The organism is Streptomyces sp. RB17 (genome assembly GCF_009604455.1).
Taxonomy (GTDB): domain Bacteria; phylum Actinomycetota; class Actinomycetes; order Streptomycetales; family Streptomycetaceae; genus Streptomyces.
The window spans coordinates 1-115,343 of sequence record NZ_WEGL01000001.1 but is presented as its reverse complement, the minus strand read 5'-3'; the positions used below and the strand labels follow the sequence as shown (position 1 = coordinate 115,343).

At 71.7% G+C, this 115,343-nt stretch carries 85 protein-coding genes, 2 tRNA genes, 2 rRNA genes, 1 other RNA gene and 1 pseudogene (1 of these 91 running past the window's edge); 35 read left to right on the top strand and 56 right to left on the bottom strand.

Features of this window, described 5'->3' with window-relative positions:
• On the top strand, window positions 1–960 hold the 3' portion of the coding sequence (locus tag SRB17_RS47455; protein ID WP_153533603.1) for a PucR family transcriptional regulator. 594 nt of this gene lie to the left of the window's left edge; the window shows 960 of its 1,554 coding nt (coding positions 595–1,554); the start codon falls outside the window, past its left edge; it ends in the stop codon at window positions 958–960.
• Here the strand turns inward: SRB17_RS47455 and dapE are convergent.
• The 5 genes from dapE to SRB17_RS00430 form a co-directional block, all read right to left on the bottom strand.
• A complete protein-coding gene (gene dapE / locus SRB17_RS00450) occupies window positions 941–2,008 on the bottom strand; it encodes a succinyl-diaminopimelate desuccinylase (RefSeq protein WP_153533601.1) in 1,068 nt (355 codons plus the stop codon). The genes SRB17_RS47455 and dapE overlap by 20 nt on opposite strands.
• Window positions 2,005–3,459 (bottom strand): amino acid permease, encoded by a 1,455-nt coding sequence (locus SRB17_RS00445; RefSeq protein WP_323374782.1) that lies wholly within the window; start codon window positions 3,457–3,459, stop codon window positions 2,005–2,007. Before SRB17_RS00445 ends, dapE begins: the two co-directional genes overlap by 4 nt.
• A 260-nt stretch (window positions 3,460–3,719) precedes the next feature.
• Entirely contained in the window at window positions 3,720–4,361 is a 642-nt protein-coding gene (locus SRB17_RS00440; RefSeq protein WP_323374781.1) for an IclR family transcriptional regulator, read from the bottom strand.
• Window positions 4,362–4,714: 353 nt separating this feature from the next.
• Complete coding sequence (locus tag SRB17_RS00435; RefSeq protein ID WP_323374780.1) at window positions 4,715–6,526, bottom strand: DEAD/DEAH box helicase; 1,812 nt, start codon at window positions 6,524–6,526, stop codon at window positions 4,715–4,717.
• 301 nt (window positions 6,527–6,827) lie between these two features.
• Window positions 6,828–8,252, bottom strand: a complete 1,425-nt coding sequence (locus SRB17_RS00430; RefSeq protein WP_153533599.1) for an MFS transporter — start codon at window positions 8,250–8,252, stop codon at window positions 6,828–6,830.
• A gap of 178 nt (window positions 8,253–8,430) precedes the next feature.
• Between SRB17_RS00430 and SRB17_RS00425 the strand changes: the two genes are divergently transcribed.
• Both SRB17_RS00425 and SRB17_RS00420 read left to right on the top strand, forming a co-directional pair.
• A tRNA-OTHER gene (locus tag SRB17_RS00425) sits at window positions 8,431–8,528 on the top strand.
• A 19-nt stretch (window positions 8,529–8,547) separates the two neighbouring features.
• Window positions 8,548–8,619, top strand: a tRNA-Cys gene (locus SRB17_RS00420).
• A 21-nt stretch (window positions 8,620–8,640) separates the two neighbouring features.
• On the opposite strand, the gene SRB17_RS00415 is transcribed toward SRB17_RS00420, so the two are convergent.
• The 9 genes from SRB17_RS00415 to SRB17_RS00375 form a co-directional block, all read right to left on the bottom strand.
• The gene (locus SRB17_RS00415; protein WP_323374779.1) at window positions 8,641–9,216 is read right to left on the bottom strand and encodes a hypothetical protein; all 576 of its coding nucleotides are present in this window, start codon (window positions 9,214–9,216) and stop codon (window positions 8,641–8,643) included.
• A gap of 199 nt (window positions 9,217–9,415) precedes the next feature.
• Window positions 9,416–9,925, bottom strand: coding sequence for a SigE family RNA polymerase sigma factor (locus SRB17_RS00410; protein ID WP_153533595.1), 510 nt, complete (start codon window positions 9,923–9,925; stop codon window positions 9,416–9,418).
• A gap of 235 nt (window positions 9,926–10,160) precedes the next feature.
• Window positions 10,161–11,321, bottom strand: a complete 1,161-nt coding sequence (locus SRB17_RS00405; protein WP_153533593.1) for an SUKH-4 family immunity protein — start codon at window positions 11,319–11,321, stop codon at window positions 10,161–10,163.
• 311 nt (window positions 11,322–11,632) lie between these two features.
• Window positions 11,633–13,942: a xanthine dehydrogenase family protein molybdopterin-binding subunit gene (locus tag SRB17_RS00400; RefSeq protein ID WP_323374778.1), complete on the bottom strand. Its 2,310-nt coding sequence runs from the start codon at window positions 13,940–13,942 to the stop codon at window positions 11,633–11,635.
• Window positions 13,939–16,065, bottom strand: a complete 2,127-nt coding sequence (locus tag SRB17_RS00395; RefSeq protein ID WP_323374777.1) for a 2Fe-2S iron-sulfur cluster-binding protein — start codon at window positions 16,063–16,065, stop codon at window positions 13,939–13,941. The genes SRB17_RS00400 and SRB17_RS00395 overlap by 4 nt, the downstream gene beginning before the upstream one ends.
• Window positions 16,062–16,955 carry an FAD binding domain-containing protein gene (locus tag SRB17_RS00390; RefSeq protein WP_153533591.1) on the bottom strand — a complete coding sequence of 298 codons (894 nt, stop codon included), beginning with the start codon at window positions 16,953–16,955 and terminating at the stop codon, window positions 16,062–16,064. The genes SRB17_RS00395 and SRB17_RS00390 overlap by 4 nt, the downstream gene beginning before the upstream one ends.
• Window positions 16,956–17,223: 268 nt before the next feature.
• Window positions 17,224–18,870 carry a beta-N-acetylhexosaminidase gene (locus SRB17_RS00385; RefSeq protein WP_153533589.1) on the bottom strand — a complete coding sequence of 549 codons (1,647 nt, stop codon included), beginning with the start codon at window positions 18,868–18,870 and terminating at the stop codon, window positions 17,224–17,226.
• A gap of 201 nt (window positions 18,871–19,071) precedes the next feature.
• A complete protein-coding gene (locus SRB17_RS00380) occupies window positions 19,072–19,350 on the bottom strand; it encodes a DUF3039 domain-containing protein (protein ID WP_143638399.1) in 279 nt (92 codons plus the stop codon).
• Window positions 19,351–19,380: 30 nt separating this feature from the next.
• Entirely contained in the window at window positions 19,381–19,953 is a 573-nt protein-coding gene (locus tag SRB17_RS00375; protein WP_055707730.1) for a YqgE/AlgH family protein, read from the bottom strand.
• A 275-nt stretch (window positions 19,954–20,228) separates the two neighbouring features.
• Between SRB17_RS00375 and murA the strand changes: the two genes are divergently transcribed.
• Window positions 20,229–21,569: a UDP-N-acetylglucosamine 1-carboxyvinyltransferase gene (gene murA, locus SRB17_RS00370; protein WP_153533587.1), complete on the top strand. Its 1,341-nt coding sequence runs from the start codon at window positions 20,229–20,231 to the stop codon at window positions 21,567–21,569.
• A gap of 429 nt (window positions 21,570–21,998) precedes the next feature.
• Here the strand turns inward: murA and SRB17_RS00365 are convergent, their stop codons facing one another.
• From SRB17_RS00365 to SRB17_RS00325, 9 genes are all read right to left on the bottom strand, one after another.
• Window positions 21,999–22,280, bottom strand: a complete 282-nt coding sequence (locus tag SRB17_RS00365; RefSeq protein ID WP_023550134.1) for an HU family DNA-binding protein — start codon at window positions 22,278–22,280, stop codon at window positions 21,999–22,001.
• A gap of 347 nt (window positions 22,281–22,627) precedes the next feature.
• Window positions 22,628–24,043: an NAD-dependent malic enzyme gene (locus tag SRB17_RS00360; protein WP_153533585.1), complete on the bottom strand. Its 1,416-nt coding sequence runs from the start codon at window positions 24,041–24,043 to the stop codon at window positions 22,628–22,630.
• A 365-nt stretch (window positions 24,044–24,408) separates the two neighbouring features.
• Entirely contained in the window at window positions 24,409–26,856 is a 2,448-nt protein-coding gene (locus tag SRB17_RS00355; protein ID WP_323374776.1) for a HelD family protein, read from the bottom strand.
• Window positions 26,857–26,925: 69 nt separating this feature from the next.
• Window positions 26,926–27,693, bottom strand: a complete 768-nt coding sequence (locus tag SRB17_RS00350; protein WP_153533581.1) for an anti-sigma factor family protein — start codon at window positions 27,691–27,693, stop codon at window positions 26,926–26,928.
• A gap of 62 nt (window positions 27,694–27,755) precedes the next feature.
• A complete protein-coding gene (locus tag SRB17_RS00345; protein ID WP_030167252.1) occupies window positions 27,756–28,340 on the bottom strand; it encodes a sigma-70 family RNA polymerase sigma factor in 585 nt (194 codons plus the stop codon).
• A gap of 217 nt (window positions 28,341–28,557) precedes the next feature.
• On the bottom strand, window positions 28,558–29,151 hold the full coding sequence (locus SRB17_RS00340; RefSeq protein ID WP_153533579.1) for a CGNR zinc finger domain-containing protein: 594 nt from the start codon (window positions 29,149–29,151) through the stop codon (window positions 28,558–28,560).
• A gap of 105 nt (window positions 29,152–29,256) precedes the next feature.
• Window positions 29,257–30,000, bottom strand: a complete 744-nt coding sequence (locus SRB17_RS00335) for a class I SAM-dependent methyltransferase (protein WP_323374775.1) — start codon at window positions 29,998–30,000, stop codon at window positions 29,257–29,259.
• Between the two features lie 40 nt (window positions 30,001–30,040).
• A complete protein-coding gene (locus SRB17_RS00330) occupies window positions 30,041–30,226 on the bottom strand; it encodes a DUF397 domain-containing protein (protein ID WP_323374774.1) in 186 nt (61 codons plus the stop codon).
• A gap of 7 nt (window positions 30,227–30,233) precedes the next feature.
• Complete coding sequence (locus tag SRB17_RS00325) at window positions 30,234–31,082, bottom strand: helix-turn-helix domain-containing protein (protein ID WP_153533577.1); 849 nt, start codon at window positions 31,080–31,082, stop codon at window positions 30,234–30,236.
• A gap of 215 nt (window positions 31,083–31,297) precedes the next feature.
• On the opposite strand from SRB17_RS00325, the gene SRB17_RS00320 reads away from it, so the two are divergent.
• Entirely contained in the window at window positions 31,298–31,840 is a 543-nt protein-coding gene (locus SRB17_RS00320) for an ATP-binding protein (RefSeq protein WP_153533575.1), read from the top strand.
• 150 nt (window positions 31,841–31,990) lie between these two features.
• Here the strand turns inward: SRB17_RS00320 and SRB17_RS00315 are convergent, their stop codons facing one another.
• From SRB17_RS00315 to SRB17_RS00300, 4 genes are all read right to left on the bottom strand, one after another.
• A complete protein-coding gene (locus SRB17_RS00315; RefSeq protein ID WP_153533573.1) occupies window positions 31,991–33,151 on the bottom strand; it encodes a uroporphyrinogen-III synthase in 1,161 nt (386 codons plus the stop codon).
• Window positions 33,152–33,239: 88 nt separating this feature from the next.
• Complete coding sequence (locus SRB17_RS00310; RefSeq protein ID WP_153533571.1) at window positions 33,240–34,619, bottom strand: nitrate/nitrite transporter; 1,380 nt, start codon at window positions 34,617–34,619, stop codon at window positions 33,240–33,242.
• Between the two features lie 167 nt (window positions 34,620–34,786).
• The gene (locus tag SRB17_RS00305; protein ID WP_153533569.1) at window positions 34,787–35,476 is read right to left on the bottom strand and encodes a response regulator transcription factor; all 690 of its coding nucleotides are present in this window, start codon (window positions 35,474–35,476) and stop codon (window positions 34,787–34,789) included.
• Window positions 35,473–37,173 (bottom strand): sensor histidine kinase, encoded by a 1,701-nt coding sequence (locus tag SRB17_RS00300; RefSeq protein ID WP_323374773.1) that lies wholly within the window; start codon window positions 37,171–37,173, stop codon window positions 35,473–35,475. The genes SRB17_RS00305 and SRB17_RS00300 overlap by 4 nt, the downstream gene beginning before the upstream one ends.
• Window positions 37,174–37,431: 258 nt before the next feature.
• On the opposite strand from SRB17_RS00300, the gene SRB17_RS00295 reads away from it, so the two are divergent.
• From SRB17_RS00295 to SRB17_RS00285, 3 genes are all read left to right on the top strand, one after another.
• Window positions 37,432–38,292 carry an ABC transporter ATP-binding protein gene (locus SRB17_RS00295; RefSeq protein ID WP_153533566.1) on the top strand — a complete coding sequence of 287 codons (861 nt, stop codon included), beginning with the start codon at window positions 37,432–37,434 and terminating at the stop codon, window positions 38,290–38,292.
• A complete protein-coding gene (locus tag SRB17_RS00290) occupies window positions 38,289–39,167 on the top strand; it encodes an ABC transporter permease (protein WP_153533564.1) in 879 nt (292 codons plus the stop codon). Before SRB17_RS00295 ends, SRB17_RS00290 begins: the two co-directional genes overlap by 4 nt.
• A gap of 71 nt (window positions 39,168–39,238) precedes the next feature.
• Complete coding sequence (locus SRB17_RS00285) at window positions 39,239–40,315, top strand: ABC transporter substrate-binding protein (RefSeq protein WP_153533562.1); 1,077 nt, start codon at window positions 39,239–39,241, stop codon at window positions 40,313–40,315.
• 32 nt (window positions 40,316–40,347) lie between these two features.
• On the opposite strand, the gene SRB17_RS00280 is transcribed toward SRB17_RS00285, so the two are convergent.
• A complete protein-coding gene (locus tag SRB17_RS00280; protein WP_153533560.1) occupies window positions 40,348–41,358 on the bottom strand; it encodes a LysR family transcriptional regulator in 1,011 nt (336 codons plus the stop codon).
• A gap of 84 nt (window positions 41,359–41,442) precedes the next feature.
• Here SRB17_RS00280 and SRB17_RS00275 point away from each other — a divergent pair, with 84 nt between their 5' ends.
• Window positions 41,443–43,245, top strand: a complete 1,803-nt coding sequence (locus SRB17_RS00275) for an MFS transporter (protein WP_153533558.1) — start codon at window positions 41,443–41,445, stop codon at window positions 43,243–43,245.
• Here the strand turns inward: SRB17_RS00275 and SRB17_RS00270 are convergent.
• The 6 genes from SRB17_RS00270 to ftsE all read right to left on the bottom strand — a co-directional run bounded on the left by SRB17_RS00270 (window position 43,231) and on the right by ftsE (window position 48,503).
• Window positions 43,231–44,325 carry a hypothetical protein gene (locus SRB17_RS00270; protein ID WP_153533556.1) on the bottom strand — a complete coding sequence of 365 codons (1,095 nt, stop codon included), beginning with the start codon at window positions 44,323–44,325 and terminating at the stop codon, window positions 43,231–43,233. The genes SRB17_RS00275 and SRB17_RS00270 overlap by 15 nt on opposite strands.
• A 182-nt stretch (window positions 44,326–44,507) precedes the next feature.
• Window positions 44,508–44,876, bottom strand: a transfer-messenger RNA (tmRNA) gene (gene ssrA / locus SRB17_RS00265).
• A gap of 110 nt (window positions 44,877–44,986) precedes the next feature.
• Complete coding sequence (gene smpB, locus SRB17_RS00260) at window positions 44,987–45,529, bottom strand: SsrA-binding protein SmpB (protein WP_153535457.1); 543 nt, start codon at window positions 45,527–45,529, stop codon at window positions 44,987–44,989.
• Window positions 45,530–45,609: 80 nt separating this feature from the next.
• Window positions 45,610–46,794: a S41 family peptidase gene (locus tag SRB17_RS00255; protein ID WP_194293870.1), complete on the bottom strand. Its 1,185-nt coding sequence runs from the start codon at window positions 46,792–46,794 to the stop codon at window positions 45,610–45,612.
• Window positions 46,795–46,861: 67 nt separating this feature from the next.
• Window positions 46,862–47,779, bottom strand: a complete 918-nt coding sequence (ftsX, locus tag SRB17_RS00250) for a permease-like cell division protein FtsX (protein ID WP_153533554.1) — start codon at window positions 47,777–47,779, stop codon at window positions 46,862–46,864.
• 34 nt (window positions 47,780–47,813) lie between these two features.
• A complete protein-coding gene (gene ftsE, locus SRB17_RS00245; protein WP_031159396.1) occupies window positions 47,814–48,503 on the bottom strand; it encodes a cell division ATP-binding protein FtsE in 690 nt (229 codons plus the stop codon).
• Window positions 48,504–48,740: 237 nt separating this feature from the next.
• Here ftsE and SRB17_RS00240 point away from each other — a divergent pair, with 237 nt between their 5' ends.
• Window positions 48,741–48,932 carry a hypothetical protein gene (locus SRB17_RS00240; RefSeq protein WP_153533550.1) on the top strand — a complete coding sequence of 64 codons (192 nt, stop codon included), beginning with the start codon at window positions 48,741–48,743 and terminating at the stop codon, window positions 48,930–48,932.
• A 107-nt stretch (window positions 48,933–49,039) separates the two neighbouring features.
• Here SRB17_RS00240 and SRB17_RS00235 read toward each other — a convergent pair whose 3' ends face one another.
• The 4 genes from SRB17_RS00235 to SRB17_RS00220 form a co-directional block, all read right to left on the bottom strand.
• Window positions 49,040–49,942, bottom strand: coding sequence for a hypothetical protein (locus tag SRB17_RS00235; protein WP_153533548.1), 903 nt, complete (start codon window positions 49,940–49,942; stop codon window positions 49,040–49,042).
• A gap of 299 nt (window positions 49,943–50,241) precedes the next feature.
• Window positions 50,242–51,348, bottom strand: a complete 1,107-nt coding sequence (prfB, locus tag SRB17_RS00230) for a peptide chain release factor 2 (protein ID WP_323374771.1) — start codon at window positions 51,346–51,348, stop codon at window positions 50,242–50,244.
• 305 nt (window positions 51,349–51,653) lie between these two features.
• A complete protein-coding gene (locus tag SRB17_RS00225) occupies window positions 51,654–52,880 on the bottom strand; it encodes a serine/threonine-protein kinase (RefSeq protein WP_153533546.1) in 1,227 nt (408 codons plus the stop codon).
• Window positions 52,881–53,034: 154 nt separating this feature from the next.
• The gene (locus tag SRB17_RS00220) at window positions 53,035–54,711 is read right to left on the bottom strand and encodes a serine/threonine-protein kinase (RefSeq protein ID WP_323374770.1); all 1,677 of its coding nucleotides are present in this window, start codon (window positions 54,709–54,711) and stop codon (window positions 53,035–53,037) included.
• A gap of 337 nt (window positions 54,712–55,048) precedes the next feature.
• On the opposite strand from SRB17_RS00220, the gene SRB17_RS00215 reads away from it, so the two are divergent.
• The 7 genes from SRB17_RS00215 to SRB17_RS00185 all read left to right on the top strand — a co-directional run bounded on the left by SRB17_RS00215 (window position 55,049) and on the right by SRB17_RS00185 (window position 69,802).
• Complete coding sequence (locus SRB17_RS00215; RefSeq protein ID WP_153533544.1) at window positions 55,049–58,969, top strand: FHA domain-containing protein; 3,921 nt, start codon at window positions 55,049–55,051, stop codon at window positions 58,967–58,969.
• A 171-nt stretch (window positions 58,970–59,140) separates the two neighbouring features.
• Complete coding sequence (locus SRB17_RS00210; RefSeq protein WP_153533542.1) at window positions 59,141–60,523, top strand: ABC transporter substrate-binding protein; 1,383 nt, start codon at window positions 59,141–59,143, stop codon at window positions 60,521–60,523.
• Window positions 60,524–60,596: 73 nt separating this feature from the next.
• Window positions 60,597–61,877, top strand: a complete 1,281-nt coding sequence (locus SRB17_RS00205) for a sugar ABC transporter permease (protein WP_323374769.1) — start codon at window positions 60,597–60,599, stop codon at window positions 61,875–61,877.
• The gene (locus SRB17_RS00200; protein WP_153533540.1) at window positions 61,874–62,782 is read left to right on the top strand and encodes a carbohydrate ABC transporter permease; all 909 of its coding nucleotides are present in this window, start codon (window positions 61,874–61,876) and stop codon (window positions 62,780–62,782) included. Before SRB17_RS00205 ends, SRB17_RS00200 begins: the two co-directional genes overlap by 4 nt.
• Window positions 62,783–62,951: 169 nt before the next feature.
• Window positions 62,952–65,180 (top strand): bifunctional glycosyltransferase/CDP-glycerol:glycerophosphate glycerophosphotransferase, encoded by a 2,229-nt coding sequence (locus SRB17_RS00195; RefSeq protein ID WP_153533538.1) that lies wholly within the window; start codon window positions 62,952–62,954, stop codon window positions 65,178–65,180.
• Window positions 65,181–65,335: 155 nt separating this feature from the next.
• On the top strand, window positions 65,336–67,537 hold the full coding sequence (locus tag SRB17_RS00190) for a bifunctional glycosyltransferase/CDP-glycerol:glycerophosphate glycerophosphotransferase (protein WP_153533535.1): 2,202 nt from the start codon (window positions 65,336–65,338) through the stop codon (window positions 67,535–67,537).
• A gap of 6 nt (window positions 67,538–67,543) precedes the next feature.
• Window positions 67,544–69,802: a bifunctional glycosyltransferase family 2 protein/CDP-glycerol:glycerophosphate glycerophosphotransferase gene (locus tag SRB17_RS00185; RefSeq protein WP_323374768.1), complete on the top strand. Its 2,259-nt coding sequence runs from the start codon at window positions 67,544–67,546 to the stop codon at window positions 69,800–69,802.
• A 65-nt stretch (window positions 69,803–69,867) separates the two neighbouring features.
• Here SRB17_RS00185 and SRB17_RS00180 read toward each other — a convergent pair whose 3' ends face one another.
• Window positions 69,868–70,281 carry an organic hydroperoxide resistance protein gene (locus SRB17_RS00180; RefSeq protein ID WP_153533533.1) on the bottom strand — a complete coding sequence of 138 codons (414 nt, stop codon included), beginning with the start codon at window positions 70,279–70,281 and terminating at the stop codon, window positions 69,868–69,870.
• 74 nt (window positions 70,282–70,355) lie between these two features.
• Between SRB17_RS00180 and SRB17_RS00175 the strand changes: the two genes are divergently transcribed.
• Window positions 70,356–70,925 (top strand): MarR family winged helix-turn-helix transcriptional regulator, encoded by a 570-nt coding sequence (locus SRB17_RS00175; RefSeq protein ID WP_153533531.1) that lies wholly within the window; start codon window positions 70,356–70,358, stop codon window positions 70,923–70,925.
• Window positions 70,926–71,811: 886 nt separating this feature from the next.
• On the opposite strand, the pseudogene SRB17_RS47920 reads toward SRB17_RS00175, so the two are convergent.
• A pseudogene (locus SRB17_RS47920) lies at window positions 71,812–72,288 on the bottom strand (glycosyltransferase family 39 protein); the annotation flags it as partial.
• A gap of 275 nt (window positions 72,289–72,563) precedes the next feature.
• Here SRB17_RS47920 and SRB17_RS00165 point away from each other — a divergent pair.
• From SRB17_RS00165 to SRB17_RS00150, 4 genes are all read left to right on the top strand, one after another.
• The gene (locus tag SRB17_RS00165) at window positions 72,564–73,832 is read left to right on the top strand and encodes a glycosyltransferase family 87 protein (protein ID WP_153533529.1); all 1,269 of its coding nucleotides are present in this window, start codon (window positions 72,564–72,566) and stop codon (window positions 73,830–73,832) included.
• A gap of 44 nt (window positions 73,833–73,876) precedes the next feature.
• Complete coding sequence (locus SRB17_RS00160) at window positions 73,877–75,568, top strand: glycosyltransferase family 2 protein (protein WP_153533527.1); 1,692 nt, start codon at window positions 73,877–73,879, stop codon at window positions 75,566–75,568.
• 79 nt (window positions 75,569–75,647) lie between these two features.
• Window positions 75,648–76,628 carry a UDP-glucose 4-epimerase GalE gene (gene galE, locus SRB17_RS00155; RefSeq protein ID WP_153533525.1) on the top strand — a complete coding sequence of 327 codons (981 nt, stop codon included), beginning with the start codon at window positions 75,648–75,650 and terminating at the stop codon, window positions 76,626–76,628.
• Window positions 76,629–76,637: 9 nt separating this feature from the next.
• Window positions 76,638–77,621 (top strand): ADP-ribosylglycohydrolase family protein, encoded by a 984-nt coding sequence (locus SRB17_RS00150; RefSeq protein WP_323374767.1) that lies wholly within the window; start codon window positions 76,638–76,640, stop codon window positions 77,619–77,621.
• Here the strand turns inward: SRB17_RS00150 and SRB17_RS00145 are convergent.
• Window positions 77,608–78,234, bottom strand: a complete 627-nt coding sequence (locus tag SRB17_RS00145; protein WP_153533523.1) for a TetR/AcrR family transcriptional regulator — start codon at window positions 78,232–78,234, stop codon at window positions 77,608–77,610. The two genes, SRB17_RS00150 and SRB17_RS00145, sit on opposite strands and share 14 nt — an antisense overlap.
• Before the next feature lie 210 nt (window positions 78,235–78,444).
• Here SRB17_RS00145 and SRB17_RS00140 point away from each other — a divergent pair, with 210 nt between their 5' ends.
• The 4 genes from SRB17_RS00140 to SRB17_RS00125 all read left to right on the top strand — a co-directional run bounded on the left by SRB17_RS00140 (window position 78,445) and on the right by SRB17_RS00125 (window position 84,333).
• Window positions 78,445–79,359 (top strand): ABC transporter permease, encoded by a 915-nt coding sequence (locus tag SRB17_RS00140; RefSeq protein ID WP_323374766.1) that lies wholly within the window; start codon window positions 78,445–78,447, stop codon window positions 79,357–79,359.
• Between the two features lie 73 nt (window positions 79,360–79,432).
• Window positions 79,433–80,239, top strand: a complete 807-nt coding sequence (locus tag SRB17_RS00135) for an ABC transporter ATP-binding protein (RefSeq protein ID WP_323375100.1) — start codon at window positions 79,433–79,435, stop codon at window positions 80,237–80,239.
• Between the two features lie 201 nt (window positions 80,240–80,440).
• A complete protein-coding gene (locus SRB17_RS00130) occupies window positions 80,441–82,672 on the top strand; it encodes a CDP-glycerol glycerophosphotransferase family protein (protein WP_153535443.1) in 2,232 nt (743 codons plus the stop codon).
• Window positions 82,669–84,333 (top strand): glycosyltransferase family 2 protein, encoded by a 1,665-nt coding sequence (locus tag SRB17_RS00125; RefSeq protein WP_153533519.1) that lies wholly within the window; start codon window positions 82,669–82,671, stop codon window positions 84,331–84,333. The genes SRB17_RS00130 and SRB17_RS00125 overlap by 4 nt, the downstream gene beginning before the upstream one ends.
• Window positions 84,334–84,499: 166 nt before the next feature.
• On the opposite strand, the gene SRB17_RS00120 is transcribed toward SRB17_RS00125, so the two are convergent.
• The 3 genes from SRB17_RS00120 to SRB17_RS00110 form a co-directional block, all read right to left on the bottom strand.
• Complete coding sequence (locus SRB17_RS00120) at window positions 84,500–86,014, bottom strand: hypothetical protein (RefSeq protein ID WP_228395804.1); 1,515 nt, start codon at window positions 86,012–86,014, stop codon at window positions 84,500–84,502.
• Complete coding sequence (locus tag SRB17_RS00115) at window positions 85,995–86,492, bottom strand: GtrA family protein (protein ID WP_323374765.1); 498 nt, start codon at window positions 86,490–86,492, stop codon at window positions 85,995–85,997. Before SRB17_RS00115 ends, SRB17_RS00120 begins: the two co-directional genes overlap by 20 nt.
• 157 nt (window positions 86,493–86,649) lie before the next feature.
• A complete protein-coding gene (locus SRB17_RS00110; protein WP_153533515.1) occupies window positions 86,650–91,584 on the bottom strand; it encodes an NAD-glutamate dehydrogenase in 4,935 nt (1,644 codons plus the stop codon).
• A gap of 774 nt (window positions 91,585–92,358) precedes the next feature.
• Between SRB17_RS00110 and SRB17_RS00105 the strand changes: the two genes are divergently transcribed.
• Window positions 92,359–92,925, top strand: a complete 567-nt coding sequence (locus SRB17_RS00105; protein ID WP_153533512.1) for a DJ-1/PfpI family protein — start codon at window positions 92,359–92,361, stop codon at window positions 92,923–92,925.
• A gap of 255 nt (window positions 92,926–93,180) precedes the next feature.
• Here the strand turns inward: SRB17_RS00105 and SRB17_RS00100 are convergent, their stop codons facing one another.
• Together SRB17_RS00100 and SRB17_RS00095 are read right to left on the bottom strand one after the other, a co-directional pair.
• A complete protein-coding gene (locus tag SRB17_RS00100) occupies window positions 93,181–93,849 on the bottom strand; it encodes an HAD family hydrolase (RefSeq protein ID WP_153533510.1) in 669 nt (222 codons plus the stop codon).
• Between the two features lie 66 nt (window positions 93,850–93,915).
• Window positions 93,916–94,428 (bottom strand): DUF6912 family protein, encoded by a 513-nt coding sequence (locus SRB17_RS00095; protein WP_153533508.1) that lies wholly within the window; start codon window positions 94,426–94,428, stop codon window positions 93,916–93,918.
• A 330-nt stretch (window positions 94,429–94,758) separates the two neighbouring features.
• On the opposite strand from SRB17_RS00095, the gene SRB17_RS00090 reads away from it, so the two are divergent.
• Window positions 94,759–95,286: an Rv3235 family protein gene (locus SRB17_RS00090; protein ID WP_153533506.1), complete on the top strand. Its 528-nt coding sequence runs from the start codon at window positions 94,759–94,761 to the stop codon at window positions 95,284–95,286.
• A gap of 76 nt (window positions 95,287–95,362) precedes the next feature.
• On the opposite strand, the gene secA is transcribed toward SRB17_RS00090, so the two are convergent.
• The gene (secA, locus tag SRB17_RS00085; RefSeq protein ID WP_323374764.1) at window positions 95,363–98,173 is read right to left on the bottom strand and encodes a preprotein translocase subunit SecA; all 2,811 of its coding nucleotides are present in this window, start codon (window positions 98,171–98,173) and stop codon (window positions 95,363–95,365) included.
• 274 nt (window positions 98,174–98,447) lie between these two features.
• On the opposite strand from secA, the gene SRB17_RS00080 reads away from it, so the two are divergent.
• Window positions 98,448–99,017: a GNAT family N-acetyltransferase gene (locus SRB17_RS00080; RefSeq protein WP_153533504.1), complete on the top strand. Its 570-nt coding sequence runs from the start codon at window positions 98,448–98,450 to the stop codon at window positions 99,015–99,017.
• Window positions 99,018–99,069: 52 nt separating this feature from the next.
• Window positions 99,070–100,245: a winged helix-turn-helix domain-containing protein gene (locus SRB17_RS00075; protein WP_153533502.1), complete on the top strand. Its 1,176-nt coding sequence runs from the start codon at window positions 99,070–99,072 to the stop codon at window positions 100,243–100,245.
• Between the two features lie 3 nt (window positions 100,246–100,248).
• Here SRB17_RS00075 and SRB17_RS00070 read toward each other — a convergent pair whose 3' ends face one another.
• From SRB17_RS00070 to mtnA, 7 genes are all read right to left on the bottom strand, one after another.
• Window positions 100,249–100,995 (bottom strand): response regulator, encoded by a 747-nt coding sequence (locus SRB17_RS00070; protein ID WP_153533500.1) that lies wholly within the window; start codon window positions 100,993–100,995, stop codon window positions 100,249–100,251.
• A gap of 204 nt (window positions 100,996–101,199) precedes the next feature.
• Window positions 101,200–101,892, bottom strand: coding sequence for a ribosome hibernation-promoting factor, HPF/YfiA family (gene hpf, locus SRB17_RS00065; RefSeq protein WP_416237028.1), 693 nt, complete (start codon window positions 101,890–101,892; stop codon window positions 101,200–101,202).
• Between the two features lie 312 nt (window positions 101,893–102,204).
• A complete protein-coding gene (locus SRB17_RS00060; RefSeq protein WP_153533496.1) occupies window positions 102,205–103,041 on the bottom strand; it encodes a ComF family protein in 837 nt (278 codons plus the stop codon).
• A gap of 125 nt (window positions 103,042–103,166) precedes the next feature.
• On the bottom strand, window positions 103,167–105,005 hold the full coding sequence (locus tag SRB17_RS00055; protein WP_323374763.1) for an LpqB family beta-propeller domain-containing protein: 1,839 nt from the start codon (window positions 105,003–105,005) through the stop codon (window positions 103,167–103,169).
• A complete protein-coding gene (mtrB, locus tag SRB17_RS00050; RefSeq protein ID WP_194293868.1) occupies window positions 104,995–107,109 on the bottom strand; it encodes an MtrAB system histidine kinase MtrB in 2,115 nt (704 codons plus the stop codon). The genes SRB17_RS00055 and mtrB overlap by 11 nt, the downstream gene beginning before the upstream one ends.
• A 1-nt stretch (window position 107,110) precedes the next feature.
• Window positions 107,111–107,800, bottom strand: coding sequence for a two-component system response regulator MtrA (gene mtrA, locus SRB17_RS00045; RefSeq protein WP_191870552.1), 690 nt, complete (start codon window positions 107,798–107,800; stop codon window positions 107,111–107,113).
• Between the two features lie 174 nt (window positions 107,801–107,974).
• A complete protein-coding gene (mtnA, locus tag SRB17_RS00040; RefSeq protein ID WP_153533492.1) occupies window positions 107,975–109,117 on the bottom strand; it encodes an S-methyl-5-thioribose-1-phosphate isomerase in 1,143 nt (380 codons plus the stop codon).
• Window positions 109,118–109,257: 140 nt separating this feature from the next.
• Between mtnA and SRB17_RS00035 the strand changes: the two genes are divergently transcribed.
• The 5 genes from SRB17_RS00035 to SRB17_RS00015 are packed head-to-tail and all read left to right on the top strand — an operon-like array spanning window position 109,258 to window position 114,931.
• Window positions 109,258–110,652, top strand: a complete 1,395-nt coding sequence (locus tag SRB17_RS00035; protein ID WP_153533489.1) for a proline-rich domain-containing protein — start codon at window positions 109,258–109,260, stop codon at window positions 110,650–110,652.
• A 4-nt stretch (window positions 110,653–110,656) separates the two neighbouring features.
• The gene (locus SRB17_RS00030; RefSeq protein ID WP_416237010.1) at window positions 110,657–111,439 is read left to right on the top strand and encodes a DUF4129 domain-containing protein; all 783 of its coding nucleotides are present in this window, start codon (window positions 110,657–110,659) and stop codon (window positions 111,437–111,439) included.
• Complete coding sequence (locus SRB17_RS00025) at window positions 111,436–112,632, top strand: DUF4350 domain-containing protein (protein ID WP_323374762.1); 1,197 nt, start codon at window positions 111,436–111,438, stop codon at window positions 112,630–112,632. The genes SRB17_RS00030 and SRB17_RS00025 overlap by 4 nt, the downstream gene beginning before the upstream one ends.
• Window positions 112,632–113,621 carry an AAA family ATPase gene (locus SRB17_RS00020; protein WP_153535430.1) on the top strand — a complete coding sequence of 330 codons (990 nt, stop codon included), beginning with the start codon at window positions 112,632–112,634 and terminating at the stop codon, window positions 113,619–113,621. The genes SRB17_RS00025 and SRB17_RS00020 overlap by 1 nt, the downstream gene beginning before the upstream one ends.
• Window positions 113,621–114,931: a DUF58 domain-containing protein gene (locus SRB17_RS00015; RefSeq protein WP_153533487.1), complete on the top strand. Its 1,311-nt coding sequence runs from the start codon at window positions 113,621–113,623 to the stop codon at window positions 114,929–114,931. Before SRB17_RS00020 ends, SRB17_RS00015 begins: the two co-directional genes overlap by 1 nt.
• A 92-nt stretch (window positions 114,932–115,023) precedes the next feature.
• Here SRB17_RS00015 and rrf read toward each other — a convergent pair.
• Both rrf and SRB17_RS00005 read right to left on the bottom strand, forming a co-directional pair.
• A 5S ribosomal RNA gene (rrf, locus tag SRB17_RS00010) occupies window positions 115,024–115,140 on the bottom strand.
• Window positions 115,141–115,238: 98 nt separating this feature from the next.
• Window positions 115,239–115,343: ribosomal RNA gene (locus SRB17_RS00005) — 23S ribosomal RNA — on the bottom strand; the annotation flags it as partial.

Here is a 115,343-nt window from a genome sequence, read left to right as displayed (position 1 = left end):
CTGAGGCTGCCCGCGCTCGCGGACGGCGACCTGCCCCGCCTCGCGATGCCGGTACGGGCCGGCGGGGAGACGCTCGGCTCGGTGTGGGTGATCGACGGCGGCTCGCTCGCCCCGGACGCCGAGGACACTCTCGCCCAGGGCGTCTCCACCGCCGCCCTGCTCCTGCTGCGGGCGCGCGCCGCCCGGGAACTGGCCCGGCACCGGGGCAGCGAACTGCTGCGCCGCCTGCTGGACGGCACGGCGGTGGACGCGCCGACGGCCGCCGAACGCCTGGGCCTGGCCGGTCCCGCCCGGGTGGCGGCCTTCGTGCTGGACTCGGCCGCGAGCGTCCCGGACGCCGAGCGCACGGCGCTGCGCCTGCTGGACGTCGTACGGCTGCAGTGCGAGGCCCGCTACGGGCGGCACGCGGGGGTGCTGGTGGACGGGGTGGTGTACGCGGTGCTGCCCGGTCCCGGGGAGCGGCACAAGAAACTGGCCGAGGACATCGTGGCGCGGGCGGGGCAGGCGCTGCGGGTGCCGGTGCGGGCGGCGCTCGGTGAGGTCGTGCCGGACGCGGCGGGGCTGGCGGACTCCCGGGCGGACGCCGACCTGGTGCTGCGGGTGCTGGACGCGGACCTGCCGGTGGCCACGGTGGACGAGGTACGGGCCCGCGTGGCACTGCTGCGGCTGGCCGAAGTGATGGGCGAGCGGCGGGAGTTGAACGCGGGCGCCTGGCGCCGGGTGCTGGCGTACGACACCGCGCACGGCACGGAGTACGCCCGCACGCTGGTCTGCTGGTTCGACGCGGGCTGTGACATGGCGGGCGCGGCGAAGCTGCTCGCCGTGCACCCCAACACCTGCCGCTACCGGCTCCGGCAGCTCCAGCAGCACGCCGGGGTCGATCTGGCCGACCCCGACGAACGGCTGGTGCTCTGGCTTCAGTTGCGGGTGCTGGCGGGGCTCACCGGAGCCACTGCCTGAGCCGGTCCTCGCACCGCCGCAGGTGCTCCACGGGGACGTACTCCCCGGCCGTGTGGGCGAGGGAGGGGTCCCCGGGGCCGTAGTTGAGCGCGGGCACGCCCAGCGCGGCGAACCGGGCGACGTCCGTCCAGCCGAGCTTGGGCCGCGGCTCGGCACCGAGCGCGGCGACGAGCCCGCCGACCCGGTCCAGATGCGGCAGGGCGCCGCCGACGACCTCGGTGACGCGCACCTCGTACTCGGGGAAGAGCGACCGCACGTACGCCTCGGCCTCCTCCGGCGAACGACTGGGCGCGAACCGGCAGTTGACGGTGACGACACACTCGTCGGGTACGACGTTCCCGGCGACCCCGGCCCGTACGGCGACGGCACCGAGCCCCTCCCGGTACTCCAGCCCGTCGACGACGACCCGCTCGGGCCGGTGCGCGTCGAGCCGTTGCAGGACCGGGCCGGCCTTGTGGGCGGCGTTGACGCCCTGCCAGGCGCGGGCGGTGTGGGCGCGGGCGCCCTTGACCACGATGTCGGCGGTGAGGATGCCCTGGCAGCCGGCCTCCACGCCCGCGTCGGAGGGTTCCATGAGGACGGCGAGTGAGGCGTCCGCGAGCAGGTCCGGCCGCTCGGCACCGATACGGGCGAGCCCGTTGCGGTCCCCTTCCACCTCCTCGCACTCGTAGAAGACGTAGGTGAGGTCGCGCACGGGCGCCGCAACGGTGGCGGCCAGCCGGAGTGCCACGGCCACCCCGCCCTTCATGTCGCAGGCGCCGAGCCCGTGCACACGGTCGCCGGCGAGCCGGGAGGGCAGGTTCCCGGCGGCCGGGACGGTGTCCAGGTGGCCGGCGATCAGGGCACGTTCGCCGCGTCCGAGGTGGGTACGGGCGACGACGGAGTTGCCGACCCGGTCGACGGTGAGATGGGGAAGGGCACGCAGAGCGGCCTCGACGGCATCCGCGATCTCCGCCTCCCGCCCGCTCTCGGAGGGCAGGTCGACCAGGGCACGGGTGAGGGTGACGACGTCGGCGGCGAGGTCGAGGGTGGGGGCGGGGGCGGTCATGCGAGGTCCTCGTGCGGGGTGTTGAGCTTGGAGTGCCGGATGCCGTAGAGGCCGTAGACGACGAGCCCGGCCGCCATCCAGGCCCCGAAGGCGATCCAGGTGTCGGCGCCCAGACTGCCCAGCATGTAGACGCAGAAGCCGACGCCGAGCAGGGGCGTGACGGGCGAGAAGGGCACCCGGAAGGAGCGCGGGGTGTCGGGACTGCGCCGGCGCAGCAGCACCACCGCCAGATTGACCAGCATGAACGCGAAGAGGGTGCCGATGCTGGTGGCGTCGGCGAGGCTGCCCAGCGGGACGAGGGCGGCGAGGACCGCGATGAAGCCGGACACGATCACGGTGTTGGCGCGGGGCACGCCGGTGCGCGGGTGGACCTTGGCGAACAGGGGCGGCACGAGCCCGTCCCGTGCCATGGCGAACAGAATCCGGATCTGCCCGTACTGCACGGTGAGCACCACGCTGGTGGTGGCGACGACCGCGCCGACGGACAGCAGGATCGGCCACAGGTTCCCGCCGCCGACCGACCGTACGAGCACCTCGCTGAGCGTGGCCTCGGTGCCCGCGAACTGCTTCCACGGCATGGCGCCGAGCGCGGCGACGGCGACGAGCACGTACAGGGCGGTGACGAGGACGAGGGACAGGATGATGGCGCGCGGCAGGTCCTTTTGCGGGTTGCGTGCCTCTTCGCCCGCGGTGGAGGCGGCGTCGAACCCGATGTAGGAGAAGAAGAGCGAGGCGGCTCCGGCGCTCATGCCGGCGGCGCCGAGCGGGAAGAGGGGGTGGAAGTTCCCGGCGCGGAAGGCGGTGAAGGCGACGGCGCAGAACAGCACGAGGGCGGCGATCTTGACGCCGACCATGATGGTGTTGGCGACGGCGCTCTCCCTGGCCCCGCGCAGCAGGACGACCATCGCGAGTACGACGATGAGGGCGGCGGGGATGTTCAGGGTGCCGCCGGCCCCGGGCGGGGCGCTGAGCGAGTCGGGGAGGGTGACCCCGAAGGTGAGGTCGAGCAACTCGTTGACGTACTGCCCCCAGCCGACGGCGACGGCGGCGACCGACACCCCGTACTCCAGGATCAGACACCAGCCGCACACCCAGGCGACCAGCTCGCCGAGGGTGGCGTAGGCGTAGCTGTACGAGGATCCCGAGCCGGGAATCATGCCGGCCAGCTCGGCGTACGACAGCGCCGAGAACAGGGCGGTGACGCCGGCGAGGACGAAGGAGACGACGATCGCCGGTCCGGCCTCCGGCACCGCCTGGCCCAGCACGACGAAGATGCCGGTGCCGAGGGTGGCGCCCACGCTGAGCAGCGTCAGCTGGGCCACGCCCATGGTCCGCCTGAGCGGGCTGCCGGCGGCTTCCCCGACGAGGCGTTGCACCGGCTGGCGGCGGGTGAGCCGACGTGTCGGTGTTCCCTGTGCTCTGGCCTCCGGCCGGGTACCTACTGTGTCCACCGCGCTGTTCCCTCCGCCTCGGGGCTGTATGGCCCTTGATGATGCGGAGGTGGGGGTGCGGTGGGGTGTGCGGATCGGCCAAAGGTGCGGGTTGGTGATTGGCCGGATGAGAAAAGGGGTGCCTGGGTTCGTATGCCGGGTGCGGGTGAGCGGGGGTTGGTCGCGCCCACGGGGCGGAGCCGCATATCAGATGCGGCCCCGCGCCCCTGGGGAGCTGCGGTGCCGTCGCCCTGGAGGCGCCGCCGCCGCTGCGGTCGGCGTCAGCGCAGGGCCTCGGCGACCTCTCGGGCCGCCTCGACCACCCTCGGTCCCACCCGTTCCGGTACGGAATCCGCCAGCATCACCACGCCCACGCTGCCCTCGACGCCGGTGACGCCCACCAGCGGCGCCGCGGCCCCGCTCGCCCCGGCCTCCAGCTCGCCGTGCGTGAGGGTGTACCCGGGCTCCATGGACGGCGACTGCCGCGCGGCGAGGATCGCCCTGCCGGCCGCCCCCCGGTCCAGCGGATGCCGGAACCCGGCGCGATACGCCACGTGATAGTCGGTCCACGTCGGTTCGACGACGGCGACGGCCAGCGCCTCCGTCCCGTCCACCAGCGTCAGGTGCGCCGTGGCCCCGATGTCCTCGGCGAGCGACCGCAGCGCGGGCAACGCGGCCTCCCGCACCAGCGGATGCACCTGCCGGCCGAGCCTCAGCACCCCGAGCCCGACCCTGGCTCGCCCGCCCAAGTCACGCCGTACGAGCGCGTGTTGTTCCAGAGTGGCGAGCAGCCGGTACACCACCGTACGGTTCACGCCCAGTTTCGTGGACAACTCGGTGACGGTCAGCCCGTGGTCGGTGTCGGCCAGCAGTTTGAGGACACGCAGTCCCCGGTCGAGCGTCTGCGAGGTCTCCGCGGTCACGACGCCCACTCCTTCGGCGGTGAGGTCGGCGGGCCCCTGAGCGGCGGATGCGTCGCCGAGTCCCGTCGGCGACGCGCTTCAGAGGCCGCCGATCGGCAGGAAGGCCCGGCGGCTCCGGGCATGTCGCTTCACGGCTGCGCTCCGCGGCGGCGCTGCCACGGGGCGTGTGCGTAGCGGGACAGTAGCGAAGCAGGTTCGCTGAGCGGAAGCCTTCGTCCAGAATCCGGGCAAGACTACTTCCGGCCTGCCGCGATTCGTCCGGAAAAGCACAGGCCCCAGGAACTGACACACGCCAGTCCCTGGGGGTCCGGGGCGAAGCCCCGAGGCGGCCACCTCCTGGCCACCCGTGAGCGTCACCGCATGCGCGTGGCCCACTCCTGCACCTTGGCGATCCGCTGCCGCAGCTGCCCAGCCGTGGCCTCCGCGCTGGGCGGACCCCCGCACACCCGCCGCAGCTCGGTGTGGATGACCCCGTGCGGCTTGCCGCTCTGGTGCACGTACGCGCTGACCATCGTGTTGAGCTGCTTGCGCAGCTCCATCATCTCCTTGTGCGTGACCACCGGCCGCCGCTCGGCCGGCAGCTCCAGCAGGTCGGCCTCGCTGTCCGGCTTCTTCCGGCTGTGCGCGATCTGCCGGGCCTGCCGCTTCTGCAGCAGCAACTGCACCTGCTCGGGCTCCAACAGCCCCGGAATGCCGAGGTAGTCCTGCTCCTCCTCGCTGCCCGGGTGCGCCTGCATACCGAACTCGGCGCCGTCGTACAGCACCCGGTCGAAGACGGCGTCGGACTCCAGCGCCTCGAAGGGCAGCATGTCCTGCTCGCCGGTGTCCTCGTCCTGCTGCTTGTTCGCCTCCTCCATCTCCTTCTCGGATTCGGCGTACGGGTCCTCCTCGCCCTCCTTCTTCGGCTTGTCGAGGGCGTGGTCGCGCTCGACCTCCATCTCGTTGGCGAAGGTGAGCAGGTCGGGGATGGTGGGCAGGAACACGGACGCGGTCTCGCCGCGCCGCCGGGACCGTACGAAACGGCCGACGGCCTGGGCGAAGAAGAGCGGAGTGGAGATCGTCGTCGCGTACACGCCGACCGCGAGCCGGGGCACGTCGACGCCCTCGGACACCATGCGCACCGCGACCATCCACCGGTCGTTGCCGGCGCTGAAGTCGTCGATCCTCTTCGAGGCGCCGGCGTCGTCGGACAGGACGAGCGTCGCCTTCGTGCCCGTGATCTCGCGGATCAGCTTGGCGTAGGCGCGGGCGGAGTCCTGGTCGGAGGCGATGACGAGGGCACCGGCGTCCGGGATGGCCTTCCTGACCTCGGTCAGCCGCTGGTCGGCGGCGCGCAGCACGCTGGGCATCCAGTCACCGCGCGGATCGAGCGCCGTACGCCAGGCCTGGCTGACCGCGTCCTTGGTCATCGGCTCGCCGAGCCGGGCGGCGATCTCGTCGCCGGCCTTGGTGCGCCAGCGCATGTTGCCACTGTAGGAGAGGAAGATGACCGGCCGGACGACGCCGTCCGACAGGGCGGACCCGTACCCGTAGGTGTAGTCGGCGGCGGACCGCCGGATGCCGGCGTTGTCCTCCTCGTACGTCACGAAGGGGATGGGGTTGGTGTCGGACCGGAAGGGCGTACCGGTCAGGGCGAGGCGGCGCGTGGCGGGCTCGAAGGCCTCCAGGCAGGCCTCGCCCCAGGACTTGGAGTCACCGGCATGGTGGATCTCGTCGAGGATGACGAGCGTCTTGCGCTGCTCGACGCGGTTGCGGTGCAGCATGGGCCGCACGCCGACACCGGCGTAGGTGACCGCGACGCCGTCGTACTCCCGGCCGAGGGGCCCCGCGCTGTACTCGGGATCGAGTTTGATCCCTATCCTTGCGGCCGCCTCGGCCCACTGCTTCTTCAGGTGCTCGGTCGGCGCGACCACGGTCACCTGCTGCACGACGTGGTGGTGCAGCAGCCAGGAGGCCAGCGTCAGCGCGAAGGTGGTCTTGCCGGCGCCGGGCGTGGCGACGGCCAGGAAGTCACGCGGCTGCTCCTGGATGTACTTCTCCATCGCCCCCTGCTGCCAGGCACGCAGCTTGCTGGCGGTACCCCAGGGCGCGCGGCCCGGGAAGGCGGGCGACAGGTGGTGGGAGTGGGCGGAGGAAGCGGTGGAGGAAGCGGCGGTGGTAGTCACGGTCTCCGTTTATTGGGGCTGGAATTCAGGGGCCGCGCGCAGCGCGTCCGTTGGGGCGGTGGTGGGTGACGGGCGGGATCGGCTACGTATGACAACCGGGCCACCCTACCGGCGTCCCGGCGGTGTCAACGCGCGAACCGGGCCGGGTCGCCCGTGGGTGGGAGCCAGCTCACATCGCCTCGTGCAGCGCCCTCAGTCGCCGGGCGATCATCCCCACGTCGTCCAGTGCCGCAGAGCTGAGCAAGCCCACATCGCGCACCGCGGCCTCCTGCCCCCGCGTGGGGTCACAGTGGTACCACGTTCAGCTCTTCCGCAACCGAGTCGTCACCCAGGCCCCCACCAGCGCCACCCCCGCCATCGGCAGGAAGACGGCGGCGAAGGCGGCGGGGTGGCCGCCCTCGGCGGCCGTGGCCGTCGCACTGCCGCCGCCCAGCGCGGCGAACCCGGCGCCGGTCGCGGCGAGGAGGACGGCGTTGGAGAGGCCGTCGGAGATCTGCAGTGCGGCGGAGTTGGCGCCGGCCTCCCCCGGGGCGGACAGCTTCAGCAGGAGCACGCTGGTCGAGGAGATCACCAGGCCCATGCCGAAGCAGCCGAAGGCCCAGGCGACGGCGACGGTCCAGACAGGCACGGAGTGCAGCAGCACACTGGGCGCGGCCGTGATCGCGGCGGCGACCAGCACCATGCCGGCGGTCATCAGCCGCTCCCGGTACGGCTGCACGCCCGGCCGGCACTGCACCCAGGAGCCCAGCGCCCAGGTGCCGCCGCCCGCCGCCAGCGAGAACCCGGCGAGGGTCGGCGACAGGCCGCGCTGGGTGACCAGCATCAGCGGCACGAAGGACTCGGCGGCGATGAAGGAACCGGCGGACAAACCGCGCAGCAGCACGACGGAGGGCAGGCCACGGGCCGCCCGGTAGGTGCCGCGCGGCAGGAGACCGAGGACGGCGGGAACGAGCAGGGCGGCGCCGGCCAGCCCCGGGAGCAGGGACAGACGGCGCAGGTCCTCGGCGGCGTACTGCAGCAGGCCGGCGCCGAGGGAGATGCCGAGGGCGAGCCGGATCCGCCGCCGGTCGAAGGCGAGGGCACCGGCCTCCACGTCCACCGGGCCCGATGCCCTCCGCCGTATCTGCGGCAGCGCGAGGGCGAGCGGGAACACGACGAGGACCGGGATGCCGAGGAAGACCCAGCGCCAGCCGAGGTGCTCGGTGACGGTGCCGGAGGCGAGCGGGCCGACGATGGACGGTACGACCCAGGAGGCCGCGAACGCGGCCATGATCGCGGGCCGCAGCCGCTCGGGGTAGGCGCGGCCGACGACGACGTACAGCGCGACGATGACCAGTCCGCCGCCGAGCCCCTGCACGGCCCGCCCGAGGATGAACACCCACATGACCTGCGCGGTCCCGGCGACGACGAGCCCCGCTGCGAAGGCACCGATCCCCGTGGTCAACGCCCCGAGCGGCCCTCGCCGGTCGGACCACTGACCGGCCAGCACCATGCCGAACAGGCTGGTCGTGAAGTACCCGGAGAAGGCGAACGCGTACAGGGCCACGCCGTCCAGCTCCCGCGCCGCGACCGGCATCGCGGTGCCGACGGCGGTCGCCTCGAAGGCGATCAGCAGCACGACGGAGACGATCCCGACACTGAGCGCCCGGTAGGTCCGGCCCAGTACGCCGTCGCCCTGCTCGACGGGCTTCACGACATCGGCGTCACGCGACTCAAGGGCACTCATGGCCGTCAGAGTAAGGTCCACGGCTCGGTTTGACCCCTGTCGGTGGTCCCCCTCGCCCTGCGACCTTGGTCGTACGCCTCCTGCCCCTTCATGAACGCCGTGTGGCAGTCGCATTGCAGCCCCGCCGGTCCCCTTGAGCCCTCGAAGCCCGCCGCCATAACGTCATTCCCACGAACACGGCCGTGTGCCCGAGTGGTTCAGGGGCTCGCCTGCGCTGCATCCATCAGCGAGCTCCGCTCGCGGGGAGTCACGCGGGTGCGAACCCCGCCACGGCCGAGCAACGACAACTGGACATGGCCGTGTGCCCGAGTGGTTCAGGGGCTCGCCTGCAAAGCGAGTTACGTGGGTTCGAATCCCGCCACGGCCTCTAGGTGCCTCGAACAGGCAGTTACTGCCACTGCGAGCTGGTTGCGATGGCCCGCAGCTGGGCCAGTGTCAGGATCGGCGTGGTACGGGTCGAGGGGGCGTTCTGGCTCGGTGCCTGCCACTCCATGAGGGTGACGTAGAGCCCGTCGGGATGCAGTACGCTCACCGCCTCGTGCCCGGGGCCCGTTCCGGGTGGTGCCTGCCGGGACTCGATCAGGGTGCCGTCGGCCAAGGGCGTCGTGCCGGCGAAGACGTGGCTGCGGATCGCGGTGGTGGAGGTCTGCCGGGAGACGTGCACCTCGAGCAGCGACTTGCCGTGGCCGTCGTCCACCCACAGCTGCCCGGACTGCCGACCGCCGGGCGGGCTCGAACGGGACAGACCGGTCGGCAGCAGCGCGGTCAGAGTGGCAAGGGCGCGGTCGGCGGGCAGTGTGCCGGTGAAGGTCGGCTTCGGGGTGGCGGATGCCGTGGCCGAGCCGGTCGTGGCCGAGGCCGCCGGACCGGCGAGCGTGTGGTCGGCTGTCGGCCGGCCGGACAGCACTCCGGGAACCACCGCCGCGCCGAGCCCGACGAGCGCGAGTACGGCTGCTCCGCTCACGCCGACGGCCGTGGCGCGGCGGCGGCGCCTGCGCCGACCGTTGCGGACACTGGCCTGCACAAGTGATGGAGTGTTGGGCGGCTCAATGGTCAAGAGGGTGGTGTGAAGGGCTTCGGTGAAGTCTTCTTCGATGGGCATGGCGGGTCACCGCGTTTCGGGGCTCGGTGATGAGGGCGAGGTAGGTGCCGCGGCACCGGGGTCAGGGGCTGACGAGCTCGGACAGGTCGTGGCCCAGAAGGTCCCGGATACGGGCGAGCGCGCGCATGCTCTGGTTGCGTACCGCGCCCGGCCGGACCTGAAGGATCGCGGCGGTCTGCTCGACGCTGCGGTCCTCCCAGTAGCGCAGGAGCAGCACGGCCCGGTCCCGGGCGGAGAGCCGGCCGAGAGCGTCGAGCAACGTGACCCGGAGCGTGGCGTCGTGCTCGGTGACGACACCGGAGTCCGGCAGCGTGTCGGTGGGCTGCTCGGAGCTGCTGCGCCGGCGGCGGTAGGACAGGTAGGTCCGTACGAGGACGGTGTGGGTGTAGGCCGCCGGGTCGTCCGCCTGCGCGATCTTGCGCCAGTTGGCATACATCCGGCCCAGCGTGTCCTGCACCAGGTCCTCCGCGAGGTGCACATCACCGCTGGTGAGCACGCACGCAGAGCGGAACAGAGGTGCGGATCGCGCAGCGGCGAACGCCATGAATTCCTCTTCGTACCGGCGCTTCATCCGAGATCCTGTTCGTCGTCCACACTCTGAAGACGCTGTGGCCGCAGGTTTGCGTCCCACCCTGAGAAGCAGAAATCTGGGCGCCTCAGGCGAACTTCGCCTTCGGCGACGTTGACTCGGGCAACGGTTGCACAACTCTCAGCGCCAGGAGGCGGATCTCCGTCACCGATCATTCACCGAGCATTTCCAGTGGTCTCTGCGGCTGATGAAGGCGTCCGGCGCCGCCCCCGTCACCTCACAGCGCCCCGCCCGCCTCGTCCTGGAACAGGTCCGTCCAGTAGTGCCAGTCGGTGCCGGGCGCTCTGCCCGTGGGGTCGACGGCCGACAGGGTGTGCAGCATCGCCGCGGCCAGCTGGTCGTACGCCGCCGTCGTCAGTTCGTGGGCGAGGTGTTCGTCGATGGTGCGCTCGTGGTGGAGCAGCCAGAGCGTGAAGGCCAGGGTGGAGACGTCGGTGTTGAGGGGGTAGAGGGTGGCCTCCGGCCCGCTGAAGGTCAGCACCGCGCCCGTTCTGCCGTCGACCACCAGGCTGTTGTCCTCGGCGAGGTGGCCGAGGCGGATCAAGTGATCGGCGTGGGCGGGGAGTTCGTCGAGGGGGTAGTCCCCGGCGTACTCCTCGGTGAAGTACTCGCGGAGCGTCGGCAGCGGGACGTCCGTGTCGGCGTGGAAGAGGACCGCCTCCTCCGGCAGCCCGGTCTCGCGCAGGAAGCAACGGGTCGGCTCGTGGGTGAGGGTCGTGGGGAAGTCGACCTCTTCGAAGCGGGTCACCCTGCCGTGCCCGAACTCCTGGTCCAGGACGCGGGCGGGGACGGCCAGGGTGAGGCCGGAGGCGGTGCCGGGGCCGGCGACGAGGACGAGCGGGCGGATCAGGGCCGCCGCCTTCCAGTACGGCGGGACCTCGCCACCCGCGTCCTCCTCGAAGAGGGAGAGCAGACGGCGGGTCGCCTCGGCGGCCGTCCTGGGGCCGTACTGACCCGCCAGGGACGCGAAACGGCCGCGCAGGCCCGCCAGTTCCTCGGTGACCGCGGCGAAGCGCAGCAGCGTGGCCAGGGAGGGCGCGAAGGGGCGGGGCTCGGCCGGGGCGAACAGATACGCCGTCGTCAGCTCGCCGGTGCCGCCGTCGAGCAGGATCGACTCGCGCCGCATGCCCGCCGGGTTGAGGAGTTCGCCTATCACCAGCCGGTTCCGCAGCTCGTCCGCCACCCGGAACGGGCCGTCCGTGGCGTCGGCGAGCGTGCGCAGGCCGTGCGTGCGCAGCGGGGAGAAGGTCAACAGGTCGGTGCCCGCAGGCAGTCCGCTGCCGCTGAGCAGGCCGCGCGTCGGCCCGTGCGTGACATAGCGGTCCAGCTCCGCCTCGGTCAGCGTGATCGCCGGAATCCCGGCATCGGTCGTGCTCATCGCTCCCCCGCGATCTTCCCCGTGCCCCACCTGCGTCCGTGAGCGCGACTGCCCCCACTGCTTCCGCAGCCTACGCCGCCCCACTGACAACGGCCCTCATCTGGAAGGACGTCGGACCGCCCGGGTACGTTGCGCGTCCGCGAGGAGTGGCTCGGTCGGGTGTCACGGCCGGAGTCGGGCCACGTGCGCCGCACCCGGCGGCCTCCCCACCGCCTCGGCAGCCCCCCATCGCCAGGAGCCGCGCCACCGTCGACGTGCCCGCGGCCACCACGCCGGTGACGACCACGACCCCGTCGATCGGATACGGCCGCTCACTGCGCGGTCACCACCGCCGCCTGCGGCCGGATCGGGAGCCGGTTGACCGGGCGGCCGGTGGCCGCGCGGACGGCGGAGGCGATCGCGGCCGGCGCCGTGACGACCGGGACCGCGCTGACCGACTTGGCGCCGAAGGGGGCGACCACGTCCCGTTCCTCGACCAGTTTGACGATCTGGATGTCCGGGGCGTCCAGGGCGGTCGGCAGGGCGTATCCGGTCAGGTCGGGGTGGCGGATCAGGCCACGGGGCGTACGGAGGTTCTCCGTCAGCGCGATGCCCACGCCCTGGGTCACGCCCGCCTCGATCCGGGCCGCCAGCTGGGTGGGGTTGAGGATGCGGCCCACGTCCTGGGCGACCGCCAGCTCCACCACCCGCACCGAGCCCAGCTCGATGTCGACGTCCACCACCGCGCGGATCGCGCAGAACGCGAGGCCCACGAAGGCGTCGCCCTGACCGGAGGCGTTCAGCGGCTCGGTGGGATGCGGCCGGCACTGCGCCGTCGCCCACAGCTCCTTGCCGTCCATGGCCTCGGTGACGGTCGTCGAGAGCACGCCGTCGTACGAGGTGATCTTGCCGTCGGTGATCTGGAGCAGCTCCGTGGACATGCCGAACTTGTGGGCGAGCGGCTGCAGGAGCTGGGTGCGGACCATCTTCGCCGCGCGTTCCACCGCGCCGCCCGACACCCAGGTGTGGCGGCCGCGGCAGCCCGGACCGGCGGGCGGCTGGTCGGTGTCGACCGGCGCCACATGGACTTCCTCGATGCCGAGGGTCTCCTGGACGATCTGCCGGGCGAGGGTGGTGAAGCCCTGGCCGGTCTCGACGGCGGCGCAGAGGACCGTCGCGACGCCGTCGTGGACCTTGACCGTCGCCGTGGACACCTCGTCGGCGCCCTCCGCGCCGAGCATGTGCACCATGCCGAGGCCGTAGCCGACGCCCCGGCGCACCGCGCCCGGCTCGCCCGCGCCCTCGGGGCCGCCGGGCAGCAGCCACTCCTCCTCGGGCGTGTCCTTGGGGAGTGCCGGGAGCGGGAAGTCCCGTACGGCCTGCAGGAGTTCGGCGACCGGTGCCGGGCAGGTCACCGTCTGGCCGATCGGCAGGACGTCCCCCGTCGCGAGCAGGTTGCGCAGCCGCAGCTCGGCCGGGTCCAGGCCCAGCTTCTTGGCCAGCTTGTCCATCTGCGCCTCGTAGGCGGCGCACACCTGCATCGCGCCCTCGCCGCGCACATGGCCGGAGGGCGGGTTGTTGGTGCGCACGGCCCAGCCCTCGATGAAGGCGTTCGGGACGACGTACGGGCCGCACGCGAAGGAGACGGCGGCGGCCAGGGCGTCGGAGGAGGTGTCGGCGTACGCGCCCGCGTCCAGCAGGATCTGCGCCTCGACCTTCACCAGCTTGCCCTCGGCGTCCGCGTGGTGGCGGTACCGGAGCAGCGTCGGGTGGCGGTGGGCGTGGCCGAGGAAGGACTCCTCGCGGGTCGCCGTGAGCTTCACCGGGCAGCCGGTCTTCAGGGCGAGCAGGCCGAGCGGGAGCTGGAAGCCCTGGTCCTCGCGGTCGGCGGTGGCGCCCGGCACCCCGGTGACGACGATCTTCACCCGATCAGGGGACAGGCCGTAGCAGGCGGCCGCGGTGTTGCGGTCGGTGTGCGGGTCGGTGGAGGCCAGGTACAGCTCCACGCCGCCGTCGGGGCGCGGCACGGCGAGGCCTGCCTCGGCGCCGATCGGGGCCGGGTCCTGGCGCCCTATCCGGTACAGGCCCTCCACGACGACCTCGCCGACCGCCTCCGGGTCGCCGTGCCGGAGCGGGATGTGCCGGATCAGGTTGCCGTCGGGGTGCAGCGGCTCGGCCTCGAAGGCCTGCTCGGGGTCGGTGACCGGGTCGAGTACTTCGTACTCGACGATGACGGCCGCCGCGGCCATCCGCGCGGTGTCCGGGTGGTCGGCGGCGACGGCGGCGATGGGCTCGCCGTGGTGCCGTACGACCTCGGAGGCGAAGACGGGCCGGTCGGGGGTGCCCCGGCCGTGGCGCGGAGTGCCGGGCACGTCCTCGTGGGTGATGACGGCGCGTACGCCGGGCATCTCGCGCGCGTGGCTGGTGTCGATGGACACGATGCGCGCGTGCGCGTGCGGAGAGCGCAGGACGGCCGCCCACAGCAGGCCCTCGGCCCACAGGTCGGCAGCGTACGGGAAGGTGCCCTCGGTCTTGGCGCGGGCGTCGGCGTGCGGCAGGGAGGCGCCGAGGCCGTGCGGCAACGCCTCGGCCTCGGGGGCGGGTTCCTCGGCGGTCGTCGCCGTGGCGGCTTCGTTGCTCACGCCTGGCCTCCGTCCTGGCCGTAGTGCGGGTCGTGCGGTCCGGGGGTGCCGTGCGGCGGTGTGCCGTACGGGTCGGGCGTGCCGTACGGCGGCGTGTCGGCGTAGCCGCCGGCCTGCGGTGTGCCGAACGCGCCGGGTGCCTCGAACGCCGACGGGTTGACCCCGCCCGCTCCGGGGCCCGCCTGGTGGGGAATACGGGCCTCTTCCGCGTTCGTCTCGGCGTCGGCGGCGTGCGAGGCCTCGCGTTCGGTGACGACCTCCTTGACGGCCTCCAGAACGCCCCGGTAGCCGGAGCAGCGGCACAGGTTGCCGCACAGCGCCTGCCGGGTCTCCAGCTCGGTCGGCGCGGGGTTGCCCTCCAGCAGGTCGTGGAGGGTCATCGCCATGCCGGGCACGCAGAAACCGCACTGCACGGCGCCGCGCCGGGCGAGCGCGCGCTGTACGTCGGAGGGCTGTCCGTCGGCGGCCAGGCCCTCGACCGTACGCACCTCGCTGCCGGCCGCGGTGACCGCCGGGACCAGGCAGGAGGCCACCAGACGGCCGTCGACCTGGACGTTGCACGCCCCGCACTCGCCCTGCGAGCAGCCGTCCTTGGCGCCCGCGAGCCCGAGCCGCTCCCGCAGCACGTACAGCAGCGACTCGCCGATCCAGGCGTCGGTGACGGGCCGGTCGACGCCGTTGACACGCAGGACGTAGGAGGCGAGCGGGTGGTCGTCGTGCGGCGGGAGGGGGGCGCTGTGCTCCGCGTGGTCCTCGGCGGCGGCATCCTGCGGCCCGGGCGCCGTCTCCTCGGTGGCGCCTTCGTCCGCTCCGGGCGCGGCTGCTCCGGCGGCCTCGGGCGCGTCGGCTGCGCGCTCCGGTACGGCTGTGCGGGCCGGGGTCCGCGCTGTCGCGGGGTCGGCCGTCGCCCCCTCGGCCGGGGCGGGGCGTGCGGGCCTCGTGGGCGCTGTGGCTGCCTGTGGGACTCCGGTGGGGGTCGCGGGTCCGTGCTGGGCTGCTGGGCCGCCAGCGGGGCGCTCAGGGCCCTCCGCGGGGCCGTGGCCGTCCGCGTCCGCTCGCGGTCCCGTCGCCGACTCGGCCGGCCGCCCGGGGACCGCGGCCCGCCCGCCCGGCCGCACCGGCTCCGCGGACTCGCCGAACTGCCGGTAATCGGCGGGCTCGGCGGAATCGCCGACCTCCCGGTAATCGTCGGCCTCGGCGGACGAACCGAACTCGCCGTACTCGGCAGGCTCACCGAACGCGCCGGGGTGGCCGGCCTCGGCGCGCTGAGCCTCGGCGCGCTGAGCCTCGCCACGCCCCTCGGCGGCCCCGGCCCGCCGACCGTCCGCGTGCCCGGCCGGCGCGTTCCCGGCGCCCTCGTGACCACCTAGTGCATGTCCGGCGCCGCCGTGAGCAGCCGGCGGGTACCCCGCGTCCGCCTGGCCGGGTTCTCCCGTCCCGGGCTCCTCCTGCGCGGCCGGGGCGTGGCCGGCCGGGGGCTGCCCGTACCGCTCGTCGGATGCGGGTGCGTACCCCGGCGCCGGCGTACCCGCGGGATGGGCGTCGGTGTGGTCGGGCAGGCCGGTGTCGGCGGGCCGGTCCCAGGGACGGCCCGAATCCTGTGTCGCCCAGGGCGCGGACGCGCCGCCGGGCAGGGTGGCGGGCGGGGTGCCGCCCCACTGCTCGACCAGAGCGGACGTGGTGAACTCGCCCGATTCGTCAGGAAGGTCGCCACCGGCGACCGGGATCGACCACTGCCCGGTGACGTCGTGCCCGGGCGCGGCCGGCGCCGCGGGCTCCTCGAAGGTCCAGTGCTGGGTCGCGCCGGGGTTGTAGGTGAACCGGTCGTCCGCGGGCTGCGTCCGGGGCGTCGCGTTCGGGTCGGGCCACTCGGCGCCGCCCGCGGGCGCGGTCCAGGTGCCGGCCTGGCCGGGGTCGCCGGTGCCGGGGGCGACCGCTATCCGGGGCGGCACATAGCCGTGACCCGGCGCGGCCAGCGGGCTGTCGCCGGACAGCAGGGCGTCGATGCCGCCCTCGGGGAGCTTCACGAAGGCCGTCGCGCCGTCGTCGTAGTCGCCCTGGGGCAGCGGGTCCCAGCGTCCGCCGCCCTGGGGCGCGCCCTCTCCGTGCTGGTCGTCGGTCACGACAGCGCCCTCCCCAGTGCTCGTCGGGCCAGTGCGGCGACGGTGCGCCGCAGGTGCAGTACGGCGGGCGGAAGCGGGGCCACCGAGCCGTCGGCCTCCGGTACCGGGTCCGGGATGCAGGCCGCGGCGACGTACTCACCGAAGGCGTTCAGGGCCTCCGGGACGAGCGCGCGGTCGTTGTCCCAGTCGATCAGCTGGGCGACCCACTGCTCGGCCTCCAGCGGCCGCAGCGGCATCGGCGCTATGGCTCCGACGGCGCACCGCACTCCGCGCCGGGCGGGGTCCAGGACGAGCGCCACGGAGGCCAGGGCACGGCCCGGCCCGGTGCGTCCGGTCGCCTTCAGGAAGACCTGCGGGGCGTGCAGCAGCGGCACGCGCACGTACCCGATGAGTTCGCCGCCGCGCAGCATCTCCATGCCGGCCAGCAGGTGCGACACCGGGATCTCCCGGCGGGCTCCGCCCGGGCCCGCGATGATCAGCGTCGCCTCCAGGGCGGCCAGCACCGGCAGCGCGTCCCCGGTGGGCGCGGCCGAGGCGATGTTTCCGCCCAGGGTGCCCGCGTTGCGAATGTGCGGCGGACCCGCGGCGCGCGCGGCGGCGGCGAGCGCCGGGATCAGGGCCGCGAAGTCGGGGCGGCCCATGCGCGCATGCGTGAGGCCCGCGCCGAGCAGCGCGTGGCCGTCCTGGTACTGCCAGCCGCGGATCTCACTGATCCGCCCGAGCCCCACCAGGGCGGCGGGCCTGAGCTGACCGGAGTTGACGGCGGCCATCAGGTCGGTGCCGCCCGCGACGGGCACGGCGGTGGGCATGGCCGCGAGGGCCGCCACGGCCTCGTCCAGCGTCGTGGGCAGCGTGACGGCCTGCTCCGCCTGCGGTGCGTGCGTGGTCAAACCGGCTGCCCCTTCCCGCTGCCCCACCTGGTCCCACCTGTGTGGCCGTACGGTACGTGCTCACAGGGCGGACGTGGCAACTCTGGCACATCTTCGCAAGTACCGAAGACGGGGGTCCGCTAGGAGGCAGTAAGGGGCATTCGCCCACCTCATCGGGGAGATGGTCCGTTTTTGTACGGCATCGCCGGTGCGCGCCGATTGACACTCCTCGGTGACACTTGGCGCGGTTTTCCAGCACTTGTTCGGGATGATCGGCCGGGCCGGGCGGTCACCTGTTCGGCGGAGGTCCCTCGATGGGGCGACCGAGCACACCGGGGCGTTTCTGCCACGGCCGGGGCCCGGTGGGCGGCCGGTAGGCCACGCCGAGGGCGTCAAGTCGGGCGTAATGGGCGGTCATACGGTGTTCGAAGCCGGCGAAGTCCCGTTCCGCGGGGGCGGGCAGCCGGCTCCAGGCCACCTCGGCGAAGGCCGCGAGCCGGGGGAACGTCTGGTAGTCCACGCGCGCGGTGTCCTCCATCACCTCGGTCCAGACATTGGCCTGAGTGCCCAGCACATGCCGGGCCTCGTCCTCGGTGAGCCCCTCCGGAACGGGTTCGAACCGGTAGACGTCCTCCAGGGTGCGCACGAACCCGATCGGCACCGGTTCGTCCTCGCCCGGGGCCTGACGGTGGTCCAGATACACGTACTGCTCCGGGCACATGACGACGTCGTGGCCGGCCCGCGCGGCCGCGATCCCACCGCCGTAACCGCGCCAGGACGACACCGCCGCGCCCTCGGCGAGCCCGCCCTCCAGGATCTCGTCCCAGCCGATGAGCCGGCGCCCGCGCGCGGCGAGCCAGGCGTCGAAGTGGCCGATGAACCACGACTGCAGCTCGTCCTCGTCGGCGAGACCGAGGTCCGCGATGCGGGTCTTGGCCGTCACCGAGTCCGCCCACTGCTCCTTGCGGCACTCGTCGCCGCCGACATGGATGAACTGCGAGGGGAACAGCTCCAGGACCTCCTCGAACACCCCCTCGTAGAAGCGCAGGGTGCTGTCGGTGGGGGCGAGTACGTTGGCGGAGATCCCCCAGTTGTCCCAGACGGTGAGGGCGGTGGTGTCGATGACGTCGGTGTTCCCGAGTTCCGGGTACGCGGCGATGGCGGCCTGCGAATGGCCGGGTACGTCGATTTCCGGGACGACGGTGATATGCCGCTCGGCGGCATAGGCGACGATCTCCCGGATGTCGTCGTGGGTGTAGTAACCCCCGTGCGGTTTCTCCTCCCACAGTGGAGAGGCCCGGTGACCGAATTTCGACCGCGCCCGCCAGGAGGCGGTTTCGGTCAGCTTCGGATACCGCTCGATCTCGATCCGCCAGCCCTGGTCATCGGTCAGATGGAAGTGGAAGACGTTGAGTTTGTGCGCGGCCATCAGGTCGAGATAGCGCAGCACGCCTTCCTTGGGCATGAAGTGCCGGGCGACGTCCAGGAGGAGACCCCGCCAGCCGAAACGGGGGCTGTCCTCGACGGTGACCTCCGGAAGGTCCCAGTCCTGGTCCGGCCGCAGCGGCGCGCGGCGGAACGCGTCGGGGCCCAGCAGCTGCCGGAAGGTCTGGGCGCCCCAGAAGACGCCGGCGGCACTGCCGCCCTCGATGCGGAACGGCCGGTCGTCGACGACGACCCGGTAGCCCTCCGGCGGCAGGCCGGGCTCGATGCTCAGCACGATGCGGTTGAGGCGGTCGGGCCGGTCGGGGAAGGCCAGGCCGGTCGCCGCTCCGACCGTGGCCCGCAGCCAGCGCGCGACGCCCTCGGTCCCGGGCCGCGCCTCCAGCGCGGTCTCGCCGTCCAGGCTCGTGTAGCCGGCCGCGTTCCAGACCACGCGGCTCGGCGCCGGGATCAGCGTCTTGTCGGGTTCCACGAATTCGGGTGTGCCGCTCATGCCGTCGTCGCCCCTCCGCACCGGCGTTGCCCTGCGTGCCCACGACTGTTGCGCTGCCTACAGCCGCGTACGGACGCTACGGACTCTCCGCGCCGCGGACAAGAGGTCTCGACCATTCCGCGCCCCGGGTCAGGGCACGGCGAGGCCCCGGCGCACGCGGAAGTGCGCCGGGGCCCAGCGAGCAGGCCGGGTACGGAGGCCTTACTTGTCGCCGCCCTTGTCGTCGCCGCCGCTGCCCATGGACTCGTAGATCTCCTTGCACATGGGGCACACGGGGTACTTCTTCGGGTCGCGGCCCGGCACCCAGACCTTGCCGCACAGCGCCACGACGGGGGTGCCGTCGAGGGCGCTCGCCATGATCTTGTCCTTCTGGACGTAGTGGGCGAAGCGCTCGTGGTCACCGTCGCCGTGGGACACCTGTGGCGTCGGCTCTACGAGGGTCCCCGTACCAGTCCCGCGCTCGGGCTCAAGAGTGCTCATAAGCCCCAGGGTACTGGGGCGCACACGTATTCAGTTGAGCGAAGGGTCGTCCGGATACGTGGCCACCATCGCCAGCTCGTTGCGCTGACGGCGCAGCACTTCCCGCCAGAGTCTCTCCGGGGCCGGCGAGGAGACGTCCCCGGGCTCCGACTCGACCACGTACCAGGCTCCCTCGACCAGCTCGTCCTCCAGCTGGCCCGGGCCCCAGCCGGCGTATCCGGCGAAGATCCTCAGGGACCCGAGGGCCGAGGCGAGCAGTTCCGGCGGGGCCTCCAGGTCGACCAGGCCGATCGCGCCGTGCACCCGGCGCCAGCCCAGCGGGGCGAGGTCGCCGTTCGCGCCGCCCGGGATGACCGCGACACCGAGCGCGGAGTCCAGCGAGACGGGGCCGCCCTGGAAGACCACCCCGGGCTCGCCGGTCAGATCGGCCCAGCCTTCCAGGATGTCGCCCACGTCCACCGGGGTGGGGCGGTTGAGGACGACACCGAGGGAACCCTCCTCGTCGTGGTCGAGAAGGAGCACCACCGCGCGGTCGAAGTTCGGGTCCGCCAGGGCGGGAGTGGCCACGAGCAGCCGCCCTGTGAGCGAGGACACCTCGGTCATGCCAGACATGATCCCGCATCTTCCCCTTCGGTGGGGAGCCAATCGGGGTGCGGGAGTGAACGCAGCTCAGGGAGGACGGAAGCGCCCCGGGCGCACTCCGGGCCCGGTGACCCCATGTGCCCGATAGGGCACGGTTCGTGTTGTGACACACCTATGACGCGACTGGGCGGTCCTTGGGCTTACGGACGGGGGGTGATCGGCGATTACCCTGTCTTCCCGGCCCCCGCGCACAGTGACCGGCCGGCCCCTGCCCAACTCATCGGAACGCGAGATACATGACCGTCAACGACGATGTCCTGCTTGTCCACGGCGGAACCCCGCTGGAGGGCGAGATCCGTGTCCGCGGTGCGAAGAACCTCGTACCGAAGGCCATGGTCGCCGCCCTCCTGGGCAGCGCGCCGAGCCGACTGCGCAACGTTCCCGACATCCGTGACGTGCGGGTCGTCCGCGGCCTGCTGCAGCTGCACGGGGTGACGGTCCGGCCGGGCGAGGAACCCGGCGAGCTGGTGCTCGATCCGACGCACGTCGAGAGCGCCAACGTGGCTGACATCGATGCCCACGCGGGCTCCAGCCGTATCCCGATCCTCTTCTGCGGTCCGCTGCTGCACCGCCTCGGGCACGCGTTCATCCCCGGCCTCGGCGGCTGTGACATCGGCGGCCGGCCCATCGACTTCCACTTCGACGTGCTCCGGCAGTTCGGCGCGACCATCGAGAAGCGCGCGGACGGGCAGTACCTGGAGGCTCCGAAGGGCCTGCGCGGCACGAAGATCCGGCTGCCGTACCCGTCCGTCGGCGCGACCGAGCAGGTGCTGCTGACGGCCGTACTCGCCGAAGGCGTCACCGAGTTGTCCAACGCGGCCGTCGAGCCGGAGATCGAGGACCTCATCTGCGTGCTGCAGAAGATGGGCGCGATCATCGCGATGGACACCGACCGCACGATCCGCATCACCGGCGTGGACAGGCTCGGCGGCTACACCCACCGGGCCCTCTCGGACCGCCTGGAGGCCGCCTCCTGGGCCTCCGCCGCGCTCGCGACCAACGGCAACATCTACGTCCGCGGCGCCCAGCAGCGCTCGATGATGACGTTCCTGAACACCTACCGGAAGGTGGGCGGCGCCTTCGAGATCGACGACGAGGGCATCCGTTTCTGGCACCCCGGTGGCCAGTTGAAGTCCATCGCGCTGGAGACGGACGTGCACCCCGGTTTCCAGACCGACTGGCAGCAGCCGCTGGTCGTGGCCCTGACCCAGGCCACGGGCCTGTCCATCATCCACGAGACGGTCTACGAGTCCCGCCTGGGCTTCACGTCCGCGCTGAACCAGATGGGCGCGCACATCCAGCTCTACCGCGAGTGCCTGGGCGGCTCCGACTGCCGCTTCGGGCAGCGCAACTTCCTGCACTCCGCGGTCGTCTCCGGGCCCACCAAGCTCCAGGGCGCCGACCTGGTCATCCCCGACCTGCGGGGCGGCTTCTCGTACCTCATCGCGGCCCTCGCGGCCGAGGGCACGTCCCGCGTCCACGGCATCGAGCTCATCAACCGCGGCTACGAGAACTTCATGGAGAAGCTCGTGGAGCTGGGGGCCAAGGTGGAACTTCCCGGCAAGGCCCTCGGCTGACCGTCTCGGCATCTTCGCGCCACTCCGGCCCGGGACAACGCCGCTCCCGGCCGGGGGTCCGGGGGTTGCCCCCGGGCAGGCACAGCATGGAGAAGCTCGTGGAGCTGGGGGCCAAGGTGGAACTTCCCGGCAAGGCCCTCGGCTGACCGTCTCGGCATCTTCGCGCCACTCCGGCCCGGGACAACACCGCTCCCGGCCGGGGGTCCGGAGGTTGCCCCCGGGCAGGCACGAACGGCAAAAGGGCGGCCCCCCTCGGTGGAAGGGGGGCCGCCCTTTTCGACGTCCTCGGCGGCGGCGCCCGAAGGGGCGCGGACCGTGTCGGATCTGCGGCTCCGCCGCGTGGGCGCGACCAGCCGCAACCGGCCCGCAGCCACCCACGGCGCTCAAGTCGAACGGCGCTCCAGTGGACCGGCGCTCGAAGCGGAGCGCTTACTTGCCCTTGGCGGCTTCCTTGAGCTTGGAGCCCGCGGTGACCTTCACGCTGTAGCCGGCGGGGATGTTGATCGGCTCGCCGGTCTGCGGGTTGCGCGCGGTGCGAGCGGCACGGTGGGTGCGCTCGAAGGTCAGGAAGCCGGGGATGGTGACCTTCTCGTCGCCCTTGGCGACGATCTCGCCGACGGTCTCGGCGAACGCGGCCAGCACGGCGTCGGCGTCCTTGCGGGTCACCTCGGCGCGGTCGGCCAGCGCGGCCACCAGCTCACTGCGGTTCATGTTGTTACTCCCGTGTTTTTCTTGCCGTTGGGGTGTGCCACGCGGCGGAGACGCCCGAGGCACTGCGATGCCGATGCGCTCGCGCCCAGGGACGCATCCTGCCCCTACCTGCGGCGGTAAAGCCAATCCGGCACCCGTAGGAGTCGTGAGAACACCCTGGGGAGTCACACGAAAAGCGCCCGCTCGGCGTCACCCTAGAGGGCGCCCGGCATCGGCTGGTTCCACGACGCGCCGGTACGGGGGCCGCCGTGGTGATCCTCACAGCCCCTGCACAGTACGGCACGCCGTCACCGGGACGTCGCCCGGGCGCCGCTCAGCCGTCACCCGACAGAGCGGCGCGGAAGGGACTAGACCGTCGCGCCGGCGGCCTTCGCGGCCTCGCGGACCGCGCCGGCGACGGCGCCCGCGACCTTGTCGTTGAAGACGCTCGGGATGATGTAGTTCGGGTTCAGCTCGTCCTGGCTGACCACGTCGGCGAGGGCCTTCGCGGCGGCCAGCATCATCTCGGTGTTGACGGTGCGGGACTGGGCGTCCAGCAGGCCGCGGAAGACGCCCGGGAAGACCAGCACGTTGTTGATCTGGTTCGGGAAGTCGGAGCGGCCGGTGGCCACAACGGCCGCCGTCTGGCGGGCGATTGCGGGGTCCACCTCGGGGTCTGGGTTCGCGAGCGCGAACACGATGGCGCCGTCGGCCATGGCGGCCACGTCGTCGCCGTCGAGGACGTTCGGGGCGGAGACGCCGATGAAGACGTCGGCGCCCCGCACGGCCTCCTTGAGGGTGCCGGTGAGGCCCTCGGGGTTGGTGTTGTCGGCGATCCAGCGCAGCGGCGAGTCGGCCGGGGCGTCCACCAGGTCCTCGCGCCCGGAGTGGACGACGCCGTGGATGTCGGCGACGACGGCGTTCTTCACACCGGCGGCGAGCAGCAGCTTGAGGATGGCCGTACCGGCCGCGCCGGCGCCGGACATCACGACCCGGATGTTCTCGATCGCCTTGTCCGTGACGCGCAGGGCGTTGGTCAGGGCGGCGAGGACGACGATCGCGGTGCCGTGCTGGTCGTCGTGGAAGACGGGGATGTCGAGGGCCTCGCGCAGCCGGGCCTCGATCTCGAAGCAGCGCGGCGCGGAGATGTCCTCCAGGTTGATGCCGGCGAACCCGGGGGCGATCGCCTTGACGATCTCCACGATCGCGTCGCTGTCCTGGGTGTCCAGGCAGATCGGCCAGGCGTCGATGCCGGCGAAGCGCTTGAAGAGGGCCGCTTTGCCCTCCATGACGGGCAGCGCGGCCTTGGGGCCGATGTTGCCGAGGCCGAGCACGGCGGAGCCGTCCGTCACGACCGCAACGGAGTTGCGCTTGATGGTGAGGCGGCGGGCGTCCTCGGGGTTCTCGGCGATCGCCATGCAGACGCGGGCCACGCCCGGCGTGTAGACCATGGACAGGTCGTCACGGTTGCGGATGGGGTGTTTCGACGCCATCTCGATCTTGCCGCCGAGGTGCATCAGGAACGTACGGTCGGAGACCTTGCCGAGGGTGACGCCCTCGATCCCGCGCAGCTTCTCGACGATCTCCTCGGCGTGGGCCGTGGAGGTGGCCGCGATGGTCACGTCGATACGGAGCTTCTCGTGGCCGGACGCGGTGACGTCGAGGCCGGTGACCGAGCCTCCGGAGGACTCCACGGCGGTGGTGAGCTGCGAGACGGCGGTTCCGCTCGCGGGCACCTCCAGCCGGATGGTCATCGAGTAGGAGACGCTGGGCGCCGTTGCCATGGCCGACTTCCTCTGCTTTCACCGTGTCGCGAGTTGTGCCGTCCGATCGTCGCACCTACCGCGGAGTACGTGGTAGTCGCCCTGGATTGCGGACGTTTTGTTCATGAGCGGTGCCTGGTTGGTGCATGGTTTCGGAAAACCACTTCCACCATACGAGAGACGATCAGACAAAGAAAGAGGCCCACGTCACACGGACGTGGGCCTCTCTCACGCTGACGACACCGACCCGCCATGCTCGCCTCGCGGCAAGTGGTCCCTCGCAGGGACAAAGGTTGGGCCCGGGGGCTTGGATCGAGCCGGTGTCGCATCCAGGCTAACAAACGGATGCCGAGGACCATTCCCCTCGCGCGGAGTTCACAGGAATCTCAGTCCCTCAGCAGATCCGGCACCCCGGCCGCGTCCGGCTCGTCCCGGTCGCCCGACACCACCGTCAGCTGCTGGGTGGCCCGGGTCAGCGCCACGTAGAGCACGCGCAGGCCGGCCGGGGACTCGTCGGCGATCTCCGCGGGCGAGACGACCACGGTCGCGTCGTACTCCAGGCCCTTGGCCTCCAGGCTGCCGAGCGCGACGACCCGGTCGCCGAGCCCGGCCAGCCAGCGCCGGGCCTCCTCGCGCCGTTTCATGGCGACGACCACGCCGATCGTGCCGTCCACCAGGCCCAGCAGCCGCTCGGCCTCCGCCCGCACGCTCCGCTGCAGGGAGTCCCGTACGACGGTGCCCTGTTCCGTGTTCGTTCTCACAAAACGCGGCTCGACCCCGGTGGAACGCACCGCGCTGGGCGCCTCGGAGCCGGGCATGGCGAGCGCGAGCACCCTGGCGGCCAGCTCGGCGATCTCCGCCGGGTTGCGGTAGTTCACGGTGAGCTGGAAGCGGCGCCGGGGGCGGGTGCCGAGGGCCTCGTCGCGGGCCTCGGCCGCCTCGTCCGGGTCGGACCAGGAGGACTGGGCCGGATCGCCGACGACCGTCCAGGTGGCGTGCCGGCCACGGCGGCCGACCATGCGCCACTGCATCGGCGTGAGGTCCTGCGCCTCGTCCACGATGACGTGCGCGTACTCGGTGCGCTCCTGCGCGAGGCGCTCGGCCCGCTCCCGCTGCGACTCCTCGCGCACGGGCATCAGCTCCTCCAGCCCGGTGAGCTGGTCCAGCGGATCGAACTCGCGCCTCTTCCTCGGGCGGGCCGGGGCGCCGAGGATCGCCTGGAGCTCGTCCAGCATGGCGATGTCGTGCACGGAGTGCCCGGTGCGCTGGAGCGAGCGGGCGACCCTGCGGACCTCGCCGGGGTTGAGGATCCGGCGGGCCCAGCGGCCGAGCCGCCGCTCGTCGGCCATGGCGGCGAGCACGGCCTTCGGGGTGAGCTCGGGCCACCAGGCGTCGAGGAAGGCGATGAAGGAGTCCTCGGTCGTGACGTCCTCGTCGAAGGAGGAGCGCAGCTCGGCGGCCAGCTCCGGGTCGGTGTGCCGGGCGGCCGCCCCGGACTTGGCCCACAGGGCGTCCAGCAGCAGCTTGCGGGCGCGCGGGCGGAGCAGGTTGACCGGCGCGGTGCCGCCGAGAGCGTTGCGGCGGACGCGTTCCAGCTCCTCCGCCTCCAGCTCCAGGCGGCGTCCGAAGGCGACGACGCGCAGGCGGGTGGGCGGCCCGCCGAAGGCCCGCGCCGTCCTGTCGCCGGTGCCGCCGGTGTCGCCCCTGTCGTCGGCGGCGTCGGCGGCGTCGGCGGCGTCGTCCAGGGCGAGCTGCCCGGCCGCCCGGGTGCCGGCCGGTCCCAGTTCCAGGGCGCCACGGGCGGCCTTCCGCAGCACCTTCAGCATCCGGTACGAGCCCTTGGCGCGGGCCACGGACGGGGAGTCGTACAGCGTGGCCTCGGCGCCGTCGACGAGCGAGCCGATCGCGCGGATCGCGACCTGGCCCTCCTCGCCGAGCGAGGGCAGCACGCCCTCGGTGTAGGCGACGAGCAGCGGGGTCGGGGAGACGATCAGGATGCCGCCCGCGTACCGGCGACGGTCCTGGTAGAGCAGGTAGGCGGCGCGGTGCAGGGCGACGGCGGTCTTGCCGGTGCCCGGGCCGCCCTCCACGTACGTGATCGAGGCGGCGGGGGCCCGGATGACCAGGTCCTGCTCGGCCTGGATGGAGGAGACGATGTCCCGCATGGTGTGGCCGCGGGCCTGGCCGAGGGCGGCCATGAGGGCGCCGTCGCCGATCACGGGCAGCTCACGGCCGTCGAGGCGGGCGGTCAGCTCGGGCCGCATCAGATCGTCCTCGACGCCGAGCACCCGGCGCCCCTTGGACCGGATCACCCGGCGCCGTACGACCCGCCCGGGCTCCACCGGGGTGGCCCGGTAGAAGGGCGCGGCGGCGGGTGCCCGCCAGTCGATGACCAGCGGCGCGTAGTCCGCGTCGAGCACACCGATGCGCCCGATGTGCAGGGTCTCGGCGATGTCGGCGGTGTTGTCGTCCCGCACGGCGCCCTCGGCGGGCTCCACGGCGGTGTAGGCCCCGTCGGGCCCCTTCTTCCCGTCCTTGCCGAGCAGCAGGTCGATCCGCCCGAAGAGAAAGTCCTCGAACTCGTTGTTCAGCCGGTTCAGGTGGATGCCGGCCCGGAAGACCTGCGCGTCCCGCTCGGCCAGCGCGCCCGGGGTGCCGACCTGGCCGCGCTTGGCCGCGTCGTGCATCAGGAACTCGGCCTCATGGATCTTCTCCTCGAGCCGCCGGTACACCCGGTCCAGGTGTTCCTGTTCGACGCTGATCTCTCGGTCGCGCACGGAGTCGTGTGCGTCGCGTACCGAGCCGACCGCGGACTGCTGAACCTGAGCGGCCACCTGGCCCCCTTCTGACGTGCTGGGCAGCCGTCAACCGTACGCGAAGGGGGCCCGTGGAGGCTACGGCGCCTACGCCGGGACCTGCACCAGCTTCTTGCCCTCGAAGGTCACCACCTCGAAGTGGTCGATCTCATTGGGCTTGAAGGCCGCCGCGCCGCCGATGTAGAGCGGTTTCTTCGACTCCGGCGTCTTCCCGTTCGGGATGCCGTAGCCCCAGTTCGGCACCGACCAGGAGGACATCGTCACGCGCTGCCCGTTCTTCGCGACGAGCACCAGCGAGCACTTCAGCGGCCCCTTGGCGTTCTTCAGCTGCAGCACCGCCTGGGTACCCCAGTCCTTCTGCGCCATCCCGATGGTCGCGCTGATCTGGGACGAGGGGTCCGTGGCCGACGTCTTGTCGGGCATGGCCTCGAACGTGGTCTGCGCCGAGGACGCGGTCACCTGACCGCCGCCGCCCGACCCACTGTTCACCGCCACCGCCGCCAGCGGCCCGGCGATGATCAGGGCAGCGGCCGCCGCGATCATGTAGAAGCTGCGCCGGCGCTTCTGGGCGCGCTTCTCGGCGACCTCGTCGACGAGCTTCTCCACGATCCGCGGGCTGGGCCTGGCGGACAGCGACTCGCCGATCGCGGGGGTGCTGCCGGAGCCCGGCAGGTCCGCGAGCGCGGCCAGCATCGGCTCCATCCCGGCCAGCTCGTCCAGCTGCTGGGCACACCACTCGCAGCCGGCGAGGTGCGCTTCGAAAGCGGTTGCCTCGGCGTCGTCGAGAATCCCGAGGGCGTAGGCGCCGACGGTCTCGTGTTCGCTCGGCACCGAAGATCCCGATTGGGGGCTCATGGGCCCAGACATACCCGGACCACCTGCACCGAATCCCTGCATTCCCCCGTAACCACTGCTCATCACGCCGTCACCCCCCGCTCCTCCAGTGCCAGCTTCATCGATCGCAGGGCGTAGAACACCCGAGACCGCACCGTGCCGCTGGGAATGCCCAGCGTCTCGGCCGCCTCATTGACCGTACGCCCCTTGAAGTACGTCTCGACGAGCACCTCCCGGTGGGCCGGGGTCAGGTCGTCGAGCGCGTCCGACAGCGTCATCAGCCACAGCGCCTTGTCGATCTCGTCCTCCGCGGGGATGACCTCCAGCGGCGACGGATCGACCTCCTGCGGCCGGGCCTGCCGGCTGCGGTGGCCGTCGATGACGATGCGGCGTGCGACCGTCACCAGCCAGGGGCGTACCGAACCGGTCGCCCGATTGAGCTGACCGGCGTTCTTCCAGGCACGGATGAGCGTTTCCTGTACGACGTCCTCGGCGCGCTGCCGATCACCGGCGACCAGCCGCAGGACATACGCAAGCAGAGGTCCGGCGTGCTCTCGATAGAGGGCACGCATCAGCTCCTCATCGGGTTCCGAGGGCTGTGAGGACATGCGATGTCGGGCCCTCGATCCACGTTCATTGGCCACGGCCGCATCCTTGCGCACGCCCACCTCCGGTGTCCGGGGGTTCCCCCAGTCGGTCGCTCGCCCACCCGTACGGAAGGAAACGGCGCGGCGTTCAAACGGAGATGACAGTTTTCTCAGGGGTGACGTGACGAGCGGGACATGCGTGCACAATCCCACCGCGCGATCTTTACAATTCAGACACAGGGTCGGGGGCGGCCACCGCTTCCCGTGCACGACACACCCAAACCCGGTGTTACGGAAATCACGCCCGCGCGAGCGCGGCCCGCCGCCGGTGCCGGGCCACCCGCTCCCGGTTTCCGCAGACCTCACTGGAACACCACCGCCGGCGCCGCCCCCGGGAGGTGTCCAGGTACACGAGCGGGCAGTTGTCCCCCTCACACTCCCGCACGGCCGCCCGCGCGACGGGGTCGGTGAGCAGCTCCACGGCGTCCCGCGCGACGAGCGCGAGCAGCCCGGCGCAGCTCGGCGGGTGGGTCAACTCCCTGGTGAGCCTGCCGTCTCCACGGCGTACGGCACACAGAACGGGGGGAGGGGCTTGGGCGACCTCATTGACCCGCAGGAGCGCGCTCTCGTACGACGGCGTGTCCGGCACGTGCGGATTGCGTACCAATTGCCCGATGTTCGCGCGCAGTTCCCGGAACCCGACCAGCCAGGAGGCGTCGGCTTGCCCGAGCGCCGTCCCCTCCGGCACGAGCCCCACCCCACCGATCCACGCGCACAACGCCTCGACGCCGTCCAGCCGTTCGGCCGGATGCATGGTCGCCAGCAGGTCGAGACAGATCCGTCCGGCATCGAACCGCGGCTCGTACGGGGGCGTGGCCGTACCCAGTGCCATGTGCCTGTCACCGCCTAGGCAGGAAGCGTGGGGCGCTTCTCGGTGGGGCTCTCCTCCTCACAGTGCCCGCCCCGGGCCTCGGCCGGAACCCCTCGTACCTGTACTTCAGGCGAGGTCCGGGGTCGGGCGCAGGACCAGCGAGACGAAGCCGAAGGCGTCCCGGTAGCCGCGCAGCCACTCGGTGCGACGGGCGGTCGCGGTCGCGAGCACCTGCGAACTGTCCGGATCATCAGGATGGTCCAGGGCCCACGCGGCCAGCGAACCCCAGCAGGCCCATTCGTAGTCGTCCAGCTCCTGACGCGTGCTGACGTGCCCGTCGACAGGAGTCCAGCCGTCGGCGACGACACGGTCCACCGTGCTCGCGAGATCGGTGAAGTCCCCGAGGATCTCGACGGTCTCCGGCGACGGAGGGCGCTCCCAGAAACCGTCTCCGATGAGCACACGGCCACCGGGGGCCAGATGCCGGCGGGCCGCGGCGAGGGTGGGAAGCAGTCCGCCGAAGGCATGCGCGGCCCCGAAGCTGAGGATCACGTCGAACGGCTCGTCGGAGATGAACTCCTCGGCCTTCTGGCGGTGGAGGACGAGACGGTCCTGCACCCCGAGACCGCGCGCCGAGGCGGCGGCCTGGCCCAGGGCGTCCCCGGACATGTCCACGCCCTCGGCCCTTACACCCGGTCGCATGACCAGGGCCCGCAGAAGCCATTCCGCCGGGCCGCAGCCGAGGTCGAGCACACGCTCGTCGCCCCTGGGGAGACCGCGCTCCAGCAGCCGACGCACGGAGTCGTCGTCGAGGGGGGATTTGATCGGGTGTCCGCGATGGGCGATCCGCGACGTCTCTTCACGATTCACCTGTGCAGAGTGCCAACGGCTGCGCTCGCTCGCACCCCATTTACGCGGCTGTGCTGTCTGCCGCGTACTGGAGGAAGTCCGACCAGGTGGTGGGGGTGACGGTGAGGTGGGGGGCGGTGGGGGTCTTGGAGTCGCGGATGTGGATGGTGGTGGGGGTGGGGGCTATTTCGACGCAGTTCGAGGCGTCGGGGCTGTAGCTGGACTTCTTCCAGTGGAGTTCGGGCACGGTTTCCTCAGACGGTCTGGGCGATGCGGTGGATCAGATCACGGGACTCTGCGGGTTTGAGGGCGTTCGCCTCCATGCGGTCGAGGACGAAACGGTACTTGTCCAACTGCGCCTCGGCATCCAGGAACTCACAGCCGTGATGGGTGTCCAGTTGAACGGTGTCGAGCTGAGGAACGTGCCCCACCAGGTAGTCGATGGACTGTCCGGTGCCGGGAAAGCAGCCCTTACCGAAGGGGATGACCCTCACGGTCACGTGTTCCAGCTCGCTCATGTCCAGGAGGTGTTCGAGCTGAGCGCGTACGGTGGTCGGGCCGCCGTACCCCATGTGCAGAGCACACTCATGGATCACCGCCGAGTACGGGGGCGGGTCGTCACGATGCAGGATCTCCTGCCGCTTGATGCGGTGACTGACCCGGTGCTCGATCTCGTACTGCCGTAGCGGCGGCACCGCCTCCTTGAAGAGGGCGCGAGCGTGATCGGTCGTCTGGAGCAGCGCCGGGATGTGGATGACCAGGGCAACACGCAGCTCTGCCGCGTGATACTCCAACTCGGCAAGGTCGATAAGGCCGATCGGCAGGTGGTCACGGTAGGTGTCCCACCATCCGTGCACGCGCTGAGTCATCGCGGCGAGCGCGTCCACCAGGTCCCTGTCCTGGCAGTCGTAGGCACGAGCCAGAGAGCGAACGCGGTCGGAGCTCAGGGGACTGCGGCCAGTCTCGATCATGCTGACGCGGCCTTGGTTGACGCCGAGCCGGGCAGCGGCTCCAGTCGCCGTGAGGCCTGCTCGCTCACGGAGTTTCCGCAGTTCAGCGCCCAGCCGCCGTTGACGCAGGGTGGGTGTGCTGGTGAGTGGCAAGGACCCTCCTTCCCGTCACCTGTTGTACCCCACAGGAGGTAATCACTGATGAACTTCCCTCGATCCACCGAGAAGTATCTCAAGACTGCGCTAGCGTACACAGCATCGCCCAACTCCCCTCACTCCAAAGCCGGAAGCGCACCTCCCCAGGCAGAGCCACCGCCGGGCGGAATGGTTGAGCGAGCCCGAAGTCCCTTCTCTCGTCGGAGGTTTTCATGGGCACCGTATCCCTGCCCGACACCTGGGTGTACGCCCTTCGCCTGCCGCATGATCCCCGCGCGGCACGCGTCGCACGTATGACCGTGCGGACGGTGCTGGGCAGTCACGGGAGACACGAAGCGCTGGAGGCTGTCGAGTTGTTGACGTCGGAGTTGGTCACCAACGCGTACCGGCACACCCACGGCCCCGCCTCCCTCCGGCTCACCGCCCTCGCGGACGGGAGGCTCAGGGTCGGGGTCTGGGACAGTCATCCGCGCATCCCCGCGCCCTTCGGCGACCCTCCTTGGGATCGTCTGCCGCCCGTCCCGGCGGACGCCGAAAGCGGGCGTGGGCTGCACCTCGTGCAGGAGTACGCCGACTGGTGGGGCGGCTTCCGCATCGGGGACGGTCCGCTGGAGCGCGGTGCCGGGAAGCTGCTGTGGTTCGAGGTGGGGGCTTGGACGAGGACGGGGCACGTCAACGGTGCGGGCCGTCCCGCCAAGAGGGCCGGGGCCGGGGCGTCCACGCGTGACGGCAGAGGCGGATCACGAGGTGGGTGAAGACGGTGGCCGGGACGAGGATCCGGGCGATCCAGGAGAAGCACAGCCAGATGTCGGCCCAGGACGTCGCCGTCTTCCAGCCGTGAGGCAGGCCGATGAGAACCATCGACGTCAAGAGTGTGAGGACGACGAGGAACGACAGGGAAAAGCTCACGCGTCCGCGTACTTCGCGTCCGTCGCCGGGTCCAGGGCCAGGCGGTAGCCCCGCTTCACCACCGTCTGGATCAGCTTGGGCGCGCCCAGGGCCGTACGGAGGCGGGCCATCGCCGTCTCCACCGCGTGTTCGTCGCGGCCGGAGCCCGGCAACGCGCGGAGCAGGTCCGCCCGCGGTACCACCCAGCCGGGGCGGCGGGACAGGGCTCGGAGCAGAGCCATGCCCGCCGGGGGGACCGGCTTGAGGGTGCCGTCGACCAGGACCGCGTGGCCCCGGATCTCCACCCGGTGGCCGGCGACCGGCAACGCGCGGGCGCGGGCCGGGAGTTCCTGGCAGAGGAGCTGGACCAGGGGGCCCAGGCGGAAGCGTTCCGGCTGGACCGTGTCCACGCCGTGGCCCTGGAGGGGGATCGCCGTGACCGGGCCCACGCAGGCCGGCAGGACGTCGTGGGCGAGGGCCGACAGCAGCTCCTCCAGCAGGCCCCGGGTCTCCGCCCGGGAGAGCAAGGACGCTGCCGCGGGGGCGCTCGTGAAGGTGAGGGCGTCCAGGGAGCGGGTGATCGTCGCGTCGAGGAGGCGGTCCAGCGGGGTGATGTCCTCCGGCGGCATCCAGCGGTACACCGGGACCGGGACGACCTCCGCTCCCCCGGCCCGCAGGGATTCGACGAACCCCGGGAGCGGCTCGCCGTGCAGCTGTACGGCGATACGGCGGCCGTCGACGCCCTCCTCCAGCAGGCGGTCCAGGACCTCGGCCAGCGATTCCGAGGACGGCGACCACTCCTCCGTCAGGCCCGCCGCGCGGATCGCACCCTTGACCTTGGGGCCCCGGGCCAGCAGCTCGGCGCCGCGCAGCCCGCCGAGCAGCTGCTCGCCGAGGCCCCAGCCGTCGGCGGCCTCGATCCAGCCCCGGAAGCCGATCGCCGTGGTGGCCACGACCACGTCGGGCACCTGGTCGATGATCTCCTTCGTCGCGGCGAGGAGTTCGCCGTCGTCGGCCAGCGGCACGATGCGCAGGGCGGGTGCGTGCAGGACGGAGGCGCCGCGCCGCTGGAGCAGGGCGCCCAGCTCGTCGGCCCGGCGCGCGGCGGTGACACCCACGGTGAATCCCGCGAGCGGACCGTGCTCGACGGCTCCGGGTTGCTGCTCTTCGTCGTACATGGGGCATCTCCTAGCTGACCGGCGCGCGAACCGAGCCTGTCAACAGCGCGTGACAGGCTCGGTTCCGCTTCATTGCACCGGTGTTACGTCACACTTCGGCATAGCTGAGCTGCGCCTTTGTCTCCGAAGCCGCCACCGCCACAGCCGGTCGCGCCGCGCGGCGAAGGTATACGGCCCAGGTCACCACGAAGCAGGCGCCGTAGAAGGCGAGGAAGGCGACGAACGCTCCGGTGCCGGTGCCGTAGGAGAGGAAGGACTGGCGGAAGGCGAGGTTGATGCCGACTCCGCCGAGCGCGCCGACCGCGCCGATCAGGCCCATGGAGGCACCGGACAGCCGGCGGCCGTAGAGCGCCGCGGCCTCCCCCTCCAGGCCCTTGGCCAGGGCCTTTGCCTGGAAGATGCCCGGGATCATCTTGTACGTCGAGCCGTTGCCGATCCCGGTGAGGGCGAACAGCACCACGAACGCCACGACGAACAGCGGCAGCGACTTCTGCACACTGGCGGCGACCAGGACGGCGGTGGCGGCAGCCATGGCGACGTAGTTCCAGAGGGTGATCCGTGCGCCGCCGTAGCGGTCGGCGAGCCGGCCGCCCACGGGCCGGACCAGGGAACCGAGCAGCGGGCCGATGAAGGTGAGGTACGTCGCCTGCAGCGGGGTCCGCCCGAACTGGTTCGTCAGCACCTGGCCGAAGGCGAAGCTGTAGCCGATGAAGGAACCGAAGGTGCCGACGTAGAGGAAGGACATGATCCAGGTGTGGGCGTCCCTGGCCGCGTCCTTGGCCGCGCCGGTGTCGTTCTTCACCGTCGCCAGGTTGTCCATGAAGAGGGCGGCGAGCACGGCGGCGACGACGATCAGCGGGATGTAGATGCCGAGCAGGAGGCGCGGTCCGCCGTTCGCGCCGATGACCGCGAGCGCCACCAGCTGGATCGCCGCCACGCCGATGTTGCCGCCGCCCGCGTTCAGGCCGAGCGCCCAGCCCTTCTTCCGCAGCGGGAAGAAGGCGTTGATGTTGGTCATGGAAGAGGCGAAGTTGCCGCCGCCGATGCCGGCCAGCAGGCCGACGACGAGGAACGTGGTGAAGGACGTGCCCGGCTTCATCACCGCGAAGGCCGCGATCGTCGGGATCAGCAGCAGACTCGCCGAGATGATCGTCCAGTTGCGGCCGCCGAAGACGGCCACGGCGAAGGTGTAGGGGACGCGGACGGCGGCGCCGACGAGGGTGACCATCGAGGTCAGCAGGAACTTGTCGGCGGGCGTGAGGCCGTACTCCGGGCCCATGAACAGGACGAGGACGGACCACAGGGTCCAGATCGAGAAGCCGATGTGCTCGGAGAGGACGGAGAACCACAGGTTGCGGTTGGCGATCCGCTGCCCGGTCGCCGTCCAGAATCCCTCGTCCTCCGGGTCCCAGCGCTCGATCCAGCGGCCACTGCGACGGGTTGGGGCTGTTGGGGCTGGGGCTGTCATCACGCCTCCACGGGGCTCCGGCTGCACGGTCTGCCGTCGACCTGCCATCGACCGGCTCAGCCCGAAGGTAGGGAGGGCGCGTTTCCTGCCTGTGGCTGTGGGTGACCGGAAGGGAACGTTGCTCTCACTCGGCGCGGGGGCGGCCGGTGAGGGGAAGCCCCGGGAGCTCAGGACGCGATCTTGTACCGGTGCTCCGGGCGGCCCGTCGCCCCGTACCGGAGCACCAGGCGAACCGTGCCCTCCTTGACGAGGTACGACAGATAGCGCTGGGCCGTGGCCCGGGAGACGCCGGTCAGCTCGGCGGCCTCGGCGGCCGACAGGTCGCGGTGGGCGGCGCGCAGCGCCTGCTGGACGAGGGCGAGCGTGGGCGCGGAGTGGCCCTTGGCCGGGACCCGGGGCACGGCCGGTGGCCGGACGGCGCTGAACAGGGCGTCCACATCGGCCTGTTCGGTCTCCGTGGTCTCCCCGAGGGTGTCCACGCGGTGCTGGAGTTCGCGGTACGAGGTGAGCCGCTCGGCCAGGTCGGCGGCGCCGAAGGGCTTGACCAGATAGCCCACGGCGCCGAGTTTCATGGCGGTGCGCACCGAGGCGATGTCCCGGTCCGCGGTGATCACGATGGCGTCGGGGCGGGCGCCGCCCGCGTCCCCGGTGAGCCGGCGCAGCACGTCCAGTCCGCTGCCGTCGGGCAGGAAGATGTCGAGGAGGAGAAGGTCGGGGCGCAGGTCGTGGGCCGCCCGGAGTGCCTCGGCCACGCTCGCCGCCTCGCCCACCACCTCGTAGCCCGGGACCCGGGACACGTAGTCGCAGTGGATGTGGCTGACCCGGAAGTCGTCGTCCACGACCAGGGTGCGGATCATCGGCTCTCACCTCCCACGGGCAGCGCCTTCGTGACACGTTCCCCCTGGATGTCGCCCTGGCTTTCCCGGCGGCTCTCCCGCTGCGGTACGGCGAGGTCCGGGAGTCGTACGGTGAAGACCGCGCCCGGACCCTCGCTGACGGTGATCGTGCCGCCGTGCCGCGACACCAGGCGGTGGACCAGCGCCAGGCCGAGGCCGCGCCGGGCGGTGCCCCGGTCGGGCCGGGTCGACCAGCCGTCCTCGAAGATCGACTCGTGGGCGCCGGGCGGGATGCCGGGGCCGGTGTCCGCCACCCGCACGGTCGTCCCGTCCCCGTCCCCGTCCCCGTCGAGCGTGAGCCGCACCGCGCGTCCGCCCGCCGGGGGCGGCCCGTCGCCCGCCGCGTCGATCGCGTTGTCCAGCAGATTGCCGACGATCGTCAGCAGCCGGCGCAGCTGCGGCGGGTCCTCGCCCAGCGCGGAGTCCTCGTCCAGCTCGACCCGTACCCCGCGTTCGGCGGCGACCGTCGTCTTGGCCACGACCAGGCCGACCATCAGCGGGTTCCCGATCCGCCGGCGCACGGACTCGGTGAGCGCCTGCCCGGCGCCGGCCGACTCGACGGCCACCTCGTACGCGTCGTCGTACGCCCCGATGTCCAGCAGCCCGGCGAGCGTGTGCATGCGGTTGGTGAACTCGTGCTGCTGCGCCCTGAGCGCGTCGGTCAGCCCGCGCACGGAGTCCAGTTCCCGCAGCAGTCCGACCAGCTCGGTGCGGTCGCGGACGGTCACCACCGCGCCCAGTTCGCGCCCGCGCAGGGTCACCGGCATCCGGTTGACGGCCAGACAGTGCTCGTCGGTCAGCACGCTGATGTCGGTGCCGGTCAGGGTGCCGTCCAGGGCCCGGCGCAGCCGCCCGTCGGGCAGCACCTCGTCCAGGGTGCTGCCGAGCGCGGTGCCGAGGCCGAGCAGGCGGCGCGCCTCGTCGTTCACCACGGTGATCCGGCCGTCCGGATCGAAGGCGAGCACGCCCTCCCGGATCCCGTGCAGCATGGCCTCCCGGTCCTGCAGCAGCCCGGCGATCTCCTCCAGCTCGAGCCCGAACGTGATCCGCTTCAGCCGCCTGGCCAGCAGATACGCGGCCGCGCAGCCGAGCGCGGTGGCGATCGTGGCGTACACGGCGAAGGTGGGCAGCTCACGCCACAGCTCGCCGAGGACGTCGTGTTCCGGGATGCCCACCGACACCTCGCCGACCAGTTCGCCCGCCGGGCCGTACAGCGGGGCCTTGCCGTTGGCGGACCGCCCGGTCGCGCCCTGGTCGGTGCCGACGTGCGTCCGCCCGTCCCGCGCCACGACCGGCTCGGTCACCGGCTCGCCGACCAGCTGCGGGATGGGGTGCGAGTGGCGGATGCCGTGCAGGTCGATCACCACGACGTACCTCGCCCCCGACGCCCGCCGGATCCGCTCGGCGACGTGCTGCACCACGTCTGTGCCGTCGCCGTCCGCCATGGCCCGGCGGATCTGCGGGTCGGCGGCCGTCGTCTGCGCGAGGGCCACGGCCCGCCCTTCGTAGGTACGGTCGAGCGCGGAGCGCTGCGCGAAGGCGAACAGCAGGAAACCGATGGCGCCCGTGAGCGCCAGGATGACGAGCTGGCTGACGAGGATCCGCGCGGACAGTCTCCCCCTCCCGCCGCGGCCGATCCGAATACGGATGGGTGTCACAGGTGCCTCTTCGCCCCGGTCGGGGGTGGTACTGGGCCGGCCCTGCGCCGTACCCGTGGTGGCGTGATTGTGCCTGATGGCCGAATTGCTGCCCACCCCCGAGGCGCTGAGCTAAACGAGCAGAACCCTGGTTTTCGCGGCTATCGCGGGATACCTCGGAAACAGCGACGTAACGTCCGGCCGCCTCTAGCGTCTGCCTTCCCCCGCCCCGACGAGGTGCGGAACCCGACCTGACGAGGTGGAAGGAGACGGCCTCACATGGCTTCGCGAAACGATGTCGCGAAGAGCCCGGCCGCCGCTGCGGCGGAGCGCGAGGACGCGCGCATCGAGATATCCGGGCTCACCAAGCGATTCCTGACTCCTGCCGGTGAGGTGTTCACGGCGCTGCAAGGCGTTTCGTTCACCGTGGAGCCGGGTCAGTTCTGTGCGGTGGTCGGTCCCACCGGCTGCGGCAAGTCGACCACCCTGGGCTTGGTGTCCGGGCTCGACCGGCCCAGCGAGGGCTCGGTGAAGGTCGGCGGCCGTGAGGTGGACGGCATCACCGACGGCGTCAGCTTCATGTTCCAGGCGGACGCGCTGCTGCCCTGGAAGACCGTCCTCGGCAACGTGCTGATGGGCCCGGTCTTCCGTGGCGTGCCCAAGCAGCAGGCGCAGGCCTCGGCCCGGGACTGGCTGCGCCGGGTCGGTCTCTCCGGGTTCGAGGACCGCTATCCGCACCAGCTCTCCGGCGGCATGCGCAAGCGCGTGGCGATGGCCGCGGCGCTGATCAACGAACCCAAGATCCTGATCATGGACGAGCCGTTCGGCGCCCTGGACGTGCAGACCAAGGCGATCATGTCGACCGAGCTGCTGGGCCTGTGGGAGCAGATCCGTCCGTCCGTCGTCTTCATCACCCACGACCTCGACGAGGCCGTGGCGCTCGCCGACCGGGTCGTCGTGATGACCTCAAGCCCCGGTTCGGTCAAGGCGGTCTTCGACATCGACCTGCCGCGGCCGCGCGGCTCCGTCCAGGAGATCCGCTTCGACCCCCGCTTCATCGAACTCCAGCACCAGATCTGGGAAACGCTGCGCGAAGAGGTCGAGCGCGCGTACGCACGCACCGCAGGAGGCACGGCATGAGCACGACGTCCACCGCTTCCGCCGCGCCGGTCACCGGCGGCGGGCAGACCTCGGCGGCGGCCGCCGCCAAGCGGGCCGCCCGGCGTCGCGTCGCCTCGGTGTGGGCGGGCCGCATCGGCATCGCGGCGTTCGTCATCGGCGGCTGGCAGGCCTTCACCACCTGGGGCCTCGTCGACCCGTTCTTCTTCGGGCAGCCGTCGGGCATCTGGAAGCGGCTGATCGATCTCTTCCAGCACGGCACCGAGTTCGGCTCCTTCTACGCCAACATCTGGACCACCATCCAGGAGGCGCTCCTCGGCTTCGCCGTCGGTTCCGTCGCCGGAGTCGTCGTCGGCGTGGCGCTGGGCCAGAGCCGCTATCTGTCCGACGTCCTCGGGCCGTACATCAAGATGGTCAACGCGATCCCCCGGATCGTGCTCGGCTCGATCTTCATCGTCGCCTTCGGCATCGGCGTCACCCCGAAGATCCTGCTCGCCGCCGTGCTGGTGTTCTTCATCGTCTTCTTCAACGCCTTCCAGGGCGTCCGCGAGGTCGACCGCAACATCCTCGCCAACGCCAAGGTGCTCGGGGCCTCCCAGACGCAGATCATCCGGCACGTCGTCGTGCCCTCCGCGCTCACCTGGATCATCGCCAGTCTGCACAGCGCGTTCGGCTTCGCCATCGTCGGCGCCCTGGTCGGCGAGGTGCTCGGCGCACAGAGCGGCCTCGGCCTCGTCATCAAGACCGCGCAGAACAACTTCGACCCCAACGGTGTGTTCGCGACGATGCTCGTCATCGCGGTCATCGTGCTGGGCGCGGAGTGGCTGATCGGCAAGCTCGAACACCGGCTGCTGGCCTGGCGCCCGCCGGCCCCGACCGAGGCGAACTCCCTCTGACCTCCCTGCCAACTCCCTTCCCTCTCCCCCGCGTTGCGCGTCCCCCGCATGTCCGAAAGGAAAGAGCCGTCATGCTGAAGAGAGCCCTCACCGCATCCCTCGTCACCGCCCTCACCCTCGGCGCCGCCACCGCCTGCTCCGGCAGCCCCTCCGCCTCCGGTTCGGGCGGCACCCCGACCGTCAAGCTCATGGTCGGCGGCATCGACAAGCAGATCTACCTGCCGTACCAGCTCGCCCAGAACCTCGGCTACTACAAGAAGTACGGCGTCAATGTCGTGCTGAGCACCGAGCAGGACGGCGGCACCGGTGCCGAGGACGCCATGGCCTCGGGGCAGGTGGACATGGCGGGCGCCTGGTACAACCACACGATCGACTTCCAGGTGAAGGGCAAGGCGGTCGAGGACGTCGTCCAGCTGTCCGGCGCTCCGGGCGAGCGGGAGATGTGCGCCACGAAGAGCGGGGTGCGCTCGGCCGCCGACTTCAAGGGCAAGACGCTCGGTGTCACCGACCTGGGCTCCGGCACCGACACCCTCACCCAGTTCCTGGCCGCCAGGAACAGCGTGAAGACCGGCGACTTCCACCGGATCGGGGTCGGCGCGGGCTCGACCGCCATCGCCGCGCTGCAGAACGGCAAGGTCGCCTGTGTGATGACGACGCAGCCGACGGTCGCCGCGATCGAGAAGAAGAAGGTCGGCTACTCGGCGGTCGACGTGGCCACCACCACGGGTGCCAAGGCCGCGACGGGCGGCGCCTGGCCGGCCGCGGGTGTCATCGCCCGTACCGACTGGGTGAACGCGCACAAGGACTCGGTGCAGAAGGTCGTCGACGCGCTCGTGGCCACCATGCACTGGATCGACACGCACAGCGCGGCCCAGATCGCCGACAAGCTGCCGCAGTCGTTCGTGCAGAACCAGCTCGTGACGAAGGCCGACTACGTCTCGGCCCTGACCCAGGACAAGGGGCAGTTCCTGCCGGACGGCCTCATGCCGGCGGGCGGCCCGAAGAACGTGCTGGCCACGGAGGAGCTGGTTGGCCACGCGACCTCGAAGGTCGACCTCGGCACGACGTTCACCAACGACTTCGCCCTCGCGGCCAACAAGAAGGAGGGCTTCACCACCACGACGACCCCGGCGGGTCCGCAGGGCTGATCCGCGACGCGCGCACGGGACCGCCCGGGTGACTACGACCCGGGCGGTCCCGTGCGCGTTCCGCTCCCCCCGGCGCCCGTCATCGCCGTCTCGTCGACGGCAGGCATCCAGCTCCCGTGCGGCCGCCGCAGCCACCCCTCCGCCGCCGCGAGCTCGGCCGCCGCCCGGCGCAGCGCGTCCAGTCCGGGATGGACCAGCCCCCTGCGCCACACCAGGGAGACCGGCGACAGCGGTACGGGGTCGACGAGGGGGCGTCGTACCGTGCGGGGCATCGCCGGAAAGTCCACGACGGCCAGGACCGGATGCCTGGTCTTGGCCATGATCCGCTCGAACTCCTCGTCCCCGACGGCCAGCGGCAGGGGCGGGGCGAGCCGGATGCCGTGCTCCGCGAAGAGCCGGCTCCCCAGGTCGGTCCACTCCAGGGTGCGCGGGTTCCCGGCACCGGCGTACACCGTCTCGCCGGCCAGCGTGGCCACCGGCACCTCGGCGCGGGCGGCCAGTGGATGGTCCTCGGGCAGGACGACGGCCATCGGCTCGTGGCGCACCGGCTGCTGTTCGAGCCCGGACCTGAGCGCCGGGTCCAGGCCGGCGAAACGGCCGAAGGAGGCGTCGAGCCGGCCGGCGAGCAGGTCGGCGGCGGCACCGGTCAGACCGCTCTCGTAGCGGGCCATCAGCTCGCGGTCCGGGGCCAGTTCACGGGCCCGGTGCAGCACGCGGCGGCCGGTGACCAGGCCCGGCGAGTTGAGGTCCACCAGCAGCGGGCGGGAGGGGCCGGAGGCGAAGGCGGCACGCAGGTCGTCCTGGGCGGCGAGGACCCGCCGGGCGTACGGCAGCAGCCGTTCGGCGTCCGCGGTCGGCGTCACCTGCCGGGTCGTCCGCACGAACAGCTCGGCGCCCAACTCCCGCTCCAGCCGCCGTACATCCCGGCTGAGCGCCTGCTGGGCGACGTACAGACGGGCCGCGGCCCGGGTGAAGTGCAGTTCCTCGGCCACGGCGACGAAGGCGCGCAGCAGCCGGGGATCGATGTCGGCGGGAACGGGCATGCACGTGAACTTACAACGCGGGTGCGTGAATCGGCACCGAGAAGGTGTTGGACCCCGTGATCCACTCGGGGCGAGGGTGAGTCCATGCCCTCGGCCATATCCTCCACCACCAGCGGCTACCGCCGCCTCTTCGCCCTCCCCGGCGCCCGTGCCTTCACCACCGGCAACGTCCTCGCCCGGCTGCCCATGGGCATGTTCAGCGTGAGCGCCGTCGTGATGATCGCCGGCTCGCGGGGCTCGTACGCCCTGGCCGGTGCCGTCACCGCGACCGGTCTCGCGGCGACCGCACTGGCCGGACCGTGGCTCGCCCGGCTCGTCGACCGGCACGGACAGGCCCGGGTTGCCGTACCGGCCACGCTGGTCTCCGTGCTCGGCAGCCTGACCCTGCTGCTCTGTGTCCGCTACGGCGCCCCGGACTGGACCCTGTTCGCCGCGTACGCCCTCACCGCGGCCACCCCGAACATCGGCGGCCTGTCCCGCGCCCGCTGGGCCCATCTGCTGGGCGAGGACGCCGGCGCGCTGCACACCGCGAACTCCTTCGAACAGGCCGCCGACGAGCTGTGCTTCATGCTCGGCCCGGTGCTGGCGTCCTTCCTCACCGGCACGTTCTTCCCGGAGGCGGGCACGCTCACCGGCGCGGTGCTGCTGCTCGCCGGCATGCTGCTGTTCACCGCCCAGCGGGCCACCGAGCCGCCGCCACGGGCCCGCACCCAGGCGCCCTCGCCGCTGCGCAGCCCGGGCATCCCGCCCCTGCTGGCCTGTTTCACCGCGACCGGGGCGGTGTTCGGCTCGATGGAGGTCGTCACGATCGCCTACGCCGACGCGCAGGGTCACCGTACGGCGGCGGGCGTGATCCTCGCTCTCCAGGCAGCGGGCTCGTGCGCGGCGGGCCTGGCCTTCGGAGCACTGAAGCCGAAGCACACGGCAACCCACGCGGACGCACCCCCTGCTCCGGGAAGCGCGGCACTCCACGCGGACCCCGCCCTCACCCCTAAACGCACAGCCACCCACGCCGACTCGACCCTCACCTCGAAGCGCACAGCAACCCACGCAACCCCGACCCACACCCCCGACCGCAGGACAACTCACCCCGGCACGGCTCTCACCCCCGACCGCACAGCGACCCGCCGGGACCCGGCCCCCACCCCCGACCGCACGACAACCCACACAGACCCGACCCTCACCCCCGACCGCACAGCGACCCACGCGGACGCGGCCTTCACCCCGAGGAGCACGGCGCCCCATGCGGCCCCGGCCCTCACCCCGCAGCGCACGGCGACCCGCACAGACACGGCCCTCACCCCGCAGCGCACCGCAACCCACGCAGGCCCTGCCCAGACCCCCCAGCGCACCGCAACCCACCCAGACCCCGCCCTCACCCCGAAGCACACCGCAACCCACCCAGACCCCGCCCAGGCCCCGGAGTGCGCCGTGCACCCCGCGCACGGGGGGCCGGTGCCGGAAGGTTCGGGTGGGGAGCCCTTGGCGGCCGGGCCCGGTCTCTCGCGCTGGCTGGCTGCGATGGCCGTGCTGATGACCCTGCCGTGGGTGGCCGCCGCGACCGCCGGGGCCCTCCCGGTGCTGGCGGGGGCGCTGCTGGTGGCGGGCATGGCGACCGCGCCGACCATGGTGACGGCGATGGGGCTGGTGCAGCGGCGCACCCCCGCCGACCGCCTCAACGAGGGAATGAGCCTGGTGGTGACCGGGCTGCTGACCGGCATCGCCTGCGGCTCGGCGACGGGCGGCTGGGCGACCGAGCACCTCTCGCCGGTCGCGGCCTTCGCCGTACCGGCCGTCGCGGCCGCCCTCGCGCTGCTCATCGACTCCTGCGCGCGGGCGGCCGGTTCACACCGCCGAGCGGTGGCGCGCGGATCAGTTCTGTCGTAGCGCGGGCATCGGCAGCGAGATGCCGTACGCGGTCGCGCCCGCGCCCACGCCGCCCTCACAGGTGTTCGGCGGGGTCGTGCCGCTGCCCCGGGTGGAGGGGCGTTCGGCGGCCCAGAACATCTGGCCGAGCATGCCGGAGGTGCTGCCGGCGCCGTTCGGGGCGACCGACTGGACGAACGAACCGGTGGAGTTCTCCAGGGAGTTCGCGAAGTTCGTGCACTCGGGCAGGGTCTTGCTCTGGTCACTGATGTAGACGGCGCCGGTGAACTTGGCGGGTGCGAGCGGCGGGATCGGGGGCGCGTAGGTCGGCTTGCCGTCCACGTGTTCCTGCCAGTTGGCGATGGCCGAGCTGGTGGAGGGCTGCCGGGAGGGCACCATCGCGTTGGCGTAGTCGAGGACCGGCGTGTCGGTGCGCAGCCAGTCAGTGGTCGCCTTGCGGTCGAGGTCGATCAGCCAGCGGTCGCCGGCGGCCACGTCGATGGTGAGGCGGGCGGCGGGGTCGGCACCGGAGGCGTCGTAGGCGTGGACGGCCCGGTAGGCGTCGATGAAGGACTGCAGGCCGGTGAGGTCGGGGCCGGTGTTCTGCTCGTAGTCGATCTCGATGCCGACGCCGAGGTCGCTCGCCACAGCGGCGGCCCGCTGTCCGAGGAGGGTCGGATTCTCGGCGAGCGCGCTGTCCCAGGAGTTGGTGTAGGTGATGCCGCCGATGGAGAGCATCACCCGGATCCCGTGGGAGGTGAAGTACTGGACGATGTCCTTTGTCATGCCGCGGGGCACGCCGTTCAGGGTGGTGGCGTCGGTGGTGCCGTGCAGCAGTTTGAGGGGTTCGACGAAGCTGAGGACGACGAGGTTGACCGAGGGCCGGCCGTCGCCGCGGTCGATCAGCCAGTGGTTCTGGCTGTCGAACTCGCTCACCGTCCGGACGGTGCCCCAGAGGCAGGCGTCGTTCGAGCAGTGCCAGGCGCCGTAGATCTGCATCGGGGTGGTGGCCGCGGCCGAGGCGGCGGGGGCCTGCGGGACGATCACAGCGCCGAGCAGCCCGAGGGCGAGGAGCAGTCTGCGGCGGAACCGGGTGCGCATACGAACCTCCGGGAGAGGAGCGGCCTGCGGGACGCGGGAGGTGGCGCCGGCAGCGTGGCAGGTCCAGACCAATCCGGCAAGGGGGTGTGCGTGCGCGGTTCGCGCGGTTCCGGGCATGACGAAGGCCCCGCCGCTGAACGCGACGGGGCCTTCGCCCACATGGGGTGACCCCCTAAGGGGCCTGGTGGAGATGGCGGGAATCGAACCCGCGTCCAACGGTGCGGAATCAGGGCTTCTCCGTGTGCAGTCCGCTTCGCTTTTCTCGGCCCCGGCGATCACGCGAACAAGTCGCCGACGGGCTCAGTCACTGTGTGGTTTCCCTCTTCACCCCGTGACCGGGATCAAGGTTTAGTCCCCTAGCTGATGCCAGGATCCGGGTCGGGAACAGCCCCGGGCTGACACTTCGCAAGTCGCTACTTAGGCAGCGAGGGCGAAGGAATCGCGCTTGGTGTTGGCGATTATTTTTTGCGACATATGGTTTACGAGATCATTGCCGCTTCCTCGACACGCTTCCCCTGCTTCGACAGCCGCTGTCGAAACCGATCATCCCCATGTTGATTTTTCAATCCCCTCCGCGGAGGGTCTGCGCACCCTCTGTGGAGTGCACTGCCATCGTACGTGACCTACGCACGACGATGCCAGCCTATTCCCCGGCGGCCGGCTAGACGCCGCGCTGCCTGCGCTTCGCCGCCGCGATCGCCCGGTCCGACTCCCGCCGGTCCTGCTTCTCCCGCAGAGTCTGCCGCTTGTCGTACTCCTTCTTGCCTCGCGCGAGGGCGATCTCGGCCTTCGCCCGGCCGTCCTTGAAGTAGATGGCGAGGGGCACGATCGTGTGACCCGTCTCCTGGGACTTCGACTCCAGCTTGTCGATCTCCTCGCGGTGCAGGAGCAGCTTGCGCTTGCGGCGCGCGGAGTGGTTGGTCCAGCTGCCCTGGTGGTACTCGGGGATGTGGGCGTTGTGCAGCCACGCCTCACCGCGGTCGATCTGGACGAAGCCGTCGGTAAGCGACGTCCGCCCCTCGCGCAGCGACTTGACCTCGGTACCCATGAGCACGAGCCCGGCCTCGTAGGTGTCGATGATCGCGTAGTCGTGCCGGGCCTTCTTGTTCTGGGCGACGATCTTGCGCTTGCCGCCCTTCTCGCCGTCCCGGGCCTTGGCGGCCCCGCCGCCCTGCTTGGGCTGGGACTCCTTGGGTACGTACATTCCCTTGCTCATAGTGCCGACCATTTTCGCACCACACAGGGGGTGTGAGTACAGCCGATTACGTGGGGCCGCACGACTGGTTACGAGGGGGCGCCCAGGCCGGTGAGGACCGTCTCGGCCCGGTTCAGCGCCTCCGGGCCCGCCTCCAGGTCGGGGGTGATGCCCCGGCCGTCGACCGCGTGGCCGGAGGGGGTGCGGTAGTGGCCGACGGTCAGCTCGGCCACCGAGCCGTCGGGCAGCTCGGTCGGCATCTGGATGGAGCCCTTGCCGAAGGTGCGCGAGCCGATCACCACCGCGCGGCCCCGGTCCTGGAGCGCGCCGGTGAGCATCTCGGCGGCGCTCATCGTGCCGCCGTCGACCAGGGTGACCAGCGGCCGGCCGGTGTCGCCGCCGGGTGCGGCGTGCAGGGAGCGCGGGGCGCCCTTGACGTCGTAGGTGGCGACCAGGCCGCCGTCGAGGAAGGCGGAGGCGGTGTCCACCGCCTCGGTGACCAGGCCGCCGGAGTTGCCGCGCAGGTCGAGGACGATCCCGTCGTCGGCCGGGGTCTGCCGCAGGGCGGCGCGTACGGCGTCTCCGGAGCCCTTGGTGAAGGCGGCGATCTTGATGACGGTGACCCCGCCGGGCAGTCGGCGCACGGTCACGGAGTCGGTGGACAGACTGGCCCGGTGCAGCGTCTCGGTCCACGCGCGCGTGCCGCGCTGAAGGCCCAGGGTGACGGGCGTGCCCGCGGCCGCGTCGTCGGCGTCGCCGCGCAGTAAGGAGACCACCTCGGTGACCGGCCGCCCGTCGACCTTGCTGCCGTCCACGCTGCGCAGCCGGTCGCCCTCGCGGATCCCGGCCTCGGCGGCCGGTGAGCCGGGCCGCACCCGGGTCACCTCGATCCGGCCGTCCCGCTCGCGCCTGGCCCACAGGCCGACGCCGGTGTAGCGGCCGTCGAGCGCCTCCTGGAACTCCTGGTACTCGCCCTCCGAGTACACCGCGCCCCAGCGGTCCCCGCTGCGGCTGACGGCCTGCTCGGCGGCCTCCATCGGGGACTTGCCGTCGGCCATCGCCTCGGCGGCGGCCTTCCGGACGTCCTCGTGCCCGGTGTCCGAACCCCCCGCAGGGGCGAGGATCTTCCGCGCGGACGCCGCGGGCGCGGTGGCGTCGGGCTCCGGGAAGGAGCCGGTGGCGGCGCCGGTGACCAGGACGCCGGCGAAGACCAATGTCAGGGCGGCCCCGCGGCGCATGCGGCGGGGCGGACAGAACAGGTCGCGACCTGACATGGCGGTGAGTCTAGGACAACGCGAAGGGCCGTACGGGCGGATGCCCGTACGGCCCTTTTGGCGTGCGTCACACCTTCAGGTACTTGCGCAACGCGAAGAACGCCGCAAGTGACGGCATGAGAACGCTCGTTGCGAGGATCAGCGGCAGCTTGGTCAACACCGCGTCCCAGCCCACGAAGTTGATCAGCGTGAGCTTGTGGGCGAGGTCCATGCCGTGGTCGATGGTGAAGTACCGGCCGACCACCAGGGCCACACAGGCGAGTCCGCCGCCGATGAGTCCGGCGACCGCGGCCTCGGCGATGAACGGCGCCTGGATGTAGAAGCCCGAGGCACCGACCAGGCGCATGATCCCGGTTTCGCGCCGGCGGCTGAACGCCGACACGCGCACGGTGTTGACGATCAGCAGCAGCGCGACGATCAGCATCATCGCCATCACGCCGAGCGCGCCCCGGTTCATCAGGTTCAGCAGCTGGAAGAGGTTGTCCAGGATGCCCTTCTGGTCCTGCACGGACTGCACACCGGGGCGCCCGTTGAAGGCGGACGCGATCACCTGGTACTTCTGCGGGTCCTTGAGCTTGATCCGGTACGACTCCTGCATCTGGTCCGGCGTCAGCGAGCTGGCCAGCGGGGAGTTGCCGAACTGCTCCTTGTAGTGCTTGTACGCCTGGTCCTGCGACTCGTAGGCGACCTTCTCGACGACCGGCATCTTGTGCAGGTCCGAGAGGATCTGCTTCTTCTGGTCCTCGGTCACCGCGCCCTTGGCGCAGTTGACGTCCGAGTCGGCGTCGTGCTTGTTGCACAGGAAGATCGAGACGTTGACCTTGTCGTACCAGTAGCCCTTCATGGTGCTCACCTGGTCGCTCATCAGCAGCGAGCCGCCGAAGAGCGCCAGGGACAGGGCGACGGAGACGATGACGGCGAAGGTCATCGTCAGATTGCGGCGGAGACCGACACCGATCTCCGACAGGACGAACTGGGCGCGCATGGCGTCTGGTCGAGCCTTTCCGTCGTGAACTTGCTTAGTGCTGGTAGCCGTAGACGCCGCGGGCCTGGTCGCGGACGAGGCGGCCCTTCTCCAGCTCGATGACGCGCTTGCGCATCTGGTCCACGATGTTCTGATCGTGTGTCGCCATGATGACGGTGGTGCCCGTCCGGTTGATGCGGTCGAGCAGCTTCATGATGCCGACGGAGGTCTGCGGGTCGAGGTTGCCGGTGGGCTCGTCGGCGATCAGCAGCTTGGGCCGGTTGACGAAGGCCCGCGCGATGGCCACGCGCTGCTGCTCACCGCCGGAGAGCTCGCCGGGCATCCGGTCCTCCTTGCCGCCGAGCCCGACGAGATCGAGCACCTGCGGCACGGACTTGCGGATCTCGCCGCGGGACTTGCCGATGACCTCCTGGGCGAAGGCCACGTTCTCCGCGACGGTCTTGTTCGGAAGGAGCCGGAAGTCCTGGAACACCGTCCCCAGCTGGCGGCGCATCTGCGGCACCTTCCAGTTGGAGAGGCGCGCGAGGTCCTTGCCCAGCACGTGCACCTGTCCGTGGCTGCACCGCTCCTCGCGGAGGACCAGTCGCAGGAAGGTGGACTTTCCGGAGCCGGAGGACCCCACGAGGAACACGAACTCGCCCTTCTCCACCTCGAGGGAGACATCCCTGAGTGCGGGGCGGGTCTGCTTGGGGTAGACCTTGGAGACGTTGTCGAATCGGATCACGGATGCACCACGGGTCGCCGGGGGTAGATGAGCGTGACCATACGCGAACCGGGTGTGCAAGTGCAGTCGCAGGTCGAGGTTGGGTAAGGCTTGTACGCTTTTGTCCCGGACCCTGTCCTCCCCCGACTCTCCCGGGGCCCGCGCACGCGCTCCGCGAACCTGGCACAGTGGAGGGGGAACGTTCTCGTTCCCATGAGCGTTGTGACGAGTGAATGCCGGTGCGAGGAGGGCGAGCGCATGACGTACGACCGGTTGGTGTGCGCGAACTGCGCGGCGCCCGTGAGCGAGGGCCGGTGCTCGGTGTGCCGTGCCAACCGCGAGCGACTGCAGCAAGAGGGCTTCCTGGGCGGGGTGAACCCGATGGCGCTGGTCGCCCTGCTGGCGGTGCTGATCGCCGCGGTGGCGCTGCTGGCGCACCAGACCGCGTGACGCGGATCGCGTAAGAAAAGTCCCGGAAACCCGTCAGGGCCCGGAGCGTCAGGCTCCGGGCCCTTCGGTGTGCGCGCCGAGCGCGCTGCGTGACCGTACGGCTACGCTCAGGCGGCCGCGCCGCCCCGGCCGCCCGCCAGACGCGGCAGGATGCGGAAGCCGATGCCGCCGGCGATCATTGTCGCGGCACCGATGACCAGGAACGCGGTCTGGCCGGCACCGGTCTCGGCGAGCTGCTTGCCGTTGCCCTGGGCCTGGGTGTCGGAACCGGTGTCGGTGAGGGTCGAGGAGCCCTCCTCCTGCGAGGCGTTGTCGTTGCCGCCGCCCTGCGGGGTGTCGTTGTTGCCGCCCGTGCTGCTGCCGCCGGTGCTGCTGCCACCCGTGCCGGAACCGCCGTTGCCGCCGGTGTTGCCGCCGTTGCCCGAGCCGCCGTTGCCCGAGCCACCGTTACCGGAGCCACCGTTACCGGAACCGCCCTCGGTGCTGCCCTGGGTCGAGCCCTGGGTGCTGCCCTGCGTCGAGCCCTGGGTGCTGCCCTGGGTCGAGCCCTGGGTGCTGCCCTGCGTCGAGCCCTGGGTGGACCCCTGGGTCGAGCCCTGGGTGGACCCCTGCGTCGAGCCCTGGGTGTCACCCTCGGTGCTGCCCTGGGTGTCACCCTGGGTGCTGCCCTGAGTGTCACCCTCGGTGCTGCCCTGGGTGTCACCCTGGGTCGAGCCCTGAGTGTCACCCTGGGTCGAGCCCTGGGTGTCACCCTCGGTGCTGCCCTGGGTCGTGCCCTCGGTCACCCCGAGAGTGGCGCCCTGGATGGAACCGTCGGTCGTCCCCTGGGTCGAACCGTCGGTCGTGCCGTCGGTGTCGTTGCCGTCCGTCGTGACACCGAGGCTGATCGGGCCCGCCTGGACATCGAGATCCAGGGCGGAGGCCGCGCCGGCCGCGGTCAGTGACGCACCGGCCGCGATCACGGCGCCGGCGGCTATCCGCGCGACCCGGATCCGCGTCTTCTTCGTCATATGGTTGCTACCCCCAGTAGCTGATCGTCAATGAGGCGGCGCATGGGGCGTTGCCGTGATCGACGGGAGGCAGCCGGTGACGAAGTCGCGTCAACTCATTCCCCCGGTTCACATGCGCCCCTTGAAGTACGCATGCCACGCTTCACCCTTCCGATTTTTCAAAGCAACGTCAAGGCCGTTGCGGGCGCAATGTCCCTTCGGGGGGTGTTTGCAGTGAGTTGAAGCCTGTGAGTGTGATGTAAAACCCAGACAAAAGACAAACTGCCGCCTCTCGGGCGGCAGTTGTCATGTCGACAAAGTTACTTCTCCTGCTGCTTGCGCCAGCGAATACCGGCCTCCAGGAACCCGTCGATCTCACCGTTGAACACGGCCTCGGGGTTGCCGACCTCGTACTCGGTGCGCAGGTCCTTGACCATCTGGTACGGGTGCAGCACGTACGAACGCATCTGGTTGCCCCAGGAGTTGCCGCCGTCGCCCTTGAGGGCGTCCATCTTGGCCTGCTCCTCCTGCCGGCGCCGCTCCAGCAGTTTGGCCTGGAGGACATTCATGGCGGTGGCCTTGTTCTGGATCTGCGACCGCTCGTTCTGACAGGAGACCACGATACCGGTGGGGAGGTGGGTGATCCGGACCGCGGAGTCGGTGGTGTTGACGCCCTGGCCGCCCGGGCCCGAGGACCGGTAGACATCGATCCGGAGATCGCTCTCGTCGATCTCGACGTGGTCGGACTGCTCGACGACGGGCAGCACCTCCACACCGGCGAAGGAGGTCTGGCGGCGGCCCTGGTTGTCGAACGGCGAGATGCGCACCAGGCGGTGCGTGCCCTGCTCGACGGAGAGGGTGCCGTAGGCGTACGGCGCCTGGACGGCGAAGGTGGTCGACTTGATGCCGGCCTCTTCGGCGTACGACGTCTCGATCAGCTCGGTCTTGTAGCCGCGCTGCTCGGCCCAGCGCAGGTACATGCGCTGGAGCCGCTCGGCGAAGTCGGCGGCGTCGACGCCACCGGCCTCGGCGCGGATGTTGACGAGCGCCTCACGGGAGTCGTACTCACCGCTGAGCAGCGTACGGACCTCCATCTCGTCCAGCGCCTTCTTCACCTGGGCCAGCTCGGCCTCGGCCTCGGCACGGGTGTCCGGGTCGTCCTCCTCCTCGGCCATCTCGAAGAGGACGGCGAGATCGTCGATCCGGCCGCGCAGCGCCTCCGCCTTCCTGACCTCGGCCTGGAGGTGGGAGAGCTTGCTGGTGATCTTCTGCGCCTCGTCCGGGTTGTCCCAGAGGGACGGCGCGGCCGCCTGCTCCTCGAGCACGGCGACGTCTGCCCTCAACTTGTCGAGGTCCAGGACGGCCTCGATCGACTCCATGGTCGAGGAGAGGGACTTCAGCTCTTCGGATACATCGACGACTGCCACGCATCCAGCGTAACGGCTCCGCCGAGCAGCGAGACCCGGGTGCTTGCGAGCTGCTGGGGCGCCCTGTGCTGCGGCGCCCTCCGCCGGGGGCTCCGCCCTCAGACCCCCGTGCCTCGCCCACCCTCCCACCCGACTCCGTCGGCCCAGAGCGCACCGTCCCGGGCGAGGGTGCCAGGGGGAGCGGGGTGCCGCCTGCAGGCCGGCCGAACCGCGATAGCCCGGCCGGCGGCCACTTCTCAGCGGAGCGAGTCGGATGGGCGGGTGGGCAAGCGGGGGGTCCAGGGGGCTTCGCTCCCTGGGGCGGGTCAGGGGGTCGATGTGCTGTGGGTGCCCGACGGGGTGTCCGAGTCCCCGTCGGCGGACGCCAGCCACGCGCCGACGCCCACCACTGCGGCCAGGACGACCCCGGCCACTCCCAGCGTCACCCGGCGCCGCCGCACCGCGGCCCGGTGCCTGGCCGACCCCGGCCGGGGCGCGCCGGCGGCCCGGGGGGCGCGAGCGGTCCCGTGCGCGCCGCCCGCCAGCTCGTCCGGCCCCGGCACGCGCATCGAGGTGTGCGTGTCCCGGTTGGAGTCCGGCTTGGCGCCCGGCACCAGCGACACCGCCCCGCGCCGCCGTACCGGATCGTCCCCCGGCGGGGCCGACGGCACGGGCTCGTCGGCGGCCTCCTCGGAAAGTTCCGGCTCGTCCACGTCCAGCGGCGGCAGCCCGGCCAGCGTCGGCAGCTGCTCCCGCAGCCGCACCGCCAGCTCGGAGGCGCGCAGCCGGGACGCGGGCGCCTTGGCCAGGCACTGCACGATCAGCTGCCACAGCTCCTCCGGGATACCGGGCAGCGGTACCACCGTCTCCGTGACGTGCCTGCGCAGGACCGCACCCGGGTGGCCCCCGCCGAACGGGGTGAAGCCCGCGAGCAGCTCGTACAGGACCGTCGCCAGGGCGTAGATGTCCACGGACGCGCGCGGCGGCAGGCCCTCGACGATCTCGGGGGCGAGGTAGTCCGGCGTACCGATGATCTTCGTCGCCCGGGTCCGCTTCGGCGTGTCGATCAGCTTGGCCACGCCGAAGTCGGTGAGCAGGGCCGGATGGGCTCCGCCGGGGCCGAGTGGGCCCTGCATGTCGAGGAGCACGTTCTCGGGCTTGACGTCCCGGTGGACGACCCCGGCCGCGTGGGCCGCGGCCAGCGCGTCGGCGATGTCGGCGGCGATCGCCACGGCCGCCTCGGGGGCGAGCCTCCGCTCGCGCTCCAGCCGGGTGCGCAGGTCGGTGCCGCGCACGAGGTCCATGACCAGGGCCAGGTCGTTGCCGTCGACCACCAGGTCGCGCACGGTGACGATGTGCGGGTGCTCCAGGCCGAGCAGCGCGGTGCGCTCCTGCACGAAGCGTCCGACGAGCTCCTGGTCGGAGGCGAGGTCCTCGCGCAGCAGCTTGACGGCGACGGGACCCTCCGGCCCCTCGCCCAGCCACACCGTGCCGGCGCTGCCCCGCCCCAGGATCTGGTTCGCGGTGTACCGGCTGCCGATCTTCCGTGCCAAGGCTGCTCCTACCAGACGCGTGTTGCCGATAAAACTACGCGTCCGGCGCGCCAACCTTCACCGCGGAGGCGGAAATCACCCGCCAGATGTCGACAAATCCGCAAACTCGTCGTCGGTTACCGCGAGTTCACGCCCCCGCTCACCCTCCGTGCGCTCAGTTGCCGCCGCCGGAGGAGCCGCCCAGGTCCTTGACCCACTTGCTCACCTGGCCGGCCCAGTGGCTCACCTCGTGCCAGTAGCTGCGGCCCTGGCCGATCCAGGTGTGCAGCGGGGTCAGCTCATAGATCAGCCAGCTCGCCACGACCAGGATGACGATCGTGAACAGGCAGCCCTTCAGGCAGCCGAGCCCCGGGATCTTCATCGGGTTGGCGCTGCGCTGCCGGGGCGCCCGGGGCTCGCGGGCGGGCCGCTGCGGCTCCGGTGCGGGCGGCGCGTACCGCTGCGGCGCCTGTGGCGGGGCGTACTGCTGGGGCTGCTGCTGCGGCGCATAGCCGTACCCCTGCTGGTACCCCTGCTGCCGGCCGCGCGGCTGCGGCTGCTGCGGACGGGACTGCGGGGCCTGCCGCGGCTGCTGCTGGGGACGGGCCACCTGCCGCTGGGGCCGGTGGTGCAGCGGGTCGTCCTCCGGGGACAGGTACTGGATCTGCGTCTGCTCGTTGCGGTCGCGGGCGGCGCGCAGCTGGGTCTGCCAGGGGTGCGGCTGCTCGGGCTGCCCCTGCGGGCCGGTGTTCGGCAGCACCGCCGTCGGGTCCGCCGCGCCGGTGTTCGGCAGCACGGCGGTGGGGTCGGCGGCGCCGGCGGGGCCGCCGGTGTGCGGCAGCACGCTGGTCGCGGCGTTCGGGTCGTACGCGCGGGGGCCGGTGTTCGGCAGCACCTGGGTGGGGTCGGCGGCGCCGGGCACGCCCGGGACGGCGGTCGGGGCCGGGTCCGGGGCCAGCAGCGCGCCCACGCCCTCGGCGGCGGCGATCTGTGCGGCGTTCGCATGCACCCCGATGCCCTCGGCGACGACCCTGAGGCCGCGCGCGAGGTTCTCTGCGCTGGGCCGTTCGTCGGGGTTCTTGCGCAGACAGCGTTCTATGACCGTCCACAGCGGGTCCGGGACGGTTGAGGGGCGGCGCGGCTCGGCGCTCAGGTGCTGGTGCAGCACCTCCAGCGCGGTGCTGCCGGAGAACGGCGGGCGGCCGGTGACCAGCTCGTACAGCAGGATGCCGGCGCCGTAGATGTCCACGGCGGAGGTCTGCGGGCGGCCCTCGGCGGACTCCGGTGCCACGTACGCGGGCGTGCCGACGAACTCCTGGGTGCGGGTCAGGCCCGGGGAGTCGGCGAGGCGGGCGATGCCGAAGTCGGTGAGCATCGGGTGCATCTGGCCGCCGTCCTGCTTGAGCAGGACGTTGGCGGGCTTCAGGTCGCGGTGCACGACGCCGTCGGCGTGGCTGGCGGCGAGCGCGTCGGCGATCTGCGCGGTCATCAGCGCGGCGGCGACCGGGGTGAGCGGGCCGCTCTCGCGCAGGTAGCGGTGCAGGTCGGGGCCGTCGACGAGGTCCATGACCAGCGCCAGCAGATCGCCCTCGACGACCAGGTCGCGGACCCGGACGATGTTCGGGTGGGTGAGGCGGAGCAGGACGGAGCGCTCGCGCAGGAAGCGCATCACGATGTCCGGGTCGCTCGCCAGTTCCTCCTTGAGGACCTTGATCGCGACCGTCTCGCCCGGCTGTCCGGGTACGGCCGCCTCGGCGCCCGCGGTCTCGCGCTGGCGGGCACGCCAGACGGTGCCTGTGGCGCCGCGTCCGAGCGGCTCCTCAAGCAGGTACTTGCTGCCGACTGGCCGCACGTCACGCGCTCCCTGCTGCTTGCTGATGCTTGCTTGCCTGCATTCCGGTTGTCGTTCCGGTTGTTCCGATCCACTGTAGTGCCGCCCCCGAGGGCACTACGTAAGCGTTCCCGAGCTTGTTCGATGTGTTCGACGGGAAGACGCTCATGTCGGTCCGCCGGTTGCCGGGGGCCGGACGTGACCGATCTCAAGTGATCGCTTGTGCGGCACTGGTCAGGCACTTTTGGGGGCAGAGCCGACCAATCAAGATCACTTGATGCCGGGTACCGGGCGCGTTGTCAGTGGCAGGTGCGAGGATGCCTTGCAGTACTTGCCGACGTGCTCGTGTGGGGTGGGGATGCAGATCCGGCTGACCGTCGTAGACCCGCTGGGCGCGTCCCCGCAGCGGGGCCGCGCCGCGAGCCGCGACGTGCTGGTCACGGCGCCCGTCGGCACGGACCTGGGCGCGGTCGCGTCGGCGCTGGCAGGAGCGGTCACCGGGGAGGGCCGCGACGCCGCGAACTCCTCCGTCGTCCTCTACGCCGGCCCCGAGCGGCTGGATCCACGCCGCTGCACGCTCGGAGAGCCTCCGCTGGTCGACGGCGCCGTGCTGTCCCTGGGCGCCCCGGCGGCCGCCGAGCCACATCCCGAGCTGGACGACGCGCCGACCCAGCTGCATGTCGTCGCGGGCCCGGACGCGGGCGGGGTCCATCTGCTGCACGGCGGCCGGATCACCGTGGGCCGCTCGGCCGATGCGGACGTGCCGCTGGACGACCCCGACGTGTCCCGGCTGCACTGCGTGGTCACCGTCGGGGCGGACGGGCGGGTGTCCGTCGCCGACCTCGGCTCCACGAACGGCACGGCGCTGGACGGGGTGCGGGTGGGCGAGCGCCCGGTGCGGGTCCCTGCCGGGGGCCTGCTGCGGATCGGGGAGTCGGCGCTTCGGGTTGCTCCGTCCGGGGGACCGGCCGCGCGGGTGCGGACCGTCTCCGACGGTGAGGGGTGCGTCCGGGTCGCCCTGGCGGGCGGCTCCGCGGACCGGCCCTCGGCCGGCTCCGGCTTCCGGCCCGCACCACGCGTGCAGGCAGCGTCGTCGGGTGCGGGTGGCCCTCGTGGGGCGGGATCACCGTCGGCGGCCGCGGGGGACGGCGGTGTGAGCGGACCGACGTCCGTGAGTGCTGCCGGCGCCTCCGGAATCGGGCAGCACGGCTACGGCTCCGACGACTGGGGGACTTCCGGCAGCGGGGCGCAGGAGCATCAGCGGGGGTCGACCGTGGTGCCGGGGCAGGGCGGGGCACCCCGGATCGAGAACACGTCCGGTGGCGCGTTCGGCGGGGACACGCACGCGGGGCGCCTCGGGGCCGGCGGGGCGGACGGGGAGCCACTGGGGAGTGGTGGCCGCAAGGGCACTCCCGTCCGGGGCATCGACGTCCCGCAGGGCGTACGGCGGCGTGGGCTCGGCGCCTGGGCGCGCCGGCTGGCCGGTGGGCGCGGCGAACAGCCCGCCCGGCCCGAGGCGTACGGCGCCGCCGACGCCCGAGCCGGCACCGGCCCGGCGGCCACCGCGACGCAGCAGCCCGAGACCTGGCCGGACCCCGCCGCACTGCTGTTGTCGGCACTCGGTCCCGGGCCCCGGCTGTGGGAGCGCGGGCCCGGTCATCCGGAGACGCTGACCGTGCGGCTCGGCACGGCGGACCGGAGCGCACCGGACGGCTCCGGACTGGTGCCCGCGGTGCCCGTGACGGCGGCACTGCTCGAGGCGGGGGCGCTGGGTCTGGCCGGTCCGCGTCCCCGGCTGTCCGGGCTGACCCGCGCGGTGCTGGCCCAGCTGGCCGCACTGCACTCCCCCGACCTGCTGGAGATCGTGCTGATCAGCGCCGACCGCTCCCGCCCCGTGGAGGAGCGCACGGCCGAGTGGTCCTGGCTGGGCTGGCTCCCGCATGTCCGGCCGGGCCACGGCCAGGACTGCCGGCTGCTGCTGGCCTACGACCGCGAGCAGGCGGCGGCCCGCACGGAGGAACTCCTGCGCCGGGTCGACGACCACGCGGCGACCGGCAGAACCGCGGCCCGCCCCGTCTCCGCCCGAGTTCCGGCCCCCGGTACCGCACCGGGCGACCCCACGCCCAGCGAGCCGACCAGCCCAGCCACATCCGGCTCCCCCATGGGCATGTCCGCCCAGGGGGGCTTTCCCGGCCACCCCGGCACGGCCGCGCACGGCCCGTCGATCGGCACGCAGGGCACCCGGGCCCAAGGCGCCGTCTCCGGTCTGCCCGGCACCCCCTCCGAGTCCTCCGCAGCCCAGCCCCAGTCCCCGGCGACCGCCGAGTGGGACACCCCCACCACGCCGGGCAGCCCCGCCCAGGGCGGCTTTCCCGGCCACCCCGGCACCCCGGGACTCGGTTCCGACGCCACCGTGCACGGCCCCACCTCCAGCACCCACGGCACCGCCGCCGTGCCGGGCACACCGCTCCAGGGACTCGATCCCGGCCCCCACGGAGCCACCACACACACCTCCGGCACCACCCAGGCCCCCGGCGCATCCAGCCAGGACCCGGCCCTCGGCCACACCGGCGCCGCACACCCCACGCGCACCACCCAGTCCACCGGCCACCACGGCACCACCGCACACCCCTCCGGTGCCCCTGCCGCTGGCCGGAACGGCACCCACCCGTCGGCCACCCCGTCCCGCCGCCCCTCCTGGGCCAGGGAAGACGCCGAGGTCGGTGGGGGCAGTGGGTTCTCCGGGCCGTACACCGTCGTCGTGGTGGACGGAGACCCCGGAGGCAGCGCGCTGCGGGACGCGGTCGCGCGGCTGGCCGTGGCCGGGCCGCGGGCCGGGATTCATGTCGTCTGTCTCGCCGAGACCGAGCCCGCCTCGCCGGCCTCCCCCGTGGCGCGGACGTACGAGGCCGCGTGCGCGGTGACGCCGGCGTTCCGGCACTGCGGTGCCGTGGCACTGCTCGGCGGGGATGTCGCCACGGCGCTGCAGTTGCTGCGGGTGGCGCCGGGCGGACCCGTCGAACCGGGCACGCTCGCCGCCGTGGACGCCGTGTCCCTCGCCTGGGCGGAGCGGTTCGCCCGGGCGCTGGCCCCGCTGCGGCCGGACGGCCCGACCGGCGAGCGGGACACGCGCGTGGCGGCGCCGTTGCCGCAGTCGGCGCGGCTGCTGGACGAGTTGGGCCTGGCCCGGGCCACCCCGGCGTCGCTGATGGCGCGCTGGGCCGACGCGGCCGACGACACCCAGGCCCTGGGCGGCCGGGCCCGGGCGGTGCTCGGTGCCGGGCCGCGCGGGCCGCTCACCGCCGACCTGGTGGCCGACGGACCGCATCTGCTGATCGAGGGGCCGGCCGGCAGCGGTCGTACGGAGGTGCTGCGGGCCGTGGTGGCCTCGCTGGCGGCAGCCGAGCGGCCGGACCGGCTGGGCATCGTGCTGATCGACGGCCGGGACGGCGTCGGCACCAGCGCCGCGCACGGTGAAGGGCTGCGCGTGTGCACCGACATACCGCACGTCACCACCCACCTCGTCGCCAACGACCCCGTCCGCATGCGGGAGTTCGCCCAGTCGCTGGCCGCCGAGCTGAAGCGGCGGGCGGAGCTGCTGGGGCGGACCGATTTCGCCCAGTGGCACGCGGGCAGTGAGCTGTCCGGCCGGATCGTCGCCCAGCGCACGCCCTCCGCCGCGACCGGCGACATAGAGGCACCGCCCAGCTCCACCCTGCGGCTGCGGCCGGGGGCGGCCGCGCGGCAGCGGGCCGAGGCGGCGCCGCCGTTGCCGCGGCTCGTGGTCGTCGTGGACGACCTGGACGCCCTGGTCTCACCCCCGCTCGGCTCGCCGGGCCGGCCCGCCGCCGGTTCGGTGATGCGCGCGCTGGAGGCGGTGGCCCGGGAGGGCGAGCGGCTCGGGGTGCATCTGGTGGCGGCGGCCGGGACCGGCGGCCGTACGGCGGAGACCGAGCCCGCGCGGCGGGCGGCCCTGCGGGTCGTGCTGGACGCCCCCCAGCAGGGGCCGGACGAACCGGCTCCGGGGCGTGGCCGGCTGGTGTACGCGGACGGGCGGGCCGTCGGTTTCCAGGGCGGCCGCGTGACGGGCCGTATCCCGCGCACCGCGACCCAGCGGCCCACAGTGGTCCCACTGGACTGGCAGCGCATGGGCGACCCGCCGGCCCGCCGGCCGGTGCGGGAGCTGGGCAACGGCCCCACCGACCTGGCCCTGTTGGCGAGCGCGGTGGAGCGGGCGGCCCGGGAGGTGTCGGCGGCGGAGGTGCCGTCCCTGCTCTAGGACCTGTCCGGCCCTGGCCGAAGAGGCACGCATACACCGCCGGTCACGAGCCGGTCACGATGACCCGTTCGACACAGCAGGCGCCCTTGCCCACCCCGAGTGGCCCGGCGTACACCGGACCGCACGGGACAGTCTTCTGACGTTCAATGGAGAACGACGAACGGGGAAGTGATGCACAGCAAGAGCAGCACCATCCGGACACGCAGGACCGTCACCACATTCGCCGCGCTGCTCACGGGAGCCCTCGCCCTGAGCGCCTGCTCCAGCAGCAATGACAACGGTGAGAAGGGCAGCGGCGGGCAGACCGGCGAAGCCACCGGCTCCACCCTCACCCTGCCGAAGCTGAACGGCGCGAACCTGGAGATCGCCGCCGTCTGGACCGGCCAGGAGCAGAAGAACTTCAAGCAGGTCCTGGCCGAGTTCGAGAAGCGCACCGGCGCGAAGGTCACGTTCGTGCCCGCCCAGGACCCGATCATCAACTTCGTCGGTTCGAAGATCGCGGGTGGCCAGCCGCCGGACGTGGCCATGCTGCCGCAGCCCGGCGCCATCAAGCAGGCCGTGCAGCGGGGGTGGGCCAAGCCGATCGGGCCGGACGCCCTGAAGGAGCTGCAGAAGAACTACTCCCAGGGCTGGCAGGACATCGGCAAGGTCGACGGCAAGCAGTACGGCGTCTACTACAAGGCCGCCAACAAGTCGCTGATCTGGTACAACGCCAAGGTCTTCGCGAACGCCGGCGCGAAGGAGCCGAAGACCTGGCAGGATCTGCTGACCACGACCCGGGCGGTGTACGACTCCGGAGTCACCCCGTTCTCGGTGGCCGGCGCGGACGGCTGGCCGCTGACGGACTGGTTCGAGAACGTCTATCTGTCCCAGGCGGGGCCGCAGAAGTACGACGAGCTCGCCCAGCACAAGATCAAGTGGACGGATCCCTCGGTCAAGCAGGCGCTGACGACCCTCGCCCAGATCTGGGGCAAGAAGGACTACCTCGCGGGCGGCCAGGACGGCGCGCTGCAGACGGAGTTCCCGGCCTCGGTCACCCAGACCTTCACCGGCGGTGACCAGCCGAAGTCGGCGATGGTGTACGAGGGTGACTTCGTGCAGGTCAACATCGGCGAGACCAAGGCGAAGGTGGGCACGGACGCGAAGGTGTTCCCGTTCCCGGCGGTCGGGTCCACCGCACCGGTGGTCTCCGGCGGTGACGCGGCGGTGGTCCTGAAGGACTCCAAGGCGGCCCAGGCCCTGGTCACCTTCCTCGCCTCCCCGGACGCGGCGACGATCGAGGCGAGGCTCGGCGGATTCCTCTCGCCGAACAAGAACGTGCCGGTCTCGGCGTACCCGAACGCGGTGCAGCAGAAGATCGCCAAGGCGCTGATCGCGTCCGGCGACGACTTCCGCTTCGACATGTCCGACCAGGCCCCGCAGGCCTTCGGCGGCACCCCCGGCAAGGGTGAGTGGAAGGACCTGCAGGACTTCCTGAAGAACCCGACGGACGTGGCGGGCACCCAGGCGAAGCTGGAGAAGGACGCGGCGGCCGCGTACGGAAGCGGGAGCTGATCCGGCGATGGCGTCGGCGGCAACGGCGGCGGGGGCCTCAGCGGGTCCCGCCGCACCCCGCAGTCGTAGGAGCGTGACCGGCACCCGCAGGACGGTGGCAGTGCTGTTCCTGCTGCCCGCCCTGGTGCTGCTCGGCGCGCTCGTGGTCTACCCGATCGGGTACTCGCTGATCCGCAGCTTCTACAACGCCTCGGGCAACGGCTTCGCCGGCGTCGACAACTACAAGACGCTCTTCACCGACGACGGCATCCGCACCGCCCTGAAGAACAACGTCATCTGGGTGGTGTTCGCACCGACGGTGTCCACCGCGCTCGGTCTGGTCTTCGCGGTGCTGACCGAACGGGTGCGCTGGGGAACGGCGTTCAAGCTGGTCGTCTTCATGCCGATGGCGATCTCGATGCTGGCGGCCGGGATCATCTTCCGGCTGGTGTACGACCAGGATCCGCACAAGGGCGTCGCGAACGCGGTGTGGGTGGGGGTTCATGACACCTTCGCGCAGTCGTCGGCGTTCCCGATGGCCCACCCGGGCCGCGAGTCGCCGCTCGTCGCGCAGAACGGCGGCTTCGTCACCAGGGCCACCGTCCGCGCCGGGCAGCCGGTCACCCTCCCCCTCGTCGGTGTCGCCCCGGACCAGATGCCGGACGGCGCGAAGAAGGCCGTGGCGGCCAGGCCGGAGCCGGGGAGGATCACCGGCACCACCTGGCAGGACTTCACGCGCGGCAAGGGCGTGGGCCGGCTCGGCGCGCCGGACCCGTCCGAGCTGGGCTATGCCGGGATGCGGATCGAGGCGGTGAAGGGCGGCACGGTGGTCGCCTCCACCAAGGCGGCCGGCGACGGCACCTTCACGCTGCCCGCCTCCGCCGACGGGGCCCGGCTGCGGCTGCCGGCGAGCAACTTCAAGGAGCCGTACAACGGCGTCGAGTGGCTCGGCCCTGCGCTGGTCACCCCGGCGATCATCGGGGCGTACGTCTGGATGTGGGCGGGCTTCGCGATGGTGCTGATCGCGGCCGGGCTCGCGGGCGTGCCCCGGGAGCTGCTGGAGGCAGCGCGGGTGGACGGCGCCAACGAGTGGCAGGTGTTCCGCAGGGTCACCGTGCCGCTGCTCGCGCCGGTCCTCGCGGTCGTCGTCGTCACCCTGATGATCAACGTGCTGAAGGTGTTCGACCTCGTCTACATCATCGCGCCGGGCTCCTCCCAGGACGACGCCGACGTGCTCGCCCTGGAGCTGTACCGCAAGGGTTTCGCGGAGAACCAGCCGGGCGTCGCGAGCGCGATCGCGGTGCTGCTGCTGGTGCTCGTGATTCCCGTGATGCTGTTCAACATTCGTCGGCTGCGGCGGGAGGTGCGGCGATGACGGCGACCGCCGGGAGCATCGGGAAGGTCGGGCCCGTCCGGACGGTGAAGGCACGCCAGTCCCTCGGCACGAGGATCACCGAGAAGCTGGGCGGCGGCCTGGTCCGCGTGTTCCTGATCGTCGTGGGCCTGTTCTGGCTGGTGCCGACGATCGGTCTGCTCATCTCCTCGCTGCGCGCGCCCGAGGACATGAGCGCGAGCGGCTGGTGGAAGGTGCTCTCCCAGCCGTCCCAGCTGACGTTCGACAGCTACCGGAAGCTGCTGGAGAACGGCGACATCACCCACTCCCTCTGGAACACCGTGCTGATCACGGTCCCGGCCACCGTCCTGGTCGTCGTGGTCGGCTCCCTCGCGGGCTACGCGTTCGCGTGGATGGAGTTCCCGGGCCGGGACTGGTGGTTCCTGGGTGTGGTGAGCCTGCTGGTGGTGCCGGTGCAGGTGGCGCTGATCCCGATCGCCGAACTGTTCGGCAAAGTCGGCCTGTTCGGGACCATCCTCGGCGTGATCCTGTTCCACACCGGGTTCGGTCTACCGTTCGCGGTGTTCCTGCTGCGGAACTTCTTCGCGGAGATCCCGCGCGAACTGCTGGAGGCCGCCCGGCTGGACGGCGCGGGTGAACTGCGGCTGTTCGCCCGGGTGGTGATGCCGCTCGGCGGGCCGGCCATCGCGAGCCTCGGCATCTTCCAGTTCCTGTGGGTGTGGAACGACATGCTGGTCGCGCTGGTGTTCACCAAGTCGGGCACCCAGCCGATCACGGTCGCGCTGCAGACGCAGGTACGGCAGTTCGGCAACAACATCGACGTGCTGGCACCCGGCGCGTTCATCTCCATGGTGATCCCGCTGGCCGTGTTCTTCGCGTTCCAGCGGCAGTTCGTGTCCGGGGTGATGGCGGGCGCGGTCAAGTAACGGCAGTTCTCGGCACTTCTCCGGGGCGGGCCCGCAGGGGGCCCGCCCCTCGCCGTTCACCCGTTGTCCCCCGGCCGTCCCCCACATGCCGTACGAACCGTAACCAATTCACTCCATCGGCCGTTTCCGGTCAGAACCCCCGCGCCGACCGACGACCCATGGATGTCCCTTGCCCAGGTTCAGTGTCATTGTCCCCGCGTACCAGGTCCAGGCGTATCTCTCCGAGTGCCTGGACTCGGTGCTCACGCAGTCGTATCCCGATCTGGAACTGATCGCCGTGGACGACTGCTCACCGGATGCCTGCGGGACGATCATCGACGAGTACGCGGCCCGGGACGCGCGGGTGCGGCCGGTGCACCTGGCCGAGAACCAGGGGCTCGGGCGGGCCCGGAACGCGGGGCTGGCCGAGGCGACCGGTGACTACCTGGTCTTCCTGGACAGCGACGACACTCTCACTCCGCACGCGCTGCGCTCGATCGCCGACCGGATCAAGGAGGCCGGGGAGCCGGACGTCCTGGTGTACGACTACGCGCGCACCTACTGGGACGGCCGGGAGGTGCGCAACGCGCTCGCCGGCCAGCTCACCGAGCAGGGCCCGGCGCCATTCCGGCTGGAGGACCGGCCGGGGCTGCTCAGGGTGCTGATGGTGGCCTGGAACAAGGCGTACCGGCGGGAGTTCGTCGAGGGCCACGGCTTCACCTTCCCGCCGGGCTACTACGAGGACACCCCGTGGACCTTCCCGGTGCTGATGACGGCGGAGTCGATCGCCACGCTGGACCGGGTGTGCGTGCACTACCGGCAGCGCCGGCAGGGCAACATCCTCGGCACCACCAGTCGTAAGCACTTCGATCTGTTCGAGCAGTACGACCGGGTGTTCGCGTACGTCGAGCGGCATCCGGAACTGGCCCGGTGGCGGCCCGAATTGTTCCGCCGCATGATCGACCACTACGCCACGGTGTTCACCAAGCGGGACCGGCTGCCGCGCGGCAGCCACGGCGCCTTCCTGCGCCGGGCCCGCGCCCACTACCGCCGCTATCGCGTCCCCGGCACCCGGATGCGGCGCCGCAACGTCCTGGTCCGCTTCGGTCTGCACCGCACCTTCCGCGCGTTCCAGCTGGTCTCGGCCGTGCGCCGGCGCCTGGGCAAGGCGGCGGTGAAGCTGGCCCGCGCCGTGCGCACCGGCGTACTGCGGCTGCACTACCGGATCCAGCTGCGGCTGCCCGTTCGTGCCGACCGGGCGGTGTTCGGCTCCGGTGCGGGACAGGGCCACGGCGGCGACCCGGGCGCCCTGGAGGAGGCCTTCCGCAGCCACGCCCCGCACATCCGCACCGCCTGGATCGCCCGCCCCGAGCACCGGCACACGGTCCCGCCGGGGCCGCGCCCGCTGCGGCCCGGCACCGCCGCCTACTGGACGGCGCTGGCCCGCGCCAGGTACCTGGTCACCGACGACGTCCTGGACCCGGGCCTGCGCAAACGACCCGGGCAGATCCTGGTCCAGACCCGGCAGGGCACCCCGCTGGGGCACATCGGCCTGGACCTCCGGGAGCGCCCGGCGGCGGCCCGCGACACCGACTTCGCCCGGCTGCTGCGCGACGTCGACCAGTGGGACCTCGCGCTGTCCGGCAACCGGCACTCGACCCTGACCGGGGAGCGGGCCCTCCCGGGCCGGTACCGGACCCTGGAGTACGGCGCCCCGCGCAACGACGTCTTCCAGCGGGCCACCTCGGCGGACGTGACCCGGTTGCGCGCATCGCTGGGCATCCCGGAGGGCGCGGTGGCGATCCTGTACGCGCCGGCCCACCGTGACTATCTGCGCACCCAGCGCCCGCTGCTGGACCTGGAGCGGATCGTGCGCCGCCTCGGCCCCCGCTTCTTGGTCCTGGCCCGCACCCACGGCCACCGGCGTCCCGAGGGCGCCCGGATCATCGACGTCGGCGACCACCCGAGCGTCCAGTCGCTGTGTCTGGCCTCGGACGCCCTGCTCACCGACTACGCGTCGATCATGTTCGACTACGCGGGCCTGGACCGGCCGATCGTGGTGCACACCGAAGACTGGGACGAGTACCGGGCGGCCCGCGGGACCTACTTCGACCTGCACACCTTCCCGCCGGGCGCGGTCGCGCGCAGCGAGGACGAGCTGATCGACATCTTCGCGACCGGGCACTGGCGCGGCTCGCGCTCGACCCAGCTGCGGTCGGTGTTCCGGCAGCGGTTCTGCCCGTACGACGACGGACGCGCCGCCGAGCGGGTCGTACGGCATGTGGTGCTGGGCGAGACGGAGCTGCCGCCGGTGATCCCGCTCGGTGAGCGCAAGACGGTGCCGTCGGCCTGTGCCCGTTCGCCGCAGGCCACCGTGCCGCAACCCGCCGGTCCCCTCCCCGTCACCGAGAGGCGCTGAACGGCGTTGGTCCTTCCGGGAGTTCCCGTGCCCCTCGGCTCGACGCGGCCCACCCCGAGCCGGCCGTCCACCTGGCGTCCGGCGGGGCGGCCCGGTCGCACGGCAGGCCTCCTCGCCCGCAGGACACGCGTCCGCAAGACAACAGAAAGAGCAGAATGCCCCGCTTCAGCATCATCGTCCCGTCCCACGGGGTCGCCGCCCGGCTGTCCCAGGCGCTGGACTCGGTCCTCGGCCAGTCGTTCGGCGATCTGCAGCTGATCCCCGTCTGCGACGCCCCCGGCTCCCCCGCCGCCGGCGTGGCCGCCGGATACGCGGAGCGGGACTCCAGGGTGACCCCGGTCGACTCGCCGCCCTCCGCCGGTCTGAGCGGGGCGCGCAACGCGGGGATCCGGGCGGCGACCGGCGCGTATGTGCTGTTCCTCGACGGCGACGACCTGCTGCTGCCGGGCGCGCTCACCGCGCTGGACGCCCGGCTGACCGAGACCGCCGGCGTGGACGTGCTCTACGTCGAGCACGAGCGCGTCCCCTGGTGGGAGGGCGAGCCCACCAACCCGGCCAGGCCGCTGTTCGCCGGGGCCCCCAAGGGCGCCTTCGCCCCCGCCGACCTGCCGGAGCTGACCGGCGTGCAGCTTCCGGCGTGGAGCGCGGTCTACCGCCTCGGCTTCCTCACCGAGCACGAACTCTCCTTTCCCGACAGCCACTTCACCGACCTCGGCTGGGGCGGGCTGACCACGCTCGCGGCCGTGCGGATCGCGGTGCTGCGCCGGGTCGTCGTACGGCACCGGCTGCGCCGGCAGGGCAGTCGGCTCAATCTGCCGGGGCCGCACCAGCACGACCTGCTCGACCAGGTGGACCTGGTGCTCACCCGGGCCGCGGAGCAGGATCTGCCCGCCGAGCGGACGCGCGCGCTCTTCGAGCAGCTGTTCACCCATGTGCTGAAGACCGCGTCCCGGCCCGAGCGGCTGCCGTCCGGGCACCGGGCGTTCTTCCGCCGCGCCGGCCGCCTCCACCGGCGCCACCGGCCGGCCGGTTTCCGGGCGCCCGGCGGCAGCCTGGGCGTGCAGCACCGGCTGCTGGCGACCGGGGCGTACAGCGCGTTCCGTGCGCTGCGCGGCGCCAACCAGCTCGCGGTCGGTGCGGCCGAGGGCCTGCCACACCCGCGCGCGGTGCGCACCCGGCTGCGCTACGCCCGCGACCTGCACCGTCCGCTCGACGAGAACCTGGCCGTGTACTGCGCCTACTGGGGCCGCGGCTACGCCTGCAACCCGGCCGCCATCCACGCCAAGGCCCGCGAACTCGCCCCGCACCTCCGCTCGGTGTTCCTGGTCGAGGCCGACCAGGCGCACGCGATGCCGGAGGACGTGGAGTACGCGGTGATCGGCTCCCGCTGCTGCTGGGAGGTGCTGGCCCGCGCGAAGTACCTGGTCAACAACGCCAACTTCGCCGAGGGGATCGTCAAGCGGCCCGGCAGCGTGCATCTGCAGACCCAGCACGGCACCCCGCTGAAGACGATGGGCGTGGACCAGTCGACCTACCCGGTGGTGGCAGCCCAGTCGGGCAGTTTCACCCGGCTGCTCGGCCGGGTCGACCGCTGGGACTTCAACCTCTCCGCCAACCGCCACTCCACCCAGATGTGGGAGCGCGCCTTCCCCGGCTCCTGGGAGTCCCTGGAGTACGGCTATCCGCGCAACGACGTCTACTACACGGCGACCGCCGAGGACGTGGCCCGCATCCGGCGGCGGCTGGGCGTCCCGGAGGACAGGACGGCCGTGCTGTACGCGCCGACCCACCGCGACCACCACACCGGCTTCGAGCCCGGCCTGGACCTGGAGGCCTTCTGCGAGGCGGCCGGCGAGGACGTGGTCATCCTCCTGCGCGCCCACTACTTCTACGACCGGGGGCTCGCGAAGAGCACCGGCCGGATCATCGACGTCACCACGCACCGCTCCTCCGAGGACGTGTGCCTCGCCGCGGACGCGCTGGTCACCGACTACTCGTCGATCATGTTCGACTACGCCAACCTGGACCGGCCGATCGTCGTGTACGCCGACGACTGGGACGTCTACCGGGAGACCCGGGGCGTCTACTTCGATCTGATGGCCGAGCCGCCCGGACCGGTCGCGCGCACCCAGGAGGAGCTGGCCGCCGTCTTCCGCGACGGCTCGTACGCGGGCGCGGAGGCCACGGCGCTGCGGGCCGCGTTCCGGGAACGGTTCTGCGAGTTCGACGACGGCCGGGCCGCCGAGCGCGTCGTACGGCGGGTGCTGCTCGGCGAGCCGCCCGAGGCGATCCCGCCCGTGGTCCCGCTCGCGCAGCGCGTCCCCGCCCCCGCCGCCGCGACCCTCGTGAGGAGCTGACCCGCCGTGCCCCGCTTCAGTCTGATCGTGCCCTGTTTCAAGGTGCAGGGCTTTCTGCGCGAATGCCTGGACTCGGTGCTGCTGCAGTCCTTCCACGACTTCGAGCTGATCGCCGTGGACGACCGCTCCCCGGACGGCTGCGGCGCGATCCTCGACGAGTACGCCGAGCGCGACCCGCGCGTGAAGGTGCTGCACCTGCCGGAGAACGTGGGCCTCGGCCGGGCCCGCAACGCCGGAATGCCGCACGCCACCGGCGACTACCTGTTCTTCCTGGACAGCGACGACACCCTCACCCCGGGCGCGCTGCGGGCGATCGCCGACCGGCTGGCGGAGGCCGAGGAACCGGACGTGCTGGTCTTCGACTACGCGCGCACCTACTGGTGGGGCGGCACCCGCCGCAACGCACTGTCCGAGGTGCTCGCCGAGGCCGGCCCGGGCACCTTCACCGTGGACGCGTATCCGCGGATCCTGGACCTGCTGATGGTGGTGTGGAACAAGGTCTACCGCAGGGAGTTCGTGGAGTCGGAGGGCTTCGAGTTCCCGCCCGGCTACTACGAGGACACCCCCTGGACCTTCCCGGCCATGCTCAGCGCCCGGAGCATCGCCGCACTGGACCGGATCTGCCTGAACTACCGGCAGCGCCGGCAGGGCAACATCCTCTCGACGACCAGCCGCAAGCACTTCGACATCCACGACCAGTACGAGCGGGTCTTCGCATTCGTCGAGCAGCACCCCCGGCTCGCGCACTGGCGGCCGTATCTGCACCGCAAGATGGGCGAGCACTGCCTGGACATCCTGGCCAAGCCGGACCGGCTGCCGCCCGCCGACAAGGCCGAGTTCTTCCGGCGTACGCGGGAGACGTTCCGGCGCCACAAGCCGGCGGAGGGCGCCCTGACCGACGGCGAGACCGGCCTGCTGGAGGGCTCCTGGACGGCGTACCGGATCAGGCGGCAGGCGGCGCGGGCCGGGCAGGAGGTGGCGCGGCGGGCGGGTCAGGTCCGCGGTGCGGCCGCCGCGCGGGCCCGCGCCGGCTGGGCGGCCGTGCACGCGCACCGGCCGCTGGACCCGCATCTGGTCGTCTACTCGGCGTCCTCGCACCGGGGCGTGCTCGGCGACCCGGCCGCCGTCTACGCCAAGGCCCGGGAGATCGCCCCGCAGCTGCGCGGGGTGTGGGTGGTGAAGGACGAGGAGACCGCCGCGCAGCTGCCGCCCGAGGTGGAGCACGTGATCGTGGGCTCCCGGCGCTATCTGGAGGTGACGGCGCGGGCGACGTTCTTCGTGAACGACGTCAACTGGCCCGGCACGCTCGCCAAGCGGCCCGGCAGCGTGCACATCCAGACCCACCAGGGCACCCCGCTGAAGTACATGGGCGCCGACCTGCTGGACAAGCCGGGCGCCCGGCTCGGCTTCGACGTGCCGCAGATGCTGCGCCGGGCCGACCGCTGGGACTACAGCCTGGTCGCCAACCGCCACTCCGAACTGGTCTGGGAGCGGGCCTACCCCTGCCACTTCACCTCGCTGCGCACCGGCAGCCCGCGCAACGACGTGCTGGTGAACGGCGGCGACAGCGACTTCCGGCAGCGGTACGGCATCCCGGAGACGGACACGGTCGTGCTGTACGCGCCGACCCGCCGGGACTACCGCCGCAGCGGGCATGTGGACCGGATCGACCTCGCCCGGTTCGCCGCGGACCTGGGCGAGAGCCTGGGCGGGGGCGCGGGCGGAGGCCTGAACGGGGGCGCGGGCGCGGGGTGCACCCTGGTGGTCCGGCTGCACCCTTCGCTGGCGACCGGTCCCGCGCGCGGCATGGGTCTGGCCGAGCTGGCCCGGCGCGGGATCGTGGTCGACGCGACCGACGAGCCGCGCGTGGAGGACGTCCTGCTCGCGGCGGACGTGCTGGTCACGGACTACTCGGCGGTGATGTTCGACTACGCCTGCCTGGACCGGCCGATCGTGGTGCACGCCGACGACTGGCCCGCGTACACGGCGAGCCGGGGCGCCTACTTCGACATCACGGCCGAGCCGCCGGGCCATGTCGCGCGCTCCTGCCGGGAGCTGGCCTGGCTGTTCGCCTCGGGGTCCTGGCGGGACGAGGAGTCGGCGCGGCTGCGGGCGGACTTCCGGTCCCGCTTCTGCGAGTTCGACGACGGCGGGGCCGCCGAGCGCGTCGTACGGACGCTGCTGCTGGGCGAGCCGATGACCGGCCCGGGCGCGGCCCGGATCCCGGGGCAGACGGCCGGCCAGGACGCGCTGGCGTCGGCGTAGGGCACGGGCTCACACGCGCGGGGGTGCCGGTGTCCGGGCGGCACCGGCACCCCGCGCCGCATGGGTCACTCGATGACGAGGTCCACGTCGATGTTGCCGCGGGTGGCGTTGGAGTAGGGGCAGACCTGGTGGGCGGTCTCGACCAGCTTGCGGCCGGTCTCCTCGTCCACGGTGCCGGGCAGCTCGACGCGCAGCGTCACCTTCAGCCCGAAGCCCTCGCCCTGCTTGCCGATGCCGACCTCGGCGGTCACCGCCGCGTCGCTGACGTCGACCTTGGCCTGCCGGCCGACGAGGCCGAGGGCGCTGCCGAAGCAGGCGGCGTAACCGGCGGCGAAGAGCTGCTCGGGGTTGGTGCCCTCGCCGTTGCCGCCCAGCTCCACGGGCGGCGCCAGCTTCAGGTCGATCTTGCCGTCGGAGGAGACGGCACGACCGTCACGGCCGTGGGTGGCGGTGGCGACTGCGGTGTAGAGCGCGTCCATGAAGACCATCCCTCTTGGGTGCGGGGTTCGCTGTGACCACAAGTAGAGCACACAATTAAGTTGTGCACAACTAAATGGCTCGCCAGAGCTACCCTGGACGCATGACCGACATCGAATGGCTGCGCCTGGACCGCCAGATCTGCTTCTCCCTGCACGCGGCTTCGCGCGCCTTCAACGGCGTCTACCGCGTGGTCCTCAAGGACCTCGGGCTCACTTATCCGCAGTACCTGGTGATGTTGGTCCTCTGGGAGCAGGGCGACCTGCCCGTGAAGGCACTCGGTGAGCACCTGCGACTCGACTCGGGCACGCTGTCCCCGCTGGTCAAGCGGCTGGAGGGGGCCGGTCTGGTGCGCCGGGAGCGCAGCGCCCAGGACGAGCGCTCGGTCCGGGTCCGGCTCACCGAGGAGGGCGCGGCGCTGCGGGAGCGGGCACTGGAGGTGCCGCGCCGCATCATGGGGGCGACCGGCTTCGACCTGGCGGAGATCGGCGAGCTGCGCGAACGCCTCGACCGGCTCACGACCGCGCTGGACGCGGCGGCCGCGGCAGAGGCAGCGGCAGACGAGGCCCACCAGCCGCCGGCAGCGGGTCACGGACGTACAGCCGTACGGCCATCCCGCCCCGCAGGATCTCCTGCCTCCCGGTGAACTCCCGGCGCAGGGCGGCGAGTTTGGCCCGCTCGACGGGTCTGCGCGGGCTCCAGCGGCCGGCGAGCAGATCCGGGTCCGCGACGACCCACACCCGGTCCAGCCGCTCCATCCGCCGCCGCACCTCCCGCGGACCGGCCTCCCGCCCGTACAGCGTCCCCGACCCGGCTGCCCCCTCCACCAACGCAACGTCCCGCACCCCTTTGAACGCCCCCGGATAGGCCAGGGCCACGTTCCGCGCATGCGCCGGCAGAAACAGCACGGCGTCCCCGGGCACCAACTCCCGTGCCACGACCCGGGACACGGCACCGAGATCGTCGGGCCGGGCACCGGGGTTGCGGTCCGCGCGGAGGAGGGGGAGCTGATGCACGAAGGCGAGCGCGATCGCGAAGACACCGGTGAGGGTGACGAGGGGGGACGGCGAGACCTTGCGGAGCCGCGGCAGAGGTCGCCTGCCCGGACGGCCGGCCGGCCGCAGGCGCCCCACCACCCCGGCCACCCACTCGGCCCCCGCCGCCACCAGCAACGGCGCCCCGCTCAGCGCGTACAGCACATACCGGCCCACAAACAGCGGCGAGGCCTGAGAAGCCAGCATCAGCACCACAGGCGGTACCACGGTCAACGGCAACGCCACCCCCACAAGAGTGATGTCGCCCCGCCGCCCCACAAGCCCCACCAACCCGGCCACCACAAGCCCCAGACACACCGTGTACACGGCACCCGAAGGCCCGAGAAACCCCCGCAACAGCGCTTCCGCCGTCACCGTCGTGGGCCTCCGCAGCCACGCCACCTGCGCCGCCTGCCCCCGCGACACCAGCGCCATCGGCACCAGCGACACCACGACCCCGCCCGCCGCGCACCCCCACCCCCGCCACACCCTGCCCCCGGCCCGGGCCAGCGCCAGCGATCCCGCGTGCGCGCACAGCAGCAGCACCGCGAACTCGTGCAGCCAGCAGGTGAGTCCGAGGACGGCGCCGTACGCAGGCCAGGAACCCGAGGCGCCCTGCACGGCCCGGACGAAGAGCAGCGTCGCCAAGGTCGCCCCGGCCGCCACCAGGGCGTACGAGCGGCCTTCCTGCGCATAGTGGCCGGCCATCGGCGTGACGGCGTACAGCAGCCCGGCCCACAGCCCGACGCGCGGCCGGGCCAGCCGGGCACCGAGCGCCGCCACCAGCGCGGCCGTCACCGCCGCCGCGCACACCGACGGCAGCCGCAGCACGACCTCGCCGGGGTGGACGGCGAGGACGGCGTGCACGAGGAAGTAGTAGACGCCGTGCACGGCGTCCACGTCGTGCAGCAGCCGCCAGATCTGCGGCACCGTACGCCGCCCGACCTGGAAGCTGACGGCCTCGTCGCGCCACATCCCGCCCCGGTCCAGCCCCCAGAGCCCGACCGCGAGCATCACCAGCCCGGGCAGCCCCACTGCGGTCCGGCGGCGGATCCCCGCCCGGTGCCCGCCCGGCCCCCCGCCGGCCCGCGCGACGACTGCCGTCGCAGCCGCCCTGCGCGACTGCGGTGTCACAGGAAGCCCGACGTTCACCACGGTCCGCCCGATCTTTTGCGATTCGCCAACCCTTTTGCGGTCATGACGGCGTATCGGCATGGATACACCATCAGTGCGGCTTAGGCTCCCATGCGATGAACCGTCTCCGTGTCAACTCCGGTCCGGTGCTCGGCGTCACCGCTCTCTGGCTGGCCACCCGCGCCCTGATGCTGTGGCTGCTCACCCACGACAGCGTCCCGCTGCTGGGCGGGGGCGCCGTGACCCGTGAGGTGTGGCGGCTGTACGCCGACTGGTACGGCCTCCTCACGCACGGCTCGTTCCCGACGCACGACACGCTGTGGCAGTACCCGCCGGGCGCCGGCGTGGTGCTGCTGGCACCGGGCCTGCTGCCGTGGCTGACGTACTTCCAGGCGTTCGTGCTGCTCACCCTGGCCATGGACGCGCTGGTCACGGCGGCGCTGACCCGCGCGGGCGGACGTCCCGGGCGCAGCCTGCTCGGCGCGGCCCTGTGGACGGGCGGCCTCCCGCTGCTGCTGCACCTCCCGCTCGCCCGGTACGACGTCCAGGTCACCGCCCTCGCCGTGCTCTCCCTGCTGGCGGTGGGCCGCTCCCCGCGCGCGAGCGGGGTGTGCGCGGCGCTGGGCGCGCTGGTGAAGGTGTGGCCGGCGCTGGTGCTGCTGGGCACGCCCCGGGGGCGGGTGACGCACCGGGCCTGGGGATGGGCGGCGGCCGCCGGATGCGCCGCGTTCGGCCTGCTCGCCCTGGCGTTCGACCATCCCCTGTCCTTTCTGCGGGAGCAGGGCAGCCGGGGCGTGCAGATCGAGTCGCTGGGCGGTACGGCGCTGAACCTGGCGCGGCACGCCGGCTGGCCGGGCCGCCCGCGCCTCCAGTACGGCGCCGTCGAGCTGGTCGGCCCGCATGTGCCGGCCGTCGCCACCGCCTCCATCGCGCTGACGGCGATCGCCTTCACGCTGCTGGTGCTGTGGCGGCTGCAGGCGCAGCGGTGGAACGAGGCCACGCCGTTCGACGCGGCACTGAGCGCGGTGCTGCTGTTCACGGTCACCAGCCGGGTGATCAGCCCGCAGTACATGATCTGGCTGATCGGTCTCGCCGCGGTGTGCCTGACCTCGCGGCACACCAGCCAGCGGCCGGTGGCGGCGCTGGTCCTGGCGGCTGCCGCGCTGAGCACCCTGGTGTTCCCGATGCTCTACGCCGAGGTGGTCGACGGCACCTGGACCGGCTGTCTGCTGATGCTGGCCCGCAACGGAATCCTGGCCGGTGCGTCCGTGCTGTCGTTCATGCGGTTGTGGCGATCGACGGGACCGGATGAAAAGAGCGTGCAAACAACGGAACCCCGACCCGATTCCGACCGTCTTCCGGACCGAGCGCTAAGCCTCTCTTAACGGAGTATTACCGAACATTTCTACGCTCCCGGCCTGTGGACTCGATGCGATCAGATCCGACCGACACGCCCGATACAGCAGGCACCACCGAGTCGCCGCGCGCGGCGCAGGTCGGTGTCGTCGTCATCGGCTACAACGACAGTACCCACGTGGGTGACGCCGTGCGTTCTGCGCTCGCCCAGGGGCCGGCGGTCGCCGAGGTCGTCGCCGTGGACGACTGCTCCACCGACGGCAGCGCCGAGCTGCTCGACCGGCTGGCCGCCGACGAGCCCCGGCTGCGGGTGGTGCGCCGGGACGTGAACAGCGGCGGCTGCGGCAGCCCGCGCAACACCGGGATCGACGCGGTGACCACGCCGTACGTGATGTTCCTGGACAGCGACGACGTGCTGCCGCCCGGTGCGGTGGACGCGCTGCTGGCGGCGGCCGCGGGGGCGCACGCCGAGGTCGCGAGCGGGCTGTGCGTGCGCAGGGAGCTGCCCTCGGGGCGCGAACAGCCCTGGCAGGCGCCCCTCTACACGGCGCACACCGTCCTCGCGCGCCCCGCGCAGCGGCCGCGCCTGGTCCACGACACGCTGTGCGTGAACAAGCTGTACCGCACGGACTTCCTGCGCGGGCACGGCATCCGCTTCCCCGAGGGCCGCTTCCTCTACGAGGACATCGTCTTCACCGCGCGCGTGCTGGCCGCCGGCCCGCGCATCGCGCTCGTACCGGACCGCGTGTACGTGTGGCATGTGCGCCGGACCGCCGAGCAGCTGTCGCTCTCGCTGGACCGGGAGCACATCGACAACTGGAAGGCGCGCGTGGAGGCGTGCGCGCTGGCGTACGAGATTCTGCTGGGCGCCGGGCAGAAGGAGCTGGCACGGGCGGCGCGGGCCAAGTTCCTCGACCACGAGGTGCGTATGTACGCGCGTGAGCTGGGGTTGCGCGACGCGCACTACCGGCACGCCTGGTGGGCGCACACCCGGGAGTACCTCGCGCGCTACGACGCCGCCGACTGGGAGCTGAACCCGAGCGCTCCGGGCCGGATACTCGCCCGGGTCGTCCTGGAGTCGCCCGAGCCCCGCGACCTGCCCCGGCTGCGCGAACTGGCCGCCCGGCCGGCGCGTCTGCTGCCGCCGTACGCCCGCACCCCCGACGGCGTCCCGGTCTGGTCCCCCGACCTCCCCCAGGTCACCCTCACACCGTTCCTGACCCGCCCCACCGGTGTCCTCCCGCTCGCGGTCGACGCGGAACTGCGGCCACGCGCGCGTACCTCGCTGCTCCGTCTGCGGCTGCACGAGCTGTACGGCAGGCTGGCCGAGGCGGGCCCGCGCGAGATGGACGTGGAGTGGCAGGCGCGGGACGACGACGAGCGGAGGCTCGGGCGCACGACGGTCCCGCTCACGCGCTCCGGCGCGGAAAGCGTTGTGGAGACCGACGCGGAGACCGGCGAGGAGACCGGCGCGGACAGCTGGTGGTCGGCCGAGCTGCCCGTCGACCTGGCCGGGCTCGGTGCGGGCACCTGGGATCTGCGACTGACCGTGCGCTTCGCCGACGGCACTCAGCGGGACGTCACGGCGCACGCGCTGGCGGGCGCGGGCCGGCTGCGCCGGCGCGCCGTCCCGAGCGTCCGGCACGGTGTGCTCCTGGTGCAGCCGTACGCCACGCACTCCGGCGCACTGGCCATACGCATGGCGACCGGCGTGCGCGGGGTCGCACAGGTGGCGCGCGGGCGGCTCCGCCGCCTGCTTCACTGAGACGCCCACTGCTTCACTGAAAGACGCCCGCTGCTCCACCGAGCGGCTGAACGGGCCAACTGACGAGGAGACGGCCGCAATGACCTGGCTGATCACCGGCGGTGCCGGATACATCGGGGCACACGTCGTACGGGCGATGACCGAGGCGGGCGAGCGCACGGTCGTCTACGACGACCTGACCACGGGCGTCGCCGCGCGCGTACCGGCGGAGGTCCCGCTGGTACGCGGCTCGGTCCTGGACGCGGAGCTGGTGGCCCGCACGCTCGCCGAGCACGAGATCAGCGGGGTCGTGCACCTGGCGGCGAAGAAGCAGGTGGGCGAGTCGGTGGACCGCCCGCTGCACTACTACCGGGAGAACGTCGAGGGCCTGCGCACCCTCCTGGACGCGGTGACGCGGGCGGAGATCCCCTCCTTCGTCTTCTCCTCCTCGGCGGCCGTCTACGGCATGCCGGACGTCGCCCTGGTCACGGAGGAGACCCCGTGCCTGCCGATGTCCCCGTACGGCGAGACGAAGCTTGCGGGCGAGTGGCTGGTCCGCGCGACGGGCAGGGCGACCGGCATGTCCACGGCGTCCCTGCGCTACTTCAACGTGGCGGGCGCGGCCGCCCCCGAACTCGCCGACACCGGCGTCTTCAACCTCATCCCCATGGTCTTCGAGAAGCTCACCGAGGGCGCGCCGCCGCGCATCTTCGGCGACGACTACCCGACGCCCGACGGCACGTGCGTGCGCGACTACATCCACGTGGCCGACCTGGCCGAGGCCCATGTCACCGTCGCCCGCGCCCTGGCCTCCTCCCCCGGCACCGACACCACCCTCAACATCGGCCGCGGCGAGGGCGTGTCGGTCCGCGAGATGATCGACCGCATCAACGCGGTCACCGGCTACAACCGCCCGCCGACCGTCACCCCGCGCCGCCCCGGCGACCCGGCACGCGTCGTCGCCTCGGCCGCCCGCATCGCCACGGAACTGGGCTGGCAGGCCAAGTACGACGTCCAGGACATGATCGCCTCGGCCTGGGAGGGCTGGGTGCACCACCACCCGGAGGCGGCGCGGTCGTAGGCTCCGCCCGTGACCGTTCCCGGAGTTCTCCCACGCGCGGTCGGCGCCGTGCTCGGCTCGGCCGTCGGTGACGCGCTCGGAGCGCCCTTCGAGTTCGGCCCCGAGGGCGCCTTCTCCGCCCGCTTCCCCCGTCCCGGACACGGCGGCGAGATGTGCGGAGGCGGCGGCTGGGAGCCGGGCGAGGCGACGGACGACACCCAGATGGCCGTCCTGACCGCCGAGTCCCTGCTGGACCACGGCGGCCTGGACCTGCCGGACGTCTTCCGTCGCTTCCGGCGCTGGGCGGCAGCCGACCCCAAGGACATCGGCCTCCAGACGGAGGCGGTCCTGACCAGCGGCGACCCCTGGGACACGGCCGCCGCCCTGCACTTCCAGGTCAACCTGCGCGCAGCAGGTAACGGCGCACTGATGCGAGCGGCTCCTTCGGCGGTGTACTTCGCCCGCGACGGCCGCGAGCCCACGATTTACGCCGCCCGCCGCCTCTCGGCGCTCACCCACGGCGACGCCGCGGCCTGGGAGGGCACGGCGGCACTGCACGCGCTGATCGAGGTGGCCCTGGCGGGCCGGGACCCGCTCACAGCCGTACCGGCAATCCTCACCGCCCTGCGCCCCGACCACCGGCAGCGATACTCGGTGGTCCTCTCCCCCGACTGGCACCCCGACCAGGCAACCGAGTTCAACGGCGCGGTGTGGCCCTGCCTGGGCTCGGCGGTGTGGGCACTGCGGACCACGACGTCGTACGAGGAAGCGGTCCGGGCGGCCATCGACCTCGGCGGAGACGCGGACACGGTCGCGGCGGTCACGGGGGCGCTCGCGGGGGCGGTGTACGGCGCCGGATCCATACCGGCACGCTGGACCGAGCCCCTGCACGTGCCGCTACCGGGGTTCGACGGCCGGGTACTGCGCTCTCAGGATCTGGCCGAACTGGCTGAGCGGCTGGTCGTGCCCGCCGAGCGGCCGGCCTCGGGACCGGACACCCTCACAACGCCTTGAGCGCCCCCGCCGTCGCCCGCGCCAGATTCTCCAGGTAGCCCTTCGGCAGTTTCGGTGAGCGGATGACCACCGCGCGCCAGTACAGCGGCCCGGAGATCAGGTCGAGCGCGAGGTCGGGATCGACACCCGCCCGCACCTCCCCCCGCTCCTCCGCCGCCGCCACGATCTTGCTGGCCACGCCCTCCTGGCCGTCCCGCAGCGCCTTCTGGAACGCGTCGGCGATGTCGGGATTGCGGGCCGCCTCCGCCTGGAGGTCGGGGATGATCTGCGAGGCGACCGGGTGGCGCAGGGCGCGGGACGTCACCTCGTAGAGGAGGCGGAGGTCGCCCTCGAGGGAGCCCGTGTCGGGTACCGGGAGGCCCAGGACCGCCATCGCCGACACGACGTCCAGGACCAGGTGCAGCTTGGACCGCCACCGCCGGTACACCGCGGTCTTGCCGACGCCCGCCCGCCGCGCGATGCCCTCGATGGACATCCGCGCGTATCCGACGGACGCGAGTTCCTCGAAGACCGCCGCCCGGATGGCCTCTGTCACATCCTCCCGGAGGACCGCGGCCCCGGCGGGGGTCCGGCGGCGCGTACGCGTCGGCGGCTCGTCGGCGTTCGTCGTCATGACCCACAGCATAGGCCGTTACGACGAAACGGTTGCGTTCCGACGTCGATTGGTTCTACGCTCGCGTTGCGACGATACGGTCCCGTTCCGACGTAAGAGAACGTGAAGAGAAGCGTAAGGAAACGAACGCACGTCGGACCGGCGGGCCCCGACGCGCCCCGGCCCCCAGCCGGACGCGCCACCCCCTCCCCCCGAGCGAAAGCAGCGGATGTGAGCCAGGTCCTCGACACACCGCCCCCCACCCAGGCCCCGGCCGACGACGACCTCGCGGCGCTGGCCGCCCGGTACGGCCTGTCGGTGAGCGGCGCCCGCCCCTCCCTGCCGGAGTACGTCCGCCAGCTGTGGGCCCGGCGCCACTTCATCACCGCCTTCGCCACAGCCAAGCTCACCGCGCAGTACAGCCAGGCGAAGCTGGGCCAGGTCTGGCAGGTCATGAACCCCCTGCTGAACGCCGCGGTCTACTACTTCATCTTCGGTGTGCTGCTGGGCACCAGCCACGGGGTGCCGGACTACATCCCGTTCCTGGTCACGGGTGTGTTCATCTGGACGTTCACACAGAGCTCGATCATGGCGGGCACGCGCGCGATCTCCGGCAACCTCGGCCTGGTCCGCGCCCTGCACTTCCCGCGCGCCTCGCTGCCGATCTCGTTCTGCCTCCAGCAGCTCCAGCAGCTGCTGTTCTCGATGACCGCGCTGGTCGTGATCATCCTGTCCTTCGGACTCCCGATCACCCCCCGCTGGCTGGTCGCCATCCCCGCGCTGATCCTGCAGTCCCTGTTCAACGCGGGCGTGTCGATGATCATGGCCCGTTGGGGCGCCAAGACCCCGGACATCGCCCAGCTGATGCCGTTCATCCTGCGCACCTGGATGTACGTGTCCGGCGTGATGTGGAGCATCAGCAAGCTCACCAAGAAGGACCACCTGCCGCACATCGTCACGGTGATGCTGGAGACCAACCCGGCCGCGGTCTACATCGACCTCATGCGGTACGCGCTGATCCACAGCTTCCACGGCAAGCAGCTGCCCCCGCACGTCTGGGCGGCGGCCACGGGCTGGGCCCTGCTCGCCGGCATCGGCGGCTTCATCTACTTCTGGAAGGCTGAGGAGACGTACGGCCGTGGCTGAGCAGACCCCCATCGACAACGCCCCCTTCGACAACCTCCCCACCGACACCACCGGCACCACCCGCACCAGCGACATCCCCACCGTCGTCTGCGACGACGTCGACATCGTGTACCGGGTCAACGGCACCGGCGCCGGCCGTGGCACCGCCACCGCCGCCCTCAACCGCATGCTGCGCCGCAAGCAGGCCGAGCAGGCGGCCGGCGTGCGCCGGGTGCACGCGGTGAAGAAGGTGTCGTTCGTCGCCTACAAGGGCGAGGCGATCGGGCTCATCGGCACCAACGGCTCCGGCAAGTCGACGCTGCTGAAGGCCGTCGCCGGACTGCTGCCGGTGGAGAACGGACACATCTACACCCACGGCCAGCCCTCCCTGCTCGGCGTCAACGCGGCGCTGATGAACGACCTGACGGGTGAACGCAACGTCTATCTCGGCGGTCTCGCCATGGGCATGTCCCGGGAGCAGGTCAGGGAGCGCTACGAGGACATCGTCGACTTCTCCGGGATCAACGAGAAGGGCGACTTCATCACCCTGCCGATGCGCACGTACTCCTCCGGCATGGCGGCCCGGCTGCGGTTCTCCATCGCCGCCGCCAAGGACCACGACGTCCTGCTGATCGACGAGGCCCTGGCCACCGGCGACCGCAAGTTCCAGATGCGCTCGGAGGACCGGATCCGCGAGCTGCGCGAGAAGGCGGGCACGGTCTTCCTGGTCAGCCACAACAACAAGTCGATCCGCGACACCTGCGAGCGGGTCCTGTGGCTGGAGCGCGGCGAGCTGCGCATGGACGGGCCGACCGAGGACGTCATGAAGGAGTACGAGGCCTTCACCGGCGACAAGAGCGACAGGACGGCGAAGAAGCCGGCCCCCAAGAAGGCGGCCTGACCGGCCCGGAGCGATCGGAGTAGGAGTGATCGGAGTAAGAAGGCGGCACGAAAGTTGCCGGGAGGGAAACCGCAGACCACGGAACGCCCTCTTCCTTTTCGGGCCGTCTCTTACTCCCCGCGCGGTTATCCCTTTCATCCGCTTAGTGACAGTATGTTATGAAGGGTGACCGAAGCCGACGAGTCGAAGGAGTCCACTGCGATGCCCCAACTCAGCGTCATCGTCTACGGACCGAACGCACAGGGGCACCTGACAGAGTTGCTGGACTCCCTGGAAGCCCGCCCGCTGCCCGCCGCCGAGGTCATCGTCGCGGCGGTCGGCGACTGGGCGCGGGAGACGGCCGCGGGCCACGCCCCCGAGACGGTGGTCGTACCGCTGCCGGAGGGCACCGGTGACGCGGCGGCCCGGGCCGCCGGCGCCGCCCGCGCGACCGGCCGCTGGCTGCACTTCGTCCACGCCAAGGACAGCCTGCCGGCCGGCGCCCCCCGGCTGATCGCCGAACGGACCGCCGAGCTGGACGCCGGCGACGGCACCGGGACGGACACCGCCGACGGCGCCTTGGTGGACGTACTCGTCTTCGACCACGTCACCACCACCTGGCAGACCGCCGGCACCCCCTCGCGCGACGGCCGGCTCCTCGCCGCCGTCGGCCGCGACAGCCTGCCCCTGGACGAGTCCGCCGACCTGCTGCGCCTCACCCCGCTGCTCGGCAACCGCGCCGTGCGCGCCGAGTTCTGGCGGGCGCACGAGGAGCACCTCACCACCGAGGACGAACCGCAGGCCGCCCACGCCGCCCTGCTGCACGCCGGCCGCGTCGCCTGCCTGAACCAGGTGGCGTACGAGATGCGCGAACTGCGTCCCGAGAGCCTGCCGCCGCTCGCCCCCGAGGACCGCTTCGACCTGATCGAGCGCTACGAGTCGCTGCTCGCCCTCGCCAAGGACCGCCGCGCCGCCCGCACGGTGCTGTACGACCTGATGATGCGCGACCTCGTGCGCACCTTCGCCGGCGAGAACCTGCCCGACGCCGTCGCCCGCGAGTTCTTCCGCCGCGCCTCCCTCGCCGCGGTCCGCTGGCGCCCCGAGCAGCATGAGCGCCCGGCCGGTGTGGAGGGCGTACGGCACGCCCTGCTGGAGGAGGGCGCGTACACCAAGTACCGCGCGTTCCAGGCCGCCAACCGCACGCGCCGGGCCGCCAAGAAGGCCGTACGGACGCGTAAGAAGCAGATCGGCGCCAAGCTCCGCGACCAGCAGTACCACCGCGCCCTGACCCGCCCGGTCGACCCGGACCTGGCCGTGTTCGCCGCCTACTGGGACCGCGGGGTGGCCTGCAACCCGGCCGCGATCGCCGCCAAGCTCGCCGAACTCGCCCCGCACATCCGCCAGGTGTGGACGGTGTCGAAGGAGAACGCGGCCCTGCTACCGCCCGGCACCGACTTCGTCGTCCCCGGCACCCGCCGCTACTGGGAGACGCTGGCCACCGCCAGGTACCTGACGAACAACGTCAACTTCCCCAACGCGGTGGTCAAACGCCCCGACGCGATCCACCTCCAGACCCATCACGGCACCCCCCTCAAGCGCATGGGCCTGGACCAGAAGGAACACCCGGCCGCCGCCAAGGGCCTGGACTTCAACGCCCTGCTGGCCCGCATCGACAAGTGGGACTACAGCGTCAGCGCCAACAGCCACTCGACCCGCATGTGGGAGCGCGCCTACCCGGCCCGCTACACCTCCCTCGACCACGGCTATCCGCGCAACGACGTCTTTTACACAAGCGGTGCCGAGGAGGTACGTGCCGCGCGTGAACGCCTCGGCATCGCGCCCGGCAAGACGGCCGTCCTGTACGCCCCGACCCACCGCGACTACGAGGCCGGCTTCACCCCCCGCCTGGACCTCGCGGCCCTCGCCGACCGCCTCGGCGAGGACACCGTCCTCCTGGTCCGCGCCCACTACTTCTACGGCGGCGCCGCCTCACCGCTGACCGGTCTGCGCCGCTCCGGCCGGATCGTCGACGTCTCCTCCTACGACCCCGTCGAGGAGCTGTGCCTGGCCGCCGACGCGCTGGTCACGGACTACTCGTCGATCATGTTCGACTACGCCAACCTCGACCGCCCGATCGTCGTCTACGCCGACGACTGGGAGACCTACCGGACCACCCGGGGCGTCTACTTCGACCTCATGACCGACCACCCCGGCCAGGTCGCCCGCACCCAGGAGGAGCTGACGGAGATCTTCGCCTCCGGCGCCTGGCGCGACGAGAGCGCGGCCAAGGCACGGGCCGCCTTCCGGCGCCGGTTCTGCGAGTACGACGACGGCCGCGCCGCCGAACGGGTCGTACGACGGGTGTTCCTGGGCGAACCGGAGGAGTCACTGCCACCGGTGATCCCGCTCGAGGAACGCACCCCCGCCCCGACCCCCGAGGAGGCCACGGCATGACGACCCCCGACGTGACGGTGACGGTCATCGTCTACAACGACGCCGCCCGCCTGCCCCGGGCGGTCGCCTCGCTGCGCGCGCAGACCCACGCGAACATCGAGATCATCATCAGCGACGACCACTCGACGGACGACACGCCGACGGTGGCGCGCCGCCTGGAGTCGGAGGACTCCCGCATCCGCTATCTCCGCCTGCCGGAGAACAGCGGCGGCTGCAGCGCCCCGCGCAACCGGGCCGTCGAGATCGCCCGGGCGCCGTATCTGATGTTCCTCGACAGCGACGACGAACTCCCACCCCGCGCGGTCGAGTTGCTGCTCGCCGCGCACCGTGAGCGCGAGGTGGACTTCACCATGGGCGCGGTGCGCCGGGTGCGGGTGGACAACGGCCGGCGCACGACGTGGATGCCGCACCTGGTCGCCGAGCGCCGCACGGTGGAGGGCATCGAGGCGGACCCGCGGCTGCTGTTCGAGCACCTGTCGACGAGCAAGATGTACGCGCGTTCCTTCCTGGACCGGCACGAGCTGCGCTTCCCGGAGGGCATCCACTACGAGGACCAGCTGTTCTCGGCGCAGGCGTACTGCCTGGCGAAGGCGTTCACGATCATTCCGGACCCGGTGTACGTCTGGTACATCGACCCGTTCGCGGCGGCGGCGACCGCCTCGATCTCGAACCAGCGGCACAAGGTCACCAACGTCCGCGACCGCGTCCACGTGCAGCGGCTGATCGACGACTTCCTGGTGGCGAGCGGGCACGCGGGGCTGCGCGAGGACAAGGACTACAAGTTCCTCAAGCACGACTTCCGGATGTACGCGGGCGACCTGCCCTACCGGGACGAGGAGTGGCTGACCGCGTTCGCGGACATCATGAACCCCTACCTGGACACCCTGTCGCCCGGCGCGTACGCCCGCCTGCCCCGCCCGGAGCGGGTGGTGCTGGAGCTGCTGCGGGAAGGCCGTCTGGAGGAGGTCCGGATCGCGGCCCGCGGTCTCGGGCACGGGGCGGCGCCGCGGCAGGTCACGGCCGACGCGTCCGGTGTGCCGTACTGGGGCGACAGCGCGCCCTCGTCCGACCGCTCGCGCCGCGAACTGGACGTGTCCGACCTGGAGTTGGACACGCGGCCGTTCCCGAGCGCACAGTTCCGCCACGAGATCACGGAGCTGACTCCCGGAGCCGGTGGCTCGCTCACCCTGGCGATCCGCACGTACGACCCGGGCCTGCGGCTGCCGGTCGGTCCGCAGCGAGCGGGCCTGGTCCTCTCCCCCGGCAGCCGCCGGATGACGGTGCCGTTCCGGCTGGACCCGGTCCGCCCCGGCGTCTTCGAGGGCAGGGTTCACCTGGACCTGACCGAGGCCCCCCTCCCTCTCCAGGGCTTCTCGGGCGTACGCCACCCCGTGGTCCGCCTCCAGCAGCAGGGCCTGTCCAACTCCGGCCTGCTGCTGGCCCCGCTGACCTTCCCCACCCTCACCGCCCGCATCGAGTACCGCTCCGGCGCGACCCCGCACGAACTCACCATCGAGCCGGAGGGCCGCAACCCCGGGCGGCTGCAGCTCCGCTGGCGCCCGGTGGGAGTGACGGCGCGGGTGATCCGACCGGTGGTCCAGAAGGTGGCCCGTCCCCGGGTCCGCAAGGCGGCGAAGCTGTTGTCGAGCGTGCTGAGGTAAAGGGCCGGTTCCGAAGCGCCGTTGTACTTGAAGGGCGTGGGCGACTGCGGGTCCGGTTCGGCTGGTCGCGCAGTTCCCCGCGCCCCTTGGGGAACTGCAGCACCGTCGGCTTCAGGAGGCAACCCGGCCGGCGCGGGCAGGCGATACCCACCCCGCCGGCCACAGCTCAGGGGACCACTCGGTACAGGACCTGTCCGGCCGGTCCCGCCGTCACCTTCCGAAGCCCGGGTCCGGCAAGACTCTCCGAGCCCACGACCCACTTCACGCCGTACTCCCGCAGCACCCCCGCCCGCGCAGAAGCAGACGTCCCCGCAGCGAAGTACCGCTCGACCGCCGCCTCCCGCCGCGCAGCGTCCCGCAGGAACACATCCGGATACCCCGGCGCCACGGTGTACGGCCCGTACGCGGGGATCTGCCGCGCCGGAGTCGTCCGGGCCATCACCACGTCCCCGTACTTCACCCACGGCGTGATCCAGTGGTACCCCACCCACGGCGTCCGGTACTTCGCGGCGATGGCAGAGGGAAGCGCAGCACGCCCCGTCACATAACCGAGCGTCCCGGCCTGCGTCCACGCGCCGACAAGCAGGGCGACACCCAGGACACACGCCCAGCCCACCCTCCCCATCGCCCGCCGCCCGGCCGAGACGGCCTCCAGCGCGGCCGCGAGCTGCGCCGGGATCAGCGCGGCGGGCAGGGCGCGGCCCCAGGAGTAGTGGCCGGTCAGCCCGCCCGCGGCGAACACCAGCACGCCGAGGACGAAGAACAGCACCAGCGGGTCCCAGCGGTCGCGGCGGAAGCGCAGCACCAGCGCCGCCACCCCGAGCAGCACCAGACCGAACCGCGCGGCCAGGTGCTCGTACAGCGGCTTGTGGATGGCCTCCAGGTCCGCGCCGGCGGAGAAGAGGGAGAAGAAGTCGTAGTACGGCCACAGCCAGAGCAGGAGCATGCCGAGGGCCAGCGCGGCGGACAGGCGCAACAGCGCCGGTCGGGACGGCCGCGCCGCAATCACCGTCGCCAGGGCGCCCAGAGAGGCCACCACGCCGGTGAACTGGTGGCACAGCAGGATCAGCGCCCAGAGCACACCGAGCCACAGCCACCTTCCCCACGCGGTCTCCTCCCGCGTCGCCCGCGTGAGCCAGGCCCAGAAGTGGAAGGTGAGGCCGAGCGCGAGAACGCTGGGGTACGACACCGTCAGCGCAAGGGAGTTCAGGCCCAGGAAGCCGGACCAGTTGAACAGCAGCGGGCCCCAGAGGAAGAGCAGGCTGAGCAGGGCAAGCGCGGGTGCCGTGGCATGGGAGCTGAGCGTGCGGACGTAGCGCCAGACCCCGGTGACCAGCAGTGTCAGCCCGACGAGCGCGGCGAGCCGCAGGACCACGAACACCGACAGGCCGGTCAGCCTGGCGACCAGGCCCAGGACCAGCATCCACGGCGAGTAGTAGGGGCTCGGCGTGTCCGCGTCGACCAGCGGGTTGCCGGGATGGAGCAGATGGTGGCTCAGGCGCTGGACGGTGGCCGCGTGCATGCCGAGGTCGCCCGCCCAGGGCAGGCGGACGATCACCAGGAGCAGCAGCACCACGACGAGCGCGGCGGCGGCCTGCGGCAGCACCCGGCCGGCCCGCGCGGCGCCCGGCGGGGACGGTGTGCGGCTCACCGGCTCGGTGTCAGACGGTGCGGTGCGCATCCTGCCGGAACACCCAGGTGCGGTAGACGAGGAACCGGAAGGCGGAGGCGAGCACGATCGACAGGGCCTTCGCCACATTCGATGCCAGCACGCTGTGCAGGCCGAGACCGTGGTAACCGACCCAGAACAGGCCGATTTCCATCACCACGCCCAGGCCGCTGAAGACGAAGAACAGGACGATCTGGCTGCGGGTGCGCGAGGACCGGTCGCGATAGGCGAAATACCGGAAGCCCAGGTAATTGGTCGCCATCGCGATACAGCTGGCCAGGACGGTCGCGGTCATCGCCTGCCAACCCAGGCCGTGCAACAGCAGGTTGAAGACCAGGAAATTGACGAGGACCCCGCTGCCGCCGACGATCCCGAATTTCACGACCTCCAGCACGACCCGCCTGACGGGCCGCCGGGCCGGAGCCGGCGCGGGGGGCGCTGCCGGGCGGGTCTCGGTGATCTCGGTGATCTCGGTGAGTTGAACAGTCACAGCGCCGACCCTATCCGAAAGGCGCCGATTAGCAGGAAACGGTAAATTCGCTGATCGTTTTTGTATAAGGGTCGGCAAGAACGGGAACGCCCCGGGCCGATTTCACGTCGGCCCGGGGCGCTCTCGGTCGTACGGCTACGAACTCGCCGTCGTACGGCTACGAATGCGTGCGCAGCAGCGTCCGCATCGTCCGCATCGCCACCGACAGGTTGGCGAGGTCGAAGGTCTCCGAACCGCGGATCTCCTCCAGGGTGCTGCGCGCCCGGCTCAGGATGGGCGCGTTCTTCTGCTCCCAGGCCTTGAAGCGCTGCTCGGGGGTGGAGGTGCCGTTGCCGGCCGCGAGGACGTCCGCGGTGAGCGCCGCGTGCGCCGCGTACAGGTCCTCGCGGATGGAGGCACGGGCCATGGACTGCCAGCGGTCGGCGCGGGGCAGCTCGATGATGCGGTCCATCAGCTGGGTGATGTCGAGCCGGTCGGCGAGGTCGTAGTAGATCTCGGCGACGTCCAGCGGCTCCTTGCCCATGCGGTCGGCCACCGACACGATGTCGAGCGACGGGAAGGCGGAGGAGAACCCGGCCACGCGCGTGGCGAGTTCGTCCGGGACGCCGGCCGCGGACAGCTCGTCGTACACGTGCTGGTACCACTCCAGGTCCGCGCCGCGCAGCAGCTTCGGCAGCTCCTGCCAGACCCGCTCGACCCGCTCGGCGAAGAACTCGACCGTCTCGGCGAGCCGCAGCGGCTGCGGCCGGTTGTTGAGCAGCCAGCGCGTGCCGCGCTCGACCAGCCGCCGAGAGTGCAGCCGGATCCGGGTCTGGACGGCCGCGTCGACCTTGTTGTCCAGCGCCTCGACCGCGTCCCACACCGGCGCCGAGCAGAAGATCGCGCGGGCCGCGGTCTGGGCCCGGACGATCTCCTCCAGGGAGGCGCCGGTCTCCTCGCGCAGCCGGTGCAGATAGGTCGTACCGCCCGTGTTGACCGTGTCGTTGACCAGCACGGTCGTGGTGATCTCACGGCGCAGCGGGTGGTTGTCGACGGCCTCGGCGAACCGCTCGCGCAGGGCCGTCGGGAAGTACGCGTGCAGCAGGCCGCGCAGGTACGGGTCGTCCGGCAGGGAGGTCGCCAGCAGCTCCTCGGCAACCGTGATCTTCGTGTACGCCATGACGACGGCCGTCTCCGGGCCGGTCAGGCCCAGGCCCTGGCCGAGGCGCTCGCGGATCTGACGGTCCGCCGGCAGGAACTCCAGCGCCCGGTCCAGGTGGCCCTCGCGCACCAGGTGACGCAGGAACCGCTGCTGGGCGTGGAGCATGTCCTTGGCCTGGAACAGGGCGTTGGCCAGGGCGGTGTTCTGCGCGTAGTTGTTGCGCAGGACCAGCGCACCGACCTCGTCGGTCATCTCGGCGAGCAGCTTGTTGCGCTGCTTGACCGTCATGTCGCCGTCCGCGACCAGGCCGTTCAGCAGGATCTTGATGTTCACCTCGTGGTCGGAGGTGTCCACGCCCGCGCTGTTGTCGATCGCGTCGGTGTTGATCTTGCCGCCGTGCGTGGCGAACTCGATCCGGCCGAGCTGGGTCAGGCCCAGGTTGCCGCCCTCGCCGACGACCTTGACCCTCAGGTCCTTGCCGTCGACGCGGATGGCGTCGTTGGCCTTGTCGCCGACGTCCGCGTTCGACTCCGCCGACGCCTTCACATAGGTGCCGATGCCGCCGTTCCACAGCAGGTCGACCGGCGACTGCAGGATCGCCTTCATCAGGTCGGCCGGGGTCATCTTGGTGACCTTGCCCTCGATGCCGAGGGCCTCGCGGATGTGGCTGTTGACCGGGATCGACTTGGCGCTGCGCGGGAAGATCCCGCCGCCCGCCGACAGCAGCTCGGTGTTGTAGTCGGCCCAGCTGGAACGGGGCAGCTCGAACAGGCGGCGGCGCTCGGCGTAGCCCGTCGCCGCGTCCGGGGTGGGGTCGATGAAGATGTGCCGATGGTCGAAGGCGGCGACCAGGCGGATGTGCTCGGACAGCAGCATGCCGTTGCCGAACACGTCACCGGACATGTCACCGATGCCGACGACCGTGAAGTCCTCGGTCTGCGTGTCCACGCCCAGCTCACGGAAGTGCCGCTTCACGGACTCCCAGGCACCGCGCGCGGTGATGCCCATGCCCTTGTGGTCGTAACCGGCCGAGCCGCCGGAGGCGAAGGCGTCGCCGAGCCAGAAGTTGTACTTCTCGGCGACCCCGTTGGCGATGTCGGAGAAGGTCGCGGTGCCCTTGTCGGCCGCGACGACCAGGTAGGTGTCGTCGCCGTCGTGCCGGACCACGTCCTGCGGCGGCACGACCTCGCCGGCGACCATGTTGTCGGTGATGTCGAGCAGGCCCGAGATGAACATCTTGTAGCTGGCGATGCCCTCGGCCAGCCACGCGTCCCGGTCCACGCTCGGGTCCGGCAGCTGCTTGGCGACGAACCCGCCCTTGGCGCCGACCGGCACGATGACGGTGTTCTTCACCATCTGCGCCTTGACCAGGCCGAGGATCTCGGTGCGGAAGTCCTCACGCCGGTCGGACCAGCGCAAGCCTCCTCGGGCGACCTTGCCGAAGCGCAGGTGCACGCCCTCGACGCGCGGCGAGTACACCCAGATCTCGTACGCCGGGCGCGGCGCCGGCAGGTCCGGGATGGCCTGCGGGTCGAACTTCATGGACACGTAGTCGTGCGGCTTGCCGCCGCGCGCTTCCTGGAAGAAGTTCGTGCGCAGGGTCGCCTTGATGACGGTCAGGAAGGACCTGAGGATCCGGTCCTCGTCCAGGCTCGCCACCTGGTCCAGGGCCGCGTCCAGCTCCTCCAGCAGGGCGTCGGTGATCTCGAGACCGGCCTTCTGCCGGTCCGGCGACATCCGGGCCTCGAACAGCGAGACCAGGAGCCGGGTGGTGTGGACGTTGTTGCGGAGGGTGTCCTCCATGTAGTCCTGCGAGAAGGTCGAACCGGCCTGCCGCAGGTACTTGGCGTAGGCGCGCAGCACCATCGCCTGCCGCCAGGTCAGCCCGGCGCTCAGTACCAGGGCGTTGAAGCCGTCGTTCTCCGCCTTGCCGGTCCAGGTGGCGGCGAAGGCGTCCTGGAAGCGCTCGCGGGCGTCGTCGGCGAGGTGGTCGCCGCTGCCCGCCTTGGGCATGCGCAGACCGAAGTCGTAGATCCAGGCCGTGGTGCGGTCCGCGCAGCGCAGTTCGTACGGCCGCTCGTCGGTGACCTCGACGCCGAGGCGGCTGAGCACCGGCAGCACGTGCGAGAGGGAGACCGAGCCGCCCTTCTGGTAGATCTTGAACCGGCGCTCCTCCGGCCCGGCGCCCACCGGCTCGTACAGGCTCAGGCTGAACGTCTTGTCCTCGCTGAGCTGCTCCAGGTGGACCAGGTCGGCGACCGCGGCGCGCGGGGTGTGGTCGGCCTTGTAGCCCTCGGGGAAGGCGTGGTTGTAGCGGCGCAGCACCTCGGCCGCGTGCTCCTCACCGCACTCGGCGGTCAGCGCCTCGGCGAACGCGTCGGCCCAGGACCGGGCGGCCTCGACCAGGCGGGCCTCGATGCGGTCCTTGTCGGCGTCCGACAGCTCGGGCAGCACGGTGCCCGGTGGGACGCGGACGACGAAGTGCAGCCGCGAGAGGATCGACTCGGTGTTCCAGGCGGTGAAGTCGACGCTGACGCCGCCGAGCTCCTCCTTCAGGATGTCGATGATCCGCAGCCGGACACCGGTGGTGTAGCGGTCGCGCGGGAGGTAGACGAGGGCCGAGTAGTAGCGGCCGTACTCGTCCTGGCGCAGGTAGAGCCGCAGCCGCCGCCGCTCCTGCAGGTAGAGGACGCTCGTGACGATGGACTGCAGCTCGGCGACGGGCGTCTGGAACAGCTCGTCGCGCGGGTAGGTCTCCAGGATCTGCAGCAGGTCACGGCCGTCGTGGCTGTGGGGCGAGAACCCGGCGCGCTCCAGCACCTCGTCGACCTTGCGGCGGATGACCGGGACACGGCGCACGGACTCGGTGTACGCGGCCGAGGAGAACAGACCGAGGAAGCGCCGCTCCCCCACGACGCTGCCGTCCGCGTCGAACTTCTTGACGCCGATGTAGTCCAGGTACGACGGCCGGTGCACGGTGGCCCGGCTGTTGGCCTTGGTCAGCACGAGCAGCTTGTGCTCGCGGGCCTTGGCGCGGGCGTCCGCCGGCAGCCGCTCGAAGGAGGGGCTGACCGGGTGCTTCTCGTCCTCTGCGTGGTGCGGGTCCGAGCGCAGTATGCCGAGACCGGTGCCGGGCACGGCGGCGAGCGTGTCGTCCTCGCGCAGCTGGTACTCGCGGAAGCCGAGGAAGGTGAAGTGGTCGTCGGCGAGCCAGCGCAGCAGTTCGCGGGCCTCCGCGACCTCGGGCCGGGGCAGATCGCCCGGGACGGGCTCGCTCTCCAGGCCGTCGGCGATCCGGGTCGCCGACTCCCGCATCTTCTCCCAGTCCTCGACGGCCTCGCGCACGTCGGACAGCACGCGCAGCAGATCGGCGGTGATCTGCTTCAGGTCGGCGCGGTCGGTCTCCCGGTCGGTCTCGACGTGGATCCAGGACTCGAAGTGCGCGTCGTGCGGCAGGTCACCGCCCGGCGGGGTCGGCAGGACCTCGATCAGCTTGCCGGTGAGGTCGCGCCGGACCACGAACTGCGGGTGGACGACGACGTGGATCCCGCGGCCCCGCCGGGTCAGCTCATTGGTGACCGAGTCGACGAGGAAGGGCATGTCGTCGGTGACGACCTCCACGACCGAGTGGCTGCAGGTCCACCCGTTCTCCTCCACGGTCGGGGTGTGGACCCGCACGTTCGCCGTGCCCTGGGGGCGGTTCTCGGCGAGACGGTAGTGCGAGACCGCGGCGCCGAAGACGTCGACCGGGTCGCGGTCGGTGAGGTCTTCCGGGGCGGTGTGCAGGTAGTAGCGCTGGAGGAACGCGAGCATGGACTCGCTGTCCGGGGTACCCGGGGAGCCCTCGCCCTCGGTCCCGGTCGGTAGGTGCCCCCCGACCGGGCTGTTCTCAGCTACCCGGGCAGCCCTCTCGAGCAACTCGGCCTTGGCTTCGTCCAGCTTGGTCTGCATTGTCCTCTGACTCCTGTCGCGCGCCGTTGCGTGACGTAGAAGGAAGTACGGTCTCTTTCCCTCCGGCTCGACGCCACGGCCCGGGGTGTCCGGTCCGCTTCGACGCTATGCCGCGAGGTGAGATGAGCGGGGGGTTTTCGGCCATTCTCGACACACCTGTCGGGTGTGACGCCGTTCTCTGCGCCGCCGTGTCCAGGGTTGTCCTCGGCGTCCCAGAGGCTCCTGCGGCCCCGACCCGCCCGCGAAGACCAGCGACCGCCGCCCGGTCACGGAGGTGCTCCGTGCAACCCGGGCGCAGGGCAGGGGCAGCGTCGCCCCCGCGAGATATCGCGCTGATCACGCCACCAGGCTATCGCTCCGCACCCGGGGCCCGTCATGAGCCGTATGTGTACAAAACCGAGGGGTGAAGTTTGACGTTCTGCACAGGGGTGGCGTGAGGCGTGGTGACGTATTCGGTCGGGTGGGGTTCGTGGGGTTTGGGTGGGTGAGGTGCGGCGGGGCGGCTGGAATGGCGTGGGGGCTGGGGTGGGACATGCGTTCGGTCGGGCGGCGGGGTGTCCGGTTGTACGGCGGCGGGCGTCCGGTCGCGCCGGTGGGGCGCGGACCGCACTCTGAGAACAGGGCACCCTGCCGCCAGGTGGGGCCCCGGCGCTCGGCCGAGGGCCGGAACCGCGACGGCCCCCTTGGCAAGCACGCCCGGTGTCGGCACGTTGCCCAGGGACAGTGCGTCCCGCCCAGGAGTACAGGAGCACCGGAGCACCCGGAGGAGCCGACATGCCCGCGAAGATCCTGATCGTCACCGGCGACGCGGCGGAGTCCCTGGAAGTCCTCTACCCGTACCAGCGCCTGCGCGAGGAAGGCTACGAGGTCCATATCGCGGCCCCTTCCCGCAAGACCCTCCGCTTCGTCGTCCACGACTTCGAGCCCGGCTACGACACCTACACCGAGAAGCCCGGCTACACCTGGCCCGCCGACCTGGCCTTCGCCGACGTGGACCCCGGCGAGTACGTGGCCCTCGTCATCCCCGGCGGCCGGGCCCCCGAGTATCTGCGCAACGACCCCGAGCTTCGCAAGATCCTCAAGGCGTTCTTCGACTCCGACCGGCCCGTCGCCCAGATCTGCCACGGCCCGCTGCTCACCGCGGCGATCGACAGTCTGCGCGGCCGCCGGGTCACGGCGTACCCCGCGCTGGAGCCGGACATGCAGGCGGCCGGCGCGAGCTTCCAGGACACCGAAGCCGTGGTCGATGGCACGTTGGTCTCCTCCCGAGCCTGGCCCGACCATCCGACCTGGATGCGCGAGTTCCTCAAGGTGCTGCGCTCGAAGGCACCGGCGAGCTGAGGGGCGGTGGGGGCGAGGTCTCGCCGTCGGGGTTGCGGTACCCCGCCGGACGGCTGACCCGTCGTGGCCGCTCGCGCAGTTCCCCGCGCCCCTGGGGAAAACGCAGCACCACTGGCCTCACCCCCACCGCTGAGGGCGGTCGCACCGCCGGGGAGGCGGCACCCCACCAGCGCCGGCGAGCGAGCCACCCCGTCGCCCAGCTGCAGCACAGGGCACCTCGCAAGCGCCGCCCCACCGCCGCGCACGGCCCCGCGGCTACGCCGCTATTCGCTGCGCTTCCTCCACCGCCTCGGCCAACGTGTCCACCACCGGCACCCCCACTTCCTCCAGACTGGCCCGGCTGTGCGACCCCCCGGTGTAGAGAACCGCCCGCGCCCCCGCACCTAGCGCCGCGACGGCGTCGTCCGCCGCGTCCCCGATCACCACGGTCCGCGCAGGCTTCACAACCTCGCTCAACGCGCCCAGATGCCGCACCATGTGCGCGGCCTTGCTCCCGCCGGACGGCCCGGTGCGCCCGTCGACCCGCAGAAAGTGCGTCTCTATCCCGAACCCCCGCACGAGCGGCACCAGTTCCTCGTGCACATACATACTCAGCAGCGACTGACTGTGCCCCGCCGACGTCCACCCCGCGAGCAATTCCACCGCGCCTTCGGTCAGACCACACCGCGCCCGGTGCTCGGCGTAGTACCGGTGGAAGACCTCGTCCATCAGCTCCCACTCGGCATCGGTCGGCAGCCGGCCGATGAGCCGCTCGTAGAACTTCGGCACCGGCACGCAGTACAGCGACCGGTACTGCTCCAGCGTGATCGGTTCCAGCCCGAGCTCGGCGAAGGCCGCGTTCGTCGCCCCGATGATCGCGTCATTGTCGTGGAACAGCGTGCCGTTCCAGTCCCAGACGATGTGCGCGCTCCCCTTCATCCCCATGCCAAAACCGTACCCGCCCCCACTGACAACGGGACCGGCCGATGAATCCGCCCAGGTCAGGTCGGGTCAGGCGAGTCCGACGAGGTGGGGGATCTCCTGCGTGGCGTACCACAGCAGCTCATGGTCGTCCGCGCCGTCCACGACGAACTGCGCGTCGTCGTCCCCACCGTCGGCGGCCTCCAGCGCGTCCGCCGCCGCGGCCACGTCCTGCTCCGCGTCATCGGCGTCGACATGCACCGCGGCCGCCTTGGCGAGCGGCAAGGTCGCCGTGACGGTCACCTCGCCGAGGGCGGCCGGGTCCAGCCCGCGGTCCGGGTCGGCGCTCGCGGCGCCGTCGGCCACGTCCACGGCGACCACGACCCGGCGCCGTACCGCACCCGGATCCGCCGCCAGCAGCCGCAGCGAGGCCAGCGCGGCCCTGCTGAGCGCCGCGTACTCCAGCTCCTCGATGTCCTCGGAGAGATACCACTCGCGCAGCGCGGGCGTGACGGCGTACGCCAGGAAGGGGCCGCTGCCCAGCTCGCCCGTCTTGTGCGCCTCGGCGAGACCGGGGAGGGTCAGGGGGACGTAGACGCGCATGCTGGCCGCTCTTTCCTGCTCAATGGCTCCGCTGAGGCCCCGGGAAGGCCCGCTGCCGCGTCTCCCGAGGGCCTTCAGGATACGTGCGCCGGGTCCCCTTTCGGGTCTGTGCCCAGGCCCCGGGAGCCGTCCATTCCAGGCCACGCATTCACCCGGTGCACCCGCCACGCCTCGGGGTCCGACGCGCCCCGCACCCCTCGGATAGGTGAACCTCCCCGCCCCTTCCGAGCCGTCCCCGCCCTCCTTGCCACCCCGCTCCCGGTCCCCGTACAAGATCCCCAGCAGCGAGTTACCGCCCGGTATCGCCCGGGCCCGCCGAACGGGGACCCCATGAACAAGGTCATGAGCCGCACCGCACCCAAGGCGACGAACCGCACTCCCCACCCCCGCCACCGCCCGCCGACCCGCCACGACACCCGCCGCCCAGGTGGCGCCCCGCCCCGCAAGCCGTCGATCAGGGGCCTACGGGACGACATGCCACCGGTCGTGCCCCGGAACACCGACACGGCCCGCGCAACGCCGGAGACCGCCCTGCCGCCGGCACGCCCCACCGACCTCTTCGCCGACCGCCTGCTGGCCGTCCTGAGCGGTCAGCGGCCCGTCCACTGGATGCTCCGCCACACCACCGGCCAGGCCTACGACGACCTGACCCGCCTCGCCGAACGCAGCCCCCTGCGCACCCGCGGAGCCCGCCCCGTCGTCCACGACATCGGCTACTACGTCCCCGCCGAGGGTGCCCTGGAGGTCTTCGCCCGCATCGCCGCCGGCGGCCAACTCCGCGCCCTCGCCTTCCGCCTGGAACGCGGCCAGGACCTCCGCTGGCGCTGCACAGCAGTGGAAACCGGCCCCCGCCCCTGAAGGAGCCACGCAGAAGGGCCGGGTCCCCAAAGGAACCCGGCCCTTCGCACACGGCTGAAGCGCCGCGGACGACCCGCTACTTCTTACGGCGCCGCCCACCCTTGGCCTGCCGCCGCCGCTCCGCCCGCGTCAGCCCGTCCGCCTCGGACCGCACCGGCTCGTCGTCCTCGAGGTCGCGCTCCACGATGCCGCCCTCACCGTCGACGGTCGGCGCCGAGAAGTGCAGATCCCGCCGCTGCGGAACGTCCAGCCCCTTCGCGCGGATCTCCGGACGCGCCCCGGCCTGCGCCGGAACCGTCTCCGGAACACCCTCGCCGACCGGCTCCGCGGCCTCGACCGGGACCTCCTCGACCTGCTGCTCGACCTGGACCTCCAGGTTGAACAGATAGCCGACGGACTCCTCCTTGATGCCGTCCATCATCGCGGTGAACATGTCGAAGCCCTCACGCTGGTACTCGACCAGCGGGTCCTTCTGCGCCATCGCGCGCAGGCCGATGCCCTCCTGGAGGTAGTCCATCTCGTAGAGGTGCTCGCGCCACTTGCGGTCGAGGACCGACAGCACGACCCGGCGCTCCAGCTCACGCATGATCTCGGAGCCGAGCTGCTCCTCGCGCGCCTCGTACTGCTGGTGGATGTCGTCCTTGATGGACTCGGAGATGAACTCCGCGGTCAGACCGGCCCGGTCGCCGGCGGCCTCCTCCAGCTCCTCGATGGTGACCTTCACCGGGTAGAGCTGCTTGAACGCACCCCACAGCCGGTCCAGGTCCCAGTCCTCGGGGAAGCCCTCGGAGGTCTCCGCGTGGATGTACGCGTCGATCGTGTCGTCCATGAAGTGCTGGACCTGCTCGTGCAGATCCTCGCCCTCCAGCACGCGCCGGCGCTCGCCGTAGATGACCTCGCGCTGCCGGTTGAGGACCTCGTCGTACTTCAGGACGTTCTTACGGGTCTCGAAGTTCTGCTGCTCGACCTGCGACTGCGCGGACGCGATCGCGCGCGTGACCATCTTGTTCTCGATCGGCACGTCGTCCGGCACGTTGGCCATGGCCATCACGCGCTCGACCATCTGGGCCTTGAACAGGCGCATCAGGTCGTCACCGAGGGAGAGGTAGAAGCGGGACTCGCCCGGGTCGCCCTGCCGGCCGGAACGACCGCGCAGCTGGTTGTCGATGCGCCGCGACTCGTGCCGCTCGGTGCCGAGGACGTAGAGGCCGCCGAGCTCCTTGACCTCTTCGAACTCGGCCTTGACGGCCTGCTCGGCCTTCTCCAGGGCGGCCGGCAGGGCCGCCGCCCACTCCTCGATGTGCTCCTCGGGGTCGAGGCCGCGCTGGCGCAGCTCGGCCTCGGCGAGGTCGTCGGGGTTGCCGCCGAGCTTGATGTCGGTACCACGACCGGCCATGTTGGTGGCCACGGTCACCGCGCCCTTGCGGCCGGCCTGCGCGACGATCGACGCCTCGCGCTCGTGGTGCTTGGCGTTCAGCACCTCGTGCTGGATGCCGCGCTTGCTGAGCTGCTGCGAGAGGTACTCCGACTTCTCGACGGACGTCGTGCCGACGAGGATCGGCTGGCCCTTCTCGTGCTTCTCGGCGATGTCGTCGACGACCGCCTCGAACTTGGCGACCTCGGTGCGGTAGATCAAGTCCGACTGGTCCTTGCGCACCATCGGCCTGTTGGTCGGGATCGGGACCACGCCGAGCTTGTAGATCTGGTGGAACTCGGCTGCCTCGGTCATCGCCGTACCGGTCATGCCGGAGAGCTTGCCGTAGAGGCGGAAGAAGTTCTGCAGGGTGATCGTGGCGAGCGTCTGGTTCTCGTCCTTGATGTCCACCCCTTCCTTCGCCTCGATCGCCTGGTGCATGCCCTCGTTGTAGCGGCGGCCGGCGAGGATACGGCCGGTGTGCTCGTCGACGATCATGACTTCGCCGTCGAGGACGACGTAGTCCTTGTCGCGCTTGAAGAGCTCCTTGGCCTTGATGGCGTTGTTCAGGTAGCCCACGAGCGGGGTGTTCACCGACTCGTAGAGGTTGTCGATGCCCAGCCAGTCCTCGACCTTGCTGACGCCGGCCTCGTGGATGGCGACCGTGCGCTTCTTCTCGTCGACGTCGTAGTCGCCGGTCTCCTCCATGCCCTTCAGCGGGTTGCCCGCCTCGCCCCTCTTCAGGCGCGTGACCAGCTTGGCGAAGTCGCCGTACCACTTGGTGGCCTGGTCGGCCGGGCCCGAGATGATCAGCGGCGTACGGGCCTCGTCGACGAGGATGGAGTCGACCTCGTCGACGATGGCGAAGTTGTGTCCGCGCTGGACGAGCTCGTCCTTGGACCACGCCATGTTGTCGCGCAGGTAGTCGAAGCCGAACTCGTTGTTCGTGCCGTAGGTGATGTCGCAGTTGTACTGCTCGCGGCGCTGGGCCGGGGTCATGCTGGCGAGAATGCAGCCGACGTTCAGGCCCAGGAACTTGTGGACGCGGCCCATCATCTCGGAGTCGCGCTCGGCCAGGTAGTCGTTGACCGTGACGATGTGGACGCCCTCGCCGGACAGGGCGTTCAGATACGCGGGCAGGGTGCCGACGAGGGTCTTGCCCTCACCGGTCTTCATCTCGGCCACATAGCCGAGGTGGAGGGCGGCTCCGCCCATCAGCTGCACGTCGTAGTGCCGCTGGCCGAGGACGCGCTTGGCGGCCTCGCGGACCGTGGCGAAAGCCTCGGGGAGCAGGTCGTCCAGGCTCTCACCGTCTGCGTACCGCTGCTTGTACTCATCGGTGAGGGCCCGCAGCTCGGCGTCGGAGAGGTTCACGAAGTCCTCTTCGATGGAGTTGACCTGGTCCGCGATGCGGTGCAGCTTGCGCAGGATCTTGCCTTCGCCTGCACGCATGATCTTCGAGAGGACGGACACGGGGGTTTGTCTCCTTGCCGGTCGGGCCTGGGACGGTCGGTTTCCATTTGACGTACTGAGCAACGGCCATCGTATGCGAGACCCCGGCTGGGCCGGGAGGCCTGGCGCCCTGACGGCTGCATCGTGGCTGCTTCATCGCTGCCTCATCCACGACAACGGACGGGACACGCGGATAGTGCCGCATCGGCGCGAGGATTTGCGCGAACCGTGGTCACGTGCTCACGTATAGCGAAAATCGATGGCCCGGCCGCGTACCGCCGAGCACAATCAGCCGATGGAACCCGTCACACTCACCACGGACCGCCTGATCCTGCGCACGGTCGGCACGCACGACACCCAGGCGGTGTACGACGCCGCGCAGGACCCCGAGATCCAGCGCTGGACCACGGTGCCCTCGCCGTATCTGCCCGAGCACGCGAGCGGCTTCACCGAGGAGCTGGTCCCCGACGGCTGGGCGCAGGGCTCGATGTTCACCTTCGGTGTGTTCCTGACCGGCGGGGACCTCGCCGGCATGCTCGGTCTCACGATGCGTTCGCTCGGCGTGGCGGAGGTCGGCTTCTGGGCGGCCAAGGAGCACCGCGGCCACGGTTACGTCACCGAGGCCACGTTGACCGCCTGCCGGTGGATCTTCACCGCGGTCGGCGTCGACCGGGTCGAATGGCGTGCCGAGGTCGGCAACCGCGCCTCCCGCGCGGTGGCGGAACGCGCGGGGTTCACCATCGAGGGCACCCTGCGCTCCGCGCTCAACAACAAGGGGGTGCGCCGGGACTGCTGGGTCGGCTCCCTGCTCCCCTCGGACCTGGGCCTGCCGTCCACGGCGCCGTACCTGCCCGCGCGCGGCTAGCGAAGCCGCAGGTCACGGCGGATTGTCAGTGGCGCCCTCTATCGTCCGGGGCATGACGACCCTTCCGCGCCCGACCACCACCCTCACCGCGGACGACGCCCGCCGCATCGCCCTGCGGGCCCAGGGCTTCCTCGGCGCGCCCGACCGGCGGGCCGGAGTGCGCGGCGTGCTGCGCCACCTCGGCGCGGTCCAGCTCGACACGATCTCGGTCCTCGCCCGCTCCCACGAACTCGTGCCGTACGCCCGGCTCGGCGCGGTCGGCCGCAAGACGGTCGAGGCCGCCTACTGGCAGGGCACCCACGCCTTCGAGTACTGGTCGCACGCGGCGTGCATCCTGCCCGTCGAGGAGTGGCCGCACTTCGCCTTCCGCCGCCGCGCCTACCGCGACCGCCCGCACTGGAACCACGAGCTGCCCGAGGGCGTCTACGACCAGGTCATCAAGCAGCTGCGCACGGAAGGCCCGCTGACCTCCACGGAACTGGGCGGCGCGAAGAAGACGAGCGACTGGTGGGACTGGTCCGGCACCAAGGTCGCGGTGGAGCGCGCGCTGATGTACGGCGAGGTGGTGTGCGTCGAGCGACGCGGCTGGAAGCGGGTGTACGACCTGGCCGAGCGCGCCGTCCCGGAGGCGCTGCTGCACGACGAGCTGGACGACACCGAGTGCCTGCGCCGCCTGGTCCGGCTGGCCGGCGAGTCCCTCGGCGTCGGCACACGTGCGGACATCGCCGACTACCACCGCCTCAAGGGCGAGCAGGTCGACGCGGTGATCGCCGACTCGGGTCTGGTGCCGGTCGAGGTCGAGGGCTGGGGGAGGCCGGCCTGGGCCGATCCGGCGGCCGTGGCGACACCGCCGCGCGGCAGGCACCGCACCACCCTGCTGTCGCCGTTCGACTCGCTGATCTGGGAGCGGGCTCGCACGGAACGGATCTTCGGCTTCACCCACCGCCTGGAGGCGTACGTACCGAAGCCGAAGCGGGTCCACGGCTACTTCGCGATGCCGGTGCTCGCGGGCGGCCGGCTGGTCGGGCGGGTGGACCCGGCGCGCGAGGGCCGCACGCTGGTGGCCAGGCAGGTCACCCTGGACGGCCCCAAGGCGGTCCCGGCGGTCGCCGAGGCCCTGGTCGAAGCGGCGAGCTGGGTGAACTGCGCGGACGTCCGCGTGGAGCGGGTGGACGAGCCCGGCCTGCGCGAGCCGCTGACGAGGGAACTCGCCGTCCTGCTCGGGTAGGCGCTAGCGGATCTCGAGGATCTTCTCCCGCATCGCGTAGACCACGGCTTCCATCCTGGAGTGCAGCTGGAGCTTCTCCAGGATGTTGCGGACGTGGTTCTTCACGGTGTTCTCGGAGATGAACAGCTCCTTGGCGATGTCCCGGTTGTTCATCCCGGTGGCGACGAGCTTGAGCACCTCCAGCTCCCGGTCGGTCAGCCGCGGCGCGGGCACCAGCCGGCGCTCGTCGGTGCGCTGGATCATCGACTTGAACTCGGTGAGGAGCTTGGACGCCATGGACGGGCTGATCTGCGACTGCCCGTCGGCCACCGCGCGGATGGCGGTCGCCACCTCGTCCGTGGAGATCTCCTTCAGAAGGTATCCGGTCGCGCCCGCCTTGATCGCGTCGTAGAGGTCGGCCTCCTCGTCGCTGATCGTCAACATGATGATCTTGGCGCTGGGCGCGACCTCCTTGATGGAGGTGCAGGCCTCGATCCCGCCGCGCTTGGGCATGCGGACGTCCATCAGCACGATGTCGGGCAGCAGGTCGGCGGCCTTGTCCACGGCCTCGGCCCCGTCACCGGCCTCGCCGACGACCTGGATGTCCTCCTCGGCCGCGAGCACGATCTCCAGGCCGCGCCGGAAGAGGGCGTGGTCGTCCACGACCAGGACCCTGATCGGCTCCGCAGGTACGGAGCCAGCGTCCGGGTCCATGCCGATGACACCGTCGTCGCCATCCTCGTCCCGCATCGGTCCGAAGGTGTCCGCCATCGTTCCTCCCCCTGAAGGCTGTGGCCTGTGGTCCTGTGCCATCGCCAACCCAAGGCAGCGGCCCACCGGTTGGGCCGGTCCGGCCATGATTTCATGCCCGGGCTACGCCGGGGTGACGGACGAGGCGTGATCTGGTCGCACACTGGTGCCCCTGGGGGCGCACACGCGCTTCCAGGGGCACCGGCACGATAGGGGCCGGACGGGTCAGCCGCCCAGCATGCCACCTGCCGCGGGGGACTGCGCCTCAGCGACCATCGGGTCCGTGCTGAGGTGGATCACGCCGTAGTCGTAGGCGTGTCGCCGGTAGACGACGCTGGGTTCCTTCGTCTCGGCGTCGACGAACAGATAGAAGTCGTGGCCGACCAGTTCCATCTCGTAAAGAGCCTGGTCGAGGCTCATCGGGGCGGCGACGTGGGTCTTCTCGCGGACGACCAGGGGGCCTTCTCCCTTGACCTCCAGCGAGCCGATCTTCTTCGTCGGCACGCCGTCCGTCTCTTCCTCCTGCACGGCGAGGCCGTTGCCGTTCAACGTCGCCGCGCCCGGGACGTGGTCGGGAACCTCGGCCGCCGAGATCCGGCGTGCGCCTCGGCGGGAGAAACGCTTGTCGTGCTGCTTGCGAAGCCTGGCGTCCAGCTTCTCCGCCGCCAGGTCGAGTGCCGCGTACGGGTCGCTGGCCGCGGCCTCCGCCCGGATCACCGGACCGCGGGAGCGGAGGGTGATCTCCACTCGGTCACAGCGGTCGGCCTGTCGGGGGTTGGGCTCCTTGGACACCTCGACGTCGAGGCTGATCACCTTGGCATCGAGCCTCTGGATCTTCTCCAGCTTCAGCTTCTCGGCCACGTGCTTGCGGAACCGCTCGGGCACCTCGGTCTTGCGGCCTTTGACGACGATGTCCACGCAGAACTCCGTTCCCGGATCGCTCCGCTCCATCGGCGGAGCATCTCCCTTTTGCACCAGGTCCGGTGAGCACCGGACCTCGGACTCGGTGACTTCCACCTCCTCCTCCCCCAAGGGCGAGATCTCCACCCCACCGGCACGGGTGATTGCCGAAAACCCGTGGCACGGCATTCCGATATGAGAGGTGTGGCCTGCGCCTTTCCTCACAACCGAACATATCTCGCCCGGACGGATGTCGTCACCCTCTACTCCGGCGTACCTCCGTTCAGGTGAATTACCCCTCTCACTACCTGCAACGATGCAGGTCTGCGGTCAGTGCCTGTTCATTTCGAAAGAATCCAGCGGAGCGGCGATCACGGCCGCATGAAGCGCATGCCGGAGGATGTTCACGGCCGCCTTTTCCGGTGCACCGTGCACCCACTTCCCGCTCTCCCAGCGTGCTCCGTTCCGTCGTTCATCCCTTCCTTCCCGAGTTACGGCTCCGTACACGACTGTTCTCACTCCAGTTCCCTCCTCTGCCACCTCTCGGACGGCCCGCGCCGCCTCCGCGAGACTGGCGCCGGTGGTGATCAGGTCGTCGACAAGCACGACGTGCCCCTCCCCGAGCAGCCGGCCGCCGCCCGCCGTCACCTCCAGCGCACCCGCGAGGTTCGCCAGGCGGCTCCGCGCGTCCAGCCCCGCCTGGTCCGCCACCGGCCGCCGCTGACGCAGCACCGCCGCCACCCGGGCCGGCGTCCCGGTGCGCCGCAGCTCCCCGGCCGCAGCGAGCGCCATCCGCCGCACCGGATCGTGCCCACGCGCCCGTACGGCCCACCGGGCGGAGGGCACGGGCACGAGCAGCACGGGCCGGAAACTCCCGCCGAGCCCCGCCCGCACGGCTCCCGCCAGGGCCGCGCCCAGGGCTCCCGTGAGGGCCAGCGCGCCCCGTTCCTTGTGCGCGAGAAGCAGTGTGCGCACCTGCTCCGCGTACGGCGCCACCGCATGCACCACCGGCAGCCCGGCCGGCTCCGGCACCGGCCGCACCCGCCGCGGCGCGCGTCCGCACAGCGCGGCCCGGCACCGCGGGCAGAGCACCGTACGAGGTGCTCCGCAGCCCGTGCAGTCGGTCGGCAACACCAGGTCGGTGAGGTCCTGCCACCACCCCCGCATGTCCACCACTGTGCCAAGGCCGGGGCGGCCCGGCCACCCCTGTGGACAACGCCCTGTGGACAACGCGGAGAAACGCGCACTGCCCCTCACCCACATGGGGGGAGGGGCGGTGCCTGGCGCGGCGCTCAGCCCGGATAGACCGGCGCCGTTCCGTCCTTGTCCACCTTCTGCCACTGCGATCCGGACGGCAGCCGTACGATCCCGTCCTCCGAGCAGGCCACCAGCGGCACCCGCTCGTCCTCGGACGCGGCGATCGACTTCACGCCGGTGAGCGCTCCCGGCGCCGGCCCGTCGAGCGTGGAACCGTCGACCTGGACGTACCGCATCTGCAGCACACCGCCCTGCTCCCGGCCCACGACGAGCAGCCTGCTGTCCCCGGCCCACGACAGGGCGCTGACCTGCTCCAGGTCGGGCGCGGCCGATCGCAGCTCGACCACCGACGTGCCCTGCCCGGTGCCGTCGTCGCGCTGGATCCGGCCTATGAGCAGGGACTGCTTGCCGGCCTTCTCCACCACCAGCGCGATCCGCACCCCGTCGGCGGCGACCCGCGCGTCCCTGATCCGGCCGGACAGGTCCGGCACGGCGACCTGCTCCGGTTTGGTGGCGCCCTGTTCCAGGACGTACAGGCGCGGACGGTTCGGGTCCCGGTCGGCCACCCACAGGTCGCCGCGGGCGTCCCAGCTCGGTGTCGTCAGCCGGTCGTCCGCGGTCGGACCTCCCTGGCTGCTCACCAGGGCCTGACCCAGCGAACCGCCCGACGCCAGCGACGTCACGTACAACGACCTGCCCTGGTCGCCGACGCCTGCCCCGCTGTGCTCGTCCCGCGACACCGCCACCGACTCGAGCGCCTTGCCGCCCTCGCCCAGCGGACCCGGCACCGGTACGGCACTGGTGGTGGTGCTCCCGGTCGGTATCCGCACCAGCCGGTGCTTGGCGTCGAGGTAGTACAGGTTCTCGGGGCTCTTGGCCGACCCGCGCCAGGCGGTGGCCTCGGCGCGTTCCTCGCTCAGGTCGCACAACCGGTGGCCGCCGCCGCCCTGCAACTCGACGGACTCCAGCGTCGGCGCCAGGTTCCGCAGCGTGAACAGCAGCTGCGTCGCCATCTCGGTGCACTTGGTCGCCGCGACCTGGGACACCTTGAGGTTCAGCGGAACGGTCAGCTTGTTCTGGTCGTCCGGCGCCAGCCCCGACACGTCCTTCTGCAGGGCCGTACCGGTCGGGAAGCTGGACCTGACGACCGGCCCGAGCCAGCTGGTGGGGCCGCTCAGCAGCGAGCGCACCATCTGCGTCATCGGGTCGACCTTGCTGCGCACGAACACCGGATCGGCGACCGCCACGGGCTCCCCCGTGGACCCGACCGTCGTGTCGGAGGCGAAGTAGTACTTGTCGACGGACGTGTAGTTGCGCTGGAAGTCCGACTTGCCCATGACGACACCGTCGGGCAGCGCGTCGATGCGCCACTGCCCGTTCTTGGGGTCCCGGGTCAGATGCACCTTCTTGCTGAAGGAGCCGTCGGCCGGCTCGTACGCCTGCTGCGCGTCCACCGTCGCGACCCTGCTGCCCGCAAGGACACAGGTGACGCTGTTGGCCGTCTCGCGGCCGCTGCCCGCTCGGCAGTCCGGCTCGATGCTCGGCCCATTGGCGAGGACCGTGGTCGACTGCTCCGGCCGCCAGGCGTGCGCCGCATCGGGCGTCAGGTACTTGCGGGCCGTGTCGTACGCCGGGTCGTCGCTGGTCAGCGCCTCCAGGAAGCCCTGCATGATCTCGGCGGGGCCGGCGCCCTCGGCCGGCGGCATGGCGAACACCCGGACCCCGGTGTCCTGCCGCGGCGTGGACTCCACGTTCCGCAGATCCCCGCTGTCGGGCATCGAGGCGCACCCGGCCAGCAGTACGGCCCCCACGGCTGCGTACGCCACCGCGCGACCCGGCCGGTGCCGGGCGCCCCCCTTGCGGTCAGCGCCCACGAAATGCCTCCCCTGGCTCGGTCGAGTCCTCCGCTGCGGCCGCATCCGGCCGCGCCGCGCCCGCGTCGGCTGCCGGGCGCGTGGTGGGCCTGTCGTCCGCGCGCCGTGCGCCACCGGCGGGCCGGGGCACCACGCGCGCGCCGTTGCCGTTGCCGGGCAGCGCCGCCGGACCGGCCGCGGGCCCGGCAGCGCCCAACCGCGGCGCGACCGCGGCGCGCGGCGGCAGTGCGGCGCCATGCGAGCCGCTCGGCTGCACGGGAACGGTCGCGCGCTTCTCGTCGCCTCCGCCGGGCAGACCGGCCTCGTCGAGGCCGCGATTGCGGCGCGAGTCCTTGGGCTCCAGCGGTATCGGCGAGCCCCGCAGCGGCTCGTCCGCGGTCCTGGGCAGCGTCAGCCGGAACTGCGAGCCACCGCCCGGCTCGCCCCAGGCCTGCAGCCAGCCGCCGTGCAGCCGCGCGTCCTCCAGGGCGATCGACAGCCCGAGGCCGGTACCGCCCGTGGTACGCGCGCGTGCCGGATCCGCCCGCCAGAAGCGGCTGAAGACCCGCGTCGCCTCGCCCGGCTTGAGCCCCACGCCGTAGTCGCGCACCGCGACCGCGACCGCGCCACCCGCGGCGGCCAGCTTGACCACGACGTCCTTGCCCTCGCCGTGCTCGACGGCGTTGACGACGAGGTTGCGCAGCACGCGCTCCACACGGCGGGCGTCGGCCTCTGCGACGACAGGCTGCTGATCGCCGACCACGCGTATGTGCGTGCCCTTGCGCTCTGCGAGCGGCTCGGCGCCGCTCACCACACGCCGGACGACCTCCCTGAGGTCTATCGGCTCGGCCTCCAGCGCCGCCGCGCCCGCGTCGAAGCGGCTGATCTCCAGCAGATCCGCGAGCAGCGACTCGAACCGGTCCAGCTGGTCGGCGAGCAGCTCGGCCGAGCGCGCGGTCACGGGGTCGAAGTCCTCGCGCGCCTCATGGATGACGTCGGCGGCCATGCGGACGGTGGTCAGCGGGGTGCGCAGCTCGTGCGAGACGTCCGAGACGAACCGGCGCTGCATCCGCGACAGGTCCTCCAGCTGCTGGATCTTCACCTGGAGGTTCTGGGCCATCTTGTTGAAGGCCTCGCCCAGGCGGGCGATGTCGTCCTCGCCAGTGACCTTCATCCGCTCCTGCAGCCGCCCGGCGGACAGCCGCTCCGCGATCCCGGCCGCCATCCGCACCGGCGTGACGACCTGGCGCACCACCAGCCAGGCGATGGCCCCGAGCAGGACGACGACGAACAGCCCGGCGGTCGCGAGGGTGCCCTTGACCAGACTCAGGGACTTCTCCTCCTGCGTGAGCGGGAAGAGGTAGTACAGCTCGTACGGCCGCCCGTTGGGGTCGCTGACCTGCTTGCCGATGACCAGCGCCGGCTGCGACTCCTTGCCGTTGGCGTAGACGATCCGGGTGTAGCTCTGGGCGGCCGTCGTACCACTGTTGACGCGCTCGCGCAGGTCGTCGGGGATGCTGGAGGTCGGGTTGACGTTCCCGGAGCCGCGGGGGCTGCGGCCGCCGCCGCTGTCGTCTCCGACGGGCAGCGTGACGACGTCGAAGGCACCCGCACCGCCGCTGGACAGCGACTCCACGAGGTCACTCATCCACTGGATGACGTTCTGCGACTGCCGACCGTCCGCGGAGGCGGTGCCGTCGGCGGTACCGCTGCCGGCGGCCGCACCCGTACCGGCGCCACTTGCCGCCTCGTCGGCCTTCTGCTTGGCCACCGCGAATCCGCCGGTGGCCTGGCTCTGCGAGGCCTTCACCTTCGCGTCCAGCAGGCCGTTGCGCACCTGCCCGATCACCACGAAGCCGAGCAGCAGGACGACGCCCAGGGACATCACCAGCGTCGTGGCGACGACCCGCAGCTGGATGTTGCGCCGCCACAGCCGCATCACCGGCAGCAGCGGACGGCGCACCCAGCGCAGGAGCAGCCTGATGACCGGGCTGCCCTGGACCCCGCCCTCGAGCAGGCCGCCCTCGAAGACATTCCTGACCCGGGCGCCCGGCGTCCGGCCGACAGGCCGCCCCGGACGGGCCCCGGACCGGCCGGGGGCCGAAGCGGCGCTGTCCCCGGACATGTCAGCTCGGCCCGGCCTTGTAACCGACACCACGGACGGTCACCACGATCTCGGGCCGCTCCGGGTCCTTCTCGACCTTGGAACGCAGCCGCTGGACGTGCACGTTGACCAGCCGTGTGTCGGCGGCGTGCCGGTAGCCCCACACCTGCTCGAGCAGCACCTCACGGGTGAACACCTGCCACGGCTTGCGGGCGAGCGCGACCAGCAGGTCGAACTCCAGCGGGGTCAGCGCGATCGACTGCCCGTCCCGCTTCACCGAGTGCCCGGCCACATCGATGACCAGGTCACCGATGGTCAGCTGCTCCGGCGCCGGCTCCTCCGACCTCCGCAGCCGCGCCCGGATCCGGGCGACGAGCTCCTTCGGCTTGAACGGCTTGACGATGTAGTCGTCAGCGCCCGACTCCAGGCCCACGACCACATCGACGGTGTCGCTCTTCGCCGTGAGCATCACAATCGGCACCCCGGACTCGGCCCGGATCAGCCGGCACACCTCGATGCCGTCCCGGCCGGGCAGCATCAGGTCGAGCAGGACCAGATCGGGCTTGGTCTCCCGGAAAGCGGCCAGCGCCTTGTCGCCGTCGGCTACGAAAGACGGCTCAAAACCTTCACCACGCAGCACAATGCCGAGCATCTCGGCCAGTGCGGTGTCGTCGTCGACGACAAGGACTCGTCCCTTCATAAACGACATCATCCCATTCTCATAACAGCGACAGGCGCCCTGGTGAGGGAGGTCACTGGCCGGTGACGATAGTCGTACGGAGCCGTCACTGTCTGCCCCCGCCCACCGATGCCGACCGTGGAGCAGGGGAAACGCGAGGGGCCAGGGTGGTTCCTCGCGGGGTGCGGTCGAGCCGGCATCAGCGCATCAGCTGATCGTCACCTGGCGCGACCTGGCGCACAGCTCCGCAAGAGCCTCGGCCGTCACGGGGGAAACGGCGCCCTCCTCGGTGACGATGGCCGTCACCAGCTCCGGCGGCGTCACGTCGAACGCCGGGTTGTACGCCTGGGTCCCCAGGGGCGCCACCGGAACACCGCCTCCCGCTCCCGTCAGCGGCACCTGCGGCGCCGCGATCTCGGTGACCTCGAAGCCGGGCCGCTGCTCGACCTCGATGGACGCCCCGTCGGGAGTGTCCGGATCGACCGTCGTCACCGGGGCCACCACGATGAACGGCACATGGTGGTACCGCGCCAGCACAGCGAGCGGATAACTCCCCACCTTGTTCGCCACCGACCCGTCGGCCGCGATCCGGTCCGCCCCGATCAGCACCGCGTCCACCTCACCGGCCGCGAGCAGCGAACCCGCCGCGTTGTCGGTGAGCAGGGTGTACGCCATGCCGGTGCGGGCTGCTTCGTACGCCGTGAGGCGGGCACCTTGCAGCAACGGCCGCGTCTCGTCCACCCACAGCCGCCGCAGCCGCCCCTCACGGTGCGCCTTGAGGGCCACCGCGAAGGCCGTGCCCTCGCCCCCCGACACCAGCGAACCGCTGTTGCAGTGGGTGAGGATCCGATGCCCGCCGCCGGGCACCAGCTCGTCCAGCAGCGCCAGTCCGTGAGCCGCCATCCGCGCGCTGGCCTCGGCGTCCTCCCGGTGCAGCGCCCGCGCGGCGGCCAGCGCCGCCGTCGCCGCCTCGGTGGGATCACCGCTCTTCGCCAGGGCGGCCTGATACGCGGCCCTGGCCCGGCGCACGCCGACGGACAGGTTCACCGCGGTGGGCCGGGCACCCTCGAGGGCCCCCGCCGCCTCGGCCACGTCGAATCCGCGCGCGGCGGCGAGCGCGACACCGTACGCCCCGGCGATCCCGAGCAGCGGCGCCCCGCGCACGGCGAGCGAACGGATCGCCTCCACCAGCGCCGGCGCGTCCGTGCACACCAGCTCGACCTCCTCGGCCGGCAGCCGTGTCTGATCGAGAAGCACCAGTACAGGGCCTTCGGGTGGTTCCTCCCATCGGATCGCAGGTATCTCGGTCGGCCGCTTGTCCCTGTCGGTTCGCTCCTGCTGATCAGCCATGCGGTCAGTCTGCCCCGGATCCGGCGGACAATTGAAGGCATCCAGCGCCCACCGCGGCCGGTCCCTTGATGACCACCCCATGGCACGATGTCTGCCAACCTGCCGCCGCGACCGCGGACGGGCACCGAGAAGGAGCTTCGATGACAGACACTCCGGGCTGGGCCTCGCCCGGAACCGCCCCGTCGAACGAGGGGCGGGAACCCGGCGCGTCCGGTCCCGCCGAGCCTGCCGACCGCCCCGGCGACACCGCACCCGCCCCGCAGCAGCCGGACGCCCATCCGCAGGGCCCAGGCGTGAAGTGGTCCAAGGAGCAGCCGGCACCCGGCCAGTGGTCCGCGCCCACCGGTGCCCCCAGCCCCCACCAGCCCCCGCCACCCGCGCCCCCCGGCCCGGGCTGGACCGGACAGCCGCCCGGCGGCCCCGGCGGCTACGGAGGCGGGTACGGCCCTCCCGGCGGTTACGGCGGCCCTCCCGGCGGCAGCGGCGGTTACGGCACCCCCCACGGCTACGGAGCCTGGGGCGGCGGCTGGGGCGGCCCCCCGCCCGCGGCCAAGCCCGGCGTCATCCCGCTGCGCCCGCTCGGCGTCGGCGAGATCCTTGACGGCGCCGTCTCCACCATGCGCACCCACTGGCGCACGGTCCTCGGCATCTCGCTGGCGGTGTCTCTGCTCCTGAACACCAGCATGGTCCTGCTGCAGGGCCTCGTCCTGAACGACACCGCCGTTCAGTCGACGTTCAACGATCCGAACAACGCCAGCCCCGACGAAGCGCTCCACGCCCTGCGCGAGACCATGATCGGCACCGGCATCGTCTCGGTGATTCGCACGATCGCCATCATCCTCTTGACCGCCCTGCTCACGACCATCACCAGCCGAGCCGTCCTCGGCAGGTCGGTCACCGCCGGCGAGGCCTGGCGCGAATCCCGCCCGCAGATCCTGAAACTCTTCGGACTGCTGATCCTGCTCGGCCTGATCTTCGCCGGTGTCGTGCTCGTCGGCGGACTGCCCGGCATCCTCGTCCTGCTCGCCGGCAACAGCGGCGGCGGAGCCGCTCTGCTCGCCCTGGGCTTCCTCGCGGCCACCGTCGTAGCGGTGTGGCTGGGGATCCGCTTCTACCTGGCCGCGCCTGCCCTGATGCTGGAACGGCAGGGCATCGTGAAGTCCCTGAAGCGCTCCGCGAAGCTCGTCCGCGGCTCCTGGTGGCGAACCTTCGGCATCGTGCTCCTCACCCTGCTCATCACCGTCATCGTCGCGTCGGTCATCTCCATCCCATTCACCCTCATCGGGGCCGCCGTCAGCGGCGACAGCACGGGCGACGTATTCGGCACCACCGGCGGACACATCGGCTGGACCGCCCTGATCATCCGGGGCATCGGCGCGCTGATCGGCACCACGCTCACCCTGCCGATCAGCGCGGGCGTCACCGTGCTCCTCTACATCGACCAGCGCATCCGCCGCGAGGCACTCGACCTCGAACTGGCCCGCGCCGCCGGTGTCCAGAGCACGGGCGGCCCCGGTCCCGTCCCGGGGAGCTGATGCGGTGAGTCTCACGGGGGGAGCGCTCACGGCGGCGGACCTGTCCGGCGCCGGCGGCACGGTCGTACAAGGCCTGCTGCGCGCGGCGGACACGGCCGTCCGCGCGGCGGGCGGCTCGGGAGACGAGCCGCCCGTCACCATCCCGCGTGGTCCCGCGCGGGATGCGGCTCGCCGCGAGCTGTCCAAGCGGATGTACCACGAGAACGACCCCGGGCTGTTCCAGCGCGCACTGAACGCTTTCTGGGACTGGCTCGACCGGATGTTCAACTCGGCCGCCTCGGCGACACCCGGCGGTACGATCGGCCTGGTTGTCGTGGTCCTGTTCGTCGTCGCCGTGCTGGCCGCCCTGTGGTGGCGCCTGGGCACCCCACGCCGGCAACCCTCCTCCACCGCCGCCGCCCTGTTCGACGACCGCCCCCGAAGCGCCGCCGAACACCGCGCGGCCGCCGAGGCACACGCGGCCCAGGGCCACTGGAACCAGGCCGTGCAGGAACGCATGCGGGCCATCGTCCGCTCCCTGGAGGAACGCACCCTGCTCGACGTCCGCCCGGGCCGCACCGCCGACGAGGCGGCCGACGAGGCCGGCCGGACCCTCCCCGCACACGCCGACCGGCTGCGGGCCGCGGCCCGCGAGTTCGACGACGTGACATACGGCGGACGCAGGGCGACCGAGCAGTCGTACCACCGCATCGCCGAACTCGACAGCGACCTGGAGCGCGCCAGGCCAACCCTCGCCCACAGCACCAGCAACACGGCCCACACCACCCACCAGGGGGCCGCCGAGTGACCGCCGAGGCCACGCTGCCGACGACCTCCACCGCGCCCACCGTCCGTCAGGTGTGGACCCGCGCGCGAGGCATCGCACTCGCCGCCGTGCTCATCCTGGTGGCGGCCGTCGCCATGGCTGCCGTACGCTCCACCGCCCGGCACGGCGAACTGGACCCGCGCTCCGCCGATCCCTACGGCAGCCGTGCCGTCGCTCAACTCCTCGCCGACCGGGGTGTTTCCACGCACGTGGTCACCACGCTCGGCGCCGCGCGGAACGCCACCGGGCCGGACACCACGCTTCTGGTCGCTGCACCCGACCTGCTGACGAGCCGTCAACAGGCCCAGCTGCGCAGAGCCACCGCGGCCTCCGCAGGACGCACCGTCCTGGTCGCTGCCGGCAGCCCCTCCGTCGAAGGACTCGCCCCTGGGGTCACCGCAGACCCCGCGACCAGCGGCGCCACCACGCTCGCCCCTGACTGCACCCTGCCGGAGGCCCGGCGAGCGGGCAGCGCCGACACCGGCGGCATCCGCTACACCACCAGCCGCCCCGACACCGACCGCTGCTACACCAGCGCGCGTCTCGCCACCCTGCTGCGCATCCCCGAGACATCCGGGGGCGGCGACACCGTCGTGCTCGGCGCGCCCGACATCCTCTACAACGACCAACTCGACAAGCAGGGCAACGCCTCGCTCGCCCTCCAACTCCTCGGCTCCCGCCCCCATCTGGTCTGGTACCTCCCCTCGCTCTCCGACACCGCGGCCACCGGCGCCGGCGACCGCAAGAACTTCCTCGACCTGCTCCCCTCGGGCTGGCTCTGGGGCACCCTGCAGCTCTTCGTCGCAGCGGGCCTCGCCGCCTTCTGGCGGGCACGCCGCTTCGGCCCCCTCGTGCCCGAAAAACTCCCCGTCGCGATCCGCGCCTCCGAGACCGCCGAAGGCCGCGCCCGCCTCTACCGCAAGGCCGACGCACGCGACCGCGCGGCCACCGCTCTTCGCTCCACCGCCCGCACCCGCCTCGCCCCCCTCGTCGGCGTCCCCGTCACCCAGGCACACACGCCCGAGGCCCTGCTCCCCGCCCTGTCCGCCCACCTCACCGGCGAGCAACAGGCCCTGCATTCCCTCCTCTTCGGACCGCCGCCCGGCGACGACGCGGCCCTCATCACACTCACCGACCGACTCGACGCCCTCGAAAGAGAGGTACGCCGTTCATGATGGACCCGACCACTGACAACGCCGGGAACACCGGGGACGCGGGCACCGCCCGAGCCTCCCTCGAAGCCCTGCGCACCGAGATCGCCAAAGCCGTGGTCGGCCAGGACCCCGCCGTGACCGGCCTCGTCGTCGCCCTCCTCTGCCGCGGACACGTTCTCCTTGAAGGAGTCCCCGGAGTCGCCAAAACGTTGCTCGTCCGCGCCCTGGCATCCGCCCTCGAACTCGACACCAAGCGCGTCCAGTTCACCCCCGACCTCATGCCGAGCGATGTCACCGGCTCCCTCGTCTACGACACGCGCACCGCCGAGTTCTCCTTCCAGGAAGGCCCGGTCTTCACGAATCTCCTGCTCGCGGACGAGATCAACCGCACCCCGCCCAAGACCCAGTCCTCCCTCCTCGAAGCCATGGAGGAACGCCAGGTCACGGTCGACGGCACCCCGCGCCCGCTCCCCGAACCGTTCCTCGTCGCCGCGACGCAGAACCCGGTCGAGTACGAGGGCACCTACCCCCTCCCCGAAGCCCAACTGGACCGTTTTCTCCTGAAACTGACGATCCCTCTGCCCTCCCGGCAGGACGAGATCGACGTCCTGACCCGGCACGCCTCGGGCTTCAACCCGCGCGACCTGCGCGCCGCCGGCGTACGCCCCGTCGCCGGACCCGCCGACCTGGATGCGGCCCGCGCCTCCGTCGCCAAGACGACCGTGTCCCCCGAGATCACCGCCTACGTCGTGGACATCTGCCGCGCCACCCGCGAGTCGCCCTCGCTCACCCTCGGCGTCTCCCCGCGCGGTGCCACCGCCCTCCTGGCCACCTCGCGCGCCTGGGCCTGGCTGACGGGCCGCGACTACGTCATCCCCGACGACGTCAAGGCCCTCGCCCTGCCCACCCTGCGCCACCGGGTCCAGCTGCGCCCCGAAGCCGAGATGGAAGGCGTGACGGCGGACTCCGTCATCAACGCCATCCTTGCCCACGTCCCGGTCCCCCGCTGATGGCACTCACCGGACGCGCCGCCCTCCTCGCGGCCCTCGGCTCCATCCCCGTCGGCATCCTGGAACCCGGCTGGACAGGCATCCTCGCGGTCAACGGCCCCCTGGCCCTCGCCTGCGCCTGCGACTACGCGCTCGCCGCCCCCGTACGACGCCTTCTCCTGTCCCGGTCCGGCGACACCTCCACCCGGCTCGGGGAGACCGCCGACGTCACGCTCACGATCACCAACCCCTCCCGCCGCCCCCTACGGGCACAGCTGCGGGACGGGTGGCCGCCCAGCAGCTGGCAGCCGGGCACCGAGATCGAGGCCTCCCGCCACCGCCTGACCGTCCCCCCGGGCGAACGCCGGCGCGTGACGACCAGGCTGCGTCCCACCCGCCGCGGCGACCGCCAGGCCGACCGCGTGACGATCCGCTCCTACGGCCCCCTGGGGCTGTTCTCCCGCCAAGGCGCACACAAGCTGCCCTGGTCCGTACGAGTTCTGCCCCCGTTCACCAGCCGAAAGCATCTCCCGTCGAAACTCGCCCGATTGCGTGAACTCGACGGCCGCACCAGCGTGCTGACCCGCGGCGAGGGAACGGAGTTCGACAGCCTGCGCGAGTACGTCCCCGGGGACGACACCCGCTCGATCGACTGGCGAGCCACTGCCCGCCAGTCTGCCGTTGCCGTCCGTACCTGGCGCCCGGAACGCGACCGCCACATCCTGCTCGTCCTGGACACCGGCCGCACCTCGGCCGGCCGTGTGGGCGACGCACCGCGTCTGGACGCCTCCATGGACGCGGCACTCCTCCTCGCGGCCCTGGCGTCCCGAGCCGGCGACCGCGTGGCCCTCCTCGCGTACGACCGCCGGGTACGGGCCCTGGTCCAAGGCCGCTCGGCAGGCGACGTACTGCCAGGCTTGGTGAACGCGATGGCCACGCTGGAACCCGAACTCGTCGAGACAGACGCCCGGGGCCTCACCGCGGCGGCTCTGCGCACGGCGCCCCGCCGATCGCTGATCGTGCTGCTCACGACGCTCGACGCCGCTCCCGTGGAGCAGGGCCTGCTCCCCGTACTGCCGCAGCTCACTCAACGGCACACTCTTCTGATCGCCTCCGTGGCCGACCCGCACATCGCACGCATGGCAGAGTCCCGGGGCAACGCGGAGGCGGTGTACGAGGCAGCGGCGGCGGCTCAGGCGCAGAGCGAGCGTCAGCGCACCGCTGAGCAGCTACGACGGCATGGCGTAACGGTCGTGGACGCGACGCCGGAGGATCTGGCGCCGGCACTGGCGGATGCGTATCTGGCTCTGAAGGCGGCGGGCCGGCTCTGATCCGCCCTGGCTCTGCCGCCCTTCGGGGGTATGGGGGGTCCTGAAATGCAGAAAACCCCGCACCGGAACGGTGCGGGGTTTTCTCAAGAATTGTTCGGCGGTGTCCTACTCTCCCACAGGGTCCCCCCTGCAGTACCATCGGCGCTGTGAGGCTTAGCTTCCGGGTTCGGAATGTAACCGGGCGTTTCCCTCACGCTATGACCACCGAAACACTATGAAACTGTCGAACCCTGCCGCACCACACTCCGTGAAACGGAACGCGGGGCTGTTCGTGGTTTCAGAACCAACACAGTGGACGCGAGCAACTGAGGACAAGCCCTCGGCCTATTAGTACCGGTCACCTCCACCAGTTACCTGGCTTCCAGATCCGGCCTATCAACCCAGTCGTCTACTGGGAGCCTTACCCCATCAA

Excerpts from the sequence above, each read along its gene's own strand:
- SRB17_RS00240 (WP_153533550.1), top strand. The coding sequence starts at position 48,741 with ATGACGTACGACCGGTTGGTGTGCGCGAACTGCGCGGCGCCCGTGAGC.
- SRB17_RS00340 (WP_153533579.1), bottom strand. The coding sequence starts at position 29,151 with ATGGCACTGGGTACGGCCACGCCCCCGTACGAGCCGCGGTTCGATGCC.
- SRB17_RS00075 (WP_153533502.1), top strand. The coding sequence starts at position 99,070 with ATGACGACCCTTCCGCGCCCGACCACCACCCTCACCGCGGACGACGCC.
- SRB17_RS00190 (WP_153533535.1), top strand. The coding sequence starts at position 65,336 with ATGCCCCGCTTCAGCATCATCGTCCCGTCCCACGGGGTCGCCGCCCGG.
- SRB17_RS00380 (WP_143638399.1), bottom strand. The coding sequence starts at position 19,350 with ATGAGCACTCTTGAGCCCGAGCGCGGGACTGGTACGGGGACCCTCGTA.
- SRB17_RS00200 (WP_153533540.1), top strand. The coding sequence starts at position 61,874 with ATGACGGCGACCGCCGGGAGCATCGGGAAGGTCGGGCCCGTCCGGACG.
- SRB17_RS00365 (WP_023550134.1), bottom strand. The coding sequence starts at position 22,280 with ATGAACCGCAGTGAGCTGGTGGCCGCGCTGGCCGACCGCGCCGAGGTG.
- SRB17_RS00035 (WP_153533489.1), top strand. The coding sequence starts at position 109,258 with ATGACAGACACTCCGGGCTGGGCCTCGCCCGGAACCGCCCCGTCGAAC.
- SRB17_RS00130 (WP_153535443.1), top strand. The coding sequence starts at position 80,441 with ATGCCCCAACTCAGCGTCATCGTCTACGGACCGAACGCACAGGGGCAC.
- SRB17_RS00320 (WP_153533575.1), top strand. The coding sequence starts at position 31,298 with ATGGGCACCGTATCCCTGCCCGACACCTGGGTGTACGCCCTTCGCCTG.
- dapE (WP_153533601.1), bottom strand. The coding sequence starts at position 2,008 with ATGACCGCCCCCGCCCCCACCCTCGACCTCGCCGCCGACGTCGTCACC.
- SRB17_RS00060 (WP_153533496.1), bottom strand. The coding sequence starts at position 103,041 with ATGCGGGGGTGGTGGCAGGACCTCACCGACCTGGTGTTGCCGACCGAC.
- SRB17_RS00180 (WP_153533533.1), bottom strand. The coding sequence starts at position 70,281 with ATGGACGCGCTCTACACCGCAGTCGCCACCGCCACCCACGGCCGTGAC.
- SRB17_RS00305 (WP_153533569.1), bottom strand. The coding sequence starts at position 35,476 with ATGATCCGCACCCTGGTCGTGGACGACGACTTCCGGGTCAGCCACATC.
- SRB17_RS00405 (WP_153533593.1), bottom strand. The coding sequence starts at position 11,321 with ATGAGCACGACCGATGCCGGGATTCCGGCGATCACGCTGACCGAGGCG.
- SRB17_RS00255 (WP_194293870.1), bottom strand. The coding sequence starts at position 46,794 with ATGTCAGGTCGCGACCTGTTCTGTCCGCCCCGCCGCATGCGCCGCGGG.
- SRB17_RS00275 (WP_153533558.1), top strand. The coding sequence starts at position 41,443 with ATGCCCTCGGCCATATCCTCCACCACCAGCGGCTACCGCCGCCTCTTC.
- SRB17_RS00235 (WP_153533548.1), bottom strand. The coding sequence starts at position 49,942 with ATGACGAAGAAGACGCGGATCCGGGTCGCGCGGATAGCCGCCGGCGCC.
- SRB17_RS00295 (WP_153533566.1), top strand. The coding sequence starts at position 37,432 with ATGGCTTCGCGAAACGATGTCGCGAAGAGCCCGGCCGCCGCTGCGGCG.
- SRB17_RS00350 (WP_153533581.1), bottom strand. The coding sequence starts at position 27,693 with ATGAGCCCCCAATCGGGATCTTCGGTGCCGAGCGAACACGAGACCGTC.
- SRB17_RS00285 (WP_153533562.1), top strand. The coding sequence starts at position 39,239 with ATGCTGAAGAGAGCCCTCACCGCATCCCTCGTCACCGCCCTCACCCTC.
- SRB17_RS00160 (WP_153533527.1), top strand. The coding sequence starts at position 73,877 with ATGCGATCAGATCCGACCGACACGCCCGATACAGCAGGCACCACCGAG.
- SRB17_RS00280 (WP_153533560.1), bottom strand. The coding sequence starts at position 41,358 with ATGCCCGTTCCCGCCGACATCGATCCCCGGCTGCTGCGCGCCTTCGTC.
- SRB17_RS00290 (WP_153533564.1), top strand. The coding sequence starts at position 38,289 with ATGAGCACGACGTCCACCGCTTCCGCCGCGCCGGTCACCGGCGGCGGG.
- SRB17_RS00215 (WP_153533544.1), top strand. The coding sequence starts at position 55,049 with ATGCAGATCCGGCTGACCGTCGTAGACCCGCTGGGCGCGTCCCCGCAG.
- SRB17_RS00210 (WP_153533542.1), top strand. The coding sequence starts at position 59,141 with ATGCACAGCAAGAGCAGCACCATCCGGACACGCAGGACCGTCACCACA.
- SRB17_RS00100 (WP_153533510.1), bottom strand. The coding sequence starts at position 93,849 with ATGGGGATGAAGGGGAGCGCGCACATCGTCTGGGACTGGAACGGCACG.
- SRB17_RS00145 (WP_153533523.1), bottom strand. The coding sequence starts at position 78,234 with ATGACGACGAACGCCGACGAGCCGCCGACGCGTACGCGCCGCCGGACC.
- SRB17_RS00070 (WP_153533500.1), bottom strand. The coding sequence starts at position 100,995 with ATGGCGGACACCTTCGGACCGATGCGGGACGAGGATGGCGACGACGGT.
- SRB17_RS00270 (WP_153533556.1), bottom strand. The coding sequence starts at position 44,325 with ATGCGCACCCGGTTCCGCCGCAGACTGCTCCTCGCCCTCGGGCTGCTC.
- SRB17_RS00095 (WP_153533508.1), bottom strand. The coding sequence starts at position 94,428 with ATGCGCGTCTACGTCCCCCTGACCCTCCCCGGTCTCGCCGAGGCGCAC.
- SRB17_RS00375 (WP_055707730.1), bottom strand. The coding sequence starts at position 19,953 with ATGACCGAGGTGTCCTCGCTCACAGGGCGGCTGCTCGTGGCCACTCCC.
- SRB17_RS00090 (WP_153533506.1), top strand. The coding sequence starts at position 94,759 with ATGAACAAGGTCATGAGCCGCACCGCACCCAAGGCGACGAACCGCACT.
- SRB17_RS00165 (WP_153533529.1), top strand. The coding sequence starts at position 72,564 with ATGAACCGTCTCCGTGTCAACTCCGGTCCGGTGCTCGGCGTCACCGCT.
- mtrB (WP_194293868.1), bottom strand. The coding sequence starts at position 107,109 with ATGTCCGGGGACAGCGCCGCTTCGGCCCCCGGCCGGTCCGGGGCCCGT.
- SRB17_RS00105 (WP_153533512.1), top strand. The coding sequence starts at position 92,359 with ATGCCCGCGAAGATCCTGATCGTCACCGGCGACGCGGCGGAGTCCCTG.
- SRB17_RS00110 (WP_153533515.1), bottom strand. The coding sequence starts at position 91,584 with ATGCAGACCAAGCTGGACGAAGCCAAGGCCGAGTTGCTCGAGAGGGCT.
- SRB17_RS00080 (WP_153533504.1), top strand. The coding sequence starts at position 98,448 with ATGGAACCCGTCACACTCACCACGGACCGCCTGATCCTGCGCACGGTC.
- mtnA (WP_153533492.1), bottom strand. The coding sequence starts at position 109,117 with ATGGCTGATCAGCAGGAGCGAACCGACAGGGACAAGCGGCCGACCGAG.
- SRB17_RS00310 (WP_153533571.1), bottom strand. The coding sequence starts at position 34,619 with ATGACAGCCCCAGCCCCAACAGCCCCAACCCGTCGCAGTGGCCGCTGG.
- SRB17_RS00430 (WP_153533599.1), bottom strand. The coding sequence starts at position 8,252 with ATGAGTGCCCTTGAGTCGCGTGACGCCGATGTCGTGAAGCCCGTCGAG.
- SRB17_RS00020 (WP_153535430.1), top strand. The coding sequence starts at position 112,632 with ATGGACCCGACCACTGACAACGCCGGGAACACCGGGGACGCGGGCACC.
- ftsX (WP_153533554.1), bottom strand. The coding sequence starts at position 47,779 with ATGCGCGCCCAGTTCGTCCTGTCGGAGATCGGTGTCGGTCTCCGCCGC.
- SRB17_RS00360 (WP_153533585.1), bottom strand. The coding sequence starts at position 24,043 with ATGGCAACGGCGCCCAGCGTCTCCTACTCGATGACCATCCGGCTGGAG.
- SRB17_RS00120 (WP_228395804.1), bottom strand. The coding sequence starts at position 86,014 with ATGCGCACCGCACCGTCTGACACCGAGCCGGTGAGCCGCACACCGTCC.
- murA (WP_153533587.1), top strand. The coding sequence starts at position 20,229 with ATGACCGTCAACGACGATGTCCTGCTTGTCCACGGCGGAACCCCGCTG.
- SRB17_RS00125 (WP_153533519.1), top strand. The coding sequence starts at position 82,669 with ATGACGACCCCCGACGTGACGGTGACGGTCATCGTCTACAACGACGCC.
- SRB17_RS00175 (WP_153533531.1), top strand. The coding sequence starts at position 70,356 with ATGGCTCGCCAGAGCTACCCTGGACGCATGACCGACATCGAATGGCTG.
- SRB17_RS00315 (WP_153533573.1), bottom strand. The coding sequence starts at position 33,151 with ATGTACGACGAAGAGCAGCAACCCGGAGCCGTCGAGCACGGTCCGCTC.
- smpB (WP_153535457.1), bottom strand. The coding sequence starts at position 45,529 with ATGTACGTACCCAAGGAGTCCCAGCCCAAGCAGGGCGGCGGGGCCGCC.
- mtrA (WP_191870552.1), bottom strand. The coding sequence starts at position 107,800 with ATGATGTCGTTTATGAAGGGACGAGTCCTTGTCGTCGACGACGACACC.
- SRB17_RS00015 (WP_153533487.1), top strand. The coding sequence starts at position 113,621 with ATGGCACTCACCGGACGCGCCGCCCTCCTCGCGGCCCTCGGCTCCATC.
- SRB17_RS00410 (WP_153533595.1), bottom strand. The coding sequence starts at position 9,925 with ATGAAGCGCCGGTACGAAGAGGAATTCATGGCGTTCGCCGCTGCGCGA.
- galE (WP_153533525.1), top strand. The coding sequence starts at position 75,648 with ATGACCTGGCTGATCACCGGCGGTGCCGGATACATCGGGGCACACGTC.
- SRB17_RS00385 (WP_153533589.1), bottom strand. The coding sequence starts at position 18,870 with ATGAGCGGCACACCCGAATTCGTGGAACCCGACAAGACGCTGATCCCG.